Annotated in this window: 107 protein-coding genes, 1 tRNA gene and 1 riboswitch (1 of these 109 only partly in view); of the genes, 59 read left to right on the top strand and 49 right to left on the bottom strand. The window is 33.2% G+C overall.

Annotated features, from left to right (window positions below):
• The first annotated feature begins 3 nt into the window (after positions 1 to 3).
• From AC8GF4_RS17125 to AC8GF4_RS17135, 3 genes are all read left to right on the top strand, one after another.
• A complete protein-coding gene (locus AC8GF4_RS17125) occupies positions 4 to 729 on the top strand; it encodes a polyprenol monophosphomannose synthase (RefSeq protein ID WP_506596432.1) in 726 nt (241 codons plus the stop codon).
• 104 nt (positions 730 to 833) lie between these two features.
• Entirely contained in the window at positions 834 to 2174 is a 1341-nt protein-coding gene (locus AC8GF4_RS17130) for a dihydroorotase (protein ID WP_506596434.1), read from the top strand.
• 10 nt (positions 2175 to 2184) lie between these two features.
• A complete protein-coding gene (locus AC8GF4_RS17135; RefSeq protein ID WP_506596436.1) occupies positions 2185 to 2685 on the top strand; it encodes a DUF4296 domain-containing protein in 501 nt (166 codons plus the stop codon).
• Between the two features lie 6 nt (positions 2686 to 2691).
• Here AC8GF4_RS17135 and AC8GF4_RS17140 read toward each other — a convergent pair whose 3' ends face one another.
• Entirely contained in the window at positions 2692 to 3681 is a 990-nt protein-coding gene (locus tag AC8GF4_RS17140; protein WP_506596438.1) for an NAD-dependent epimerase/dehydratase family protein, read from the bottom strand.
• A 180-nt stretch (positions 3682 to 3861) separates the two neighbouring features.
• On the opposite strand from AC8GF4_RS17140, the gene tyrS reads away from it, so the two are divergent.
• The 3 genes from tyrS (at position 3862) to AC8GF4_RS17155 (ending at position 5763) form a co-directional block, all read left to right on the top strand.
• The gene (tyrS, locus tag AC8GF4_RS17145; RefSeq protein ID WP_506596440.1) at positions 3862 to 5160 is read left to right on the top strand and encodes a tyrosine--tRNA ligase; all 1299 of its coding nucleotides are present in this window, start codon (positions 3862 to 3864) and stop codon (positions 5158 to 5160) included.
• 142 nt (positions 5161 to 5302) lie between these two features.
• Positions 5303 to 5509 carry a RelB antitoxin-like protein gene (locus AC8GF4_RS17150; protein WP_506596442.1) on the top strand — a complete coding sequence of 69 codons (207 nt, stop codon included), beginning with the start codon at positions 5303 to 5305 and terminating at the stop codon, positions 5507 to 5509.
• An 86-nt stretch (positions 5510 to 5595) separates the two neighbouring features.
• Complete coding sequence (locus tag AC8GF4_RS17155; protein ID WP_506596628.1) at positions 5596 to 5763, top strand: type II toxin-antitoxin system RelE family toxin; 168 nt, start codon at positions 5596 to 5598, stop codon at positions 5761 to 5763.
• Here the strand turns inward: AC8GF4_RS17155 and AC8GF4_RS17160 are convergent.
• The 4 genes from AC8GF4_RS17160 to AC8GF4_RS17175 all read right to left on the bottom strand — a co-directional run bounded on the left by AC8GF4_RS17160 (position 5760) and on the right by AC8GF4_RS17175 (position 11768).
• Positions 5760 to 6770: a LuxE/PaaK family acyltransferase gene (locus AC8GF4_RS17160; RefSeq protein ID WP_506596444.1), complete on the bottom strand. Its 1011-nt coding sequence runs from the start codon at positions 6768 to 6770 to the stop codon at positions 5760 to 5762. The genes AC8GF4_RS17155 and AC8GF4_RS17160 overlap by 4 nt on opposite strands.
• A gap of 129 nt (positions 6771 to 6899) precedes the next feature.
• Positions 6900 to 7238 carry a T9SS type A sorting domain-containing protein gene (locus tag AC8GF4_RS17165; RefSeq protein ID WP_506596446.1) on the bottom strand — a complete coding sequence of 113 codons (339 nt, stop codon included), beginning with the start codon at positions 7236 to 7238 and terminating at the stop codon, positions 6900 to 6902.
• Between the two features lie 99 nt (positions 7239 to 7337).
• The gene (locus tag AC8GF4_RS17170; RefSeq protein ID WP_506596448.1) at positions 7338 to 8765 is read right to left on the bottom strand and encodes a beta-helix domain-containing protein; all 1428 of its coding nucleotides are present in this window, start codon (positions 8763 to 8765) and stop codon (positions 7338 to 7340) included.
• Between the two features lie 198 nt (positions 8766 to 8963).
• Positions 8964 to 11768, bottom strand: coding sequence for a TonB-dependent receptor (locus AC8GF4_RS17175; protein WP_506596450.1), 2805 nt, complete (start codon positions 11766 to 11768; stop codon positions 8964 to 8966).
• A gap of 236 nt (positions 11769 to 12004) precedes the next feature.
• Between AC8GF4_RS17175 and AC8GF4_RS17180 the strand changes: the two genes are divergently transcribed.
• The 8 genes from AC8GF4_RS17180 (at position 12005) to phoU (ending at position 20196) form a co-directional block, all read left to right on the top strand.
• Positions 12005 to 12688, top strand: coding sequence for a response regulator transcription factor (locus AC8GF4_RS17180; RefSeq protein ID WP_506596452.1), 684 nt, complete (start codon positions 12005 to 12007; stop codon positions 12686 to 12688).
• A 68-nt stretch (positions 12689 to 12756) separates the two neighbouring features.
• Positions 12757 to 13848: a sensor histidine kinase gene (locus AC8GF4_RS17185; RefSeq protein WP_506596630.1), complete on the top strand. Its 1092-nt coding sequence runs from the start codon at positions 12757 to 12759 to the stop codon at positions 13846 to 13848.
• Between the two features lie 201 nt (positions 13849 to 14049).
• Positions 14050 to 15393 (top strand): putative porin, encoded by a 1344-nt coding sequence (locus AC8GF4_RS17190; protein ID WP_506596453.1) that lies wholly within the window; start codon positions 14050 to 14052, stop codon positions 15391 to 15393.
• 32 nt (positions 15394 to 15425) lie between these two features.
• Complete coding sequence (locus tag AC8GF4_RS17195) at positions 15426 to 16259, top strand: phosphate ABC transporter substrate-binding protein (RefSeq protein WP_506596455.1); 834 nt, start codon at positions 15426 to 15428, stop codon at positions 16257 to 16259.
• Positions 16260 to 16340: 81 nt separating this feature from the next.
• On the top strand, positions 16341 to 17579 hold the full coding sequence (pstC, locus tag AC8GF4_RS17200) for a phosphate ABC transporter permease subunit PstC (protein ID WP_506596457.1): 1239 nt from the start codon (positions 16341 to 16343) through the stop codon (positions 17577 to 17579).
• A gap of 2 nt (positions 17580 to 17581) precedes the next feature.
• Positions 17582 to 18526, top strand: coding sequence for a phosphate ABC transporter permease PstA (gene pstA / locus AC8GF4_RS17205; protein WP_506596459.1), 945 nt, complete (start codon positions 17582 to 17584; stop codon positions 18524 to 18526).
• 49 nt (positions 18527 to 18575) lie between these two features.
• Positions 18576 to 19334 (top strand): phosphate ABC transporter ATP-binding protein PstB, encoded by a 759-nt coding sequence (pstB, locus tag AC8GF4_RS17210; RefSeq protein WP_506596460.1) that lies wholly within the window; start codon positions 18576 to 18578, stop codon positions 19332 to 19334.
• Between the two features lie 181 nt (positions 19335 to 19515).
• Positions 19516 to 20196, top strand: a complete 681-nt coding sequence (gene phoU, locus AC8GF4_RS17215) for a phosphate signaling complex protein PhoU (protein ID WP_506596462.1) — start codon at positions 19516 to 19518, stop codon at positions 20194 to 20196.
• A 366-nt stretch (positions 20197 to 20562) separates the two neighbouring features.
• On the opposite strand, the gene AC8GF4_RS17220 is transcribed toward phoU, so the two are convergent.
• From AC8GF4_RS17220 to AC8GF4_RS17245, 6 genes are all read right to left on the bottom strand, one after another.
• Positions 20563 to 21363 (bottom strand): DUF2490 domain-containing protein, encoded by an 801-nt coding sequence (locus tag AC8GF4_RS17220; RefSeq protein ID WP_506596464.1) that lies wholly within the window; start codon positions 21361 to 21363, stop codon positions 20563 to 20565.
• A gap of 127 nt (positions 21364 to 21490) precedes the next feature.
• The gene (locus AC8GF4_RS17225) at positions 21491 to 22552 is read right to left on the bottom strand and encodes a glycosyltransferase (protein WP_506596465.1); all 1062 of its coding nucleotides are present in this window, start codon (positions 22550 to 22552) and stop codon (positions 21491 to 21493) included.
• A 151-nt stretch (positions 22553 to 22703) separates the two neighbouring features.
• Positions 22704 to 23240: a hypothetical protein gene (locus AC8GF4_RS17230; protein WP_506596466.1), complete on the bottom strand. Its 537-nt coding sequence runs from the start codon at positions 23238 to 23240 to the stop codon at positions 22704 to 22706.
• Between the two features lie 252 nt (positions 23241 to 23492).
• Positions 23493 to 26900: a DUF8818 domain-containing protein gene (locus AC8GF4_RS17235; protein WP_506596468.1), complete on the bottom strand. Its 3408-nt coding sequence runs from the start codon at positions 26898 to 26900 to the stop codon at positions 23493 to 23495.
• Between the two features lie 201 nt (positions 26901 to 27101).
• A complete protein-coding gene (locus AC8GF4_RS17240; protein ID WP_506596469.1) occupies positions 27102 to 28358 on the bottom strand; it encodes an aspartate kinase in 1257 nt (418 codons plus the stop codon).
• 56 nt (positions 28359 to 28414) lie between these two features.
• Positions 28415 to 28897: a GNAT family N-acetyltransferase gene (locus AC8GF4_RS17245; RefSeq protein ID WP_506596471.1), complete on the bottom strand. Its 483-nt coding sequence runs from the start codon at positions 28895 to 28897 to the stop codon at positions 28415 to 28417.
• Between the two features lie 170 nt (positions 28898 to 29067).
• On the opposite strand from AC8GF4_RS17245, the gene fbp reads away from it, so the two are divergent.
• Positions 29068 to 30087 (top strand): class 1 fructose-bisphosphatase, encoded by a 1020-nt coding sequence (gene fbp / locus AC8GF4_RS17250; RefSeq protein ID WP_506596472.1) that lies wholly within the window; start codon positions 29068 to 29070, stop codon positions 30085 to 30087.
• Positions 30088 to 30146: 59 nt separating this feature from the next.
• Here fbp and AC8GF4_RS17255 read toward each other — a convergent pair whose 3' ends face one another.
• Positions 30147 to 30578: a TerB family tellurite resistance protein gene (locus AC8GF4_RS17255; RefSeq protein WP_506596474.1), complete on the bottom strand. Its 432-nt coding sequence runs from the start codon at positions 30576 to 30578 to the stop codon at positions 30147 to 30149.
• Positions 30579 to 30761: 183 nt separating this feature from the next.
• Between AC8GF4_RS17255 and AC8GF4_RS17260 the strand changes: the two genes are divergently transcribed.
• The 3 genes from AC8GF4_RS17260 to AC8GF4_RS17270 all read left to right on the top strand — a co-directional run bounded on the left by AC8GF4_RS17260 (position 30762) and on the right by AC8GF4_RS17270 (position 33662).
• On the top strand, positions 30762 to 31355 hold the full coding sequence (locus AC8GF4_RS17260) for a HupE/UreJ family protein (protein WP_506596476.1): 594 nt from the start codon (positions 30762 to 30764) through the stop codon (positions 31353 to 31355).
• 3 nt (positions 31356 to 31358) lie between these two features.
• On the top strand, positions 31359 to 31793 hold the full coding sequence (locus AC8GF4_RS17265; protein ID WP_506596478.1) for a deoxycytidylate deaminase: 435 nt from the start codon (positions 31359 to 31361) through the stop codon (positions 31791 to 31793).
• Between the two features lie 273 nt (positions 31794 to 32066).
• Positions 32067 to 33662 carry a S41 family peptidase gene (locus AC8GF4_RS17270; protein ID WP_506596479.1) on the top strand — a complete coding sequence of 532 codons (1596 nt, stop codon included), beginning with the start codon at positions 32067 to 32069 and terminating at the stop codon, positions 33660 to 33662.
• A 9-nt stretch (positions 33663 to 33671) separates the two neighbouring features.
• Here AC8GF4_RS17270 and AC8GF4_RS17275 read toward each other — a convergent pair whose 3' ends face one another.
• From AC8GF4_RS17275 to AC8GF4_RS17285, 3 genes are all read right to left on the bottom strand, one after another.
• Positions 33672 to 34280 (bottom strand): FAD-dependent oxidoreductase, encoded by a 609-nt coding sequence (locus tag AC8GF4_RS17275; protein WP_506596480.1) that lies wholly within the window; start codon positions 34278 to 34280, stop codon positions 33672 to 33674.
• 2 nt (positions 34281 to 34282) lie between these two features.
• Positions 34283 to 34486 carry a hypothetical protein gene (locus AC8GF4_RS17280; protein WP_506596482.1) on the bottom strand — a complete coding sequence of 68 codons (204 nt, stop codon included), beginning with the start codon at positions 34484 to 34486 and terminating at the stop codon, positions 34283 to 34285.
• A gap of 85 nt (positions 34487 to 34571) precedes the next feature.
• Entirely contained in the window at positions 34572 to 35147 is a 576-nt protein-coding gene (locus tag AC8GF4_RS17285) for a MarC family protein (RefSeq protein ID WP_506596484.1), read from the bottom strand.
• 217 nt (positions 35148 to 35364) lie between these two features.
• Here AC8GF4_RS17285 and AC8GF4_RS17290 point away from each other — a divergent pair, with 217 nt between their 5' ends.
• The 6 genes from AC8GF4_RS17290 to AC8GF4_RS17315 all read left to right on the top strand — a co-directional run bounded on the left by AC8GF4_RS17290 (position 35365) and on the right by AC8GF4_RS17315 (position 41841).
• Positions 35365 to 36177 carry a hypothetical protein gene (locus AC8GF4_RS17290; RefSeq protein WP_506596486.1) on the top strand — a complete coding sequence of 271 codons (813 nt, stop codon included), beginning with the start codon at positions 35365 to 35367 and terminating at the stop codon, positions 36175 to 36177.
• A 92-nt stretch (positions 36178 to 36269) separates the two neighbouring features.
• Positions 36270 to 36842 carry a DUF3109 family protein gene (locus AC8GF4_RS17295; RefSeq protein ID WP_506596487.1) on the top strand — a complete coding sequence of 191 codons (573 nt, stop codon included), beginning with the start codon at positions 36270 to 36272 and terminating at the stop codon, positions 36840 to 36842.
• A 259-nt stretch (positions 36843 to 37101) separates the two neighbouring features.
• Positions 37102 to 38079: a ribonucleotide-diphosphate reductase subunit beta gene (locus AC8GF4_RS17300; protein WP_506596489.1), complete on the top strand. Its 978-nt coding sequence runs from the start codon at positions 37102 to 37104 to the stop codon at positions 38077 to 38079.
• A gap of 284 nt (positions 38080 to 38363) precedes the next feature.
• Complete coding sequence (locus tag AC8GF4_RS17305; RefSeq protein WP_506596491.1) at positions 38364 to 40745, top strand: ribonucleoside-diphosphate reductase subunit alpha; 2382 nt, start codon at positions 38364 to 38366, stop codon at positions 40743 to 40745.
• Between the two features lie 216 nt (positions 40746 to 40961).
• Complete coding sequence (locus AC8GF4_RS17310) at positions 40962 to 41084, top strand: addiction module protein (RefSeq protein ID WP_506596493.1); 123 nt, start codon at positions 40962 to 40964, stop codon at positions 41082 to 41084.
• 43 nt (positions 41085 to 41127) lie between these two features.
• Complete coding sequence (locus AC8GF4_RS17315; protein WP_506596495.1) at positions 41128 to 41841, top strand: AAA family ATPase; 714 nt, start codon at positions 41128 to 41130, stop codon at positions 41839 to 41841.
• 46 nt (positions 41842 to 41887) lie between these two features.
• Here AC8GF4_RS17315 and metE read toward each other — a convergent pair whose 3' ends face one another.
• On the bottom strand, positions 41888 to 44212 hold the full coding sequence (gene metE / locus AC8GF4_RS17320) for a 5-methyltetrahydropteroyltriglutamate--homocysteine S-methyltransferase (protein WP_506596496.1): 2325 nt from the start codon (positions 44210 to 44212) through the stop codon (positions 41888 to 41890).
• Positions 44213 to 44368: 156 nt separating this feature from the next.
• On the opposite strand from metE, the gene AC8GF4_RS17325 reads away from it, so the two are divergent.
• Both AC8GF4_RS17325 and dgt read left to right on the top strand, forming a co-directional pair.
• On the top strand, positions 44369 to 44830 hold the full coding sequence (locus tag AC8GF4_RS17325) for an Lrp/AsnC family transcriptional regulator (protein WP_506596497.1): 462 nt from the start codon (positions 44369 to 44371) through the stop codon (positions 44828 to 44830).
• 134 nt (positions 44831 to 44964) lie between these two features.
• The gene (dgt, locus tag AC8GF4_RS17330) at positions 44965 to 46308 is read left to right on the top strand and encodes a dGTP triphosphohydrolase (protein ID WP_506596499.1); all 1344 of its coding nucleotides are present in this window, start codon (positions 44965 to 44967) and stop codon (positions 46306 to 46308) included.
• Positions 46309 to 46379: 71 nt separating this feature from the next.
• Here the strand turns inward: dgt and AC8GF4_RS17335 are convergent, their stop codons facing one another.
• Genes AC8GF4_RS17335 through AC8GF4_RS17345 form a run of 3 tightly spaced genes read right to left on the bottom strand, consistent with a single transcriptional unit; the run spans position 46380 to position 50230 of the window.
• Positions 46380 to 47387: a DUF3078 domain-containing protein gene (locus AC8GF4_RS17335; RefSeq protein WP_506596500.1), complete on the bottom strand. Its 1008-nt coding sequence runs from the start codon at positions 47385 to 47387 to the stop codon at positions 46380 to 46382.
• A 39-nt stretch (positions 47388 to 47426) separates the two neighbouring features.
• Entirely contained in the window at positions 47427 to 49211 is a 1785-nt protein-coding gene (locus AC8GF4_RS17340) for a 1-deoxy-D-xylulose-5-phosphate synthase (protein WP_506596502.1), read from the bottom strand.
• A 38-nt stretch (positions 49212 to 49249) separates the two neighbouring features.
• Positions 49250 to 50230 (bottom strand): energy transducer TonB, encoded by a 981-nt coding sequence (locus AC8GF4_RS17345; protein WP_506596503.1) that lies wholly within the window; start codon positions 50228 to 50230, stop codon positions 49250 to 49252.
• Positions 50231 to 50289: 59 nt separating this feature from the next.
• Between AC8GF4_RS17345 and AC8GF4_RS17350 the strand changes: the two genes are divergently transcribed.
• On the top strand, positions 50290 to 50733 hold the full coding sequence (locus AC8GF4_RS17350; protein WP_506596505.1) for a nucleoside deaminase: 444 nt from the start codon (positions 50290 to 50292) through the stop codon (positions 50731 to 50733).
• A gap of 148 nt (positions 50734 to 50881) precedes the next feature.
• Here AC8GF4_RS17350 and AC8GF4_RS17355 read toward each other — a convergent pair whose 3' ends face one another.
• Both AC8GF4_RS17355 and AC8GF4_RS17360 read right to left on the bottom strand, forming a co-directional pair.
• On the bottom strand, positions 50882 to 52426 hold the full coding sequence (locus AC8GF4_RS17355; protein ID WP_506596507.1) for an Rne/Rng family ribonuclease: 1545 nt from the start codon (positions 52424 to 52426) through the stop codon (positions 50882 to 50884).
• A gap of 381 nt (positions 52427 to 52807) precedes the next feature.
• Positions 52808 to 53098 carry an HU family DNA-binding protein gene (locus AC8GF4_RS17360; RefSeq protein WP_016989051.1) on the bottom strand — a complete coding sequence of 97 codons (291 nt, stop codon included), beginning with the start codon at positions 53096 to 53098 and terminating at the stop codon, positions 52808 to 52810.
• Between the two features lie 133 nt (positions 53099 to 53231).
• Here AC8GF4_RS17360 and mutY point away from each other — a divergent pair, with 133 nt between their 5' ends.
• The 5 genes from mutY (at position 53232) to gldD (ending at position 58335) form a co-directional block, all read left to right on the top strand.
• Positions 53232 to 54269 (top strand): A/G-specific adenine glycosylase, encoded by a 1038-nt coding sequence (gene mutY, locus AC8GF4_RS17365; RefSeq protein ID WP_506596510.1) that lies wholly within the window; start codon positions 53232 to 53234, stop codon positions 54267 to 54269.
• A 323-nt stretch (positions 54270 to 54592) separates the two neighbouring features.
• Positions 54593 to 55762 carry a hypothetical protein gene (locus AC8GF4_RS17370; protein ID WP_506596512.1) on the top strand — a complete coding sequence of 390 codons (1170 nt, stop codon included), beginning with the start codon at positions 54593 to 54595 and terminating at the stop codon, positions 55760 to 55762.
• Between the two features lie 242 nt (positions 55763 to 56004).
• The gene (locus AC8GF4_RS17375; RefSeq protein ID WP_506596514.1) at positions 56005 to 56445 is read left to right on the top strand and encodes a single-stranded DNA-binding protein; all 441 of its coding nucleotides are present in this window, start codon (positions 56005 to 56007) and stop codon (positions 56443 to 56445) included.
• Between the two features lie 23 nt (positions 56446 to 56468).
• Positions 56469 to 57764 carry a gliding motility-associated protein GldE gene (locus tag AC8GF4_RS17380; RefSeq protein WP_506596516.1) on the top strand — a complete coding sequence of 432 codons (1296 nt, stop codon included), beginning with the start codon at positions 56469 to 56471 and terminating at the stop codon, positions 57762 to 57764.
• Positions 57765 to 57771: 7 nt separating this feature from the next.
• Positions 57772 to 58335, top strand: coding sequence for a gliding motility lipoprotein GldD (gene gldD / locus AC8GF4_RS17385; protein ID WP_506596518.1), 564 nt, complete (start codon positions 57772 to 57774; stop codon positions 58333 to 58335).
• A gap of 81 nt (positions 58336 to 58416) precedes the next feature.
• On the opposite strand, the gene AC8GF4_RS17390 is transcribed toward gldD, so the two are convergent.
• Complete coding sequence (locus AC8GF4_RS17390) at positions 58417 to 58797, bottom strand: heavy-metal-associated domain-containing protein (RefSeq protein WP_506596520.1); 381 nt, start codon at positions 58795 to 58797, stop codon at positions 58417 to 58419.
• Between the two features lie 107 nt (positions 58798 to 58904).
• Between AC8GF4_RS17390 and AC8GF4_RS17395 the strand changes: the two genes are divergently transcribed.
• On the top strand, positions 58905 to 59768 hold the full coding sequence (locus AC8GF4_RS17395) for a DMT family transporter (RefSeq protein WP_506596522.1): 864 nt from the start codon (positions 58905 to 58907) through the stop codon (positions 59766 to 59768).
• 211 nt (positions 59769 to 59979) lie between these two features.
• On the opposite strand, the gene AC8GF4_RS17400 is transcribed toward AC8GF4_RS17395, so the two are convergent.
• Both AC8GF4_RS17400 and AC8GF4_RS17405 read right to left on the bottom strand, forming a co-directional pair.
• Positions 59980 to 62028, bottom strand: a complete 2049-nt coding sequence (locus tag AC8GF4_RS17400; RefSeq protein WP_506596524.1) for a M16 family metallopeptidase — start codon at positions 62026 to 62028, stop codon at positions 59980 to 59982.
• A gap of 12 nt (positions 62029 to 62040) precedes the next feature.
• Entirely contained in the window at positions 62041 to 63366 is a 1326-nt protein-coding gene (locus tag AC8GF4_RS17405) for a M16 family metallopeptidase (protein ID WP_506596525.1), read from the bottom strand.
• 261 nt (positions 63367 to 63627) lie between these two features.
• On the opposite strand from AC8GF4_RS17405, the gene rplU reads away from it, so the two are divergent.
• Both rplU and rpmA read left to right on the top strand, forming a co-directional pair.
• On the top strand, positions 63628 to 64056 hold the full coding sequence (gene rplU / locus AC8GF4_RS17410; protein WP_506596527.1) for a 50S ribosomal protein L21: 429 nt from the start codon (positions 63628 to 63630) through the stop codon (positions 64054 to 64056).
• Between the two features lie 22 nt (positions 64057 to 64078).
• Positions 64079 to 64339, top strand: a complete 261-nt coding sequence (gene rpmA / locus AC8GF4_RS17415; protein ID WP_073367355.1) for a 50S ribosomal protein L27 — start codon at positions 64079 to 64081, stop codon at positions 64337 to 64339.
• 156 nt (positions 64340 to 64495) lie between these two features.
• Here rpmA and AC8GF4_RS17420 read toward each other — a convergent pair whose 3' ends face one another.
• Both AC8GF4_RS17420 and AC8GF4_RS17425 read right to left on the bottom strand, forming a co-directional pair.
• Positions 64496 to 66772 carry a M1 family metallopeptidase gene (locus AC8GF4_RS17420; RefSeq protein WP_506596529.1) on the bottom strand — a complete coding sequence of 759 codons (2277 nt, stop codon included), beginning with the start codon at positions 66770 to 66772 and terminating at the stop codon, positions 64496 to 64498.
• Positions 66773 to 66831: 59 nt separating this feature from the next.
• Positions 66832 to 67188, bottom strand: coding sequence for a DUF6249 domain-containing protein (locus AC8GF4_RS17425; RefSeq protein WP_506596530.1), 357 nt, complete (start codon positions 67186 to 67188; stop codon positions 66832 to 66834).
• A gap of 145 nt (positions 67189 to 67333) precedes the next feature.
• On the opposite strand from AC8GF4_RS17425, the gene AC8GF4_RS17430 reads away from it, so the two are divergent.
• Both AC8GF4_RS17430 and AC8GF4_RS17435 read left to right on the top strand, forming a co-directional pair.
• Positions 67334 to 67924, top strand: coding sequence for an RNA polymerase sigma factor (locus AC8GF4_RS17430; protein ID WP_506596532.1), 591 nt, complete (start codon positions 67334 to 67336; stop codon positions 67922 to 67924).
• On the top strand, positions 67905 to 68309 hold the full coding sequence (locus AC8GF4_RS17435) for a hypothetical protein (protein WP_506596534.1): 405 nt from the start codon (positions 67905 to 67907) through the stop codon (positions 68307 to 68309). Before AC8GF4_RS17430 ends, AC8GF4_RS17435 begins: the two co-directional genes overlap by 20 nt.
• A gap of 97 nt (positions 68310 to 68406) precedes the next feature.
• On the opposite strand, the gene AC8GF4_RS17440 is transcribed toward AC8GF4_RS17435, so the two are convergent.
• Entirely contained in the window at positions 68407 to 70731 is a 2325-nt protein-coding gene (locus AC8GF4_RS17440) for a patatin-like phospholipase family protein (RefSeq protein ID WP_506596536.1), read from the bottom strand.
• A gap of 874 nt (positions 70732 to 71605) precedes the next feature.
• On the opposite strand from AC8GF4_RS17440, the gene AC8GF4_RS17445 reads away from it, so the two are divergent.
• On the top strand, positions 71606 to 72073 hold the full coding sequence (locus AC8GF4_RS17445; protein ID WP_506596537.1) for a DUF2062 domain-containing protein: 468 nt from the start codon (positions 71606 to 71608) through the stop codon (positions 72071 to 72073).
• 98 nt (positions 72074 to 72171) lie between these two features.
• On the opposite strand, the gene ahcY is transcribed toward AC8GF4_RS17445, so the two are convergent.
• Entirely contained in the window at positions 72172 to 73488 is a 1317-nt protein-coding gene (gene ahcY / locus AC8GF4_RS17450; protein ID WP_506596539.1) for an adenosylhomocysteinase, read from the bottom strand.
• A gap of 251 nt (positions 73489 to 73739) precedes the next feature.
• Here ahcY and AC8GF4_RS17455 point away from each other — a divergent pair, with 251 nt between their 5' ends.
• The 8 genes from AC8GF4_RS17455 to AC8GF4_RS17490 all read left to right on the top strand — a co-directional run bounded on the left by AC8GF4_RS17455 (position 73740) and on the right by AC8GF4_RS17490 (position 81610).
• Positions 73740 to 74393, top strand: a complete 654-nt coding sequence (locus AC8GF4_RS17455; RefSeq protein ID WP_506596541.1) for a 4'-phosphopantetheinyl transferase family protein — start codon at positions 73740 to 73742, stop codon at positions 74391 to 74393.
• Between the two features lie 39 nt (positions 74394 to 74432).
• Positions 74433 to 74627 carry a hypothetical protein gene (locus AC8GF4_RS17460; protein ID WP_506596543.1) on the top strand — a complete coding sequence of 65 codons (195 nt, stop codon included), beginning with the start codon at positions 74433 to 74435 and terminating at the stop codon, positions 74625 to 74627.
• Positions 74624 to 75121 carry a DUF6169 family protein gene (locus AC8GF4_RS17465; protein WP_506596544.1) on the top strand — a complete coding sequence of 166 codons (498 nt, stop codon included), beginning with the start codon at positions 74624 to 74626 and terminating at the stop codon, positions 75119 to 75121. The genes AC8GF4_RS17460 and AC8GF4_RS17465 overlap by 4 nt, the downstream gene beginning before the upstream one ends.
• A gap of 29 nt (positions 75122 to 75150) precedes the next feature.
• Complete coding sequence (locus tag AC8GF4_RS17470) at positions 75151 to 75903, top strand: geranylgeranylglyceryl/heptaprenylglyceryl phosphate synthase (protein ID WP_506596546.1); 753 nt, start codon at positions 75151 to 75153, stop codon at positions 75901 to 75903.
• A gap of 27 nt (positions 75904 to 75930) precedes the next feature.
• On the top strand, positions 75931 to 76563 hold the full coding sequence (pnuC, locus tag AC8GF4_RS17475) for a nicotinamide riboside transporter PnuC (RefSeq protein WP_506596548.1): 633 nt from the start codon (positions 75931 to 75933) through the stop codon (positions 76561 to 76563).
• Complete coding sequence (locus tag AC8GF4_RS17480; protein WP_506596550.1) at positions 76515 to 78641, top strand: DUF4301 family protein; 2127 nt, start codon at positions 76515 to 76517, stop codon at positions 78639 to 78641. The genes pnuC and AC8GF4_RS17480 overlap by 49 nt, the downstream gene beginning before the upstream one ends.
• Before the next feature lies 1 nt (position 78642).
• Positions 78643 to 79044 (top strand): alternative ribosome rescue aminoacyl-tRNA hydrolase ArfB, encoded by a 402-nt coding sequence (gene arfB / locus AC8GF4_RS17485; protein WP_506596552.1) that lies wholly within the window; start codon positions 78643 to 78645, stop codon positions 79042 to 79044.
• A gap of 358 nt (positions 79045 to 79402) precedes the next feature.
• Entirely contained in the window at positions 79403 to 81610 is a 2208-nt protein-coding gene (locus AC8GF4_RS17490; RefSeq protein ID WP_506596554.1) for a TonB-dependent receptor, read from the top strand.
• 234 nt (positions 81611 to 81844) lie between these two features.
• Here AC8GF4_RS17490 and AC8GF4_RS17495 read toward each other — a convergent pair whose 3' ends face one another.
• Entirely contained in the window at positions 81845 to 82261 is a 417-nt protein-coding gene (locus AC8GF4_RS17495) for a Rieske (2Fe-2S) protein (RefSeq protein ID WP_506596556.1), read from the bottom strand.
• A 165-nt stretch (positions 82262 to 82426) separates the two neighbouring features.
• On the opposite strand from AC8GF4_RS17495, the gene greA reads away from it, so the two are divergent.
• From greA to AC8GF4_RS17510, 3 genes are all read left to right on the top strand, one after another.
• Complete coding sequence (gene greA / locus AC8GF4_RS17500; protein ID WP_506596558.1) at positions 82427 to 82903, top strand: transcription elongation factor GreA; 477 nt, start codon at positions 82427 to 82429, stop codon at positions 82901 to 82903.
• 132 nt (positions 82904 to 83035) lie between these two features.
• A complete protein-coding gene (locus tag AC8GF4_RS17505) occupies positions 83036 to 83425 on the top strand; it encodes an HIT family protein (RefSeq protein WP_506596560.1) in 390 nt (129 codons plus the stop codon).
• Between the two features lie 80 nt (positions 83426 to 83505).
• On the top strand, positions 83506 to 84666 hold the full coding sequence (locus tag AC8GF4_RS17510; RefSeq protein ID WP_506596563.1) for a transglutaminase domain-containing protein: 1161 nt from the start codon (positions 83506 to 83508) through the stop codon (positions 84664 to 84666).
• A gap of 7 nt (positions 84667 to 84673) precedes the next feature.
• On the opposite strand, the gene AC8GF4_RS17515 is transcribed toward AC8GF4_RS17510, so the two are convergent.
• Complete coding sequence (locus tag AC8GF4_RS17515; protein ID WP_506596564.1) at positions 84674 to 85819, bottom strand: sensor histidine kinase; 1146 nt, start codon at positions 85817 to 85819, stop codon at positions 84674 to 84676.
• Positions 85820 to 86230: 411 nt separating this feature from the next.
• On the opposite strand from AC8GF4_RS17515, the gene AC8GF4_RS17520 reads away from it, so the two are divergent.
• The 3 genes from AC8GF4_RS17520 to aat all read left to right on the top strand — a co-directional run bounded on the left by AC8GF4_RS17520 (position 86231) and on the right by aat (position 88293).
• A complete protein-coding gene (locus AC8GF4_RS17520; protein ID WP_506596566.1) occupies positions 86231 to 87118 on the top strand; it encodes a flavin reductase family protein in 888 nt (295 codons plus the stop codon).
• Between the two features lie 21 nt (positions 87119 to 87139).
• Entirely contained in the window at positions 87140 to 87514 is a 375-nt protein-coding gene (locus tag AC8GF4_RS17525; RefSeq protein WP_506596568.1) for a DUF3127 domain-containing protein, read from the top strand.
• Between the two features lie 98 nt (positions 87515 to 87612).
• Positions 87613 to 88293 carry a leucyl/phenylalanyl-tRNA--protein transferase gene (gene aat / locus AC8GF4_RS17530; RefSeq protein ID WP_506596569.1) on the top strand — a complete coding sequence of 227 codons (681 nt, stop codon included), beginning with the start codon at positions 87613 to 87615 and terminating at the stop codon, positions 88291 to 88293.
• Between the two features lie 83 nt (positions 88294 to 88376).
• On the opposite strand, the gene AC8GF4_RS17535 is transcribed toward aat, so the two are convergent.
• The 11 genes from AC8GF4_RS17535 to AC8GF4_RS17585 all read right to left on the bottom strand — a co-directional run bounded on the left by AC8GF4_RS17535 (position 88377) and on the right by AC8GF4_RS17585 (position 98426).
• On the bottom strand, positions 88377 to 89087 hold the full coding sequence (locus AC8GF4_RS17535) for a HesA/MoeB/ThiF family protein (RefSeq protein ID WP_506596570.1): 711 nt from the start codon (positions 89085 to 89087) through the stop codon (positions 88377 to 88379).
• A gap of 236 nt (positions 89088 to 89323) precedes the next feature.
• Entirely contained in the window at positions 89324 to 90442 is a 1119-nt protein-coding gene (gene thiH / locus AC8GF4_RS17540; protein ID WP_506596571.1) for a 2-iminoacetate synthase ThiH, read from the bottom strand.
• Positions 90443 to 90562: 120 nt separating this feature from the next.
• Complete coding sequence (locus tag AC8GF4_RS17545; RefSeq protein ID WP_506596573.1) at positions 90563 to 91339, bottom strand: thiazole synthase; 777 nt, start codon at positions 91337 to 91339, stop codon at positions 90563 to 90565.
• A complete protein-coding gene (locus AC8GF4_RS17550; RefSeq protein ID WP_506596575.1) occupies positions 91320 to 91958 on the bottom strand; it encodes a thiamine phosphate synthase in 639 nt (212 codons plus the stop codon). The genes AC8GF4_RS17545 and AC8GF4_RS17550 overlap by 20 nt, the downstream gene beginning before the upstream one ends.
• Positions 91951 to 92733, bottom strand: coding sequence for a hydroxymethylpyrimidine/phosphomethylpyrimidine kinase (locus AC8GF4_RS17555; RefSeq protein ID WP_506596577.1), 783 nt, complete (start codon positions 92731 to 92733; stop codon positions 91951 to 91953). The genes AC8GF4_RS17550 and AC8GF4_RS17555 overlap by 8 nt, the downstream gene beginning before the upstream one ends.
• Positions 92706 to 93305 carry a thiamine phosphate synthase gene (locus AC8GF4_RS17560; RefSeq protein ID WP_506596579.1) on the bottom strand — a complete coding sequence of 200 codons (600 nt, stop codon included), beginning with the start codon at positions 93303 to 93305 and terminating at the stop codon, positions 92706 to 92708. The genes AC8GF4_RS17555 and AC8GF4_RS17560 overlap by 28 nt, the downstream gene beginning before the upstream one ends.
• 130 nt (positions 93306 to 93435) lie before the next feature.
• Positions 93436 to 95259: a phosphomethylpyrimidine synthase ThiC gene (thiC, locus tag AC8GF4_RS17565; RefSeq protein WP_506596581.1), complete on the bottom strand. Its 1824-nt coding sequence runs from the start codon at positions 95257 to 95259 to the stop codon at positions 93436 to 93438.
• A 262-nt stretch (positions 95260 to 95521) separates the two neighbouring features.
• Entirely contained in the window at positions 95522 to 95728 is a 207-nt protein-coding gene (thiS, locus tag AC8GF4_RS17570) for a sulfur carrier protein ThiS (protein ID WP_506596583.1), read from the bottom strand.
• Between the two features lie 65 nt (positions 95729 to 95793).
• Positions 95794 to 95889: riboswitch (TPP riboswitch) on the bottom strand.
• 110 nt (positions 95890 to 95999) lie between these two features.
• Entirely contained in the window at positions 96000 to 96569 is a 570-nt protein-coding gene (locus AC8GF4_RS17575) for a DNA-3-methyladenine glycosylase I (protein WP_506596585.1), read from the bottom strand.
• The gene (locus AC8GF4_RS17580; protein WP_506596587.1) at positions 96566 to 97249 is read right to left on the bottom strand and encodes a hypothetical protein; all 684 of its coding nucleotides are present in this window, start codon (positions 97247 to 97249) and stop codon (positions 96566 to 96568) included. The genes AC8GF4_RS17575 and AC8GF4_RS17580 overlap by 4 nt, the downstream gene beginning before the upstream one ends.
• Positions 97250 to 97367: 118 nt before the next feature.
• Entirely contained in the window at positions 97368 to 98426 is a 1059-nt protein-coding gene (locus tag AC8GF4_RS17585; RefSeq protein WP_506596589.1) for a Ppx/GppA phosphatase family protein, read from the bottom strand.
• Between the two features lie 236 nt (positions 98427 to 98662).
• On the opposite strand from AC8GF4_RS17585, the gene AC8GF4_RS17590 reads away from it, so the two are divergent.
• The gene (locus AC8GF4_RS17590) at positions 98663 to 99901 is read left to right on the top strand and encodes an MFS transporter (protein WP_506596591.1); all 1239 of its coding nucleotides are present in this window, start codon (positions 98663 to 98665) and stop codon (positions 99899 to 99901) included.
• A gap of 526 nt (positions 99902 to 100427) precedes the next feature.
• Here AC8GF4_RS17590 and tsf read toward each other — a convergent pair.
• The 4 genes from tsf to rplM all read right to left on the bottom strand — a co-directional run bounded on the left by tsf (position 100428) and on the right by rplM (position 103337).
• Positions 100428 to 101390 carry a translation elongation factor Ts gene (gene tsf, locus AC8GF4_RS17595; protein ID WP_506596593.1) on the bottom strand — a complete coding sequence of 321 codons (963 nt, stop codon included), beginning with the start codon at positions 101388 to 101390 and terminating at the stop codon, positions 100428 to 100430.
• Positions 101391 to 101527: 137 nt separating this feature from the next.
• Positions 101528 to 102322, bottom strand: coding sequence for a 30S ribosomal protein S2 (rpsB, locus tag AC8GF4_RS17600; RefSeq protein ID WP_506596595.1), 795 nt, complete (start codon positions 102320 to 102322; stop codon positions 101528 to 101530).
• Positions 102323 to 102495: 173 nt separating this feature from the next.
• Positions 102496 to 102882: a 30S ribosomal protein S9 gene (rpsI, locus tag AC8GF4_RS17605; protein WP_506596596.1), complete on the bottom strand. Its 387-nt coding sequence runs from the start codon at positions 102880 to 102882 to the stop codon at positions 102496 to 102498.
• On the bottom strand, positions 102882 to 103337 hold the full coding sequence (rplM, locus tag AC8GF4_RS17610) for a 50S ribosomal protein L13 (RefSeq protein WP_264565636.1): 456 nt from the start codon (positions 103335 to 103337) through the stop codon (positions 102882 to 102884). Before rplM ends, rpsI begins: the two co-directional genes overlap by 1 nt.
• A 350-nt stretch (positions 103338 to 103687) precedes the next feature.
• Between rplM and AC8GF4_RS17615 the strand changes: the two genes are divergently transcribed.
• Complete coding sequence (locus AC8GF4_RS17615) at positions 103688 to 104707, top strand: LacI family DNA-binding transcriptional regulator (RefSeq protein WP_506596599.1); 1020 nt, start codon at positions 103688 to 103690, stop codon at positions 104705 to 104707.
• 73 nt (positions 104708 to 104780) lie between these two features.
• Here AC8GF4_RS17615 and polA read toward each other — a convergent pair whose 3' ends face one another.
• The gene (gene polA, locus AC8GF4_RS17620) at positions 104781 to 107642 is read right to left on the bottom strand and encodes a DNA polymerase I (protein WP_506596601.1); all 2862 of its coding nucleotides are present in this window, start codon (positions 107640 to 107642) and stop codon (positions 104781 to 104783) included.
• A gap of 134 nt (positions 107643 to 107776) precedes the next feature.
• Here polA and AC8GF4_RS17625 point away from each other — a divergent pair, with 134 nt between their 5' ends.
• Entirely contained in the window at positions 107777 to 109012 is a 1236-nt protein-coding gene (locus AC8GF4_RS17625; protein ID WP_506596603.1) for a metallophosphoesterase, read from the top strand.
• Positions 109013 to 109084: 72 nt separating this feature from the next.
• Complete coding sequence (locus tag AC8GF4_RS17630) at positions 109085 to 109381, top strand: thioredoxin family protein (protein WP_506596605.1); 297 nt, start codon at positions 109085 to 109087, stop codon at positions 109379 to 109381.
• A 20-nt stretch (positions 109382 to 109401) separates the two neighbouring features.
• On the opposite strand, the gene AC8GF4_RS17635 is transcribed toward AC8GF4_RS17630, so the two are convergent.
• Both AC8GF4_RS17635 and AC8GF4_RS17640 read right to left on the bottom strand, forming a co-directional pair.
• Positions 109402 to 110052: a polysaccharide deacetylase family protein gene (locus AC8GF4_RS17635; protein WP_506596607.1), complete on the bottom strand. Its 651-nt coding sequence runs from the start codon at positions 110050 to 110052 to the stop codon at positions 109402 to 109404.
• Positions 110053 to 110151: 99 nt separating this feature from the next.
• Positions 110152 to 113427, bottom strand: a complete 3276-nt coding sequence (locus AC8GF4_RS17640) for a glycosyltransferase family 117 protein (RefSeq protein ID WP_506596609.1) — start codon at positions 113425 to 113427, stop codon at positions 110152 to 110154.
• 260 nt (positions 113428 to 113687) lie between these two features.
• Here AC8GF4_RS17640 and AC8GF4_RS17645 point away from each other — a divergent pair.
• Positions 113688 to 113758: transfer RNA gene (locus AC8GF4_RS17645), tRNA-Gln, on the top strand.
• 109 nt (positions 113759 to 113867) lie between these two features.
• Here AC8GF4_RS17645 and AC8GF4_RS17650 read toward each other — a convergent pair.
• Positions 113868 to 114692: a universal stress protein gene (locus AC8GF4_RS17650; protein WP_506596610.1), complete on the bottom strand. Its 825-nt coding sequence runs from the start codon at positions 114690 to 114692 to the stop codon at positions 113868 to 113870.
• 172 nt (positions 114693 to 114864) lie between these two features.
• Here AC8GF4_RS17650 and rimP point away from each other — a divergent pair, with 172 nt between their 5' ends.
• Positions 114865 to 115329: a ribosome assembly cofactor RimP gene (gene rimP, locus AC8GF4_RS17655; protein ID WP_506596612.1), complete on the top strand. Its 465-nt coding sequence runs from the start codon at positions 114865 to 114867 to the stop codon at positions 115327 to 115329.
• 13 nt (positions 115330 to 115342) lie between these two features.
• Position 115343 carries a 1-nt sliver of a transcription termination factor NusA gene (gene nusA / locus AC8GF4_RS17660; protein WP_506596614.1) on the top strand. It continues 1253 nt past the right edge of the window, so only 1 of the gene's 1254 nt is visible here; only part of the start codon is in view: it crosses the right edge, with 1 base visible at position 115343; the stop codon falls past the right edge of the window.

Here is a 115343-nt window from a genome sequence, read left to right on the forward strand (position 1 = left end):
AACATGAACAATAGTATTGTAATAATTCCTACCTATAATGAAATTGAAAACATCGAAAGCATTATTAGAGCCGTACTCTCGCAACATAAGCCTTTTCATGTTTTAATTATAGATGACAATTCTCCTGATCATACTGCAAATAAAGTAGTTATATTGCAAGAAGAATTTGAAGGAAGGTTATTTTTGGAAAAAAGAAAAAAAAAGTCTGGATTGGGTACTGCCTATGTTCATGGTTTTAAATGGGCAATACAGCATAAATATGATTACATTTTTGAAATGGACGCAGATTTTTCGCACAATCCAAATGATTTAGAAAAATTATATGATGCTTGTCATTTTGGCGATGCAGATCTGTCAATAGGCTCCCGCTATGTTACAGGTGTTAATGTTGTCAATTGGCCATTAAGCAGGGTGTTGATGTCATATTTTGCATCTGTTTATGTTCAAATGATTACTGGAATGAAAATTCATGATGCTACAGCAGGGTTTGTTTGTTACAAAAGGAAAGTACTCGAAGAGATCAATTTAGACAAAATTAAGTTTGTTGGTTATGCTTTTCAGATTGAAATGAAATACCGAACTTATTGTAAAAAGTTTGAAATATCCGAAGTTCCTATTATCTTTACTGATAGAACAAGAGGTCAATCCAAAATGAGCAATTCTATTATAGTAGAAGCTGTTTTTGGTGTAATATCATTACGTTTAAAAAAGTTTTTTAACAGTTTGTAAAAGAATAGAATATAAAATTGCGATTAATTGATTTTTTACTTCATAAAAAACAAACTACAAGTTGCGATGATATATGTGACAACTAACAAATAAATTCTACATATATGAATAGATATTTGATAAAGAATGCTAAAATAGTCAATGAAGGAGTTATTTTTGAAGGAGATGTGCTTGTTGAAAATGATCTAATAGTAGAGGTTTCAGAAAGTATTAGTTTGAAATCATCTGATTGTATGATTATTGACGCTGAAGGAAATTATTTACTGCCTGGTGTGATCGATGATCAAGTGCATTTTAGAGAGCCAGGTCTTACACACAAAGGAGATATTGAGTCAGAATCTAAAGCGGCTGTTGCTGGAGGGATTACTTCATTCATCGAGCAACCTAATACGGTTCCTAATGCTGTTACTCAGGAGATTCTTGAAGAAAAATATCAAATAGCTGCACAAAAATCATTTGCCAATTACTCTTTTATGATGGGTGCTACCAATGATAATTTGGAAGAAGTTTTGAAAACAAACCCTAAGAATGTTGCAGGTATTAAAATATTTTTAGGATCCTCCACCGGAAATATGTTAGTTGATAATGAAGCTGTATTAGAAAAGATATTTTCTTGTACTTCAATGTTAATAGCGGTGCATTGTGAAGATGAAACTACGATTAAAAATAATTTAGAAAAATACAAAGAAGAATTTGGGGAAGATATCCCTGTAACAGCACATCATCTTATACGTAGTGAAGAAGCTTGTTATATTTCTTCGTCAAAGGCAGTTGCTTTGGCAAAAAAAACAGGAGCTAGATTGCATGTTTTTCATCTTTCTACAGCAAAAGAAATGGAGTTATTTACCAATAAGATTCCATTAGAAGATAAAAAGATCACAGCCGAAGTTTGTGTGCATCATTTATGGTTTACCAATGATGATTATGCAACTAAAGGGAATTTGATTAAATGGAACCCCTCTGTGAAAACAGCAAAAGATCGAGATGCATTGTGGGAAGCGCTTAATGATGGTCGTATTGATGTAATTGCTACCGATCATGCACCACACACACTCGAGGAGAAAAAACAAAAATATTCTCAAGCACCTTCTGGTGGACCGTTAGTACAGCATGCACTTGTTGCTATGTTTGAAGCACACCATCAAGGTAAGATAACAATTGAGAAGATTGTAGAAAAAATGTGTCATAATCCTGCTAAGCTTTTCAAAATAGAAAAAAGAGGGTTTGTTAAAGAAGGATATTTTGCGGATTTAGTTATTGTTAATGCTGGCTTGCCTTGGAGTGTCAAAAAAGAAAATATTTTGGCAAAATGTGGATGGTCTCCTTTTGAAGGTTTTACGTTTAAGTCTAGAGTTACCCATACTTTTGTAAACGGTAAATTGGTGTATTCTGGATTTAAAGTTAAAGATATTCGTGCTGGTCAAAGAATGTTGTTCAATAGATAGATCCAAATAGATGAAAAAATTAGTTCTTCTGTTTGCAATAGCTGTCTTTTTTTTAAGCTGTAATATGGATTTGGTTAAAAAACCAGACAATCTTATTAATAAAAATAAGATGGGCGATATCTTATATGACATGTCACTTTTGGAAGCTTTAAAGTATCAAAATCCGAATTCCTTATACGAAAACGGAATCAATCCCAAGACGTATGTTTATGAAAAATACAAAATTGATAGCCTTCAGTTTGTCGAAAGCAACGCCTATTACGCGGCTGATTATAGAGAATACAAAAAAATGTTTGATGCATTAAATGATCGATTGAATAAGGAAAAAGCTTCAGTTGATTTAATAATTAAAAAAGAACAAAAAAAAGAAATTGCACTTAAAAAAATAAAAGTTAAAAAAGTACAAGATTCTATAAAAAAGGCCAAAAAAAGTAAAGAGTTGAAAATCAAAAAAGAAAAGGATTCTATTGAAGTAGTCAAAAAGAAAAAAGAGTTAAAAGTCAAAAGATAAAATTAATTACAAATCGTCTATTTCTTTTATGTAAACAAAAACGTCTGTGAATGTAATATTCAAGGCGTTTTTTATTTTTTCATTGGAATATAATGTAGTAGAATACGATGATCTGGCTGTTGCTTTGCTGAGTTTTCTTTTTTGACCCAAGAAATTTGAGATGAACCAGTCTATTTTTGAAAAGGTATTAATCAGAAAAGGAGTTGCGTGATATTGTGGTCTTTTTACTTTTAAAGCATCAGCCATAGAAAAAAGCAAGTCTTTAAAAATGATATTTTGATTTATAATTGTGTAGCGTTCTCCGTATATTGGGCTTTTCATCAATTGATACATTATAGAAGTTATATCTGTAACTGCTACAAAACCAGTTGATCCTTTTGTGTAAAAAGGGAATCCATTTTTTACTTTTGTAAAAAGTTCACCGCTTCCTTGGTTCCAAAAGCCTGGGCCAATTATTACTCCCGGATTTACAATCACCACTTTAAGCCCCTCTTGTTGGCCCCTCCAGATTTCCATTTCGGCACCATGTTTTGAAATAGCATAATCACCATGTGGCTTTTCTGGGTTCCATTCTGTTTCTTCTGTTATAATGGATTCATGTTCTGGTAAGTCGCCAAGAGCAGCTATAGAACTTACATAGCAAAGTTTTTTGATGTTATATTCCAGACAAAAATTAACAATGTTTGCTGTGCCTTCTATATTGGTTTTTCGGATAAGATCTTCGTCTTTCGGGTCAAAGGAGATTATAGCAGCACAATGATATACATAATCTATCCCGTAAAATGCATTTTCTAAAGAGGGTATGTCAAGAATATCCCCTTGAATCCAATGAATGGAATCAAAAAGGGCTTCTTTTTTGTATAATGAAAAAAGTGCTTTCGTTTTGGTTGTATTATTCCAATTTCTAAAAATAGCCCGAACGTTTTCTCCTTTTTCTAATAAGTGAATTAAAAGATGTGCGCCTACTAAACCTGTTCCTCCAGTTACTAATACCATATTTGCAAATATAAGGAAATCAATTTCAATGGCAATTGCTTAACATTAAATTGAAGTTCCCATTGCCATTGTAATTGAATTTTGCCATTGGCATTATGATTGAAATTGCCCTTGCCCTTGAAATTGAAATTGCCATTGCCGTTGAATTTGTTATCTTTGTGAAAATTGATTATTTTATAGATGAAAAATATTATTTCCGAATTGCAATGGCGTGGATTGGTTCACGACATTATGCCAGGAACCGAAGAGCAACTTTTAAAAGAAATGACCGCAACCTATATTGGATTTGACCCTACATCAGATTCACTGCATATTGGTAGTTTGGTGCCGATAATTTTATTGGTTCACCTCAAAAATTTTGGACACAAACCTATTGCTTTGGTAGGTGGTGCAACCGGAATGATTGGAGATCCTTCTGGAAAATCGGATGAAAGAAATCTATTGGATGAAGCTACTTTAAATCATAATGTTGAAGGTATAAAAGGGGTTTTATCTCGTTTTTTAGATTTTAACGATACTGCAGTAAATGCTCCAGTTTTAGTCAATAATTACGATTGGATGAAAGGCTTGTCATTCATCAATTTTGCTCGTGATGTAGGTAAACGCATCACTGTTAATTATATGATGGCCAAGGATTCTGTAAAGAAACGTTTGTCTGGAGAAGGAGAAGGAATGTCGTTTACGGAGTTTACATACCAATTGATACAAGGATACGATTTTTATCATTTGCATAAAGAATACAATTGTTTGTTACAAATGGGAGGTTCTGACCAATGGGGGAATATCACCACTGGAACTGAATTAGTAAGGAGGATGAATGTTGGTGAAGAAGCAAAAGCTTTTGCAATGACCTGTCCATTAATCACCAAAGCAGATGGTTCTAAATTCGGGAAATCCGAAGGTGGAAATGTTTGGTTGACAGCCGATAAAACGTCAGTATATAAATTTTACCAGTTTTGGTTGAATACAACCGATGTCGATGCTGAAAAGTACATTAAAATCTTTACTTTTTTGGATCAAGCAACAATTATTACTTTGATTGAAGAACATAAAGTAGCGCCACATTTAAGAGTTTTACAAAGAAAACTAGCCGAAGAGTTGACTGTTTTTGTGCATTCTGCTGAGGAGCTGGAGAAAGCGATTAAAGCCTCGAATATTCTTTTTGGAAATGCTACTGCCGAAGATTTGAAACAATTGGATGAAACAACTTTTCTAGAAGTTTTTGAAGGTGTTCCACAAGCTGAGGTTTCAAGAAATGATGTTGAAGCAGGATTGGATATTGTTGCTGTTTTGAATGAAAAAACAGGATTTTTTAAATCGAATGGTGAGGCAAGAAGAGCTTTGACCGCCAATTCTATTTCGGTAAATAAAGAAAAAGTGAACGAAACATTTGTGCTTTCTGCAAAAGATTTGATTAACAATCAATTTGTATTGTTGCAAAGCGGTAAGAAAAATTACTTTGTGATTAGAGTTAAATAATTGTATAGAGTGAAATTAATCAAATTTTAAACTCAAAAGAATTAACCTTAATGTCTTAATGGTTTGAAAAAAGGCTAAAATTGAATGGGTTTTTATTGTAGTAACTCAAAAATTTTCTAACTTTACTTAAATAAATAATAGTATGGGAACTCAATTTTTGACAGACGAAAAAGGGAATAAGACTGCCGTTTTGTTGCCTATAAAGAAATACAATAAAATGATTGAGCAATTGGAAGATTTGCATGATATAAAATTGTATGATGAAGCTAAAAGAGATGATGATGGCTCTAGGATTCCTATTGATCAAGCATTTAAAATAATTGAAGAAAAGAGGAAAGCAATAAAATAATGGCTTATAGTATTGAATTTAGAAACAAAGTTTTGAAAACTTTGATAAAGATTAAAGAGCCTTATTATTCTAAAATTAAAAAGTAAATTTATGATTTAGCCCAAAATCCTCGACCCCAAGGATGCAAAAAGCTTAAAGGAAGAAAGGGATACAGAATTCGAGTAGGTGATTATAGAGTAATATATGAAATATTTGACAACATCCTTTTGATAGAAGTTGTTGATTTAGGTCACAGGAAGGGCATTTACGATTAAACCACCATTAAATTACATCCTCGAATATCCGAATTATCAAAACGTCCCAATACTTCGAAAGTGGTATTGGGATATTTTTTGCCCAAATCCTGCGTAGCAATAAACGAACAAGAGTTTATGTTGGCCAAGTCAATGACGTTAATTCCGCCCGTTTTTCCGTCGTTTATATAAGAAAGTGCATCTTCGGTGTCGCGAATGTGGATTTGCATCCAAGAAGGGCATTCAAATACGCCGTTTCCTAGCGAATAAGCTTGAGATAGCAGTTCGGTCATTCCGTATTCAGAATGTATGGCTGTTACTCCAAAACCATTGCATAACTGTTCGTGCAGTTCTTCTCGAATCATTTCTTTGCGCTTTCCTTTCATGCCACCCGTTTCCATAATGATGGTGTGCTGTAGATTGAAAGTTCTTTTTTCAATTAAATCCAATAAAGCATAAGTAACGCCTATCAGAATTACATTTTGTCCCGCTTGGTCTAATTCTATCAGTTTTTGGATCAGTTCTTCATGATTGTTGAGGTAGAAACCACTATCGCTGTTGTTGGTTAATTGTATTAAATCTTCCACCATGTAAATCAAAGAAGAACCTTCTCTTTCTAGATAGGAGGGAAGTAAAGCCAAAACCACATAATCCTCAATGTTACCGTAAAATTGAGAAAATCCTTTGCGATAGCTTTCTTCATAAATGGAAACATCGGTAACCAAATGTTTACTGGTTATAATTTTGTTTGATTCCTCTTTAGGGGCTAGGAGACTTGTTGTTCCGCTACTGGTAAAAGTAGCTTGTATGGATTCAGTATTAGAAACAACATTATGACTTTTAAAAAACTGTATGGGTAAAAATGGAATTTGATGCAGCGATTTAACTTTTTGCGGATTGGTTTTTAGTAAATCGCAAAATTCTTGATAAACAAGATTGTTATCATATTGAAATCGGAATACTTTCAGCGCTATTTTTTCAAATTGCTTCTGATTGGAAATCGTAAATATGTCGTTGGCTGAAATCAAGTTCTTTTTTTTGCAAAGGTATTGTTATTTTTTACCTTTTTTTGTTTTTTGAATTTTTTGATCTTCGAAAGTATGTATAAAAAAAGTCCCAATTAAAATTGGAACTTTTATAAAATTGTTTAAGAAGACCTACCTGACTATTAGTTTTCTGCTGCTAGTTGCATTTTCTTCGGTTATTTTTATAATGTATACACCAGGAGAAAGATTGGAAATATTGAGTTCCTTGGTGTTAATTATGGTCTGTAGTACTTTTTTTCCTAAAACATCAAAAATAAGTATTTCTTTTTCTAAATCATTTTTTGAAGTGATGTAGACTTTACCGTTAGTCACAGGGTTCGGATACAAGTTTAACCCTTCAATCGAAGTGTTTTCTTGTGTCTTTGGCGGTTGTTTGATTTCTTGTGCACTTGCACTTGTTGTAAAGAAAACGACCAGTAATAGAGTAATATAAAAGTAATTTTTTGTCATTGGCTTTGTTAGTTGACAGTAAATATAGTAAAAAAAATGATTCAAAAAAAAATACCTCTCAAAAATTGAGAGGTATTTTAAACTAATTCAATGTTTTAATTATTTTATTAAGCTAACCCCGTCAACAGTAGACCATGCACCAGCAGTCAATGTAGCTCCAGTAGCTGTAGTACTAGTTGACCAGTTTGTTCCAGGAACAAAACTAGCTTCAGTCAATGTGAAAGTATTCACTCCTGCAATAAAAATAATAGGAGAATTAGTAATTTTCACATTGTTTAATTTAATCTTTCCTCCAACAACTTGGGCGTCATAAGTAGCTTTGTCTTGTACTTGAATTACACCACCATTAAATGCAGTAGGAGCAGTTTGACTTGCATAACCGTCAATTACGATGTTGCTGAAATCTCCATTTCCTTGTTTTTTAAATTGAAAAGCATCTAATTGAATTTCACCTTGTGCTTCAGTTGTCGTACCAGCAGCTCTTTTTAGAGTGATGTTTGTAACTTTAGGCCAGAATGCATTATCAACACTTTTAGATTCTACTTCTAGTCCGTAATTTGCAACACCTGTTTGGTAAGCATACCAGTTTGTGTTATCTTGACCTCTCCATCCATCTTGCCAGTCAAATGAGTCATCAGCATTTCCGTAAGAGATTGAGTTTTTTAAACTTGCTGTACCACCGTAAAATTCAAAACCATCATCGTTACCCATATAGGAAACTAAATTTTCTAGTACAGTTCCTGAACCAACAGAATAGAATGAGAACCCATTATGCTCCTTGCTATTAGTTGTGATTACTAATCCAGCATATTCAACTCTTACATATTTCAAAGAACCTCCATTATGTGTTGCATTTGCGCCTCCGTATGATAATGATAAACCATCTTCTGATTTTGCAGTTTGTGGTGCAACAGCAGTTGCTGAATTTACAATTGGAGCATCACCGTACATAATAATACCAGCCCAAGAACCTGCTGTTTTTTGTTTTGCAGTAAAAACGATTGGAGCATCAGCGGTACCATTTGCAATTAATTTTCCTCCAAGTAATACTATAAGACCATTTTCACCAGTAGTTTTATCTGCAGTAATTGTAGACCCAGGTGCAAAAGTAACAGTAACTCCTGTTGGAATTTTAACCATTCCTTTTAAAGTGTAGTTACCATAAGCATATACTTTGTCTGCTGTGAAATCTCCAGTTATTTCTCCTGTTGCAGCTGGAATAGCAGTTACAGTTACCGTTCTTGTTACTGGTCCTGCAGTATTTGCTACTGTATAAGTAATTACAGAAGTTCCAACTGTTACACCTGTTATTACGCCTGTTTTTGCATCAACTGTCGCAACGGCTGGAGTTGCACTTGTAAATGTTCCGCCTGTAGTTGTGCTTGCAAAAGTAGTTGTTGTTCCAACAATAATACTTTCGTTTCCAGTTAATGCTGCAACTGTTGCTGGTGTTGCGTCATCATCATTACTACATGATGCGATTAATAAGCCTAAAGACATTGCTAAAGCTAAAAATTTTGTTTTCATAGTTTGTGTGTTATTTTTCATAATTTGATTTGTCAAAAGTAGTTTGGGAGTTCTGAATAGATGTTACCTAATGATTACAAAAAAGTTACCAAAATCAATATATAATGTAAAGTTAAGGTTATGTGATTATTTTGATTTTTATTCATTAAAAAAGCCCTGTAAATACAGGGCTTTAGATATTGTTAATTAATTGCTCTTTTAGAAAGTATAGGATACGTTCATAGAAAAACCTATGCCTTTTTTATATTCTTTAATTGTTAAATCACTTTCAGTGATCGGGATTCGGCTCTCTTTACCTAATTCTATTTTGTAGCTTGGGTTTAATAAGTTGTCTGCTGAAAATTTAACTTCAAATTTATCTGAAATTTTATTTTGCCAAATAAAATCAAGTTTTCCAAAAGGCATTTCATAATAATTATCCAATCCATTGGTACCCACGGCATAAATTCGTTTACTATAGATATTGTATACCATACTCATTGAACTTTTCCACATTTTGCTAAATTCAGAGTCATATTTAATATCAGCATTTAATATCCAAGGAGATGCTCCTTGTAGTTTTCTTGATGGATTAGCGTCATTTGCAATAGTTTCAGAACTGTTAGCTCCATTTTTAGAAGTTTCAATAGTTACCTTGGTATCCATTAATGATGCGTTGGCACCCAGAGAGAAATTAGATAATGATTCTGAAATTCTTTCCAATTGGAATAAGAATTCAAATTCTGCACCATAAAGTATAGCTTCTTTAGAGTTACCATATGTTATGATTTGCCCACCGCTTCCTGCTGAATTTGTAAATAATCGCTCAATAGGATTTTCTATTACTTTTGTGAAAATTGTAGCGGATATTAACTCTTTATTTGTTGGAAACAATTCGTATTTTAAATCAAAGTTGTAATTGTCACTATTGATTAATAATGGATTACCTTGTTCTATAGTTCCGTCTGGATTTACAAATTCAAGAGGATAAGACTCCATAATTACTGGTCTTGTAATTGTTTTTGAGGCTGCAAATCGTAAGTTTGAATTTTGATTTAAAATGTATCTTGCATTCAAAGAAGGTAAAAAATCGATTTTGTCATCTTTTTGTGTTATAAAAGGATCTGAAAAACTTCCAGATGTTTTATATTTTGTTTCCCTATTAGTCTGTTCTATTCTTGCACCTGCATTTAATTCTAATTTTTCATTAAATTTCAATTCAAGGTCTAAGTAACCAGCGTTAATAAACTCATCTAAAAGTGCTTTGTATGTTGAGTTTGTTCCTTCGTTGTAGGTGAAATTATTGTTTAAAATCTCGGTTTTTAAAAAGTTATCAGGAGTGTTTGTTGGGAAAGTTGCCGTATTTGAGTTTAATCTTTGGGATACTAAAAACCTAAATTCAGACCCCATTTTATTCATATATCCGCTATATCCTGCTGTCAACTTGTTTGATTGGCTTATGTCCTCATTCCCAAATTTCCAACTGTATTCAAGTAAGCCAGAGACATGCTGCTCACCTTTAAAATCAAGATATTGTCTCGTTATGCTATTACCAGAATAAGATATCGAAGTTGTATTGTCATCAATCTTAATACCTTTGAAAGATTTTCTATCAGGAAGTTCGTACTGTGTTGTGGAGTATGAAACTCCCGATTTTATATTGTGTCTGTCATCTTCGGTTATTTTGTAATTACCAAATAATTGTGTGTTTAAAAAAGTTGACTCTTGTAATTGGTTCATTCTAATAAAGCCATTAGTTTGAGTTGAATTTGAATTTGTATAACCCAGCTGATCTTGTATTAAATTTTCATTCGATTTCAAATAGGTGGTATTTGAGGTCAGGGATAGTCTTTTTGTTTTGTAAGTCAAAGCTGCCAATACAGAAGAGTTTGTTATGAATTTGTATTGTGTTGTAACTAAATCATTGTCATAGTTTCCTTGTGCTGTATTGAAAAATCTATCGGCACCATTTCTAAATTGAAATTTATTATCATAGTTAAGCGAAATCAAATATTGAAATATGTTTTGTTTTTCGCCTAAAATGAATTTTTCTGAATGTAGAATTCCAAAACTTGTGTTTAAAGGTGATGTATCACTTTTAACATCAAAACCTGATCCAAATCCGTTTGCTGCTTGGTCTGAAGTTAATGTCTGATTACTTGGAATTTTGGTTAATGCAGATGGCAAATCTCTTTCGTTACCTGAAAATCCAAAAAAATCAGCTGTAGAATTCGCGTCTTTAGAAATTAGGAATTTTTTTAGGTTATTGTTTGTTGTATAACCCGCTCCAAAATTAATTTTAGTCTGACTTTTTCCAGAATTTGCTGTTACTATGTTAAAAGTTGCTCCTGCAAAATCCCCATATAAATTAGTATTGAAAGTTTTGTAGGTTTCTAAAACACTAACGATATCTGTTGGAAAAATATCTAAAGCAATAATTTTTTTAAATGGATTGTTTGAAGGTATTGCCAATCCATTAAGTAGTAAGCTGTTGTAGCGATCTTCTAGGCCTCTTACAAATAAGCCTCGTGATTCTACTTTTGTTATCCCTGTTATTTTTGTCAAGCCTTCCTCAACATCGCTAACACCTTTTCTTGACATTTCTTGTGCACCAATGCTTTGCTTGATTACAGTTGCATTTTTTTGTTCCAATAATAATGCGGTTTCTTTTTCACGACCCCCACTGGATTTAATAACTACGTCTTTCAGTTTGTAACTTCCAGAACCCAATGAGTTATTAAGTGTTACCGTTTCGTTTGCAACCACAGTTACAGGTGCCTCTACGGTTTCATAACCAACAAAGCTAAATTGAACTGTATAATTTCCAGGAGCTATTGTAATTGTATATTTTCCATCTATATCCGTATTGGCTCCAATTTTTGTTCCTTTAATAATGACATTTGCAAAAGGCAAAGATTGATTGTTTGAATCTTTATCTAATAAAGTACCTGCTATTGTTCCTTTGTTTTGAGAGAAACTAATTGTACAAATTAGTAGTGTAAAGAATAGAAATTTTAATTTCATTTTGTGTAGTATTTAATTTTCTGCAAATTAAAGACAGCAATCTAGTCTTAGTGTTAACAATAAGTTATGAATCAATGTTATAATCATTATGAAATTGTTAACATATTAAATTAAAGTTAAGTCCCGCTTTTTTGTATTGTTACTTCTGCTTTATTATTACTTTTACATTGCAACAAAAAGTGATTGTGTCCTATTTATGGGGAATACAATTGAAATACTTAATTTTTGCTACTAATATGAAGAAAAGAAACACAAAAATTCTTCTGGTTGATGATGAGCCAGATATTTTAGAAATTGTTGGTTATAATTTAGTTCAAGAAGGATATCAAATTATTACTGCTGTAAATGGTAAAGAAGCCATTGAAAAAGCAAAAAAAGAATTGCCAGATCTTATCATTATGGATGTAATGATGCCTGAAATGGATGGAATGGAAGCTTGTGAAAATATTAGAAAAATTCCTGAATTACATAATGTTATTATTACTTTTTTGACCGCTAGAAATGAAGATTATTCTCAAATGGCTGGTTTTGACGCTGGTGCAGATGATTATATTACTAAGCCAATTAAACCAAAATTATTGGTTAGTAAAGTGAAAGCATTGTTACGAAGATTAAAAGATAAAGATCAAAGCAGTGAAACACTTAATGTGGGCGGAATTGAAATCAATCGGGAAGAATATAAGATTGTTAAGGATGATCTTGAAATAGCTTTGCCAAGAAAAGAATTCGAATTGTTTTATTTACTGGCTTCAAAACCTGGTAAAGTATTCAAAAGAGAAGAAATTTTAGATAAAGTTTGGGGTAACGATGTTGTTGTTGGAGGCCGTACTATTGATGTGCACATAAGAAAACTTCGTGAAAAAATTGGAGATGATTTTTTTAAAACAATAAAAGGAGTAGGTTATAAGTTTGAAGTTTAAATAATTAGTACTTTTGAGAGCTGTTTAATGTCTCTTAAATGTACAATATATTGAGTGCTATATCACTAATGAAAATCAATTTTAAAAAAAGTTACAAATTTGCTTTAAAATCTTCTTTGTATATAAGTTTGTTTGTATCTGGTTTTTGTATGATTCTATCTGCATTGCTTTTCAAATCAAATTACAGTAGCGTATTGTTATTTGGATTTTTAAGTTTGTTTTTTGTTTATGTGTTTTCTTTTTTTGTGTTGCAATATCGTGTAGAACGTTTTATATACAGAAGAGTAAAAAAAATATATGACGACGTAGCTTTATTAGAATCAAGTACTTTTATCAATAAGCCTATCACTACAGATATGGAAACTTTAACTCGTGAAGTTAAAAAATTTGCTACTGATAAAAAATTAGAAATTGAAATGCTTCAAGTTCGTGAAGAATACCGAAGAGAATTTCTAGGAAACGTTTCTCATGAACTAAAAACTCCATTATTTACAGTACAAGGTTACCTTTCTACTTTAATTGATGGTGCAATGGAAGACAAATCCATTCGAAAAAAATACCTAAAACGTGCCGAAAAAGGAGTAGAACGTTTGATTTATATTGTAGAAGATTTGGATATGATAACCAAATTAGAATCTGGAGATTTGAATCTTGAATTTGTTCAGTTTGATATTGTAAAATTAATTCAAAATGTTTTCGATTTGTTAGAAATGAAAGCCGATAAAAAGAAAATCACACTTGCATTCGAAAATCGTCATATTCAACCCATTTTTGTAAACGGCGATAAAGATAAAATTCAACAAGTAATCGAAAATTTAATAGTTAATTCTATAAAATACGGAAAAGAAGAAGGGTTAACAGAAGTATCTATTGTGAACTTAACCAACAAAAAAGTGTTAATTCGTGTTACAGACAATGGAGAAGGGATAGAGGGTCAAAATGTACCACGTCTTTTTGAACGTTTTTACAGAGTAGACAAAAGTGGTTCTCGAACCGAAGGCGGTTCAGGATTAGGGCTTTCAATTGTAAAGCATATAATAGAAGCCCACAAAGAAAAAATTTACGTAGAAAGTGAATTTGGAATCGGTTCCGAGTTTTCATTTACACTCGAAAAAACATTTATTACCGATCAATACGGGTTAAAGAAAAAATTAAATTAAACATTTGTTAACACATGTAATAATTATTATAAAAAACTGATAACCAAACATATAAATTAAAATACAAGATCAGTAATGATTTAATATTGATTAAGAAAAAACTTATTAACATTAAATTAGCATCTAAATAACGTTGTGTTAACCTTAGCTTAACATTGCAGTATCACCTTTGCGCAAAATTAAAATTTGTTTAAGGTGAATATGAAGTGTATTATAGTTGCAGTAGGAGTATTTTGTTTTGGAATTGCAAATGCACAAGAGGTTGAAAATGATTCTATTAAATCAATTGGTACAATTAGTATTGATTCGTTACAACAAGAAATAAGTTTACATCAATTAAAATTTGATGCATTAAATGAACAATTATCTCCTTTACAAGAGCAAGTAGATAAAATAGCTAAGTTAAAAATATCGGGTTACATTCAGGCACAATATGAGACTTATGATACTTGGAATGCTGGAATTCATGGTTTAAACCCTGTTACAGGCGCAGCTCCATCTACAAATACATTTTCTCTAAGGAGAGCAAGGGTTAAATTTACTTACGAGCCGATAGATGGTGTAAAGTTTGTTTTATGTCCAAATTTTGAAATTGATAGAGTGAGGCTTACGGATGTTTATGTCATGTTTAATGATCGTTGGACAAATACATTCTCATTGTGGGTAGGGCTATTTAATCGTCCTACTTATGAAGTGGAGTTTTCATCTGCATCGAGAGAATTTGCAGAAAGAAGTTTGTTCACCCGTATTTTATATCCACAAGAAAGAGATCAAGGTGCTAAATTAGAAGCCAATTTTATGACAAAATATGAAATTCCATTAAAACTTCAAGTAGCAGTATTGAATGGGAATTTTGGAACAGGAGCCGCTGTGAATCAAGTTAAAGATGTAGATAATAGTAAAGATATAATGGCTAGAGCTGTTTATTCATTAAAATTTCCAAGACAGTCACTAGGGATTGATTTTGGAGGTCTTGGGTATTTTGGTAATAATGAAGTAATTACTCAAACTACTACTCCAGCAATATTTACCGATGAAAATGGAAATAAATTTACTCCAAAAGTAGGAGATAATCTTAAAAAAGAATGGTATGGTGCAGAGATGCAAGTGTATTATGATTTTCTTGGTGGAACTTCATTTAAAACCGAGTATATTAGAGGTACGTTGTCTGGATTCAAAGCTACTGATTTTCCAACACAAGTGAATACATTATTTACTCTTAATAATAAAGTAAGAGATATAGAAGGGTATTATTTTTCATTCATAAAAAACATTGGAATTGACCATATGTTGTCTGTAAGGTATGATGTCTTTGACCCAAACACAAAGAAATCTGGAAATGAAGTATCTACTATAGATGATTTGAAATTCAAGAACTGGACGTTTGCTTATCAGTATTTCTTTGATGAAAATGTAAAAATAATGTTGAGTTATACCATGCCTCTAAATGAAAAAAGCGCAAATCCAGCTATCACTAACCCAGATTTTGCTAATATTGACCATATAGATAATTCTTTAACATTGAGATTTCAAGCAAAATTCTAAAATTTTAAAAAAAAATATTAATTTATATCAAAATGAAAACAACAAAATTAAAAGTAGCATTAATAGTATTAGTAGTAATGGGAATTGGTTTTTCTTTTACCACAATTAACAAAGTGACCGTAAAAGGGTCTGATACCATGGTTATTTTATCTCAAAAATGGGCTGAAGTATATATGAAAAAAAATCCAGGTGCTTCTATTCAAGTTACTGGTGGTGGATCTGGTGTAGGATTGGCAGCTTTGATTAATGGATCTACAGATATTGCCAATTCAAGTCGTCCAATCAAACCTTCTGAAGTAGAGAAACTAAAAGCTAGATACAATTCAATGGGAGTTGAAATTGCTTGTGCCAAAGATGGTTTGTCTGTGTATTTGAATAAAGCAAATGCGGTTTCTACACTTACTATTAAACAAATTGGACAAATCTTTGCTGGAAAAATTACAAACTGGAAAGAAGTTGGTGGTGCAGATGCTTCTATCAAATTATATGGTAGAGAAAGTAGTTCAGGTACTTTTACTTTCTTTAAAGATAATGTGGTAAGAACAGATTTTTCTCCATCTTGTCAAACATTGCCAGGAACTGCGGCTATTGTAAATGCAGTTAAGAAAGATAAATATTCAATTGGATACGGTGGTGCAGCTTACGCAGAAGGTGTAAAAGATTGTGCAGTTAAAAAAGATGACAAAAGTCCTGCAATATTACCAACTGGAACTACTATCAAAAATCATACTTATCCTATTTCAAGATATTTGTATATGTATTTGAAATCAAAACCAACTGGAGAAACTAAGGCATTTATTGATTGGATTCTTAGTCCTGCAGGTCAAGGATTAATTGAAGAAGTAGGTTATTTTCCTCTAAAATAAAAGTATTAAAGAAAGTATCCCTCATTTTTTAAAGTGGGGGATATTTGTGTTTATACAATATCAATTCCTAAATACAAAAGGATGAATTCTCAACTACCGATCAAGCAAACTTTTACCAAAGAAAGTTTAAAAAAACAATTCAGACTTTCTGAATTCCTTGCTGAAAAGATTATTTCTACTATTGCTTTTTTATCAATCGCGATAATTTTTTTGATTTTCATTTTTGTTTTCAAAGAATCATTGCCATTGTTTAGTTTTGGTAATAAAGAAAAAGCAAAAACAGAAATTCAATCTACAACAACAAATAAACCTGAAACCTACGGATCAACTACTGAGGAATTGAAACCAGAAACATACGGTTCTGAATCAGCAGAAGAGTTGAAGCCTGAGACGTATGAAGAACCTACTGAGGAATTAAAGCCTGAGACTTATGGTTCTGAACCTGTTTCTCAGGAAGATTTGAAACCCGAATCCTATGGTGATACTCCTACAGAAGATTTAACTGTTGCTTCAGCTGATGAAGCAATGGATGCTGTTTCTGAAAACAAAGAAGGAGCTGATAAAACATGGAGTACATTTTTTACTACAGAATGGGTTCCTGTTTCTGATAATCCTAGATTTGGATTGTTAGGTTTGTTGATTGGGACCTTGAAAGTAACTATTATTGCAATGCTTATTGCGGGTCCTTTGGCTATTTTTGCCGCTCTGTATACGTCTTGTTTTGCATCAAAAAGAGTAAAAGAAATCATTAAACCAATAATAGAGATGTTGGCTGCTTTTCCTTCTGTAGTAATTGGATTTTTTGCTTTGATGGTTTTGGCTTCCTTTTTTCAAAATGTTTTTGGTTACGATTCAAGATTAAATGCTTTTATAGGTGGAGTTGCAATGGCTTTGGCTGCTATTCCCATTATATACACCATCTCTGAAGATGCTTTGGCTGCGGTTCCAAAAACATATACCGAAGCTAGTTTGGCATTGGGAGCCAGTAAATGGCAAACTGCCTTTTTTGTTATTTTACCAGCTGCTACTCCAGGTATTTTTGCAGCACTTTTATTAGGAGTAGGTAGGGTTTTTGGTGAAACAATGATTGCACTTATGGCAACAGGAAATGCTGCTTTGGTTTCGGCAAACCCTTTTGAAAGTGTGCGAACTTTTGCAGCGACTATTGGTTCAGAAATGTCTGAAACTGTATTTGGCGATACGCATTATAGTGTGTTATTTTTTATAGGATCATTACTTTTTATTTTCTCATTTGCTTTAAATGCAGTAGCTGAGTTTTATGTTAAAGGTAAATTATTAAAAAAATTCCAAGGTAAATAATTATGGAAAAAGTATTAGAAGATTCAGGGGTTCACTTTTTTTCAAGTAAGAAAAGTGCGTCTGATATAAAAGGAAAGGTTTTTGTTGGAGTTACGCAATTGGCGGTTATACTCATTATTGCTATTCTTTTTATTATTTTGGGTATTATTGTTTATGAAGGTAGAACTAAATTCTCTTGGGAATTTATATCTTCTTTCCCTACAAACGGTATGACCGAAGGAGGGATTTTCCCTGCCTTAATAGGTACTTTTATTTTAGTTATTGTAATGTCTATAGCAGCAGTGCCTTTTGGAACAATCACTGCTTTGTACTTGACAGAATATGCCAGTGAAAATTCAAAATTTGCTGCGGCCGTTCGATTTTCAGTTCGTACTTTAGCAGTTGTACCTTCTATAATATTTGGTCTTTTTGGACTTGGATTTTTCATCCAATTTCTGGGAGCGGGTGCTGATACAGCCTTTAATGGGGGACAATTGCGATGGGGTCAACCCAACATTCTTTGGGCAAGTTTAACAATGTCTTTACTAACTTTACCTGTAATAATTGTTTCTGTTGAAGAAGCTTTAAAAACAATACCTCGTGAATTAAGAGAAGCCAGTTTGGCTCTTGGTGCAACAAAATGGCAAACGATTAAAAAAGTTGTTCTTCCTGGATCTGTTTCAGGTATAATGACGGGTACGATTCTGGCTGTAAGTAGAGGAGCAGGTGAAGTTGCCCCCATTTTGTTTACAGGAGCTGCTTATTATTTGGCAACCTTGCCAGGTTCTTTGAGTGATCAGTTTATGAATTTGGGGTATCATATTTACATCATGTCCACTCAATCTTCCGATGTGGAGAAAACAATGCCGATACAATTTGCTACTACCTTGGTATTATTAATTTTGACACTGTCGCTTAATATTGTAGCCGTAATTATTAGATCAAGAATTAGAAGAAAAGCAAAATAATATTCAGTTTAATTATATAATTTATTATTTTAGACTCAACAAATAAAAAATGAAAGACATAAAAATAAAAGTTAATGATTTATCATTATACTACGGCGAAAAACAAGCATTGAATGAAATAACAATGGATATTCCAGCCAATAAAGTGACAGCTTTAATAGGCCCTTCTGGATGTGGAAAATCTACTTTTCTGAGATGTATCAACAGAATGAATGACTTAATTCCAAGTGTTTCAATTACTGGAAAAATGTTGGTTGAAGATGTTGATATCTATGATAAAAATGTTGACGTTGTAAATATTCGCAAAAAAATCGGAATGGTTTTTCAAAAATCAAACCCTTTTCCGAAATCTATTTATGAAAATATTGCATACGGACCACGTATCAACGGAATAAAAGACAAAACACAATTGGATGAGATAGTTGAAACTTCATTACGTAAAGCGGCTATTTGGGACGAACTTAAAGACCGATTGGATGACTCAGCATTGGGGTTGTCTGGTGGACAACAACAACGTTTGTGTATTGGAAGAACTTTGGCGGTAAGCCCAGATATCATTTTGATGGATGAGCCTGCAAGTGCATTGGACCCAATCTCAACTTCAAAAATTGAAGAATTAGTACATGAGTTAAAAGAACAATATACCATTATTATTGTAACTCACAATATGCAACAAGCGGCAAGAACAAGTGATTACACGGCTTTCTTTTATATGGGGAATTTAATAGAAATGGGAAAAACAAATTCTATATTTACAAAACCTGTACAAAAACAAACCGAAGATTATATTACAGGTAGATTTGGATAGTAGTGAAATATGGTTTAGTCTTGTTTAAAATAGTTTAAAACGTTTAATTTTGGGTTGGATTTTTTTGACTCGTTGCTTAATACAATGTTCCTTGGTATTTTCAAACCGTGTGCCATTTTAAACTCTTAAACTTTCAAACCATTTTAAACTCTTAAATTCTTAAACTTTTAAACTAAAAAAAATGGCATCATATTTAGAATTAGAATTGGACAAATTAAAAAGTGTTATTGAAAAAATTGGTCAATTGGCAGAAAGCCAAGTGAGCGAAGCCGTAAAAATACTTTTATTAGAACCAGAAGCTGCTGAAGGGAAAAGCATTAAAAAAACAGAAACCAAAATTGATAAATTAGATATAAAAATTGACGAAATTTGTCAAAGTATTTTTGCTTTGCAACAACCAGTTGCATCAGATTTACGTTTTATTATGTCAGCAATGCAAATCAGTAATGAAATTGAGCGTATTGGAGATTTATCTATTAGTATTGTAAAAAAGTCAAAAAACATTAAGGAGAAACATGACTTAATTGTAAAGTTCAATATTATTGATATAGCAAAACAAGTAGAATTAGTAACTGTTAAAACCAATAACTGTTTTATTACTCGTGATGGAAATACAATTGGTGAAATTTTTGTACTTAATAAAGATATTAGAAACAAATGTGAAGATGCAATTCATGATATAATCAATGAAATGAAAGTGAATTCTAAAGCTGTAGTTTCAGGAACCAATTTGGTAATTGTTTTAAAACATTTGGAACGAATTTCAGAACATTGTACCAATATAGCCGAGTATGTTTATTTTATGGTTAATGCCAAAATTATCAAACACGAAAATTTGGAAGATTTAATGTCTGAATCATAAATTCTACATAAAAAAATATTTTACAGCATAAAGTCGAAACAGTTTTAATTGTTTCGACTTTTTTGATTTAGTTGACTTCTTTTTTGGATTTACCATAAAAGTTTTGCCAAAGACTTTTTTTATGCCATTTAACTTTTGATTTTACTCCGATAAAAATGCTACGTCTCTTCGAGTGATTTAGAATAGTATGTGATAGCTTTACTATTCTAAATTGTATCGAGAAGCATACAAGGTTTGGGTTCTCGATACATTTCGTTAAAAAAAAGCTAACGCATTTTTTAATGAAATACTCGAACAGACTTCGAACTAGATTGTTTTATAAAGCTAAATTTAAAGTTTAAATTGTATTATTTTTTAACGCTAGTTTTAATAGGTCGGTATGTTTCCATTTTTTTTCCTTAAAACAGAAATTAAATCATTAAAGATTAAAGTAGTAGAAATGGTATTGAACATCTTGTCCTTCGTATTTCGGGGAAGATATTCATTTACATAAGTAAGTTCAAATTGAACAGTATCCGAAAATGAATAACCAAGGCCTGCTGTAAGTCTGTTACGGTCAAAAAAGCCTTCTCCTGTTGTAGAACCTTTGGTTTTAAGAATAACTTCTTCGGAAGCAATACTGTATATCGACCCTTTTCCAAATTTAATGATACTGATAGGATACACTAATTTCACCATTTCTCTAAACCTAAATACAATATCTAGGGTGCTATTTTCGTCTCCTAATATTCGATCTTCAATTCGAAATCGATTCGTAAGTACATACTCTTTTTTGATTAAATAATAAATTCCTTGTGCAGAGAATCGAATTTCAGAAGATTTTTTATTGGTTATTTCAGGTACATCTTTATTGTAAATGTAAGCAAGAGATCCAGAAATTTTCCACTTTTTTGAAGCGAAATAATGAATCCAGAGGTGTCCGGATAGTTGTGAGTTTTTGTAAAAGGGATTTGTCTCATTAACGCCACTTGTATAGTCGTGACCTATATTAAGTTCGACTGCCGTTTTTTTACCTATTACCCTGTTGAATTGATACTCATTTGTAAATTGATTTTCATGTTCAATCTGAGCAAAAGATTGAATGCCTAAAAAAAGCATACCTAATTGATAGACGAAATTTCTAAAATTTATTCTAAAAAAAGGAATAACTGTTTTCGGATAAGACATAATGCAATTCTGCTTTGTATAGTAACGATTTTTAAATCAACTCAATAAAAGCATTTTTTTTATTGGGAATTTTGAGTAATGTTATAAAACAAATATACCAATATTTTGTACAATTGAAATCTTTGGTCTAAAATACCTTAAACAACTCTTCCCAATTTACGGTAGTGTCCAATTCTGGCAGTCCTTTGAATATATCTATTTTGGAAAGATCTTCAATCTTAAAGTCTTTTTGAGTTGCGTAAGGGACCAATCCTTCATCTTGTAATTTTTCAGCCAAATAGATTTGTTCGTATTGTCCTGGCGTAGGTATGAAAAAAGCTTTTTTGTTCAATTTAACTAAGTCCATAATCGTAGTATAACCTGAACGGCAAAGTACCTTTTTGCTTTCATTGAAAGTTTGCTCCAATTGGCGGGTTTTCATGAAGTTATAATACGTGACATTCTCAATTTGTTCTTTTACTTGTTCCGATTCTATAATGCCTTTTATAAATACTACCTTCCCTTCAAATCGTTTTAGTTCTTTTGTCAGGTGTACTTCCAACATGCCTCGTTGGGGTTCTGGTCCAGACAATATTATCATTAAGTCATATTGTAAAGGCAAAGCCATTTTGTGCATACGACTCAATGGACCAAGATAACGCACTTTGAGGCAACTGTTTTCTACATGACCTAGTTTTCCTGTCAAATTTAATTGAGAATTGATGTCGGGAACCCAACAAGCATTGTATTTTTTTATAATATGCTGGTGTAATTTACTGGTTATCCATGTGGTGTTTCCAGTCATAACATTCAATTGATGTGTAATAAATACCGAAGGAATTTTTTTGCTGAATACTCCTAATCGGTTGTCGGATATGATTCCGTCTATTTTGTATTTAACGATCCATTTTCTTACTATTCTTTTTTCTTCCTTTATGGCTTCTAGCATTTTTGGCAAGCTTCTAATCAATTTCCATTTGAAATTTTTACCGTTTTTGGCATACTCAATTTGGTAGGAAGGCAATTCAAGTGTTTTTAAATAGGGAAATTCTTTCCGAAGTAACTCCAGAGCATTTCCATCTGATGCAATAATTGGCGTGAAATTGTTTTCTTGTAAGGCTTTGATAATAGGAATACAGCGTGTAGCGTGACCCAATCCCCAATTTAAGGGAGCAATTAAGATGGTTTTATTTTCTGAGTTTAAATTCATGTTAAAGTCTTACATTTTTAGTTGTAAGTCTAAAGATACTTTTTGTGTTGCAGTTTAATGTTTGCACTATATTACCAAAAGATTATTTAATTTATATAAAAAAAGGCCAACCAATTTAGGATAGCCTTTTGAATGTTTTAAAAAATAAAAATTATTGTTTGATGTACGTTTTATTTCCGTTTGAATTGATGTAATATTTTCCTCCTTGAGGTCCAGTGTATACTTTTTTGCCGTTGTATTCGCCAGTAACTTTGTCCGCTGTTTTTAATGCAGATTTTGTGTTATTTGAGGTTTTGGCAACTTCTTTTTTAGTCGTTTTAGTAGTTTTGTCTACTGTTTGTTTGGAATCTTTTGTTATTTTATCAGTAGATTTTTTTGCGTTATTTGTTGTTTTGTCAACAGTTGCTTTTGAATCTTTGATTGTTTTGTCTGTCGATTTTTTTGCTCCTTTTGTTGTTTTATCAGCAGTTGCTTTCGTGTCTTTGATTGCTTTGTCTGTAGTTTTTTTGGTTTCTTTGGTAGCTTTTTCAGTTACTGTTTTTTCTTTTGTTTTTAAAGTTTGAGCATAAAAAGAATTGGATGCAATAAAGAAGCAGCTTAGTAATAGTATTTTTTTACTCAAGCTTTTCAGTTTGTTTTTGTTGCCTGAGCCTAAATGGCTAACAGGAGAAGCAATCTGTGATTTCATAGTTGTTTGGTTTTAAAATTCAAATAAATTTACTAAATTTTTTTATTTATTGTATTTTTTTGTGTTTTAAACTTGTTATCACAAAAAAAGCTGTAAGTTTTGCAGCAATGCGTGAGGGATAGAGCAAGGCGCCAAAGCGCTCGTGATAGCCCGACGCTCTTGAGAAAAGGGGCTATGTAAGCGGTACTCCAGATAAGCCCCTTTTCTCAAGAGGGTCACGCCCAAATAGTTAGTTTAAATATTTGTAATTCCTTAAAAATACGCCCTCAATTCAACACTTCCATTATGTATTGCATCACTGGTTTCGCTTTTTCGACCTTGATATATAAAATTCAAATCCAAAAACTTTGTCAAGTTCATTTGAATAAGTGTTCGCCAAGTTGTGTTTTTTCCTTTTTGTAAACCTTCTAACATTTGATATCCTGCCGAAGAATATTCATTCCCTTCAAAGTTGTTTTCATATAATGAAATTTCACCGTTTGCATTAAATTTTGAACTTCCTATAAAGCTAAAAGAGGAGCCAAATCTATTTTGTTTTAAAAGATCCAGTGTTCCTATTTTGTTTTCTTTGTCAATGTATTCATAAAAAACGTCCAAACTGACATTCTTAGAAAATAAATAACTAATTTTTGGATTCCATAAATACCCTTCAATGGTATAATTTTTTTCGGCAAATGATTTGGATTCAGTTGCGGTTTTTAAAGTTTTTGCCTGTAGATTAAACAACCAGCTTTTTTGAACTAAATGCTCATATTGTAGCTGATGGAAACTATTTTTGTTTTGAATGTTACCGATGGAAAGCAGATTTTGATTTTCGTTTTTTGAATAGATATATGTAATTGAATTGTCTCTTTTTCCTCTATTGTAAGAAAGACTATTTGTAAATGACTTGATTAATCCTAGAATGGCTTCTGAGGAAGAATCAAACGGATTTAGATCTAAATGCTCTCCGTCATTTTTAACTTTCCGTTCTATAATAAAGGATGTTTGCATGTAAAAATGAGAAAACTTTTTCTTGTAAGTACTGTCATTTTGCCATATAATTGGATTAATTGTAAAGGATTGCAAAAACCTGTTGTGGTTGGTTTTTATATAGATTTGATTGGGTAAAAAAATCCGAGTGTATTTTGCTAAATCCGAAAAGGGAGCGATTTCAAATTCTTCTAAATCCTTTATACCATTGCCATTATAATCATTCCAAGTGTATTTTCCTTGTCCTGCTGGGACTTCAACATAAGTGTAATCTTGAAAGGGCATAGTCCCCGAGTTGGTTTGGTAATTTGTGTTGCTTTGAATCAATTTATTAAAGAATTGGTCGTTGTACTCTATTTTCGCATTTAGAGATGGTGTAGTTTTCAAAACGGGATCTGTATAATTTAAAAGCCTGTAATTTGCAAATATGGAAATATCCCGATTTTCTGTTTTGAACAATTTGGATTGAATAGTATAACTGTTTGAAGTATTCACTCTTTGCAATAATCCATTTTGAATACTATCGTTTATTCTTTTTGCATATCCCAATTGTACATATACTTTGGTGCTGTCTCCATGACCTGCATATATTCCGTATTCTGAAAAGCGTTGACTTAACAAAGCGTATTGATGGGTTGTTTTGTTTTTTTCTTGATTGTCTTCCATTCGAAGGGTGCTTCCAATCCAATTATTTTTATAATTATACCTAATATTCGAAAAGCTTCTAAGAAATTTTGTAGCGTTAATTGCGTCATCACTTTTTAAATAACTGCCATCGTTTTTAATGCTCCAGTTTCGAAATTTTAAATTGGCGTTTAAATTGTTTTTTATACCCGAATACGTTTCCGAAAGGGCTAATTTTTCGAAGGCATAAGTAATGTTGGCCCGATCTTTTGAATCTTTAATTGGAATTAAATGAATAGTTAAACCGGTTCCGAGTAAACTTTGATTTCCTGTTATTGTTGAGTTGATGTTCCAATCTCGGTAAAACTCAATGCTATTAATGCGCTCTACAGGTTTGAAATTTCCTTCTACGCCGAGGAAATTTGCAAAAGCATCTACATTCCATTTTTTGGAATACAGCCGTTGTTTGGCACTAATTTGACCAGACAAACCTTGATTGTTGCCGTCGTCTATTGATGAGAATAAATTTTTATCGCTGTTGCTAATGGCCATCTCAAAATCGACAGCTGTTTTCTCCGAAGGATTGTATTTGCCAAAGAAAGTAGCTACTTGTTGTTTTACAGGTGCAATTAATTGAATAATTGGTTCGTAATTTCCTTGTGGAATACCGTTTAATGGCGCTACATATTCAAATATTCGATCAACACTGGTAGGATTGATTAGTTTGTAATTTCCTTTGGCTTGACCGATTAACGAAAATTGAACGTTATAAAGCGCATCTGTAGCGTTTGTCGAATATGCGTAAATAGTAGTCGTTCCGAATACGGTTTGCTTGTATTGTATTTTTTTTTCATCAAAAACGTCTGGAACAGCAGATGGAGCAACCATTAAAATGGGATTGTCTCCAGCTTCTTCCAAAATTTTTGCTTGTTCATTGGAAAGATTCTGCTGTATCGGCTGATTTTTCAAATCACTTTCAGAATAAACGGCTGAGCCGATGGTCCATTTTTTATCAGTAAAACTACCACCGTCATAGGTTATAAATCGAGTGTAGTTATTTTCAGAATATTGGTATTCAACTGCAATTCGCATTTCCGAAGTGATAGGGAATTGAGAGGTAAACACTATTTCCCCCGAATTGTAGTCTATTAAATAGTCTTTGTTTTCTCCTCTTTCCAATAATACACCATTGACATAAACCCGTTCTGAACCAATGATGACCAATACATAGAGTTCTCCATTTTTTCCTATAAGTTTATAAGGGCCTTGATTTCCTTCTTGTCCTTTGAAATTACTGCTGGCATAAGTTCCTGTTACGAGTCCACCCGATGCAAAAACAGTTGTTTTGCTATCCTCATTTCCGAAATTTACTGTAGCAGACAATCCTTGAATTTTTTTATTGAAAGTCAGGAATCGCGTTGTGTTATTGGCGATGAAAACATCTCCAGCCCGAACATTCCAATTGTCGGTAAAGAGTTCCATAAATATATTATCATATTGATTCAATCGCTGTGAATAACTGCCTTCTTGAACAGGAATGTTCGTGTCTTGAATAGAGGCTCGAATACTCACTTTTTCGGATATTTTACCGGTGATTTGAAAATCCAATTTTGAATTGACTACCGCATTTTGATTGTTGCCAATAGTAACACCTCTGGAAAGACTTCCTGTTGCTATAAGACCATCAAATGGAATGTTTTTTGGAGTCGAAACGTTTTCAATTTTGTACAAATTTTGATTCGTAGCATCATTATCCAGAATTTTACTGCTATCGTAAATCGTATATTCTTTGGTTAAGGCTTCTGGAAATTTGAGGTAATAAACCGTTAAAGAATCAGAAGTAATTGGGCTTTGTTTTTGGAATAAAAGATACCCTTTTGGAAAATTGATTTGGTATAAAGTACTGTCAACAACTTGATTTTTGGCATCCAAAATTTTGAAGAAATTGGAGTCGATACTCACCGATTCCAAATGAATAGTATCGGTTGTGAACACTATTTTTTTGGTGCTGTAGCCCGAATTTGTTTCTTGTGCCTGAAGCGCAGAAAAACAAAATAGGACCATCCAAAATAACACCTTTTTTAGCATAAATAGTATAACTCCAAAGTGTCAAAAATAGTGTTTATTATTTTATAATTTGTTAAGTTAGACAATAGTGTAATTTGGTTTGCAAAAAGTGCGATAACACCTAAAAACAGAAAATGGAAACCGAATTAACGATCTCCATTTTTCTTAAGTTAACTAAATTATATTTTAGGAAAAACATTAACTCTCCTTAGTCACAATTTGCATCGTTTCTCTACTCACTTGTTTCAAAAGAACTGTTTTGTTTTCTTCTACGGTTTGTGCGGCATTTTCATTAAAATGTCTAATGGTATATAAAGTCACATTTTCGGTAAAATCTACTTTGAATTTTTTGGAAAGAATCGAATTCAATTCATTGAAATTTCCAAATTTATCTTCTACACAAACAGAGAAACTGATCGCCGAATTCTGAATTAAGTTGACTTTCAATTTGAATTGGTGAAAAAGACCAAAGATTTCACTGATGTTTTCTTCCATTATAAATGAAAAATCTATGGATGACAATGAAATCAACAATTGGTTTCTTTTTACAATAAAACAAGGTAAGTAAGGCTCCAAATCGACTCCTTTGGAAACTGAAGTTCCTTTTAATAATGGATTGATAAACGATTTTACATACAATGGAATTTCCTTTTTCTGTAAAGGCTGTAATGTTTTTGGATGAATAACAGATGCTCCGTAAAATGCTAATTCGATAGCTTCACGATACGAAATTTGATTTAGTAAACTTGCGTTCTCAAAATATCTTGGGTCGGCATTCATGACTCCAGGAACATCTTTCCAGATCGTTACGCTTTCTGCATTCAAGCAATAAGCAAAAATGGCTGCAGTATAATCGGATCCTTCACGACCTAAAGTGGTAGTGAAATTATTTTCATCAGAACCCAAGAAACCTTGAGTGATGTTTAAAATTTTTCTTTTTATATTTTTGGAGATGTTATTTTGAGTCAGTTCCCAATCTACTTCGGCATCTCGGTAAGTGGAGTCCGTTTTAATATAATTTCGAACATCTAGCCATTGTGTTTGAATTCCTTTAAAAGCCATAAAATGACTTAAAATAGTAGTCGAAATCAATTCTCCAAAACTTACGATTTGGTCGTAAACAAAGTTGTAGTTCGGAGATTTGTTGTGATTTAAGAAATATTCTAAATCGGTAAACTGAGTATTAACTGCAGTAAACACATCGTTTTTATCGTCTTCAAACAAATCAATTAAGATTTGATTGTGGTATTTTTTTACTTCTTGAACAGATGAATTTAATTCTGCCGATTTCTCAAAATAATTTTTGATTACTTCTTCTAGCGCATTTGTGGTTTTTCCCATTGCCGAAACAATAACCAATACATCCTCATAACCCACTTGTTGCAATACGTCATAAACGTTTTTAATTCCGGCTGCATCTTTAACGGAAGCACCTCCAAATTTGAATACTCTCATTTTAATTCCGATTTTTGATTTCACTTTCAGATTTTATACCAAAAAGAAATCGTATTTTAATTTTTTAATTTGTTGTCTACAAAATAGTTGATTTCCGCTTCATCCATTTGAACTACTCTCCATTCGTCAAGAACATTTGCCCCTGATTTTTTATAAAATTCAACCGCCCCTGTGTTCCAGTCCAGAACATTCCAATCGATTCTTCTAACGTTATCTTTTTTGGCTTGCTTGATGATTTCAGAGTATAAAGCATAACCCAATCCTGTACCACGCATACTGTCTTTGACTACTAAATCTTCTAAATGAATTGTTTTTCCTTTCCAAGTAGAATAACGGTAATAAAAAAGTGCAATACCTACAATATCTTTGTCAACCTCGGCAACAAAAACTTGAAACAACGGATTTTCGCCAAAACCATCACGAACTAGATCTTCTTCGGTGATTAAAACAGCATCTGGTTCCTTTTCGAATACAGCCAATTCCTGAATTAATGCCAAAACACCCTGCATATCCTCTTTTTTTCCTTTGCGTATATTCATAATTTCGTATTATTATCCTGTAATTCTATTAAAAAATAGCTGATTAGGAACTTGTTTTTGTGATATATGTAGCAAATATACAATTCTGATAAACTATCTTCGTATTATTCTTTTCATTTTCACAAAAAAAACGATATTTGTGACTTGAAACTAACTACAACGATTTCGTAATGGAAGAAAAAAACAAAACACTAGGGGAATTTATTATTGAAAACCAAAAAGCCTTTCAGTATTCATCGGGTGAATTATCTAGAATTATCAACTCAATTCGATTGGCTGCCAAAGTGGTCAATTACAAAGTAAACAAAGCGGGATTAGTCGACATTGTTGGTGCAGCCGGAGAAGTAAACATTCAAGGAGAAGATCAACAAAAATTAGATGTCTATGCCAATGAAATTTTTATTCAAACTTTAATAAATCGTGAAATTGTTTGTGGTATCGCTTCAGAAGAAAATGATGATTTTATTACTGTTGAAGGTATCGACAATAGCCATAATAATAAATATGTAGTTTTGATGGATCCATTAGACGGTTCATCTAATATTGATGTGAATGTTACAGTGGGCACTATTTTTTCGGTTTATAGAAGAATCACGCCAATTGGAACTCCAGTAACTTTAGAAGATTTTCTACAGCCAGGAATCAATCAAGTTGCCGCGGGTTATGTAATATACGGAACCTCGACTATGTTGGTATATACAACGGGACATGGTGTAAACGGGTTTACTTTGAATCCAGCCATTGGAACTTTTTATCTTTCTCATCCGAATATGAAATTTTCTGAAGATGGAAATATATATTCTATAAACGAAGGAAATTACATTCATTTTCCGCAAGGGGTGAAAGACTATATTAAGTACTGTCAACAAGAAGAAGAAGAGCGTCCTTATACCTCTCGTTATATCGGAAGTTTGGTTGCGGATATTCATAGAAACATGATAAAGGGTGGAATATATATTTATCCAACCAGTAAAAAATCGCCAAAAGGGAAATTAAGATTGTTGTACGAATGCAATCCCATGGCTTTTGTTGTGGAGCAGGCTGGAGGAAAAGCCTCAGATGGTTTTGATCGAATTATGGAATTACAACCTACAGAACTTCACGAAAGAGTTTCATTTTTTTGCGGAAGCTTGAATATGGTCGAAAAAGCAGAAGAATTTATGCATAAAGCAAAATTGAGTAAATATTAAACCAAAGAATAAACCAAAAAACTAAACCCAAAAAAACAGCTCCCAATTGGGAGCTGTTACTATTTATTCATATTTTTCATTTCGTACAGAAAGTTGTCAATGTCTACTTTTTTGTCAATTAATATGAGAGCTTTGTTTACTATATAATTTACATTACTTGGCGTGAACCCCAATGCAAGTCCAAATTTTATTAGAAGTTTTTCTTGTTTGTCCCCAAGTTGATGATCGCGGTGTACCATTCTGCCTAAGTCAAATAATCTTTCTAACCTTTCTACGTACAAATAGGGAGGATTGATGTCATATTTAATCGGGTTTTTTAGAATCTCTTTGTATTCTTCTTCTGAAATTTCTAAATTTCTGGCCAATTTATCCAAAAAGGCTTTTTCTTCTGGATTTGATTTTCCGTCAGCAAGTGCAACACGCACAATGGCTGAAAAATGACCTTTGTTTCTTTGTTTGAATTCGCTGTCAAATAATTCTGAGAAAGGCATAATAATTGTGTTTTAGGTTTACATAAAGATAATTAAATTTTTAATCTTTAGGTTGAATTTGCGGATATATTTGTTCGAATGAACTTTATAGATGTCGTTTTATTAGAATCATTATAATCTCATTTTTCGGTTTCAAAATTAATCGTAAGTTTACAATCCCATATCAATTTAATTATTTTATCGATGTCAGAATTTTTGATTTACTTTCAAATTGGATTAAAACACGTATTGGATATACATTCCTACGATCATGTTTTGTTTTTAATTGCTCTATCTGTTCCTTTCTCTTTCAATGATTGGAAAAGAATTTTATTATTGGTTACCGTATTTACTTTAGGACATACAACAGCTTTGTTTCTCTCTGTTTTTGGTATTATCGCTATCAAAGTAAATGTGGTAGAATTGCTGATTCCTATTACAATTTTAATAACAGCTTTCTATAATTTGTTTACAGCAGGTAAAAACAATAAGAACGGAAGTGTCAATTTGATTTTTGTAATTACGCTCTTCTTTGGAATCATACACGGATTGGGATTCTCCAATTATTTTAAAACAATTTTAGGAGGAAGTTCCGTTTCAAAATTATTACCAATGTCCGAATTCGCATTAGGAATAGAAGCTGCTCAAATCGTGGTTGTAATTGTGGTTTTAATACTTTCTTATATAGTGCAAACGGTTTTTCGATTTTCAAAAAGAGATTGGACTTTAGTTATGTCGGCATTCATAATTGGTGTAGTTTTACCTATGATTATAGAAAGTGAAATCTGGAAAAGATAAAAAATGGAAAAGAAGAAATTAAATAAATACGATAAAGCATATCTAAGAATAGCAACAGAATGGGGTTTGTTGTCTTATTGTAAAAGAAAACAAGTTGGAGCCATTATTGTAAGAGACAGAATGATTATTTCGGATGGATACAATGGAACTCCATCAGGTTTTGAAAATTGTTGTGAAGACGAGGATGGTTTAACGCGATGGGATGTTTTGCATGCCGAAGCCAATGCCATATTGAAAGTAGCTCGATCGACACAATCTTGTGAAGGAGCAACTTTGTATATTACATTGTCGCCTTGTAAAGAGTGCAGTAAATTAATTCATCAATCGGGAATTAAAAGAGTCGTCTATCATAATGGATATCGTGATGATTCAGGAATACAGTTTTTGATAAAAGCAGGAATTGAAGTGGAACATATACCCGTTTTGGAAGAAGAGTAATATATGAATTCGGCATTTAAAAACATTTTGTTGCAAACAAATGCAAACGAAAGAATGCGAAAGCTTTTTGACCTTTGACTAATATATTTTAGCTGTATGAAATCGCATTGACAGAAGCTGTCGCAAACGCCAATAAAGATCTGGCGATACCATATTCCTAAAAAAAAAGCAAATATTATCTACATATGAAATCGCTATGATGGTAGCTGTTGCAAACACCAATGAAGATCTGGCGACACTATATTCCTAAAAAAAAACAAATATTATCTGCATATGAAATTTGACAACAAATATTTACCCATACTTGTCGGAGGCATTTTTGCCCTTGGAATCCTTATTGGTAGTTTGTCTGGTACGCCATCTTCTAAATCTTTTATAGCCAAAAATAATACCAAGGAAAAACTCAATAAGTTAATTGATTTTATAGACAACGAATACGTAGATGATGTTAATACCGATTCGATTGTAAGTCTTACAGTTGATAATATTTTGTCCAAATTGGATCCGCATTCTGTATACATACCACCTAGTGAACAAGCTGAAATTGCAGAGAATATGAAAGGTGATTTTGTGGGTATTGGAATTAATTTTTATATGTTTAAGGATTCGGTTGCGGTCATTAATCCTGTAAAAAATGGTCCTTCTGCAAAAGCAGGTGTAAAAGCGGGTGATCGTATTTTGTTTGTTGATAATACCAAATTGTATGGTAGAAAATTACCAAATGATAGTTTGTATGCTAATTTAAAAGGAGAAAAAGGTTCGAAAATTGTATTAACTGTTTTTAGAAAATCAGAAAACAAAAAAATTAAAATTACCATTAATAGGGATGTCATCCCTTTAAAAAGCGTCGATGTAGCTTTGCTTTTGGATAGATTTATAGGTTATATTAAGATCAATCGTTTTGCAGAAACTACTTTTGATGAGTTTAAAGTAGCTTTGGCCTCTTTGAAAAAGCAAGGCATTAAAACATTAGTTATAGACGTTCGTGATAATGGAGGAGGTTATATGGAAGAAGCAATTGCTATTGCCGATGAGTTTTTAAAAGACAAAGATTTGATTGTTTTTACCAAAAGCAAAAAAGGAACTTCTGAAAAAACATTTGCTACCGAAGAAGGAAGTTTTGAAACAGGAAACGTATATGTTTTAATTAATGAAAATAGTGCTTCTGCAAGTGAAATCCTTGCTGGAGCTATTCAAGATAATGATCGCGGAACTATTGTAGGACGACGCTCTTTCGGCAAAGGATTAGTGCAACGTGAAATGGATTTCAACGATGGTTCTGCTGTTAGATTGACCATTGCTAGATATTATACTCCGACTGGAAGGTCCATCCAAAAGCCTTATTCAAAAGGCAATGAAGAATATTTTAAAGAATCGGATTCTCGATTTTTACACGGCGAGTTGTATCAAAAAGACAGTATCAAAGTGGTTGATTCTTTAAAGTTTAAAACCAAAAAGGGCAAAATTGTTTATGGTGGAGGAGGAATTGTGCCAGACGTTTTTGTGCCTTTGGAAGCAGAACATGGCGCTGAAAACGTATCATATTTATTGCAATCAGGTATCGTTGGACATTTTGTTTTTGAAGAATTAGATAAAAATAGAGCTGTTTTTGAAAAACTGACCTTTGAGCAATTTAGAGATAAAATGAATACTAATGAATTGTTTGTTAATGCATTTCAGAAATATCTTTTACAAAACGGTTTGGATGTTAATCTTAGTAAACACAAAAAATTGGTCAATCGATACGTAAATGCCGAGTTTGCTAGACAATTGTTTGGTGATAAATACTATTATGAAATGATGTTGAAAGAAGATACAATTATAAAGGCAGTTTTGAAGGAAAATTCTAAAGTTCTAAAGGCAAAGTGAAGTGGTAAGCTATTTTCTAATGCTATCGTGCGAATGTGTCTGAATACCGTCGTTCCATAAAGTAAGTAAATCGGTTGCTACTGAGGCACCACTTCCTGCAGCAATTGACAGTTGACTTCTCCACCCCGCGAGAGTTCCAATCACATAAATGCCATCAGCTACTTTATGATCTGTATTTTTAAGTTGTATCCTTTGTTTTTCTGGAAGCGCTTTTTGGTGAGGTTCTACATACTGTAATAGACCTTCAATAGCAAATGTATTGGCAGAACCAATGCCAATAACAACAGAACGAGTTTGATATGAGTTTTTGTTAGTGACAACTGTAAAATCAGGGTAAGCCCCCTCGATTTTTAACACTTTTTCTTCAGGAATTAGAATAATATGGGGGTAGGTATTGGATAAATGATCAATACTTTTAATCAATAAATCAGACCCTAAAGTACCTGGATCAATTCCATAGGCATTATTAAAAATGGCTTCTTGAAGTGAAGAGTTTTTCTGATGGGTAAAAATTCCAATCTTTTTGTTGATAGCAAATGTTTTTTTTGAGGCAGAACCAAGTACCTGAGCACAAGACATACCCGATACGCCACCTCCTAGAATTAAAACGTCAAACATAATTATATGTTGTCGTTCATTTTTTCAACTATTTTTTTAGACATTCTAAAAATAAGAAGTATTAATACAGCACAAAATGACGCAGCGATTCCAACAAATGCAATTATACTGTCTCCTGCAAATGGGCTTTTAAAATCGATTAGTGTAATGTTAAAAATAAGTAATGCAACTGCCAAAAGCACTAAAATGTTAGTAAAAATTTTCATAGGATTCATGTTTTTATATTGTCTAAATGTAATTGGTCTTTTTCAATACCAAAAAATTTAGAGGGTAAAATTATAATTTTTTTTTCTAGACAAACAAATCTTTAACATTAGCAGCGAATAATTTAACAGCAATTGCTAAAAGGACTACGCCAAAAGTCTTTCGGATTACTCCAAGTCCGTTTTTTCCTAGCATTCTTTCAATTTTACCAGATGATTTTAAAACTACATAAACCAAAATAATATTCAGTACAATTGCAATTACAATGTTTACGGTATGAAATTGGGAACGCAAAGATAATAGCGTTGTCATTGTTCCAGCACCAGCAATTAATGGAAAAGCTAAAGGGACAATTGATGCAGAACTGGCTTCTTCGTCTCTGTATATTCGAATGCCTAATATCATTTCCAAGGCCAAAAAGAATAAAACGAAAGATCCAGCTACTGCAAATGAGTGCACATCAATGCCTATTAAACTTAAAAATTCTTCTCCTATAAATAAAAATAGAATCATAATTAATCCTGCAACCAACGAAGCTTTTTCTGATTCTATATGGCCGTGTTTGGCTCTTAATCCTACTATTATTGGTATCGACCCAACGATATCAATTACTGCAAAAAGCACCATTCCAACGGTTATAATTTCTCTGAAGTTTAAATCCATATTGTTTTATTTCTATCAATGAAGAGCTAAAATACAATTATCATTTTCAAAAATACATTTATTTTTTACATTTTGATTATTCTTTAAACAAATCATTGGTTGTTGATTTTTTTTAATATTTATTTTTAATTTATTTTCTATTAAAATCAAAAGTTAAAACAACTAACTATCTGAAAACCAATTATTAAATTTGATTGTAATTTTAAAAGTTAGTCAAATGAAAAAGATGTGGATTATTTTAGGATTCTGGGTACTACTTTTTTCATCTTATGGTACACAAGCTCAAATTTGGAATAAAATAAAAAATGCTACCGAAAAGCATGCTTTGAACAAAGCTTCCAACAAAGTCAACCAACAAAAGGACCAAGCTGTAAAAGTAAATGTCAATTCAGAAGATATAATGGGGGGTTATGTCCAAAACAAAGCAGATGTTTCCAAAGTTCCCAATTCGTATGTTTTTAGTTGGAAGTATGTAATGGAAATCAAAACAGATGAAGGGAAAGCAATGAATGCAGCGTATTTTTTGGAACCAAATGCCGGTTATTTTGGATTTAATATTGGTCAAAAAAAAGAAGAAAGTACGTTTATGATTATGGATGCTCATAATAGAATAATGGTAACTTGTTTTGGTAATGCAAAAGAGAAGATGGCTTCTGCATCCAAAATGCCTGATTATTCGGAAATGGAAAATATAGAAAGTGAGAAATCTAAATTCATCTATAAAGCCATGCCTAATAAGACTATTTTAGGATACAATTGCAAAGGGATTCAGGCGATAAATGACGAATATGATATTATTTTTTATTACACCAATGATGCCAAAGTGAGTTTTGGAGATTTGTTCAAAAACCAGAAAAATAAAAAAATACCTGATGCTTTTTCGAATTATTTTAAGCCAGGAGAAAAACCATTAATGATGGATATGACTATTAAAGATATGATGAATAAAGGAAAAGTGTCTACTATGCGATGCATTAGTTTGGATAAAAGTGTTTTTGTATTTAATAAAGCAGATTATCATTTTATGTAAGTAAAATAGTTGCAATGTGTTAATTAGTCTTGTTTCAGGACATATGTTCAATAGTGCTTTTTATTTCTTGAATCTTTGGTTACCTTTGCAAAATGTTTCAACTAGGAAAAACCATCGTCTCGGAGGATATACTCGAAAAAGAATTTGTTTGTAATTTGTCTGCCTGCAAAGGGGCTTGTTGCGTCGATGGAGATGCAGGAGCTCCGTTGAGTTTGGCGGAAACAAAAATATTAGAAGAAATATACCCAAAAGTAAAGCCATTTTTAAGAAAGCAAGGCATTGAAGCTATTGAAGCGCAAGGAACTTGGGTAAATGGAACTGATGGAGATTTGGAAACACCACTCATAGACAACAAAGATTGCGCCTATGTGATTTTTGATGGAAAAACCGCTCTTTGCGGTATTGAGCAAGCCTACAATCAAGGAATTATCGATTGGAAAAAACCTGTTTCCTGTCATTTGTATCCAATACGCGTTAAAGATTTCACGGAGTTTGCCGCGGTCAATTATGACAAATGGGATATTTGTGATGCAGCTTGTTCATTAGGACAAGAACTAGAAGTTCCTGTATACAAATTTGTCAAAGAAGCCCTCATTCGTCGCTTTGGTGAAAACTGGTATATAGAACTTGAAAAAGTGGCCGACGACCTTAAAAAAGGATTGTAAAATCTAACAGTCTTTTAAGTATTTATTTTTTGAAATTCCTATATTTTACTGGTGTTTATGTCTTTTTAATGGGCTTATATCATTGATTATCAAATAAATAAATATTGTATGAAAAATATTCCCATTTTAATATATTGTTAAAAACTAGAGTCGATTGTGAATAAGTTTGGCTTTTAATAACCGCAATATTTCACAATCTTTGTAATTCGCTTTTCGCACCCATTTTCAATAAAATTTCAAAAAAAACAACTACAATCCAATGTCGCAAATTGAACCAATTTTACAAGAAAACAAGAATCGTTTCGTGATTTTTCCTATCAAACATCATGATATATGGGAATGGTATAAAATGATGGAAGCTAGTTTTTGGACCGCAGAAGAAATTGATTTATCTCAAGATTTGAATGATTGGAACAATAAATTGAATGATGATGAGCGTTACTTTATAAAACACATTCTTGCCTTTTTTGCAGCTTCAGATGGAATTGTAAATGAAAATTTAGCCGAGAATTTTGTGAATGAAGTGCAATATGCCGAAGCAAAATTTTTCTACGGTTTTCAAATCATGATGGAAAACATTCACAGCGAAACGTATTCCCTTTTGATTGATACATATGTAAAAGATGAGTCCGAAAAGTCGGATTTGTTTAATGCATTGGATGTTTTTCCAGCTATTAAAAAGAAAGCAGATTGGGCATTGAAATGGATTGAATCCGATTCTTTTGCAGAACGTTTGATTGCTTTTGCAGCAGTAGAAGGGATCTTCTTTTCAGGAGCATTTTGTTCTATTTATTGGTTGAAAAAAAGAGGCTTAATGCCAGGTTTAACATTTTCAAACGAGTTAATTTCTCGTGATGAAGGTGTTCACTGTGATTTTGCTGTGCATTTACACAATCATCATTTGATTAATAAAGTGCCAAAAGATAGAATCAGAAGCATAATTGTAGATGCTTTAAATATTGAAAGAGAATTTATAACTGAATCATTACCAGTAAGTTTGATTGGTATGAATGCAGTATTAATGACACAATACCTAGAGTTTGTTGCCGATAGATTATTGGTAGAATTGGGTTGTGATAGAGAATACAACGTTACCAATCCATTCGATTTTATGGATATGATTTCACTTCAAGGTAAAACTAATTTCTTCGAGAAAAAAGTGGCCGAATATCAAAAATCAGGAGTTAAAGTTACCGAGGGTGATTCTCAAAAAATTAGTTTCGACGCTGATTTTTAATATTCTGTTTTCCGTTTTAATGTTTTTATAACATTCAAAACAAAAATTTAAATAAATAATAAATACAATTAAGTTGTTTTCATAAGATTCCCCAAATCTGAAAACTAAGTTAATTCAAATCTGGATTTGTTTCAGGTTAAATGACGGCGTTTTGTTTCATTTCATTATATGCGATGAAACAAAATATCGAAATGGTTTATGGATTGACAAGGAGTAAAAAATGAATTATGAATTCCTACTATTCGTAAATCGCAATTCATTAATTAAAAAAAATTCGTAAAAGTATGTATGTAGTAAAAAGAGACGGCCACAAAGAACCTGTAATGTTTGACAAAATTACAGATAGAATAAAAAAATTATGTTACGGCTTGAACGAATTGGTTGATCCTGTAAAAGTGGCGATGCGTGTTATTGAAGGATTGTACGATGGCGTGTCTACATCAGAATTGGACAATCTTGCTGCCGAAACTGCAGCTTCAATGACGATTGCTCATCCCGATTATGCGCAATTGGCTGCGCGTATTGCAATATCAAATTTACATTCAAATACCAAGAAATCATTCTCGGAAACGATGAATGAAATGTTTCATTATATCAACCCAAGAACCAATCAGGAATCACCATTATTGGCAGAAGAGGTTCATAAAGTGATAATGGAAAACGCAGAATTCTTGGATTCACACATTATATACAATAGAGATTTCAATTACGATTATTTTGGTTTTAAAACCCTAGAACGTTCCTACTTGTTGAAAATAAACGGAAAAATCGTAGAGCGTCCGCAACACATGTTGATGCGTGTTTCTGTTGGTATACATTTAGACGATTTAAAATCGGTGATGGAGACTTATGACTTAATGTCTAAAAAGTTCTTTACGCATGCTACACCAACATTGTTCAATGCAGGTACTCCAAAACCACAAATGTCATCTTGTTTCCTTTTGGCCATGCAGGATGATAGTATTGATGGAATTTATGATACGTTGAAACAAACCGCGAAAATCTCTCAATCAGCTGGTGGAGTTGGGCTTTCTATACATAACGTTCGTGCTACAGGTTCTTACATTCGAGGTACAAACGGTACTTCAAACGGAATTGTTCCGATGTTGAGAGTGTTTAATGACACGGCTCGTTATGTAGATCAAGGTGGTGGAAAACGCAAAGGAAGTTTTGCTATTTATATTGAAACTTGGCATGCCGATATCTTTGATTTCTTGGATCTAAAAAAGAATACTGGAAAAGAAGAAATGCGTGCTAGAGATTTATTCTTTGCGATGTGGACTTCCGATTTGTTCATGAAACGCGTTCAAGAAGATACTACTTGGACTTTGATGTGTCCTAACGAATGTCCAGGTTTGTATGATGTATATGGCGATGAATTTGAAGCAATGTACATTGATTATGAAACTAGAGGAAAAGGTCGAAAAACCATCAAAGCACGTGAATTGTGGGAGAAAATCTTAGAATCTCAAATTGAGACTGGAACTCCTTATATGTTGTACAAAGATGCAGCGAACAGAAAATCAAATCAAAAAAATCTTGGTACGATTCGTTCTTCGAATTTGTGTACAGAGATTATGGAATACACTTCTGCAGATGAGGTGGCGGTTTGTAATTTGGCTTCTATTTCGTTGCCAATGTTCGTTGAAAACGGAAAATTCAATCACCAATTGCTTTTTGATGTAACCAAACGCGTTACTCGTAACCTGAATAAAGTAATCGACAGAAACTACTATCCTGTAAAAGAAGCCGAAAACTCCAACATGCGTCACAGACCAATTGGACTTGGAGTACAAGGACTAGCAGATGCATTCATTATGTTGCGTTTGCCTTTTACATGTGATGAAGCCAAAACATTAAACCAAGAAATATTCGAAACCCTTTACTTTGCTGCCTGTACCGCTTCGATGGAAATGGCAATTGAAGAAGGACCTTATTCTACTTTCAAAGGTTCTCCAATGTCAAACGGAGAATTCCAACACAATTTGTGGGGAATGAAAGACGAAGAATTATCAGGAAGATGGGACTGGGCCTCACTTAGAAAAGAAGTGGTGAAAAATGGAGTGCGTAACTCATTATTGGTTGCTCCAATGCCAACGGCTTCGACTTCTCAAATTTTGGGTAACAACGAAGCATTCGAACCGTATACTTCTAATATTTATACAAGACGTGTGTTGTCTGGTGAATTTATCGTGGTAAACAAACATTTATTGCACGATTTAGTGAGACTAGGGTTGTGGAATGACAACTTGAAACAAGAAATCATGCGCCACAATGGATCGGTTCAAAATATCGATGTGATTCCGCAAGACTTAAAAGAATTGTACAAAACTGTTTGGGAAATGTCCATGAAAGACATCATCGACATGTCCCGTCAAAGAGGGTATTTTGTAGATCAATCACAGTCATTGAACTTGTTTATGCAAGATGCCAATTATTCAAAACTGACTTCAATGCACTTCTACGCATGGCAATCTGGTTTGAAAACTGGAATGTATTACTTGAGAACCAAAGCAGCTGTTGATGCAATCAAGTTTACCTTAAACAACGACAAAAAGCAAGAAGAACTTCCGGTAACAGAAGCTATAGATGTTGAGGATTTCAAGGCGATGTTGCTAAAAGCACAAGCTGCAGGTCCAGAAGATTGTGAAATGTGTGGGTCTTAGTTAGAAAATAGAATATAGAGAAAAGAATAAAGATAAGCAGCTGTCGTAATGATGGCTGTTTTTTTTTAGGAGCTAATCCCGCTTTCCGTTGCAATCTTTTTATCTCGTCCCAAAAGACGAGATAAAAAGGATTTCCACTTCAATCGGGGCTAGGTATTGACGTTTTCATGAGTAAATATGTTTAAATTTGTGGTATTCAATTCTAATATAACGACTATGAAGATTCCTAAAGATGTAAAGAAAGAATTAGATATTAGAATAAAAAATTTAGAAGATGGAAAAACCAAGTTGTACACTTGGGAAGAGGTGAAAAGTCATTTAAAGTCTATTCAGAAGTAAAAAACCATTTTCTAAAAGAATCATTATTTAAAATCCAATCCCCTTGAGTTTATTATATTTTACAAACCGAAGTATTGTTCATCTTGAAGATGTGGTGTTCAACGAAGCTGTTTCCGCGCAAATCAATCAGTTTTTGAAGGAATACCAATTCAAAGAAGTTTTGGAGCAATACGAGCTCCCTGTAATTAATAAAATACTGTTGCACGGTAAAACTGGCTGTGGCAAAACTATGACCGCCAAAGCAATTGCCCGTAAACTCGACAAAAAACTTATCATTGTCAATCTCTCTAGAATTGTTTCTTCCAAATTGGGTGAAACTTCCAAGAATATTGAAGGATTGTTTAAAGAAGTGCAATACGAAAGTTCGGTTTTATTCTTCGATGAATTTGATTCCTTAGGCCAGATTCGGGATTACGACAACAAAGACAGTACTGAGATGAAACGGGTTGTCAACTCGATTATTCAATTGATAGATAATTTCCCCAATCGATCGGTATTAATCGCTGCCACCAATCAAATACAAATGATAGACGAAGCCTTAGTGCGCCGTTTTGAAATGCAATTGGAATTTACAGCTCCTTCCAACGAAGTTTTGGATAGCTATTATTCTAAGTTGCTCGCAAAATATCCTGTAGAATTTCAGAAATTGACTCGTATTTATGCTATTACTTTTGCGGAAGCGAAAAATCATTTAATCAAAGAAGTGAAAAATAATATCATTCAAGCAGAAATTGATAAGCAAAGAGAAAAACCCTAGTAAATTATTGAATCTACTAGGGTTTTTTAGTTTTGAACTATCAGTATTAAATGGAAGTTATATTCTCAACAGCAACCCGCATTTCTTTTGCGGCAGCAACCATTTCTATTAAAGCTTTTTTGGTTTCCTCCCAATGCCTTGTTTTTAAACCGCAATCAGGATTAACCCAAAGTTGATCAACAGGAATAACTGCCGAAGCTTTTTCTAATAATTTCAACATTTCGGTGCGGGAAGGTACGCGTGGCGAGTGAATGTCATAAACTCCGGGTCCAATCTCGTTTGGGTATTTAAAATCAGCAAAAACATCCAATAATTCCATTTGTGAACGCGAACATTCTATCGTGATTACATCGGCATCCATATCGGCAATATTTTGAATAATATCGTTGAACTCGCTGTAGCACATGTGCGTGTGAATTTGAGTATCGTCTTTTACACCACTGGCCGAAATTCGAAACGCTTTTATCGCCCAATCAAGGTAGCTTGCCCATTCTTCTTTGCGCAACGGCAATCCTTCACGAATGGCAGGTTCGTCAATTTGGATGATTTTGATTCCTGCTTTTTCCAAGTCGATTACTTCGTCACGAATCGCTAATGCAATCTGGGTACAGGTTTCAGAACGTGGTTGGTCGTTACGCACAAAGGACCATTGCAAGATAGTTACAGGGCCTGTTAACATTCCTTTTACCCATTTTGGGGTAAGCGATTGCGCAAATTTGGCCCATTTTACCGTCATTGGATTTGGGCGAGAAACATCACCATAAATCACAGGAGGTTTCACGCAACGGCTACCATAACTTTGAACCCAGCCGTTTTTGGTGAACGTAAATCCGTCCAATTGTTCGCCGAAATATTCCACCATATCGTTGCGTTCAAATTCTCCGTGAACCAAAACGTCGATTCCCGATTCTTCTTGAAAACGAATCGTTTCTTCGGTTTCTTTTTGAAGTAAATCATTGTATTGTTCTTGACTCAATTCCCCTTTTTTGAATTTGGCTCTCCAACTTCTTACTTCGGTGGTTTGTGGAAACGATCCAATGGTTGTCGTTGGAAACAAAGGAAGATTCAACACATCTATTTGCTTTTTTCTTCTTACGGCAAACGTATTCTGTCTTTTAGAATCATTTGCAGTGATGGAGGAGACACGGGTTTTTACAGCAGGATTGTGTATAAGTTTGGATGTTTTACGGTTTTCATTGGCAACCGTATTTTCAATGAAGCGTAAAGAAGTTTCAGCTTCTGTTTCGTTCAAAGCAAAAGATTTTAAAAGTGTTACCTCTTCAATTTTTTGTTTTGCAAAAGCCAACCATTGCTTGATCTCGGGAGTCAAAGTATTGTCATTGGTTTCTAAATCCAAATCGCATGGACTGTGAATAAGCGAACAAGACGGAGCAATCATAATTCTGTCTTTGCCCAGAGCAGCAGTTGCTTTTTTGATAAGGTCTAATGATTTTTTGAAGTCATTTTTCCAAATATTCCTTCCGTCAACAACCCCAAGCGAAAGCGACGTGTCTTTGGATAAAAGTTTAGACTCTAAAATATCATCCAATTGTGAGGAACAACGTACCAAATCAAGATGTAAAGTGTGTACGGGCAAAGCCAAAATAGTATCTAGATTTTCTCCAAAACAGTCAAAATAATTGGCTAAAATTATTTTTAAAGAAGGGAATTTTTTGTTGATTTCATTGTAAACGTGGGTAATGGCTTTCTGTTCTCTGTCTGTCAAGTTCAACGCCAAGAAAGGTTCGTCAAGCTGAATCCATTCCGCACCTTCTTTTTCTAAAGCAGTAAGAATGTCAAAATAAACAGGTAATAATTTATCGATAAGGTCAATTCTATGAAAACCTTCTTCTTTTTCTTTTCCGAGTAATAAATAAGAAACTGGTCCAATAAGTACTGGTTTTGTAATGATTCCTAGTTTTTTGGCTTCAATAAATTCAGCGACTATTTTGGTCGAAAACAATTCGAATTTTTGATTTTTTGTAAATTCGGGTACAATATAATGGTAGTTGGTGTCAAACCATTTGGTCATTTCCATGGCTACAACATCTTGCCCTTCTTTTTGTGCTCCTCTTGCCATAGCAAAATACAAATCCAGTGAATTGTTTGTCCGAGCAAATTCTTGATAACGCTCTGGAACGGCACCAAATGTTAGAGTCAAATCCAATACTTGGTCGTATAGTGAAAAGTCATTAGACGGAATTAAATCAATGCCTTTGTCGGCTTGCAATTGCCAATTTTGTTTTCTAATGGTAGAAGCTACGGCTAATAAATCTTCAGCCGTTATTTTGTTTGCCCAGTATAATTCGTTGGCTTTTTTTAATTCTCTGTTGCTACCAATTCGTGGGTAACCTAAATTGTTTGATTTCATTTTGTTTCAGTATTTATTACTGCACAAAGTTATTGTATTGGTGAATTAAACTTAGATTAGTGATTTAATTAAGTGAAATGATGTGTATTGTTTTATTTTTTCAGTAATTTGTTCTGAATATAATTTTATAATTGAATTCTAACAGTAAAAAAAACTATGGAAAATATTGATACTATTGATTTGCAAATCTTGAAACACCTGCAGGAGAACTCCAATATCAACACAAAAGAGCTGGCCAGTAAATTATTCCTTACGGTGACTCCCGTTTATGAGCGTATCAAACGATTGGAACGCGATGGTTACATAATGAAATATGTAGCTTTATTGGACAAGAAAAAATTGAATCTGGGGATGACGGTTTTTTGTAATGTACGTCTCAAAGAACACGCCAAAAATGTGGGAAGCAATTTTGTGAAAGACATTGTTGCACTTCCGGAAATCATTGAATGCTACAACATTGCAGGAGATTATGATTTTATGTTGAAAATCTTAGTCGAAGACATGCCGAGTTATCAGGATTTTGTGATGAACAAACTTTCTACAATTGAGAATATCGGTAATACCCAAAGTGTTTTTGTTATGGGTGAAATCAAGCATAGTACTGCATTGGCTATTTGATGAATCAAAATTATTTTATAAAATAATGAATTTACGAGATATTTATTAACTGAGGGTAATCATAAAAATAAAATGTATTTTTGGTTCTTTTAAATCTAAAATCATAATTCGTTAATCTACAATCAGGAACTACAATGAACTGGGAACAATTACTATCATTAAAACGACAAGGAGATACAGGCAAAAGATTACGAATCGAGCAAGACGAAACCCGTTTGGGCTTTGAAGTCGATTATGACCGAATTATATTCTCCTCCGCTTTTAGAAGTTTGCAGGACAAAACACAAGTGATTCCGCTTTCCAAAACCGATTTTGTGCACACTCGTTTGACACACAGTTTGGAAGTTTCGGTTGTTGGTCGTTCTTTGGGAAGATTGGTTGGAAAAAAAATATTGGAGAAATATCCTTATTTGAAGGAAGTTCACGGTTATCAAATGAATGATTTTGGAGCGATTGTAGCCGCCGCATCTTTGGCACACGATATTGGGAATCCTCCTTTTGGGCACTCTGGTGAAAAAGCTATTGGGGAATATTTCTCAATAGGAGAAGGGTTGAAATACAAAGAGCAATTGGTTGCAAAAGAATGGCAAGATTTAGTTGATTTTGAAGGAAATGCAAATGGATTTTCTGTTTTAAACAGTTCAAGGCCAGGTGTCGAAGGCGGTATCAGACTTTCCTATGCCACTTTGGGTGCTTTTATGAAATACCCTAAAGAGAGTTTACCCAAAAAGCCAACACTAAATATAGCCGACAAGAAATATGGTTTTTTTCAAACTGATAAAACTTTCTTTCAGGAAGTAGCTTCAGATATGGGAATGATTGCCAATAAAACTGGAAGCGATATTGGATATGAAAGACATCCGTTGGCTTATTTAGTAGAAGCTGCCGATGACATTTGTTACACCATAATTGATTTTGAAGATGGAATCAATTTAGGTTTAGTATCCGAAGATTTTGCTTTAGAATATTTAATCAAATTGGTGAAAGATAGCATTGATACTTCAAAATACAAAACTTTAGAAACCAAAGAAGATAGAATTAGTTATTTACGCGCACTGGCTATCGGTAGTTTAATCAATGATGCTGTTAAAGTTTTTGTCGAAAACGAAGAGGTAATTTTGAAAGGAAAATTTCCTTTTGCCTTAACGGATAAAAGTAAGTACAAAGCCCAAATGGACGATATTATAAAAATTAGTGTTAAAAATATTTATCAAAGCCGCGAAGTGGTAGAAAAGGAAATTGTAGGTTATCAAATTATACAAACGTTATTGGATAAATTCATCACTGCTTTTAATAATAAATTTGAGGGAAAAATGTCAAATTATGACAGTCTTATTCTGAAAATGTTGCCTGAGAAGCATCATTTAGAAAAAGAAAACCTTTACGAAAGACTGCTTCATATTTGTCATTTTGTTTCTATGCTTACAGATGGGAATGCTTTATTGTTTTATAAGACAATAACAGCTGTAAAAAGTTAAATAAATAAGAAAAGCAAATGCCCCTAAAAGTAGAAACTTTTTAGGGGTGTTTTTTAGGCTCTTTTTTTTGCTTAAAAAGTATATTCAAGTCCAATTCCCAACACTTGTTTTAATTGTACTTTGGCACCTTCATTGGTTTTAACACCATTTACTTCTTTAAAGACATCTATATCTTCATCATAAATTAAATTTAAACCAACATTCGCTTTTACATATTGATTGACTTTTAAATCGGCCAAAAATGACCAATCAACATCAATGTTGCCAAAATTATGAACATAATCTGTAAATAAAATGAGCCGATTTTTAAGTGTAATGTTGGTGAAAATTTCTCGTTCGATATAAGAATTGACAAGAATACCCAGTTCTGTTTTCGATCGTTTTCCTTTAGTAATCAAATTTCCGAGTGTATCATATTCTGCTTTCCTCACACCATAAGCACCTGTGTTGGCTAGATTTTGATCCAGAACCAAAGTGCTTTTCAAAGTTAATGGAGACAAATACAAATTGAATTTTTCAGGTTTATAAATGTACTCTGAACCAATACCTAAAAAGGTATAAGCAGGTGCAAAAGGTTTTGATATTGGATTTTCGGTATTTGGATAATTATATCCATTTGAAAATTGGGTGTTGAAGTTAAATTTTGCCGAATGGTACCAATTTGACAAAGTGTCTTTTCGGTATCCATAAGTTGAATTGATTCTTAAAACATCATCAGTTTTTCTGAGTTCTACTCCTTGTTGTTTGTTTAGCCCATACCTAAAGATAAGTTCATTCGACCAAACTTGATTCTCGTCTTTGAAATCTCTTTTTAATTGCCCGTGAATTAAGCCCGTTATAGCGCTAGTTCCCCCGGCACTCCAGTTGACAAAAGCAATCTCAGAAATGTCTATTCCTAAAATATTTTTGTTTGTCCAATTTGAAATGGTATCTGGCTTAGTGGTTATTATAGTAGTGATGAGTTGGTCGTTCTTTTTTATAGAAGTTGTGTCTGTTAAGCTTGTAATTATTTTTACTTGAGCGAAACTACTAACTGAAAATAATATTAAAAAAAGAAAAGTTTTGGTTAAAAAAGGCATAGTAGGTTGTGGTATTTTTAGGATGCAAAATAATTAATTTCAATAACTTGAGAAAATTATTTCTAAACAATCAACGGAAATTTTGCAATATTGTTGTAATTCATAAACAGAACCCTGCTCAATAAACTCATCTGGAATTCCTAAAGTTTTTATTTTAGTGTTATTATAATGCTGAGTCGATGCAAATTCAAGTATGGCGCTTCCAAAACCTCCTTTGACAGCTCCATCTTCTATTGTTATTATATTTTCGAATCTAGTAAAAATAGTGTGTAATTCGTTTTCATCCAATGGTTTGATGAAAGCAAAGTCATAATGGGCTATATGTTCTGGATTTTGAATTCTTGCAATTGCCATAGCGACATTATTTCCAATTGTACCTGCAGACAGTACAGCTACTTTTGTGCCGGTTTTAAGTTGTTTTGCTTTGCCAATCTCAATTTTAGTATAGGTTCCAAAATATGATTTTGCCCAATCTTTAATTTCTGCTCTTCCACGAGGGTATCTAATGGCAATTGGATGATCAAGGCCCAATTGGGCAGTATATAAAATGTTTTGCAATTCAATTTCATTCAATGGTGCGTAAACAATCATATTCGGAATGCAACGCAAATACGCCAAATCAAAAACTCCATGATGAGTAGCTCCATCTTCACCAACCAATCCGGCTCGATCCAAACAAAAAACCACGGGCAAATTTTGCAAAGCTACATCATGTATCACTTGGTCATAAGCACGTTGCAAAAAAGTAGAATAAATATTGCAATACACAACCATTCCTTGTGTCGCCATTCCAGCGGCCAAGGTTACGGCATGCTGCTCTGCAATACCAACGTCAAAAGCACGTTTAGGAAAAGCATCCATCATAAATTTCAACGAACTTCCTGAGGGCATTGCCGGAGTGATTCCAACTATCTTTTCGTTTTTTTTGGCCAAATCCAAAAGGGTTAAACCAAAAACATCTTGGTATTTTGGCGGTAAATTTTCTTCAAACTTTGGCGTGATTTCACCAGTAATGGCGTCAAATTTTCCTGGGGCATGATATTTTACCTGATCTTCTTCTGCTTGTAGCAATCCTTTACCTTTGGTTGTAATTAGGTGGAGAAACTTAGGGCCTTTTATTTTATGCAAACGCTTTAATTCTTTTACAACTGCAAAAATATCATTGCCATCAATTGGTCCCGAATAATCGAAATTCAGTGACCGAATCATATTGTTCTGTCTCGGGTTTTTTCCTTCTTTTACGGAAGTAAGATATTTTTTGAGCGCGCCTACACTCGGATCAATTCCGATGGCATTATCGTTGAGAATCACCAACAAATTAGCATCCGTTACTCCAGCGTGATTCAAACCTTCAAATGCCATTCCTGAAGCAATTGATGCATCGCCAATTACGGCAATGTGCTGTTTTTCGAAATCGCCTTTTAAATTGGACGCAATTGCCATTCCAAGCGCAGCCGAAATAGAAGTAGAGGAGTGTCCTACACCAAAAGTATCATAAATGCTTTCGCTTCTTTTTGGAAAACCAGAAATACCTCCCAATTGTCGATTGGTATGAAAAACAGTTCTCCTTTCGGTCAAAATTTTATGTCCGTAGGCTTGATGTCCCACATCCCAAACCAATAAATCATCTGGTGTATTGAAGACATAATGCAAAGCAATCGTAAGATCCACTACTCCAAGACTGGCGCCAAGATGCCCTTCTTTGGTGGCAACAATATTGATGATAAAATCACGTAATTCTTGTGCCAATTGCGGAAGTTGCGCTTCGTCAAGCTGGCGTAAATCAATCGGGGAATAAATGTGTTCGAGTAAGTTGCTTTTCATTATCGTTTAAAAAGCGAATTTACGGTTTTATGTTTAAATTAATCATTTTCGTATTTGGTAATTCGTTTAATCTCTAAAGTGTCAATTTTAGGAATAATTTTGGTTCTAAAGAACGATTTTTTTGTAGTATCTGATTTGATTGTAATGGATATTTCAAATTTACAATTTCTTCTTTTTCCATTTTCTTCACCAGGAAACCATTTTTTAGTATTGCTTAATACTCTAATAAGTTCTTCTTTTGTGTCAAATCCTAGGTCTTTTGTAACGCTTATGGAATCTAATACGCCATCTTTTTCTATTAAAAAAGAAGCTGTTAGAATGCCTTTTGTGTTTTTTGATTTTTCTGAAAATCGGTAATTTTCTTTGATGTACTTTTTAAAAGAAGCTATTCCTCCAATGTATTCTGGATATCCACTAATTCCACGGAAATGACAAATTATTGTACCGTCTTCATCATTATTATTACTTGCAGTTTCATTAATGATTATGTCTTTGTTTTGAGGCGTTTTTTTAAAAGAATTTTTTTTTGTTTGTGGTTGAGGTTTGACAAATTTTACTTGGTCGATTTTTGTTGGAGGAGGAGGTGGAATATTTAAAGTATCATATGCATCGTATTTGGCTTCTCCAATCATAATTCTATGAGTTTCCAGCTTAGGTTTGTTTACTATTTCAATTTTATCAATCTTTTGTTTGCTTCCGTTTTTATCGGCACAACTAAATAAAGTAGTTCCCATTGCTATAAACAAAGCCAATAAAAATATTTTGTGATAGTTTGTTTGTGAATATAAAACTCGATTAGGAATTTGAATAGTCAATGAATCCAATTGGTAATTTTTAAATCGTCCGCAAATGTTGCTATGCTGTTGAAAATAGTATTGAATATCAACAGGAAGCGTATTAGTAAAATCAACTACGTTTTTGGTACAGCTTTCGCAAAAACGACCATTGTCATTGGGAGTCATTTTATTCCAATCTTCTTGACAAGGTTCGGGAATCGTGATTTTATATTTTCTTTCCATATAATGCATTTCTGAGTATAAAACTAACGAAAATTACTTCAAAATCGTACTTTTGTTATATGGAAAACATTTTCACAGACGAGTATTTTATGAAAAAAGCTTTGCAGGAAGCTGAAATGGCTTTTGATAAAGGCGAAATACCTGTAGGAGCCGTTATAGTGGTTAATGACACCGTCATTGCCCGATCCCATAATTTGACTGAGTTGCTTAATGATGTTACCGCCCACGCCGAAATGCAAGCTATTACCGCGGCTGCCAATTTTCTTGGTGGGAAATATTTAATAGGTTGCACGCTTTACGTTACGCTGGAGCCTTGTCAGATGTGTGCGGGCGCTTTGTATTGGAGCCAGATTACTAAAGTTGTGTACGGCGCTAGTGATGATCATCGTGGCTTTGTAAAAATGGGAACCCAATTGCATCCCAAAACTGTTGTCGTTCGTGGTGTTATGGCCAATGAAGCTTCGGAATTGATGAAACGGTTTTTTGCTGAGAGAAGGAAATAGTCTTGAAAACGTAAACCCCTAGCCCAGATTGTAGTGAAAATCCTTATGTGCCGGTGTTCGGCATATAAGATTGCAACGAATAGCTGGATTAGCTCCTAAAATAAAAGTCACAAAAAAACCGCCAATCTCACGAAAGGCGGTTTCTAATTTATTCTTTAATAACATTACCTTTTTTGTCAAAGAAATGATATTCCAAATACGTGTAAGCGTCACGTGGTATGATTTTAACCCATTTTTTGTGCTCAAAAAACCATTTTGATCGCAATGATGGAAACCCTTTACTGAGGTAAGCAGCCACAAACGGGTGTACATTAAGTACTACTTTGTTGTGGGTTTTTAAAACTCTTTCTAGATCGGAAGCTATTCTATCAATGATTAAAATTGGCGCTTCAATTTCGCCATTTTCATTGTTTGGATCTTCTTCTCTTGTTTTTATATTCACTTCTGGTCTTACGCGTTGTCTGGTAATTTGGACTAGCCCAAATTTACTCGGTGGTAAGATCTTGTGTTTTGCTTTATCGTCGCTCATTTCTTCTCTTAAGAAGTCGAACAAAACTTTACGATTTTCGGGATTAGACATGTCGATAAAATCTACGACTATGATTCCGCCCATATCGCGAAGACGCAATTGTCTTGCTATTTCGGCAGCTGCAATCATATTGACTTCCATGGCTGTATCCTCTTGGTTGGTAGCTTTGTTAGAACGGTTTCCGCTGTTCACGTCAATTACGTGTAGAGCTTCTGTGTGTTCTATTATAAGATAAGCCCCTTTACTCATGGAAACTGTTTTTCCAAATGAAGTTTTGATTTGTCTCTCTATATTGTATTTCTCAAAAATAGGTGTATCGTTTGATTGATAAAACTTTACAATTGATTGTTTGGATGGTGCAATTTCTTGCAGGTAATCCTTTGTTTGGTTGTACAACTCTTCATCATCAATCTGAATACCGCTGAAGGTATCATTAAATACATCTCTTAATATTGAAGAAGCTCTATTAAGCTCTCCTAATACCTTGGACGGATGATGAGCAGTTGGTAATTTTTTACACATTGCATTCCATCTGCTTAGCAGGTTCTGCAAATCTTTTTCTAATTCTACTGTACTTTTGCCTTCGGCTACTGTGCGAACAATAACACCGAATCCTTTTGGTTTAACTGATTGTACAAGACGTTTCAAGCGTTCCTTTTCTTTTTTGTCTTCTATTTTTTGTGAAATAGAAACGCGGTCAGAAAACGGAACCAAAACAATAAATCTTCCGGCTAGAGAAAGCTCAGCGCTTATTCTTGGTCCTTTGGTAGATATTGGTTCTTTGACAACTTGTACCAAAACAGATTGATTGGCACTTATTACATCTGTAATAGTACCATCTTTATCTATTTCTTTTTCAAACTGAAAGGTTTTAAGGGAGAAATCTTTTATTTTACCTGCGCTTACAAGTTTTATGAATTTCAATTGAGAAGCTAAGTTAGGACCTAAATCGTGATAATGTAAAAAGGCATCTTTTTCGTAGCCAACATTTACAAAAGCAGCATTAAGTCCAGCAACAGGTTTTCTTATTTTGGCAATAAATATATCACCAACTTGAAAGTTGCTTTTCTCTTCTTCTTTGTGTAATTCAATTAGTTTTCCATCTTTTAATAAGGCAAAATCTACGAAATCAGAACTAGATCGAATGATTAATTCTTTATTCATTTGTAAATTTTTATCCGCATTTTAAGTTAAGGGTTAAGTGTTAAATGTTAAACGTTCTAGAACATTTAACTTCTAACGTCTAACTCATAACCTGCAACACAGATGGATTAAACAATAATTTAACAGGTATTGTACCCGGGGAAAAGAAGATTGATAGAGAAAAGAGAATAGACTTTCTGCGTCTATGTTCTATTTTCTTTTCTCTAACATCTTTTTTCGATTTCAATGAACTTAAAAAAGAAAAAAGTAGTTTAAAACTACTTTTTCTTTTTGTGACGGTTAGCTCTCGCTCTTTTTTTACGTTTGTGCGTCGCTACCTTATGTCTCTTTCTTTTTTTACCACTTGGCATATCTTATAGATTTTATGATTAATTAATAGTGTTATTTTGCTTCGTTGTTAATCTTTACTCCTTCTACAAATACTTTCGCTGGTTTAAAAGCTGGTATGTTGTGAGCAGGAATTTTAATTGTGGTATTTTTCGAGATATTTCTTCCTGTTTTCTCAGCTCTTGTTTTAACGATAAAACTTCCAAAACCTCTTAAATAAACGTTGTCACCAGTTTCAAGTGAATTTTTCACTTCGTTCATAAAAGTTTCTACGGTTGCTTGCACATCCCCTTTTTCAAGACCTAATTTTTCTGAAATTTTTGCTACGATATCTGCTTTCGTCATTTTCTTTCCTTTTTATTATGTTGTAATAATTTTTTTGAGTTTGCAAATATATGAATTTAAAAAACAATAAATCAACCTAATTCGTTAAATTTTAATTACATAAACAATTACTTTTGTTTTCAAATATTTAACAATGAAATTTTCTAACACACTAGTTAAGTGGTACTTACAAAAAAAACGCGATTTACCTTGGCGAAAAACAACTGATCCTTACCCAATTTGGCTCTCCGAAATTATGTTGCAACAAACAAGAGTTGCTCAAGGAACCCCTTATTTTTTGTCTTTTATGACCGCCTTTCCGACCGTTTTTGATTTAGCAAACGCCAATGAAGAAAAAGTCTTAAAACTATGGCAAGGACTAGGATATTATTCCCGTGCCAGAAATTTGCACAAAACAGCTCAAACTGTTGCTTACGAAATGGGAGGGGTTTTTCCTAACAATTACAACGAATTGCTCAAATTGAAAGGAATTGGAGAATACACCGCCGCCGCAATTGCTTCTTTCTCGTATAATGAATGCGTTCCTGTGGTTGATGGTAATGTGTTCCGAGTACTTTCGCGCTATTTTGATGTAGAAACCGATATTGCGCAAGCTTCAGCCAAAAAAGAATACGCTGCCTTAGCTTTTGAGCTGATGCCTAAAGACAACCCTGCCCAGTTCAATCAAGCCATAATGGAGTTTGGCGCGTTGCAATGTGTTCCCAAAAATCCCAATTGTTCTGTTTGTGTTTTTAACAACAGTTGTGCTGCGCTACAAAAAAAGAAAGTCGACCAATTGCCTGTAAAATCCAAGAAAACCAAAGTCCGAAACCGTTACTTTAATTATATTGTAGCCGAAGACAATTTAGGTTACACCATCGTACAGAAACGAACCGCAAAAGGAATCTGGCATAATCTATATGAATTCCCATTAATAGAAACTGAAAAAGTCGAAGATTTTGACATAGTAGCACAACAAATTCAGCAACACTTTTTTCAGGATAATGAAATTTTGAGTTTGTTGGAATATAATGTAGAAAGTATCATTCATAAACTTTCGCATCAGCACTTGCATATAAAGTTTTGGAAAGTGAGGCTAAAGGAAACAATCGAAAATGGAATTGACCTTGAAACCGCCAAAACATTTCCGTTTCCAATCGTAATTCATAATTTTATGGAAAAGGAATTGTAAAATGAGTTGGGGGTGACCCTATAAAACAGTGGGGCCAATTTGTAGAACTGCTCATTCGGCCCCATTGTTTTACAGCGTCGGGCTATTGCTGTTACTTCGGTAACTTAGCGCTATCCCTCACCCAAAATCAGAAAACGAGAGATTTTGTGTTTGTAACGCGCTTTATTTTCAAATCGCTTTATACTTATATGAACTTAATTTTCTTATAAGTTTCAAATTCTATTTTTGGTTGTTTCAGTGCAGTTCAGCAATGTTAAAAATAAACTAAACTCTTTTGATTCCTAAGTAGGATATTTCTATCTTTCGAACCTAAAAAATTCGCTTTGAAAAAACTCGTCCTTCTATTAAGCCTGAATCTTGGTTTGCTATCTTTTGCGCAAACCAATTCATTTATTATACCAACAAATGTAGTTTTGCCAAAAGACTCTTTGGTTGCCAAACAATTGGTGAAATCTTTAAATGGTTTTTTGAGCCAAAAAGAAAACTCCAACAAAGAAAATACTTTTGTTTTAAGAGAAGATCTATTGGAAACTTCAATTCTTTTGGACGAAATGAAAGGAATCGAAAAAAGCGGGAAATTCAAAGACAATAATTTTTACAAAGGCTATTTGACCAATGTGGTTCAAATTGACTTAAGCAATTTTATAATTCAGTTTTCTTACATAGGAGTAAGTGAAAATACCCCGATTTTGACCGCTAGCTTTGAAATTCTTGCCAAATACAAGGATGATAAGTTTTATTTTTTGTCTCCATTGCAACGCAACACCCTTTCTTGGCAAACCAAAAAAATAGGAAATACCACTTTTCATTATAAAAAAGAATTGAATACTAAAGTTGCTTCAGACTATGTAAAAGACATCGCTTTTTTTGATAAAAAACTAGACGCGCCTCAGGGTAATATTGTTTGGTATGGTTGTAATGATATGCCAGAAGTCATGCAAAATATTGGCGTTCTGTACAAATTAGAATATAATGGAAGGTCTGTTGGTACAATTAATGCCAATGAAAACAATACTGCTTTATTGGTCAATGGAACATACAATACCAATTTCAATGGTTTTGACCCGCACGATTTATGGCACGAAAGAGCAAGAAATGCCATTGCGCCAAATAGCATAAACAAGCCAGTTGACGAAGGCTGTGCTTACCTTTACGGAGGAAGTTGGGGAATAAGTTGGTCGCAAATCTTGAAAACCTTCAAAGACAAAGTAGCTTCCAATCCCAAATCTGATTGGTTGAGTCTGTATGATGGGTTTTATAATTTTGGCGAAAGCAAAGAAAAACATTTAATTGTGAGTTATTTAATCAATGCATTAATCGTTGAAAAAATCGAAAAAGAAAAAGGTTTTTCCGCGGTAAAAGAATTGCTAAGTTGTGGCAAATATGAGAAAGGAAATGAGAATTATTTCAAAGTATTAGAAAAATTAACGGGAATCAACAAATCCAATTTTAATGAAAACGTTTGGAATTTGATTAAAAAGAGTGGTAAATAAATAGAGTACTAGGGACACGCATGAATTTTTCACCGCAGATTCGCAAATTTCAAAATAAAACATGGCTTTTAGTAGAATTAGCGCAAATTAGTTCATATAAATTGTGCTATTTGGCTTTTCTAAAAATAAATCAGCGAATCTGCGGTTATTTTTAAATAGATGCGTTTGCATAGAAAAGAGTATTTTAGACTGAAATCAGTTTTCAAAAAATAATGTACCTTTGGTAGAAATACCACCAAATTATGAATGGAACATTAAATAAAGTGATGCTAATAGGTTATCTGGGCGATGATGTCAAAATGCATTATTTTGATGGAGGAAACTGCATCGGGAGATTTCAATTGGCTACTAATGAGGTTTATGTTAATAAAACGACCAACGAAAAAATTACTTCTACCGAGTGGCACAATTTGGTTGTACGCAACAAAGCTGCCGAAATTTGCGAAAAATACCTCTCGAAAGGTGATAAGATTTATGTAGAAGGGCGTATCAAATCCAGACAATGGCAAGCCGAAGATGGTTCTACCAAGCATACAATGGAAATTCAAGTTACAGAGTTTACTTTTTTGACCACCAAAAAAGAAACAGAAAGCAATAAAACTGCAAATAGTGTTGAATCCACAAAAAACACTAACTTTGACCCTCAAAATAAAGACTTGCCAATCAATGATTTGCCGTTTTAATTGTCTAACTAATTTATTATAATTTGGACCCAGAGCCCAGTTTACAGATTACCTACCTTATAGACACTGATTTAGTCTTTGGTTTTGTTGGAATAGTCATATTACTTTTTTGTTCGGCAATAGTGTCAGGTGCCGAAGTAGCACTTTTTTCATTATCTCAAAAAGAAATTGATGAAACCATACAAGACAATGTTTCAAAAGGGACAATCATTTCTCAGCTTATTAAAAAACCCAAAAAACTTCTAGGCACTTTACTAGTTGCTAATAATTTCATTAATATTGGTGTTGTAATTTTGTTTTCATTTGTTGGAAATGATTTATTTTCTGCCATAACGACTCCTGTATTAAAATTTAGTCTTGAAGTTATTTTGGTTACTTTTTTGTTATTGCTTTTTGGAGAAGTTTTGCCAAAAGTGTACGCCAGTAGAAACAATGTGAAGTTTGCCAAATTGATAGCCTATCCTATTTCAGGATTAGACAAAATATTGTCTCCGGTAAGCTTGCCTATGAGGGCTGCAACTTTGTTTTTGCAAAATAAATTAGGCAAGCAAAAAACAAATTTCTCCGTAGACCAATTATCACAAGCTCTTGGACTGACAGATACAGACGAAACTTCGACCGAAGAACAAAAAATATTAGAGGGAATTGTATCGTTTGGAAATACCGATACCAGACAGGTGATGAGTCCTAGAATTGATGTGTTTGCTTTGGAAATCACAGAAACATTTGAAGAGATTTACCCCAAAATAATTGAAAAAGGATTTTCTCGAATACCTGTATATCGGGACAATATAGACCAAATAGAAGGTGTTTTGTTTGTAAAAGATTTATTGCCCTTTATCAATGACATAGCTTTTGACTGGAAGACTTTGATTCGCGTTCCGTTTTTTGTACCAGAAAATAAGAAACTTGACAACCTTCTCAAAGACTTTCAAAATATGAAAAGTCATTTGGCTATTGTTGTAGATGAATATGGAGGAACATCAGGATTGGTATCTTTAGAAGATGTAATCGAAGAAATCGTTGGAGATATTAGTGATGAATTTGATGATGAGCCTTTAAATTATTCAAAAATTGACGATAAAAATTATATTTTTGAAGGCAAAATAAATCTCAAAGATTTCTACAGAATCATTGATGTTGATGAAGATTTATTTGAATATCAAAAAGGGGAAGCTGAAACTTTGGCTGGATTTATTCTTGAAATTTTGGGTGATTTTCCCAAAAAAGGGCACAAAATAGTTTTTGAAAACTGTACGTTTATCATCGAATCTGTAGACCAGAAAAGGATTAAACAAATTAAATTAACGATTGAATAATTACAAGATGCTTAAAAAAACATTATTTATATTTATATTTTTCACCTTCTTATTTCTAGTTTTTGGATGTAAGAATGATGTATTGCCTAAACCTGCAAGTTATTTGCGCTTGGATTACCCAGAGGCAGAATATGTTGGGTATAAAAGTAAATGTCCTTTTGATTTCGAAATGAATTCAAAAGCAATTATCAAGGAAGATAAAGATTGCGGATTTTCGATTACGTATCCCAAAATGAAAGCGACTATCTACCTTACTTATAAACCAGTAAATAATAATATCAACAAATTACTCAAAGACGCTCAAAAATTGACTTATGAGCACGTTATCAAAGCGGATGATATATTGGAACAGCCTTTTTTAAACCCTGATAAAAAAGTATATGGTATGTTTTATCAAGTAGATGGAAATGCGGCTACCAATTCCCAATTTTATGCCACAGATAGTGTTAAGCATTTTGTAACAGGTTCGGTTTATTTTTATGCAAAACCAAATTTTGATTCCATTATGCCAGCAGCAAGTTATATCAAAAATGATATGCAACGGTTAATGGAAACCTTGAAGTGGAAGTAAAATTTAGTTCCATTTTTCTGTTTGAAATAAAAAAAGCATTCGCCATCGACGAATGCTTTTTTTTATAGAAAATTAGTCGGTTTACGACTTCATATCTGAAACCTTGTATGTTTTTCCGTCTCCAGTAGCTTGAACAACTTTGCTTAAGCTTTCTGGATTTTGAATGGTTTTGTCAAAAGTTACAGTGGCTAGTTTATTGTCAAAATCTACTTTGGCAGTTTGCACTCCGTCTAGTGCAGTTAATTCTTCTTGAATAGTTTTGGCACATCCAATGGCGCATGTCATTCCTTCTATTTTGAAACTTGCTGTTTGCAAATTAGCTGCGGCAATCTCTTTTTTAACTTTTGGAGCAGCAGTTTCTGATGATGCAGTTTTGCTGCTTTCTTCAGCTTTATTGTCTTTACAACTTGTAAAAAGTAAAACAGAAAGCGCAATAATTGCTATTGATTTTGTGAATTTCATTATGGTGCGATTATAAATATTATTTTTTTAATAGAATGCAAAATTAATAAAAAAACAATCTGTAATTCCTAAAATTATTACATTTTTGCACTAAAATACAGTATGCGATGATAAAGCAATTGAAGTGGGTTTATTTGTTGGTTCTTTCTTTAATTTGGGGAAGTTCATTTATATTAATCAAAAAAGGATTAGTGGGATTAACTGCTTTTCAGTTGGGTTCTTTACGCATTATTTTTGCAGCCCTTTTTTTGCTTCTTATCGGATTTAAGAGTTTGCTTAAAATTCCAAGACATCAATGGAAATACATTGCTTTAACTTCGATATTTGGGACATTTGTTCCTGCTTATTTGTTTGCCATTGCCGAAACGCAAATTGATAGTTCAATTACGGCAATTCTTAATTCATTGACACCATTGAGTACTTTGATATTGGGGGCTGTTTTTTTTGGAATCACTTTTAGAAGAAGTCAGATTTGGGGTGTTTTTATTGGGCTTTTGGGTAGTTTGCTTTTGGTTTTTAATGGGGCGGTTCATCATCCGGAACAAAATTATTATTACTCCATTTTGGTGATTGTTGCGTCTTTGTGTTATGCTCTAAATGTCAATTTGCTTAAAAAATATCTGTCGGATTTGACACCTTTGAGTATCACAACAGGAAATTTTTTGATATTGCTTTTTCCAGCTTTGGGAATTTTGTTTTTCACTGATTTTTTTAATGTAGTTCAGGTTGAAAAAGTACAACATTCTTTATTGTTTATTCTTGTACTTGGTGTGGTTGGAACCGGTATTGCCAATATTATTTTCTTTAAGCTGATTCAAATTTCATCACCTGTTTTTGCAACATCGGTAACGTATTTAATTCCAGTAGTTGCTTTCTTTTGGGGGATGTTGGATCATGAAATGTTAACTCCTGTTCAGGGTATCGGTGCTTTTGTGATTTTAATTGGCGTTTATTTGTCTGCTAAGAAATAGTTTAAAAATTGGTCTTGAATACCGTAAAGCCGTGTGAGGGATAGCGCCAAGTTACCGAAGTAACGGCAATAGCCCGACAGCATTAAGCAAAGAGGGCGAATAAGCGGTATAATAAGTTGCCCCCTTTGCTTAATGGTGGCACACCCCAATTATTTCACAAAAAAAAGACTGCCGATTAAGACAGTCTTTAGTAATTAAAACGTGATTTCGATTATTGAAAATCGGTATCGTTTACTCCTTCATTGATAGTGATTTCGGATATTTTTATATCCAATTCTATACCTACATTTTGAATAATATTAAATGGTACTTTTACAGTTTTTACTTCTTTGTAATCTCCAAAATTGGTAGTTACTGTCATGGTTTGACCACCTTGTTCTACGGTTTTGGACTCTGCTAATTTTAAACCTGTTTTGGTGTCGTAGAAATAAGTGCTTTTCCCGTTTTTGATAGCAAAAGCGTCGTTTCCATTGATGGTTTCGATTCTATCTATGGTCAATGATGGGTTTTTGATTAAAATAACCTCTTCAAAGGGAGTTGCAGATGCTTTTAATTCGGCCAATTCGGCTCCTTCAAAATCTTTGCGTTGCCCTTGTTGCATTGCATATGCTCCTTTTTGGTTGGTAACTTGTTTCATCATGCTCATTGGTCCCATAGCGATTTCGACTAATGAATTTCCTTTGGAATCCATTTTTGAAGTATAGGTTAAAGGTGCTGGTGCTTGCGGAATAGTTGTCGATCCAACCATAGCAATCGATTTTACGGATGCAACTGCTATTTCGCCTCCAATGGCTTTGATATAATTTTCAAAAACTGTTTTGGCTGTAACTCCAACAGGAATCTCTTTTTTCAAAACTGGTTTTTCAAGAGGCGTTCCGTATTTATCAAAATAGAACATTGGAATTTTTAGTTTTTCCAGTCCTGCTGCAATCTCAGATCCTTTTCCAGCAATTACAATTCGAATGTTGTCAATAAGGAAATATTTGTTGGCCACACGCAATACATCGTCAGCTGTTACTGCATTAATGGTTTGAATGTATTTTTCGTAAAAATCTGCTGGAAGCCCTTCGGTTTCTATGTTTAATGCATATCTAGCTACGGTTTGTGGCTTTTCTACTTGCATAACAAAACGTCCAATATAACCTGCTTTTACGGTTGCTAAAACTTCGTCTGTTACTTTTTCGGTACGAATTCTTTTGATTTCTTTTACAAATTCTACAACAGCGCTATCGGTAACAGCATTTCTAACGGCAGATTTGGCATAGAATTTTGAAGTGTATTTTCCTGCTCCTACATTGGATCTTGCGCCATACGTCCAAGCGTGTTTTTCGCGTAGATTCATATTCAAATAGCTGTTGAAATCGCCTCCAAGAATTTGATTGGCAATTACAGCTGGAAAGAAATCAGGATCGCCCATTTTTAAATTTACCGTATTTATTAAAGTGATTTCAGACTGAACCGCATTGGGCACATCAACTAAATTGATTTGTAGATTTGGTACATTTGAAGGTGTCTCGTAAGCTGTTTTTGGTGTGCTTTTTTTCTCCCAAGCACCAAACAGTTTTTCTACAGCTACTTTTACATTATTGTATTTTACGTCTCCTATAATGATTAAATAAGCATTTTCTGGAACGAAGTATGATTTGTAGTTGGCTTCAACATCTGTAAGGGTTACATTGTTTAAGGTTGCTTCGGTCATAAATTCACCTGAAGGATGGTTTTTTCCATAAGCTAAAGCATCAACCACACGATTGGCAATTGCGGGAACACTTTTCTCTTCCGATTTCATTCCTTCGATTAATTTGGCTTTTTCTTTGTCAAATTCTTCTTGGGTAAATTTTGGATTCAATGCGCCTTCTGCCATTAGTTCCATAACTCTTCCGCTGTATTTGGAAAGCGAATTGGCAGTTGCTCCATGTGAACTGAAGCTGATGTCGGCTCCTAGAAAGTCAATCTCTTCATTGAAAGCAGCTTTGGCTGTTTTTTTGCTGCCGTTACCAATTAAACTGCTTGTTAATTCATCTACTCCTTTTTTGTTTCCTTCAGCAAATGGGGCATTGTCTAAAGTAAGGTTAAAAGATGCCCTTGGAAGTTTATGGTTTTCGACAACCAACACTTTCATACCGTTGGCCAAAACAAAGGTTTGTGGTTTTTTTATATTTATGGTTGGCGATTTTCCGGGTTTGGGTTGCGTGCGATCTTGTGCTTGCATAATTCCTGTTATGAATAAAAGGATGAATAGTATATTTGTTTTTTTCATGATATCAGTTTCTTAATTAACAGGTTTAGCTTTGGCTGGTATATAATCTAAAAGTAAACGTTGGTTTGGGTTTAGATATTTTTTGGCTACTTCTCTTATTTCTTCACGAGTAATAGAATGATACAGTTCGATTTCGGTATTGATTAAATTTACATCTTTATATAGTAAATAGTAAGTTGCTAAATTGTTTGCAATACCTTCTATTCCTGCATTACTGTTAACAAAATTGTTGTCAAACTTGTTTTGTAGTTTTTGATAGTCGTTTTCAGAAATCAAATCGGTTTGGATTTTTACAATCTCTTCGTCAATTTCTTTTAGAATATCTGTCGTTGTAAAAGTGCCCATTGGTAAACCATACAATATATACATACCATAATCTTCTTGACTAAAACCTACTGCGCCAATTTGCAATGCCATCTTTTTTTCGTCTACTACTTTTTTGTATAATTTAGAGCTTTTTCCGTCGCTTAGGTAGGAAGAAATTAAATCTAATACTCGAGCATCTCTGCTTTTCATAGAAGGAGTTCTGTAACTGGCCACCAACATTGGAATTTGAATGTTTGGATCTTCAAAAGTTGCTTTGATAGTTTGGGTGATAGGTTCTTCCAAGAACGTTTTCTTGGCAACCACTTCGCCTTTTGCAATTGGACCAAAATATTTTTGAACCCATTCTTTGGCTTGTTTTTTTTCAAAATCACCTGCAACTACCAAAACTGCATTGTTTGGCAAGTAGAATTTTTTGTTGAAAGCTTGAAATTCTTCTAGCGTTGCAGCGTCCAAATCTTTCATAGAACCAATGGTTGTCCAACGATACGGATGGTTTTTGAACATATTTTCTTTTACAGCCGAAAGTATGTTTCCGTATGGACGGTTATCATAACTCGTTCTTTTTTCTTCTTTTACTACTTCGTTTTGAGTGTCCACTCCAATTTTATTAATAATTGGGTGCATTAATCTTTCGGATTCCATCCAAAGTCCTAATTCTAAATTGTTGGAAGGGAAAATTTCGTAATAATAAGTTCTATCGTCTGTGGTGTTGGCATTGTTGGTTCCTCCATTCGAAGTTACAATTTTAAACCATTCACCTCTTTTGATATTTTGAGTTCCTTCGAACAGTAAGTGCTCAAAAAAGTGAGCAAAACCAGTTCGATTTGGATTTTCGTCTTTTGCACCTACATGGTACATAACTGAGGTAATCACAACAGGTGCAGAAGCATCGTGGTGTAAAATAACGTGTAATCCGTTATCTAAATCGTATTCTTCGAAAGCCACTTTTTGAGCTGAAGCAACTCCACCTAGCATTAATGCAGCACTTAACATCATTATTGATTTTTTCATAAAGATTAATAATTTTATTTACTATTAGTAGTTATTAATAGGTTTTAGTTACGCCAAAAATACTTTTTTTATATGTTAAAAGTAGGTGTTTTCTACTTTTTCACATCATTATCGATAACTTGCTGATAGGTAAATGGTTTGTGTCTTAATAAGCTCTGATAATTCGCTTAAAAACACCTAAAATATTTTTTCACTAAAGGATTGCAGGGTAAATATTTAATTGTATATTTGCAACCTTAAAAATTATTAAAACAATTCAGTATGTATGCAATCGTAGAGATAGCAGGGCAACAGTTTAAAGTTAGCAAAGACCTAAAGGTTTACGTTCACCGTTTAACAAATGAAGAAGGTTCAAAAGTTTCTTTTGACAAAGTTTATTTAGTTGACGATAACGGTTCAATCACAATAGGCGCCCCAGCTATAGAAGGTGCTTCAGTAGAAGCTAAAGTGTTACAACACTTAAAAGGAGATAAAGTAATCATTTTCAAAAAGAAAAGAAGAAAAGGTTACAAAAAGAGAAACGGTCACAGACAATATCTTACTCAAATTGTAATTGAAGGTATTACTACAGGTGGATCAGCTAAAAAAGCAGCTCCAAAAAAAGCAGCTGTTGAAGCAACTACAGAAGAAGCAGTAGCTCCTAAAGTAAAAAAAGCTCCAAAAGCTAAAAAAGAAGATACACAAGAATAATAACAAAATAAACTAATACGTCATGGCTCACAAGAAAGGTGTCGGTAGTTCGAAGAATGGTAGAGAATCAGAATCAAAACGTTTAGGCGTTAAGATATTTGGTGGTCAAGCTGCTATTGCTGGTAACATCATCGTAAGACAAAGAGGTTCAAAACATAATCCAGGTGAAAACGTTTACATAAGTAAAGATCATACTTTACATGCAAGAGTTGATGGTGTTGTTTTCTTCCAAAAGAAAAGAGATAATAAATCTTATGTTTCTATACTTCCATTCGAAGCATAATCATAAAGATTGTTTATTATTACAAAACCCGTTTCGAGAGAAGCGGGTTTTTTGTTTCTAATTGTTATTGTATTAGAATGTTTTCTAAAAAAAAAATAACCCTCACATCAGTAAGGGTTTATTTGTTTTACTATAAAATTAAAAGACGCTTTAAATCTATAAATCTCTTGTGAACAAAAATTTATTTCCACCCATTAGAATTGTAAATTCATTTTTGCTATCATTAAATTGCAATTCTACCCCAGCTTGCTCTGACTTGAATTTGTCTTTTCCTGCCGATTCAAAGGAAAGTGGCGGTCCTTGTCCTTCTTCAGGAGTTCCTAGAAGTGATCCGTTTTCTTCAGAAAACGAAAGCTTAACTGGGATTTGTTTGCTTGAAAATTTTCCGAGATAGGCCGTTAAATTCTCTTCTTTCTCTAATACACTTTGTCCCGCTGTCCAAACATTATTAGATGGATTTATATCTGGAAAAGCACGATCAGGGTCAATTGTTATAGTTTCGATTTCTTCGGTTGAATCATGTTTGAATTTCCAATCCGAATTCCGTTGCCAGATTTCAACCGGAAGTTTAATTCTTGAGACAGTTCCGCTTTTTGTTTTAATTTCTAAAACTACGGGCATCGCCATTTTTTCTAAATTTTCGATAGAAATGATAACGCCCATTTTTGGATCATTTTTTATATACTTGATTTTAGTAATTCCTTGATCCAGTTTCCAATTGTTCACAAACCAAGCTCTCCAAAACCAATTCAAATCTTCGCCTGATACATTTTCTATTGTTCTAAAAAAATCATCTGGAGTCGGATGTTTGAAGGCCCAACGTTCAGTATAAATCCTGAAAGCTTTGTCAAATCTCTCTTTCCCTAAGACTTGTTCTCTTAGCATAACCAATCCAGCTGATGGCTTTTCATATGCTAACAAACCTAAATTTGACTCTTTCATTCCGTCAGGAGCGGTCATGATGGACTCTAATTCTGGATTTGTCAAAACAGTTGCGCCACGATGCATGTTTCGAACTCTGGATTTGTATTCGCCATTGTTAAATTCATTCGAACTTATAGTATTGATGAAAGTATTAAAGCCTTCGTCCATCCAAGCAAATAAACGCTCATTAGAACCTACAATCATAGGAAACCAAGTATGACCAAATTCGTGATCAGTTACATTCCAAAGATCCTGTCCTGTGGATTTCCAATCGCAAAATACAATTGCAGGATACTCAATTCCGCCTTCATTTCCAGCCACATTTATTGCTGTAGGATAAGGATATTCAAACCATCGTTTGGAATAATTTTCTACTGCTGCTTTGGTGTATTCTGTTGCGCGACTCCAAGCTTCCTGTCCCGAACTTTCTATAGGATATGCAGCAATTGCTAACGATTTTTTACCGCTGGGTAAATTAATTCTGGCAGCGTCTACAATAAATGCGGCAGAAGAAGCCCAAGAAACATCTCTCGCATTTTGAATTTTAAAATGCCAGTTTAATGTTGATTTATTGTTTGGCCTTGAATTAGGATTTGTTACTTCTTCGGCAGATCGAATTTGTATTGTTTTGTTGCTGTTAGAAGCTGCCTCCCATCGTTTTTGCTGTTCTTTGGTATATACTTCGTTTGAGTTTATTAATTCCCCAGAACAAACTACAATATGGTTTGAAGGCGCAGTTATAGAAACATCAAAATCTCCATATTCTAAATAAAATTCTCCTGCTCCCAAATACGGAAGAGTGTTCCAACCTTTTATATCGTCATAGACACACATTCTAGGAAACCATTGTCCCATGGTGAAGATTTTTCCGTTTTTAGTTTTCAGAACACCCATTCTATCTGAGCCATGATCAGGTGAGATGAAGGAGAATTCAATTTTCAATTTTATAATACCTCCATTTGAATTTAGTTCTTGAGGTAAATCTATTTGCATTCTAGTGTCGATGATTTCAAAAGGCACCTCTTTTTCTAAGATTTTGCCATTATTAATGGAAATAATTTTTACCGATTTTATTTTATGGCCTCCATCAAAAACTTGGCCCTTGTCACCATTTCTGCTTCCTGTTATTGGGATTACAGCTTTTCCGCGAGAACCCTTCTGAAATGAGTTTTGATCGATGTTTAACCACAAAAAGGAAATTTTGTCGGGGCTATTGTTGGTATAGGTGAGTATTTCTGAACCAATTATTTCATTGGTATTTTCGTTTAAGTTGGCAGTTAATTGATAATCTGCTCTGTTTTGCCAATATTTTGTCCCAGGTTGTCCACTTGTTGATCGTGTTTCGGATCCGTCCTTGGTATAAAAATTGGTAGCGAAGGCAGCTTGGTAGTTGTAATTTGATATTGGTTTTTCAGTTGGAAGATTTGCTTCCTTAGCATTTTGTGCCCTTGAAGAAATTCCCCAAAAGAATGCACATAACGATGCCGTTACAATAAATTGTTTATTCATGATTTGATTGATTTTGATTGATGATTTTGAAACTTTAATTGATTATATTAAAGTTGATTTTACTGTTCTGATTCCTTATCCAGTTTTTTTGTCATATTAAACCCAACGAATAAGGCGGCTCCTGCCATTGTAAAAATAGATGCTGGATACAAAGCCCCATCTTCTAAAGCTGTGTAAGTAGTTAAGATTAATGCGATAAAAACCCCCGCTCCTATTCCCATTAGTAACAGTGAAAGATTTAAAAGTATTATTTTCGAAAAAGAAGTGTTGCTTTTAGACTTTCCCATAAAAATGCTTGCATCAGCCCCCTTTTCGATTAAAGCCAAGCGTTCTCTGTTTCTGGTTGATAAAAAAAGGTATACAATACCGAAAATTGCTAAAAATAAGCTCATAGGAATTAAAATGTCTCCGTTCATGATTTTTTGTTTTAAAAATTGATGATTAGTTAATGTGTTCAAAAGCTATGACGACACTGTTTCTAGTTTGGTTACACATTTATAAAAAAAAAATATATTTTCTTTTTGTTGTAACCAAATCAACCTTCACATCGTCCTACCCTATATGGCAATTATAAACGATCAACATTATATCAATTTAATAATCGAAGGCGATTCGAATGCATTCGCTGTTTTGGTTGATCGGTATAAGAATATGGTTTTTTCTTTAGCTCTAAAAATGGTAAAGAATAGGGAAGAAGCAGAAGAAGTCGCTCAGGATACTTTTATAAAAGTTTTTAAATCAATTGCTAAGTTCAAAGGGGATTCAAAATTTTCAACTTGGGTTTACAAAGTAACGTATAATACGTGTTTGGACCGAATTAAGAAATACAATAGAGAACAAAATACTGTTCCAATAGATGATTTTTCTGAAAGTCAAATTAAAACAATGGAAACAGTTTTGGATGCTATTGATGAAAGAGAACGAAATAAAATGATTCAAGAATGTATTCAATTATTGCCAAATGAAGATGGATTTTTGCTAACTTTATATTATTTTGAAGAACAATCTATTGAAGAGATTTCGAAAGTAATGGATTGTAATACCAATAATGTTAAAGTCAAACTTTTTAGAAGCCGAAAAAAATTAGCTTCAATTTTAGAAAGACATTTAGAACCCGAAATACTGGATTATTATGCAAGTGAACGAAAATAAAGAACTAGAAAAATTAGCAGACAAAATGATGAGAGAAACTGCTCTGGATTCGCCATCTTTTGATTTTACTTCAAAAGTAATGTCGCAAGTTTTGGCAACAAAATCGAGTAGAGTAACTACATACAAGCCTTTGATTTCAACAACCACTTTTGTAACACTATTTGGATTGATTTTTGTTTTTTGCGCCTATCTTTTTATGTATGGAGAAGGACAAAACGAAAGTTTGTTCACTACAATTCAGTATAGAAACTTATTCAATAATAGGTTGTTATCCGGATTTTCAATTTCAAGAATTACCGTTTACGCCGTAGTGGTTTCAATAGTAATGTTTTATATTCAAATCCCTTTTTTGAAGAATCATTTTGAAAAGCGATTTGAAGTGTAATATTTAAATTTTAAAAAAAAACAAAACCTTTATCAATGTTAATTGTTATCGGTTTTTTTAACGTAAATATTTACAGTAATTATTTCAATAAATGATCTTAATTTGATGGATTAAATGAAAAACCAACGCTAAAAAACAATCGAACTTTGTCGATATTATTAATCCAGGAAGTGTCAAAATGAATAGGGCCTAAAATCGATTGATACGAAATTGCCGCTCCTCCTGACATTAGAAAACTGGTTTCATTGTTTAAATCCCAATTTCCTTTTGGATAGAAAGCGTCGCCAATATAGTTGTTGAAATTGGCAAAGCCAACTGAGGCAATATTAAAATGAGGTGTCAAGTATATTTTTCCCATTGGATTAATTTGTGCTCCAAGCCGAACTCCCATAAATTGTGTTGCATTGAGTTCGTCTTCATTTAACCCTGGAAAAGTAAAGCGATTACTTCCAGAGCTTGGTATGATGCCGCCTAGAAAATATTTTGCTGCATAACCGTAATCCGAAAATGAGATTTGATTGGTTTTGAGTTTGTCTTCAAATATAAATTTAGCATCAAATCCTATTATGTAGGTGATTTTCTTTTTAAGTTGAAATCTTTTTTCGAATGTAAAACCTAATTTGGTGTAGCCATTTGTAGGCCCAGAATAATCTGTTGCATTCACATCCGTAAAATTAACATTCACATCGCTTAGGATCGAACGGTTGAGGTTTGCTTTTATTATCGTTCCATTTGTAGCAAAAAAAACCTTGTTCATATCATTATATGAATAATGTGTGCTCACTTCCGCATTTTCAAAATTATAATTATTGAGAGAAAGTACATTAGGGTTTAAATTGGGATCGTTTTTGGGTTTTAATTCCGTATAGCTATAGTTTAGACCAAATCCAGTATAGCTTTTAAGAGAGTTTAAATTTCGATTTGCCTCATTGTTGAATTCGAAAGTATTGTATAACATATTGTCTGCAGATTTACCATTAATGAAAATTTCCTGTTTCAAGAATGCTCCATAGAGTTCAGATCCCCACCACCAATCTTTATTTTTCCCAAAATTTTTCTGAAAATCTATTCGGGCTTTTGGCTGTTCTGCAATATCTGCCGTAAGGATAAGTCGGGAAGATTGGGCAAGAACGTTTCTGGCTGTGTAGTTAAGGATTAAGCCTACACCTCTATAGGTGTCATAATGAAGAGAAGTATTGACTTGGTTTTTTTCATATTCAAAACCGTTTAAAATGAGTCCTAGTTTGTCTCCGTCTTTTAAAAAATAGCTGTAGGTGATTTGGGTAAAAAGATTCGTTCCCATGGCTCTATTAATACCTTCTATTAAATCTCTTGTGGTGCATTTTGTATGTGTTTTGATATTTGTTCTGGCAATAACAAGAGGGATGTTTTCAATACTGATATTTTTATAGACAATAGTGTCGATGATAATTTCGTTGGAGACTTTGGGCAGTTCATGTGTTCGTTGTTTGTAACCTTTTAATTTTTCAGACAATGCTGCTAATACATTTAAATTAAGATTGGTAGCAATTTTACCGTCCTTGTAAATTTCGTTGCTTTTTGCAAAATCAGCTGTAGAAAATCGTAAGTTTGGCATGTGATCAACCAAGATGTTACATAGTTTTCGGTTCTCAGGATCTTTGATGTTACTTGGAAACATGCTGGTTTGTAACAAAACGGTTATGAAGCTATTGAGTTTGTCTTTAGGCTCCATTCCTCCGCCAACATCGCTACCGATTATAATATCAGCTCCCATTTGTTTGGCAATATCTGTTGGAAAATTATTCATAACACCTCCATCTACCAAGATTGTTTCATCATAAGGCATGGGTTTAAAAACCGCAGGTAAAGACATACTCGCTCTCATTGCGTAAGATAGGCTACCTTTGCTTAAAACAATTTCTTTACCATAAACCAAATCTGTTGCCATTGCTCTAAAAGGGATTGATAGGTTGTCAAAATCTTTAACATTGTATACCGGAAAAGTCAATTCTGAAAAATATTCTCTTAAATTTTGATCGTTTAATATGGAGCTTACACTATTTGGTTTTCCGTCTTTAATTCCTATTCCAACCAAATATCTTTGGAATTCACTTTTTTCTTCAACGCTTACGTTTTTCAATGAAAGTCCACCTCCAAGTAGTTTGTCCCAATCAATACTTTTGGTTATTTTTTCGATACTGTCTCCAGAATATCCCATGGCATAAAAACCTCCAATTACGCTTCCCATACTGTTCCCAATAATGAGATCTGGAACAATATGCAAAGAATCCAGTGCTTGTAAAAGTGGAATATGCGCAACTCCTTTGGCGCCACCACCACTTAACACCAGAACAACTTTCGGTTTTTTTTCTTGAGCAAAAATAAACTTAGGGACTGATAAAAATAAAATAATCAGAAATAGGTAGAGGTTGTTTTTCAATGTATTAAAGCTTTAAGTTTGGACTAAAGTTTTTTGAATAGTGTAAAATAATTGCAATTTACTGATTTTGAGTAATTTTTCCTTGTTATTGAAAAGTTTTTATAATAGGTTAGCAAGAAAGATTCAAAAATTAAAATTACATTTTTTTAGTTAATAATAACTTTGGTTTTGAGTTTCTTGAAGAAATGTTATGGTTAAAACATAATCATTGACCATTAAAACTTTTATTTTTGTACATATAAGACAAAAGAAGAGGAATATGAGAGCATATAAGTTTTTCTTTTTGGATCTTAAAAAATATTCCTAATTTCCAAAGAGGATAATGAAAATTGCTATAGTATCTAATTATTTTAATATTAATTCTATTTTTTGCTTTCAAAAACATATTGCAAATCTAAAGGTAAAGAATTTTTAATTTCTCTTTTTTCAAAATATAACGCTCGCAAAGGCATTAAAAATAGACTCTAAACTTTTCAACTTTTCGTTTCGGTGTTACAAAATAAAGCTTAACCTTAATAACATAGGACATGAGTTCTTGCTTTTATTGAATAGTATCATCTAAGTTCAGATTTTACTGCAAAAAAAAACATTTTTTTTCTAAATTTATTATAAAAAAAACCGTAGCCCAGCTATGCTTAATTTTACTTTTTCTAATAATGAAAAAAATCTCTGTTTTACAGTAAATTTAAAACTTAAATGGTATAAATCAGTTTTGCAACTAACTCTAATGTGGAATTTGGGTTTAACTATCTTTTGTTTTTGATTTTATAATTTAATGCTTTTTTGCATTAGACTTGTTAACAGTTTAAATAGGTATTGTGAATATTAAATCAATACTTTTGTTATTTAAAAAACTGTAAAGAGCGAGTGATTAATGAAAAAAAGAATAAAAAAATTAGAACTTAAAATAATTAGTCTTTTTAGTCAAGGCTTGTCTTCCAAGAAAATAGCCCAAAGCATTATTTTTTCTGGATTATTCACTGTAATACCAATTCTTGGTATAAGTACTTTTTTTATAACATTTATATCCATCAAAAAAAAATTGAATTTACCTATAATGATTGCATTTAGTTATGTAATTTGGCCTGTTCAGATTTTTTTAATCATACCTTTTATTCGATTGGGAGAAATTATATTTTCAATTCCTCCAACACATCATTCAATTGAAGAAATTATTGAAATGTCACAAAATGGCTTTTTCAAAATGGTGACTAAACTGTCTTTAGAATTATTGTATGCCCTTGGTGCTTGGTTTTTGGTAGCAGTTCCTGTTGCTTTAGGGATTTATGGAGTTACAATGATTATTTTAAAAATAGTTTCTAAAAAAGAAAGTATTTTGTAGTTTTTGATAAAAAATATTTTGAAAACAAAAAACCCTCACATTTCTGTAAGGGTTTAAATCTAAAAATCATAAATCGCTAATAAGCAATCTAAAATCTTCTAGTATCTGTAGTATTCTGGTTTAAAAGGGCCTTCAACTTCAACGCCAATGTAAGCTGCTTGATCGTCACGTAAAGTTTCCAATTCAACACCTAATTTTGCAAGGTGCAAGAAAGCTACTTTTTCATCCAAGTGTTTTGGTAACATGTACACGTCATTGTTGTATGCCGCGCTGTTTTTCCACAATTCGATTTGAGCTAGAGTTTGGTTTGTAAAGGAGTTACTCATTACAAAACTTGGGTGACCTGTAGCGCAACCTAAGTTTACCAAACGACCTTCAGCCAAGATAAGAATGTCTTTTCCAGCGATAGTATATTTATCAACTTGTGGTTTGATTTCGATTTTTGATGCACCGTGGTTAGAGTTTAACCAAGCCATATCAATTTCGTTGTCAAAGTGTCCGATGTTACAAACAATAGTTTTATCTTTCATTTGTTCAAAGTGGCTTCCAAGAACGATATCTTTATTTCCAGTAGTTGTAATGATGATATCAGCATTGGCAACAACTGTGTTTAATTTTTTAACTTCAAAACCGTCCATTGCAGCTTGTAAAGCACAAATTGGGTCGATCTCAGTAACGGTTACAATAGATCCAGCACCTCTAAAAGAAGCAGCAGTTCCTTTTCCAACGTCACCATATCCACAAACGATTACTCTTTTTCCAGCCAACATAATATCAGTAGCACGACGAACCGCATCAACTGCCGATTCTTTACAACCGTATTTGTTGTCAAATTTCGATTTAGTAACCGAGTCATTTACATTGATAGCAGGCATTGGTAATGTTCCCGCTTTTACTCTTTCGTACAATCTGTGAACTCCAGTTGTAGTTTCTTCAGACAATCCTTTGATACCAGCAACCAATTCCGGGTAACGGTCAATAACCATATTTGTTAAATCTCCACCGTCATCAAGAATCATATTCAATGGTTTTCTGTCTTCACCAAAGAATAATGTTTGCTCAATACACCAGTCAAAATCTACTTCGTTCAACCCTTTCCAAGCATAAACCTGAATTCCAGCAGCGGCAATTGCAGCAGCAGCTTGATCTTGAGTTGAAAAAATGTTACAAGAACTCCAAGTCACTTCCGCACCAAGAGCAATTAATGTTTCAATCAAAACAGCAGTTTGAATCGTCATGTGCAAACATCCTGCAATACGAGCACCAGCAAGAGGTTGTTCGTCTTTGTATTCTGCACGAAGTGCCATTAAACCTGGCATTTCAGCTTCAGCTAGTTCAATTTCTTTTCTTCCCCAGGCAGCTAGAGAAATGTCTTTTACTTTGAAAGCCACAAAAGGCATAGTCGTTGTACTCATTTATAGTATATTTGTAAATGTAAATTTTTTGCAAATTTAGGCAATAAGTTTAGAAATAAACTAATTTATACGAGATTTATGAATTGTTTAATGTCTTAATCTTTTGAACATTAGATAAATAATTTAAATAGCATCCTCAGCATAGTCGAAGGGAGGAGCTAATCCCGCTATCTGCTATATCTTTTTCCGTGCAAAAAAGCACAAAAAAAGGATGCCGCTACTATCGGGGCTAAAATTACAACCACCACATCATGCCGTTATACAAAGCAATAACACTAAATCCATCAACTCAAATTCTAGTTTGGGAAATTACCGAATCATTTCAGGAGCTTTCTTCAGAAGTAGTTCTTAACGAAAGTAATACTGTCCGATTAAATGGAATGAAATCTGAAATGCACCAACGCGCTTTTTTAAGTGTTCGTAAATTGTTTCAAGAAGCGGGTTACACTGATTTTGATTTGTTTTATGACAAATTTGGAAAACCGCATTTGTACGATGGAAAACACATTTCGATTACACATTCGCATCAATTTTCGGCCCTAATTTTAAGTGATGAAGTGGTTGGAATTGATATCGAATTGCAACGAGAAAAAATCATTCGCATTGCCGATAAATTTGTAAGCGAAAAAGAATTAAGTCATTTGCAAAAATTGGATAATCAAGATTACATAAAAAAACTAACTGTAATTTGGGGCGTCAAAGAAGCTATCTTTAAAATTCGAAACGAAAAAGGAATCAGTTTCAAAGATCATATTTTTGAAAGCGAATTTAATTTGATTGACCAAAAAACCAAGGCGCAGTTACGATTCGAAAATCAAATCGAAACTTTTGATATTCATTTTGAAGAAATTGAATTACAGGATAGTCAACAAAGTTATGTTTTGGTTTATGCATTAAACGGGTAGTTGTTCTGTCTTTTAAGGAATAGATTCCGTTTTTAAAAAATGATTATATTTGTAAAAACAATTGTTATGGAAGCTTTAGACAAAAAACCAGTTTTTAAATCTGCCGACGAAATAATTCGCTTAATGTTGGAAAGTAAAAAACAATCGAAAATTGAAACTCAGGAACGCTATAATACACCTGAATTTCAAGAGATTTTACGAAAATTGCGTGAGATGAAAAAAGTGAAAAAATGAGTTATCCTTTTTTCTTTGATGGTGGAGCGAATAATATTTATGCATTCGAAACTGATTTAGGAATTTCTTACGAAGTAAAATTTCGTCCAACCAATTATTTATTGGGTGACGAAACGACTCCTTTTGCAGATTTTATTTTTGAATTTATAATAGAAGTTGCTTATAATCCGTTGGGCAATAATCCACCATTGGACAAATTGGTTTCTGGCACCATTGCAGATATTATCAAAGATTTTTATTTCAAAAAAGACCAATCCATTTGTATTTACATCTGCGACTCATCAGATGGGAAACAAGAATTAAGAAGACGAAAATTTGACGATTGGTTTTACGCGCACGATCAGTATGGTCTTATTAAAATGGATGAACATATTAGAGATTCGAAAGGAAATTCATATCCAATTTCCTTAATTATTCAAAGAGATAATCCTTATTTCATTGAGATTATTGATGGTTTTAGAAAAATCGCAATGCATTATAATACTGATAAATAATGTCATTAATAAAGTTCTTATAAATACTAATGACAAACATATACAACAACATTCTACAAGCAAAAGTCGAAAACCGAAAATTACTAGCCATTCTCCTCGATCCCGATAAAATCGATTTGAATAACATCGAAATTTTATTCGACAAAATTAATCAATCACCAGCAACCCATATTTTCATTGGCGGAAGTCATGTACAAAATAATATTCTGGATGAATTAATTATTAGATTAAAACAACACCCGCTTTTAGGGGGGCAGGAGGGCTTACCAATTGTTCTTTTTCCTGGAAATCCATCTCAAATTTCAGCTAAAGCCGATGCGATTTTGTTTCTATCTTTACTATCAGGCCGAAATCCAGATTATTTGATAGAACATCAAGTAGTTGCAGCTCCGATTTTAAAGAAAACCCAACTCGAAATTATTTCGACAGCTTATATATTAATTGAAAGTGGCAATGAAACTGCGGTCGCTAGAGTGAGTAATACCAAACCATTAGATAGAAACAATAGTGATTATGTGATACATACGGCACAAGCAGGAGAAATGCTGGGACATAAACTTATTTATCTAGAAGCTGGAAGCGGAGCCAAACTAGCTATACCTTTAGATCTGATAAAAAAAGTATCAGATAATATCGAAATTCCACTAATTGTTGGTGGCGGTATTATAGATTTGCAAGGTATTAAAAATGCCTACGAAGCTGGTGCAGATCTTGTTGTCATAGGAACCGCTTTTGAAAATGATCACAATTTTTTTGAACATCGAGCGCAATCTAAATTCTAAAATCGTTAATCAACAACCTAAAATCAAATGTTCGACTATTTTTTTGCACAATATAAAGGATATCCAATTCATGAAGTTTACTTGGAACTTATAGCCGTTTTTTTTGGGCTATGGAGTGTTTGGTGTGCCAAAAAAGATAATATTTGGGTTTTTCCAACAGGATTAATAAGTACTTCAATATATGCTTATTTGCTCTGGAAATGGAGTTTATTGGGAGATTCGATGATAAATGTATATTATTTCATCATGAGTATTTACGGATGGTACCATTGGACACGTAAAAAAGAAGGTGTAGATGAATTTCCAATTTCAGTCATGACAAATAAAGAAAAAGTTACGACTTTAGTTATTTTTATATTAACCATCATTTTTGTAATTTTAGTGTATCTTTATTTTAATAAATTTACAAACTGGTATTCGTATTTGGATACCTTTTTGACTGCTGTCTTTTTTGTTGGAATGTGGTTAATGGCCAAAAGAAAAATTGAAAATTGGATTTTCTGGATAATAGGAGATTTACTTTCAATACCGCTTTATTTTGCAAAAGGATATACCTTTACGAGTTTTCAATATATAATATTTACAATTATTGCCGTTTATGGCTATTTAGAATGGAAGAAAACCTTGAGCAGCTCACTAAAACTGGAGCAACACCAATAATAAAAATCGCCATTTTTGGACCAGAATCTACTGGTAAAACTACTTTGGCTACACAACTCGCCGATTATTTCAAAACGGTATGGGTTCCCGAATTCGCACGTGATTATTTGCAAGAAAAATTAGATAGTGGTCGCGGTATTTGTGATATCGATGATATGATGCCTATTGCTTATGGTCAAACAAAATTAGAAAACGATAGCTCATTAATAGCCAATAAATATCTTTTTTGCGATACCAATCTGTTGGTTACAAAGGTGTTTTCTGTGTTGTATTATGATTTTTGTGATTCATTATTAGACAAAGCGGCTCGTGCGCATCAATACGATTTGTTTTTCCTGACAGATATTGATGTTCCTTGGGAAGATGATGGTTTGCGTGACAGCCCAGAAGGGAGAGAGTCTGTTTTTGAGATTTTTAAACAATCGTTGGTAGAAAATAAAAAGCCTTTTATAACAATATCTGGAGATAAAGAAACACGCCTTAATAAAGCAATTGCAATTGTTGAAGATTTAACAATGGCCTTGCAAATGGGGTTTTCTTCTACAGATTTTTTGCAAATTTATGAGCATGATATTCCATTAAAAAAATTAAAAGAACAACTTAGAATTTATGAAGAGGGTGTCCCGAAAAGTATTTTGGTCAATGCAGCAATTTTGAATCATGGAATACTACAGCTGTCTAAAGTAGATTTAGAACAAAAAGTATCTTATTTTGATGCGAATAAATCAAAATTTAAATTAGAAAAATTTGTTCCAGCATCCGGAGCAGCTTCTAGAATGTTTAAATTTTTGAGCTCCTTTTTGAATGATTTTGATTTCGAAAATGAAAGCATTAATGCTTATATTAATAGAAAAAAAGATACTGAATTATCTCTTTTTATTATTGGGTTGGATAGATTTCCTTTTTTTGAAGCAGTATCTTCAAAGTTGAAAGAAGTATATCCAGATTTTGATACTTTAGACAGAAATCTTAAAAATTATTATTTTATAAAGTTATTATTGTCGCCCGATTATTTTGATTTTACCAATAAACCAAAAGCAGTAATTCCATTTCATAAATACCCAGCCAATATAGTAACTCCTATTGAAGAACATTTACATGAATGTGCTTTTTATGCGGCCTCAAATAATAAATCGAATCTACACTTTACTGTTACTGAAAACCATCAAGCGCAATTTGAAAATATCGTTTTAACAGAAAAAAGTAAGATTGAGGAAAAATCAAATTCGATTATTGCCATAAGTTATTCGTATCAAAATAAACAGACAGATACTATTGCAGTAGATTTAGAAAATAAGCCATTTAGAAATGAAAATGGGCATTTGGTTTTTAGACCTGGAGGACATGGCGCTTTAATAGAAAATCTAAATAATCTGGATTCAGATATTGTTTTTATTAAAAATATAGATAATGTAATTCAAAATAAAATTAAGCGAAACTCTTTTTATAAAAAAGCTTTAGGAGGTATTTTAATTGAGATTCAGCAACAACTTTTCGAGTATTTAGCAGCATTGGATAATCCGGACTTTGATTCAAAAAAGATGGATGAGATTTTGGTTTTTCTTAAAGTGAAATTAAATATAGAAATGACAGCGGATTTTAACAAATTCAAATTTGAAAACCAAGTGATCAAACTAAAAGAAACTATGAACAAACCGTTAAGAGTTTGTGGAATGGTTAAAAATGAAGGTGAGCCAGGTGGTGGGCCATTTTGGGTAAAAGATAGTAATGGAAATGTTACGCTGCAAATTGTTGAAACGTCTCAAGTTGATTTAACAAACAAAAAACAGTTGAAAATTTTAGGTAGTTCGACTCATTTTAATCCTGTAGATTTGGTGTGTGGAATTAAAAACTATAAAAATGATAAATTTGATTTGAAACAGTTTGTTGACCCCAATAGCGGTTTTATCGTTCATAAAAATCACACAGGAATTGATTTAAAAGGATATGAATTACCCGGTTTATGGAATGGGGCTATGGCCAATTGGTTAACTGTTTTCGTTGAGGTGCCGTTGTTTACTTTCAATCCCGTAAAAACGGTAAATGATTTGTTAAAACAAGCGCATCAACCTCTATAAAATGGATATTCATACAATTCTTTCAGAGGTAAAATACAAAGCGGTAAGAAGTAGTGGTGCTGGCGGGCAAAACGTGAATAAGGTTTCGTCTAAGGTAGTACTGGCTTTTGATTTGTCTAATTCTCAGGGTTTTTCCGATGAAGAAAAACAGTTGTTAAAAACCAATTTACAAAACAGATTAACCACAGATTTAGTCTTAATCTTGAATTGCGATGAAGATAGAAGCCAGCTTAAAAACAAAGAAATTGTCACCAAACGGTTTTTGGATATACTAAAAAAAGGATTGTTCGTTCCTAAGGAACGTAAGCCAACAAAAATTCCAAAATCGGTGATTCGAAAAAGAATAAAGGATAAAAAAAATATTTCGGAGGTGAAACGTAATCGAAGAAAACCAGATTTTTAGAATTAAGATGTAAGTATTAAGACGGGAGTAATAAGTATTAAGTCGTGAGCTTAAAATGGTAAGAATCAACTGTTTTTTAATTTTGCTAAATAAGCTACACAATACGCATTATTAGTCTTAAAAAAATCTTAATACTTAATACTCCCATCTTAATACTTTTTAGCTACCTTTGCCCCGTCTCAAAGGGGTGCTCCAAATAACGAGCTGAGATCATACCCAAAGAACCTGGGCGGGTAATGCTGCCAAGGGAAAAAACGACAAAAAAATAGCGTGCACACTATCTATTGTCGTAGAACAATCATTTATTAATTTAAAACAAAAAGAATAATTCCCCCTTTTATTCGTAATCTTTTTACGGATGAAAAATTTATTTTGCCTTAAGGCTGCCTATGTGAAAACGATTCAATTCTCCAATCGTTTTCTTTTCTCTATTTTCTTTTCTCTATTTTCTTTTTTGTCTTTCTCACAAGTAAAAGATACTACAAAAGTCAATCAACTGGATGAAGTATTGGTTTCGGCCATACGTGTCACTACAAAAACACCTGTAACGTTCAGTAATTTGAACAAAAAAGACATTAAAACACGAAATCTAGGTCAGGATATTCCAATTTTGATGAATTATTTGCCTTCTGTGGTAACAACTTCTGATGCTGGAAACGGTCTAGGGTATACAGGTATTCGGGTACGTGGAAGCGATGCTACTCGTGTAAACGTAACTATAAACGGAATTCCGTATAATGATTCCGAAAGCCAAGGGACGTATTGGGTAAATATGCCCGATTTCGCTTCGTCTGTAGAAAGTTTGCAATTACAGCGCGGTGTGGGAACATCAACCAATGGCGCTGCGGCTTTTGGTGCGAGTTTGAATATGTTAACCGATTCGTATTCAGACAAAGCTTCGGGTGAAATTTCCAGTTCTGCTGGAAGTTTTAATACATTAAAAAATACTGTAAAATTCAGCACAGGATTGATGAATGATCATTTTGAAATTGCAGGCCGTTTGTCTGCATTACAATCGGATGGATATGTAGATCGTGCGAGTTCTGATTTGAAATCGTATTTTCTGCAAGGGACTTATGTGGGGAAAACAACCTTAATCAAAGCACTGACTTTTGGCGGAACCGAAAAAACATATCAATCCTGGTTTGGTGTCGATGCAAAAACATTAGAAGAGGATAGAACGTACAATATAGCTGGTAAATTTACGGATGAGTTTGGAAATACTCGTTATTATGACAATCAAACCGATAATTACCAACAGGATCATTACCAATTGCATTGGAATGAAAGAATTTCCGAAAATTGGAGTACAAACCTTGCTTTTCATTATACCAAAGGAAAAGGATATTATGAAGAATATAAAGAGGATCAAGATTTTACTGATTATGGTTTAGCGCCTATTGTTGCTGCGCCAAGTGTAAATACTACAGATTTAATACGTCAAAAATGGTTGGATAATGATTTTTACGGAACTACTTTCTCTGCTAATTATAAAGAAGACAAGTGGGATATTATTTTAGGTGGTGGTTGGAACAAATATGAAGGCGACCATTTTGGGAAAGTGATTTGGTCAAGATTTGCTTCGCAAACGGAGTTAGGAGATCATTATTATGATGATTTTGCAACCAAAACAGATGGAAATGTTTTTGCAAAAGCCAATTATCAGGTTACCGAGAAATGGAGTTTGTTTGGGGATTTGCAATTACGAAACGTTAACTATAAAGCCAATTCTTCTGAAACTGGTTTAATAAATGACAACTTTAACTTTTTTAATCCAAAAGCGGGTGTAACGTTTACGGTTGATGAAATCAACAGTTTGTACTTTTCTTATGCAAGAGCCAATAGAGAACCCAACAGAACCGATTACGAAAATGGAAGTCCAAAACCCGAAAAACTAAATGATTTTGAATTGGGATGGCGTTATCTTTCGGATAAAATTAAGTTGAATGCCAATGCATATTATATGAAATACCAAGACCAATTGATTTTGACAGGAGAGCTGAATGATGTGGGTGCGCCAATACGTTCCAATAGCGGAGATAGTTATAGAGTCGGAGTGGAGCTGGATGCTACTTTCCAGCTTTCGGAAAAATGGGTTTTGCAACCTAATGTAACGTTGAGTCAGAATAAGAACAAAGATTTCTATTTTAAAAGAGATGGAGTTTTGCAAAATTTAGGAGATACGAATATTGCGTATTCACCAGACGTAGTTGCCGGAAATCGATTGGGATTTACACCTGTTAAAGAATTTCAAATAGCATTGTATTCTAAATTTGTTGGCCAACAATATATGGCCAATATTGATTCAGATGGATCAAAATTAGAAAGTTATTTTGTGAATGATTTGAATATCTCGTATGAGTTCAAACCAAAAACTATTTTCAAATCAATTTTGGTTTCGGCTTTGGTGAATAATATTTTTAATTTAAAGTATGAAAGTAATGGCTATTTTTATACGTATGATGATGACTACAGCAATCCACCAGCGGTAACAACAATTGAAGGGGCGGGCTATTACCCCCAAGCTGGAATTAATTTCTTGGTAGGATTGAGTTTGAAGTTTTAGGTTATTTTGATTCATTTTATAAAAAAAAATCCTGAGAGTTTTATGAACTTTCAGGATTTTCTAGTTTATGTTGATGTTGTAGGTCAAGCGTGAAGGATAGGAATTAGCTACCGAAGTAGCATGGATAGCCTGACAGCATAAAGTGAAGTGGCCGAATAAGCGGTGTCTGGATTGGGCCAATTTACTTTTTGGTGGCACGCCCTAATCAACTTAATTCAACTGAATAGGAAACTTTTAATTGTAAATTCGAATAACGTCTCCTCTTACTTCCACTCGATATTGTTTCAAAGGGTAAGGCATCCCGCCTTGACCAGTAAATAAGTTGTATTCTTTTTTGTCGCATGCGCAAAGGGCATTGACTCCTTTGATAGTCATTGTAGAACAATCGTTTAGGTCTTGATTGGGACATGCGGCATCAAAAGCATTATAACTATTTCCATTTGTGTTGAAAATTATTAAACCTCTTACTCCTGCATTAGGATAATAGACAGAATTGCTTACGTATTTTAAAGTAGAATAAGTAGGTAGGTTTAAGTTGATGTCAACAGAAAAACTGTAGTTGGGCAAGTAAGGGTTTTTGTTTGAGTTTTCGCTATTGCTACATCCCAAGAAAAATAGGGCAGCAATAGCTAAAAATAGGTATTTTTTCATGGCTAAAAATTAAGTCTATTCTATTAGTGAAACAAATTTAAATTATTTAACTTTGAAATTGTTATGATTAACATATAATTGTAGACTAAAACAAAAATATACTATCTTTGTGGAAAGAAATCCCGTCCTGATGGGATTTTTTCTATTTATATAAATGATGAAATTATGAGCGCAATATCTTATTACACAGCGGAAGGATTAAAAAAGTTAAGAGACGAATTGGATTATTTAAAAAGCGTGATGCGCCCAAAGGCATCTGCAGATATAGCTGAGGCAAGAGATAAAGGAGATTTGTCTGAAAATGCAGAATATGATGCGGCCAAAGAAGCACAAGGAATGTTGGAGATGCGAATTGCCAAGTTGGAAGAAGTACACTCAAACGCAAGATTAATTGACGAAACACATTTGGATCTTTCAAAAGTGTTGGTGCTATCAATTGTAAAAATCAAAAACCAATCAAACGGTATGGAGATGAAATATACTCTTGTTGCCGAAAGTGAAGCCGATTTGAAAACGGGTAAAATATCAGTTACATCACCAATTGGAAAAGGATTATTGGGTAAAAAAGTAGGCGAAGTTGCCGAAATCACAGTGCCTAACGGTATCTTGAAGTTTGAGATTTTGGAGATTTCAAGAGAATAATATTTAGTGTTCAGTGTTCAGTTTTTAGTGATTAGAGGAAAGCTTTTAAGTTCTAAATTTTAATTTTTTTGTCTTTAATCTTTTTTCTATACTCTATTTTCTTTTTTCTAACCTCTAATCTCTAACTTTAAAATGGGTTCTATTTTTAAAAAAATAATTGACGGAGAAATTCCTTGTTACAAAGTAGCAGAGGATGACAATTTTTTGGCTTTTTTAGATGTAAATCCAAATGCAAAAGGGCATACGCTTTGTATTCCGAAGCAAGAAATTGACAAAATTTTTGATATCGAAGATGATTTGTATCTAGGTTTGATGGCTTTCTCCAAGAGAGTGGCTATTGCTCTGGAAAAAACCGTTCCCTGCAAAAGAATCGGAATGGCAGTGATAGGTCTTGAAGTACCTCACGCACACGTTCACCTGATTCCTTTGAATGAAATGGGAGAAATGACATTCAAACACAAAGTAAGTATGTCAAAAGAAGAATTTGAAATTTTGGCCAAAAGTATACAAAGTAATTTGTAGAAATATAAAATAATGAACACGGATTTTTTAAAGATTAATTTAAAAGGTTCGTGTTTTTTTATGTCTTTAAATTAATTGTTATGAAGTTGTTTTTTCTATTGTTTTCAGTCTTAAGTTTTGGTCAAACTAAAGAAATTTATTCTTTGGTAGATACTAAAATGGATAAAATTCCAAACGATTTAAGTAGCTCGACTTCTGGAATTGCCGAATACATCAAATCCAATTTTAAATCAGAAAATGATAAAGTAAGAGCGTCTTTTTATTGGACGGCATCAAACATAAGATACGATATTGAAAATCTGGAGTCAATTGATTTTAATGAAATCGCTCAAGACAAAATTAAAAACACAGTACTTAGTAAAAAAGGAGTTTGTATTCATTATGCCGAAGTGTTTAACGATATTGTAAAAAAATCGGGCTTGAAATCTTATATTATCGTAGGATATACCAAGCAATTTGGCAAAGTAAACGTTCTTTCGCATGCCTGGTGCGCTGTTGAAATTGACAAAACCTGGTGGCTTTTTGATCCTACTTGGGGCTCTGGTTATGTTGATAAAAAGAAATTTGTCAAAAAAATGAATAATGTTCATTATAAAGTAGCTCCAAGTCAATTTATAGCAACACATATGCCATTTGATTATTTATGGCAGTTTTTGAATTACCCAGTAACCAATCAAGAGTTTGTTGAAGGTAAAGCTCAACTTGCAAAAACAAAAACCAAATTTGATTATGCGATACATATTGAAGAATACAATCGCTTGTCTGATTTGGACAAAGCAAAAACATCTTTAGATAGAATCAATAAAAATGGAGTCATTAACCAATTGATTCAGGAAATGTCAATCTTAAAGAAAAACGAAGTAGAATCCCTTCAGAACAATGAAGCGATGGATAGATATCAAGCAATTTCGGATGATTATAATCAAGCCATATCTCTTTATAATGATTTTATTTATTATCGTAATAATAAGTTCAAGCCAACATTAACAGACGATACTATTAAGTCTATGATAGAAACACCCAAACAAAAAATTATAGATTGCCAAAATAGAATTTATACAATTGGAAAGTATAATGACAATAATAGGGCAAGTGTGAAATCTTTAAAAAACTCAATTATAGATATTCTGAAACAAATTGAAATACACGAAAAATTTGTAAATGACTATATAAGTAAAAGTAAATCGGGCAGAAAAGCAATGTTCTCTACTGTTACTTTTTTTGGAGTTCCTATCAGATAAAAGTTTTTTATGATTTCTTAAAAGATAACTGCATCGTAGTTCCTTTGCCAATTTCAGAATGCAGTACTTTGATGCTTCCTTTATGGTATTCTTCTACAATTCGTTTGGTTAAGGAAAGTCCCAGACCCCAGCCTCTTTTTTTAGTAGTGTATCCTGTTTCAAAAATGCGATGAAAATCTTTTTTAGGAATACCACTTCCAGAATCGGTTACGTTAATTTTTATAAAATTACCTTCCTCTTCTATTTTTAGATCTAATTTTCCACGTCCTTTCATTGCATCAATAGCATTTTTCATTAAGTTTTCGATACTCCAACTATGCAATGATGGATTAAGTGACACATTTAGTGTTTTTTGAGGTGCTTTAAAAGTAAATTCTATTTGGTTTGAAAAACGAGAAATCAAATAATCATAGGACAGTTTGGTTTCTTCAATAATATCGCGATTTTCTAATTTTGGTTCTGATCCAATTTTTGAAAACCGATCGGTAATAGTTTGCAAACGTTCAATGTCTTTCTCGATTTCTATTGTTGTGGATTCATCAACGTTGTCTAGTTTCAATATTTCTAACCAACCAATCAAGGAAGAAAGCGGAGTGCCAATTTGGTGTGCTGTTTCTTTCGCCATTCCAGCCCAAAGTTTGTTTTGGGTCGCCATTTTGTTACTCCGGTAAAAATTATAAATTAATATGGCAAAAAGTACAATAATCAATGATAAAGCAATCGGATAATATTTGAGTTTGTCAATTAATGACGAATCACCATAATATAATTCTTGAAATTTACCAGGGGCGTAAATTATTTTTATAGGTTTATTTTCGCTCTTTAATTCAATTAAATATTCGGTAGTTGCTTTTTTGTTTTTTATGATGTTCTCGTCAATATTTACGGTACTTATGATGCTGTCATTTTCAATTAAAACAACAGGAATAGTAGTGTTGTTGTTGAAAATTTGAAGTGGCAAGTCGACTTCAGTATTTTCGCCAGCATTGATTAGCGTTTTTTCTGCAGTTGCCCAAAGCTCCATTTTCAATCGTTCTTCGTTTTTGAATATTTGAAAAAAAGTATAAGTATTCCAAAGAATAATGGAGATAATTAAAAAGGAAATAAATATAATTATCCAACGAATAGGATTACTGCTTTGAGAAAAATTCATAAAATCGGATTAGAGCTATAAATATAACGAAATATTGGAAGTTTGATTGTGTTGAGCCAATTTTCGTTTTTTTTTGTAAAGTACTTTTGTTGTAGTTGGAATCTTTTTTGCAAGTTCTGAAACAAATGTTCTCCTAATTTAATTTTGTATTAAATGATTAACTTAACCCGTTGGGTGAAATTCAAATAAAATAAAAATTTAACCACATAGAATCATAGATTAATGCTAAATAGGCAAAAGAATAAATAGAAATAGTACTATTTCACACATAGAATAGCTATGTGAATAGTAAAACGTCTATTTTTTTCTTTTAAAAACTATAAATTCTATGTTTCTATGTGGTGAAAAATAATTTCACCCAACGGGTTAACTTACTCCTATTTTACTATTTTTGTCCAAATAAAAAACAATATGATTACTATTGATCCAAAAAGTATAGATACTGTAAAACTTCAAGGGTATTTGCAAAGTTCTGTTGGTCCTAGACCGATAGCTTTTGCTAGTACTGTGGATGAAAAAGGAAGGCCAAATCTGTCTCCTTTTAGTTTTTTTAATGTGTTTAGCGCCAATCCACCTGTGCTTATTTTTTCGCCAGCTAGGCGGGTTCGGGACAATACAATTAAACATACTTTGATCAATGCCGAAGCTACTGGTGAAGTAGTGATAAATGTTGTAAACTTCGACATGGTTCAACAGACTTCCTTGGCAAGCACAGAATATGCCGAAGGAGTTGATGAGTTTTTGAAATCGGGATTTACAGCAATACCTTCCGAAGTCGTAAGACCTTTTAGAGTTAAGGAATCTCCTGTTCAATTTGAGTGCAAAGTGACTCAAATAATTCCCTTGGGAACAGAGGGTGGGGCAGGTAATTTAATCCTTTGCGAAGTGCTGCGTATTCATATAAGCGAAACAGTTTTGGATGAAAATGGAGCTATAGACCAACACAAAATTGATTTAATTTCAAGATTGGGATCAAATTGGTATTCAAGATCAAATCAAGGTTTGTTTGAAGTTCCAAAACCTCTCACGACTCTTGGAATTGGAGTAGATGCTATACCAGATTTTGTTAAAAATAGTCCTGTTTTTGATGGAAATGATTTAGGGCTACTAGGTAATATTGAAGCCTTGCCTACTAAAGAAGAAGTTAGTATATTTGTAGACCAAAATTTTGCTGTAAAGGCGGTTTTGAGCTCAGATGATCAAGAAAAACAGCACTTGGAGGCCAAAAGATACCTTTTAAATAATGATGTACTTTCGTCTTGGAAAGTGCTTTTAGCAAAAAAAATAAGTTCAAAATAACAATTATAAATAATAACGAAGATGGAAGTTACAGGAAAAATTAAAGTGATTAGTGCAGAACAACAAATTAGCGCTTCATTCAAAAAGAGAGAATTAGTTGTTACTACAGATGAACAATATCCTCAGTCTATAATGATTGAATTTACTCAAGACAAAAGTGATTTATTGAATAATTATAATGTTGGTGAAAACGTAAAAGTATCTATCAATTTAGGAGGAAGAGAATGGGTTAACCCACAAGGTGAAACTAAATATTTTAATAGTATTAAAGGGTGGAGAATTGAAAGAGTAGCTTCAGATGCACCTACTCAACAAGCACCTCCAATGCCTGCAGCTGCTGCTTTTGCACCAGCCACTAATTTAAATGAAGAAGAAGCAGACGATTTGCCATTCTAAGAATAAAGAAATCAGAAGTTAGAAGTCAGAAGTTTGAGTTTACTTGAATTTCTGACTTTTTTTATTTTTGAAATTGTCATTGATTTTTGAATTTGAAAATGTATTACTTAACCAAAGACTTATTTTTTCCTCCAGTCTCTCACGCCAATGGCGATGGGATTCTTGCTATTGGAGGTGATTTGTCTCCCGAGCGTTTACAACTCGCTTACAAAAGCGGAATTTTCCCTTGGTTTAATGAAGGAGAACCCATTATTTGGTGGTCACCTAATCCAAGAATGGTATTGTGCCTAGATGAATTGATTGTTTCCAAAAGTATGCGAAACATTCTGAACAGAAATATTTTCACAGTTACTTTCAATCAAAATTTTAGAGATGTAATATCCAATTGCCAGAAAGTAAAACGAGAGGATCAAACAGGAACTTGGATTACCAATGAAATGATTAATGCCTATTGCAAACTTCATGAACTTGGAATAGTAAAATCGGTTGAGGTTTGGCAAAACGATGAATTAGTTGGCGGATTGTATGGCATTGATTTGATACATGTTTTCTGTGGAGAAAGTATGTTTTCCTTGGTTTCCAATGCTTCCAAAGTGGCGTTTATCGCTTTGGCAAACCAACTCAAAAACGACAATTATCGTTTGTTGGATTGTCAAGTTTATAATGAACATCTCGAAAGTTTAGGCTGTAGGGAAATTGAAAGAGAGGATTTTATGGCGATTTTAAAAAAAAATATAGTTGTGAAAAGGTCTGCCTTGAAAAATAGAAGAACATATTAGTTATTGTTTTTGCATCCTGGCTTAAATGGAATTATATTCCTTATATGGTTAAAATTTAATGCGATTTATTTTAGAACATAGCCTTAAAATGTCAACTTCGTAAAACTCCAACTCAAAGTAGAAAACAATACCAATTCATTTTCTAGTGTTGGTAAATTCATTATTAATTTCAAGGTCTCATGTGCCATCATAGTGCCGATGATTCCTGGTAATGTTCCCAAGACGCCATTCAAATTACAATTGGGTACATCTTTCGAATCTGGTGGTTCTGGAAATAAATCCCGAAGGTTTTTGCTTCCATTACGATTGAAAATAGCCAGTTGTCCCTCAAATTTTAAAATGCTTCCATAAACTAATGTTTTTCCTAACGCAACACAAGTGTCATTGACCAAATAACGAGTTTCAAAATTATCTGATCCATCGACAATAAAATCAAAATCATGCATAATTTGAATAGCATTTTCAGAGGTTAATTTTTCTTCGAATGCGACAACAGTATTCAAAGGATTCAAAGCTTCCAAAGTTGTTTTTGCAGAAGCTGCTTTACTTTTGCCTACTTGGTTCTCAGTATATAAAATTTGACGGTGTAAGTTGTGAATTTCAATTTTATCAAAATCGACTATGCCTATGGTCCCTACTCCTGCTGTAGCAATATACTGTAATATTGGACAGCCAAGACCACCAGCTCCAATGACTAATACTTTGGCTTTTTTCAATTTTTCTTGCCCTTCATCGCCTATTTCAGGCAGCATCGTTTGGCGGTTGTATCTTAAGTATTCTTGAATTACACTCATAGGTTTTTAGATTGTTGATTTTAGGTTTTAGGTTCCTCTCTTTTACCTTTCCGGTTCACTGCTACAAGAACGAAGAGAGAGGACTGGACAACGTCATTAAGGTTAAGCTTTCTTTTCTCGCAAAGGCGCTAAGTCGCAAAGTATGGAGCCGTTTTCTTTGCGACTTAGCGCCTTTGCGAGAGATAAATTTGATAAAATCCTTGCGAGAAAACATTAGCTAAATGACACTGATGTGGTTAGGATGTAGTAACTAGATATGGATTGTCTTTCCAAACAGCTTCGTATCCTTTATCGCTAATTATTTTGGCAATTTCTTTAGCAGAACGCTCGTCACTAATCTCAAATTGTTCTAGTGATTGTGGATCGACAACGTAACCACCTGGATTGGTTTTGGAGCCCGCACTCATACTGGTAACTCCAATGGGAATGATGTTGTTTCTAAATTTTTCATTTTCTCTAGTTGATATTGAAATCTCCAAATCTTCATTCCACAATCGATACGCACAAATTAATTGCGTTAAATCTTTGTCATCCATAATAAAGTTGGGTTCAATAATTCCTTCTGCAGGGCGTAATCTTGGGAATGAAACCGAATATTTGGTCTGCCAATATGTTTTTTGTAAATAGTCCAAATGTAAGGCATTAAAAAAACTATCCGTTCGCCAATCTTCCAAACCTAATAATACACCCAGTCCAATCTTGTGAATTCCAGCTTTCCCAATTCTGTCGGGTGTTTCCAACCGAAAATCAAAATTGGATTTTTTACCTTTGGTATGATACTTTTTATATACTTCCTGATGGTAGGTTTCTTGATACACCAATACCGAATATACTCCTGCCTCATGTAACTTTTCATACTCATCAATTGAAAGGGGTTGTACTTCAACAGAAATTGTAGAAAAGTCTTTTTTTATTTGTTCGATTGCATTTAGAAAATAATTAATGTTTACAGTATAATTGGCTTCTCCCGTAACCAATAAAACATGGTCAAAACCCGATTTTTTCAAGGCTTCAACTTCTAGTTTTATTTCAGCATCCGATAAAGTTTTGCGTTTGATTTTGTTGTCCAGACTAAATCCGCAATACGTACAAATGTTTTGGCACTCATTACTCAAATACAACGGAGCGTACATTTGGATGGTTTTTCCAAAACGTTTTTTGGTCAACTCATGGCATTCTTGTGCCATTTGCTCCAAATAAGTTGTTGCTGCGGGTGAAATCAAAGCGATAAAATCATCAAGATTTCTTTTGTTTTTTGCTAATGTCTGCTCTACTTGCTTGGCGGTTGTTTGGTAAATTTTGGTTTGAATGGTATCCCAATCATAACTTTTAAAAATCGATTTGAATGTTCTCATAATGTTTGTTTTTTACCGCAAGGAGCGCAAAGTTTTATATTTTGAATCTTAAGTTAAGTCCGTAAAGCTTTGTGGACTTCGCGTAAATCTTTACGTTCCTTGCGGTTAATTTTTTGACAATTATACATTTAAAAAAGCAGTCAAAGGACTCGAAGTCACTGCGTGCTTGTATTGTTGTCCCAGTTTTGCTTCAAAAGCTTTTCGTCCTGCGATTACAGCTTCCCTAAAAGCTTCTGCCATTAGTTTTGGATTTCCGGCTATTGCAATTGCTGTGTTTACCAGAATGGCATCGGCACCCATTTCCATAGCTTTGGCAGCATCAGATGGTGCTCCAATTCCTGCATCAATAATAACCGGAACCAAACTTTGTTCGATAATTATTTCCAAAAAATCAATTGTTTTTAATCCTTTGTTACTTCCAATTGGGGAGCCTAATGGCATTACAGCAGCTGTTCCCGCATTTTCCAAATGTTTGCACAAAACAGGATCAGCATGAATGTAGGGCAATACAATAAATCCCAGTTTAGCCAATTCTTCTGTAGCTTTTAGGGTTTCTATCGGATCAGGCATTAAGTATTTTGGGTCTGGATGGATTTCGAGTTTTAACCAATTGGTTTCTAATGCTTCTCTGGCCAGTTGTGCCGCAAAAATGGCTTCTTTGGCATTTCGTGCTCCCGAAGTATTGGGAAGTAAATTGATTCTTGGATGTTTTAAGTGATTTAAAATTACGTCAGTATTAGTTTCGAGATCTATTCTTTTGAGGGCTACCGTTACCAGTTCGCTTTCGGAGGCTAGTATCGCTTCTTCCATTTCTACATTCGAACCAAATTTTCCAGTTCCTAAAAAAAGTCTGGATTCTAGCGTTTTGTCTCCTATTTTAAACAATGACATTGCCATATAATTTTTCGTTAAGTTGTGTGATGAGTATATTTTTATGCTCGCTTTGGGTGATGATTCCCGAAACTGCAATACCATGAATACCAGTTTGAATGAGCGTATCTACATTTTCCAATGTAATTCCTCCAATGGCATAAATGGGTATTTCAATTTTGGATTGTTCCATTTTTTTTATAATAAATTTAAATCCTTCTATTCCCAGTATAGGGCTTAGTTTTTTTTTGGTTTTTGTGAATTGAAAAGGCCCTAATCCAATATAATCACAGCCATTATTCACTTGGCGAACAATATCCTCAAAAGTGTTGGCAGTTGCTCCGATAATTTTGGTTTTACCTAATATAGATCTAGCTTCAGAAACTCCCATATCCGAAAGTCCAAGATGAACACCGTCTGCATTGAATTGATTTGCTAAATGAACGTCGTCGTTGATGATGAAATTAGCTAAGTATTCTTCGCATAAAAATTTTACGGCTTCTGCCAAAGCAAATATTTTTTTTGGTTTTTGGTTTTTGAATCGCATTTGTATCCAATCGCAACCATTGTCTAAGGCTTGATGAATGTTGAACAATTGCTCTTCGACGCTTTCTCCTTGGGAGATGTATTGTAGTTTATTATACATGATGGAATCCTAGTTTAGTTGGATTAGATTGCAAATAGTTTTCAGTATATGTTTTTGCCTGTTCACAAGCTATTATTAGGTTTTGTCCCAAAGCAAGATTGGATGTAATTGCTGCGGATAACACACAGCCGGAACCATGCTTTTCATAACATTCTCCTGTTTTTGGCAAAAGCTGATGCACTTCATTTTCGGTATAGAGATAATCAACTCCCATTTCATTAGGGTTATGTCCTCCTTTTAGTAAAACTGAACATTTTATTTCTTCGTGTAATTCTCCCCGCAGAAATGACAATAAATTAATGAAGCATGAGAGTGGAGTAAAGTCTGGAAAGAGGATTTTAATTTCGTTAAAATTTGGAGTAATTAAATCAATTCTATTCAGAATTTCTATCAGGTCTTTATGACTCTTAATGGCTAAAAAATTGAATTCTGTAGTGGATTTTAAAATGGTATCCCATACTATTTTTGTTTTGGGCGAAAGTCTTTTTATAGTTAAAACAATTTGTTTCAAATATTCTAAAGAAGGTACAATTCCTATTTTAATTACTTTGATAGTGTAATTATCGAATAGTTTTTCCAATGATTTCAATACAAAATTTAAATCTGTCCAATGTATGTTAGTAAACTCGTTTTCGGTTTGAATGGTATTGGCAGTATTTATAGCAAAACCATACACCCGATGCTGTTCGAATGTTTTTACATCTGCCAAAATTCCCGCACCTGCAGAAGGATCAAAGCCTGCAATTGTTAATACGAAAGGACGATTTTCTGACATAGTTTAAAGTTTTCAATTGGATTATTGTTGTTCCAGATATTGCCTAATAGAGCCACATCATCAAAGCCATATTCCAATGCGGTTTTGATATTGTCGGGAGTAATTCCTCCGAGCGCTACTAATGAAGTTTTGTTGTTCTTTCTTTGTTGTAATTCTTTTTTAAAGTCAAGATTCGAAAAGTAATTTTGCTTTGATATGCTTTCAAATACAGGCCCGAAAAAAGCGTAATCAAAAACATTTGGTAATTTTTCAAAATCCATAATTTGATGAATGGAGGTAGAGAGTTTGAATTCTTTAACTTTCCAGTCTTTTAAATTTTCTTCGGATGTTTCAGCTCTTGTTTTTTCTGTAAAATGAATGCGATTAATTCCAAATTCTAAAGCCATTTGATGATGACTATGCAAAACCAATCGTTGCCTGTAATTTAATTTTATTTTGGATAGAAAAAATTTTATTTCTGCTTCAGAAAAATCGGGTTTACGAATATGAAGCAACTCTAATCCATTCTCAAAAAGAGAATGAATTGTGCTAATTTCATTATTTATAGGAATTGGACTTGTGATTACTATCATTTAAAAAGTATTAAGATGGAAGTATTAGGTATTAAGACAGAAGTATTAAGTATTAAGATGGAAAGTCTCTGGTCTTTCTGTGCTGTTTTTATCCGCCACTCTAAAAATCTTAATACTCATGTTTTAATTCTTATACATATATCTCTTTTCCTTGCTCAATAAACTCCTCTGATTTTGCTGCCATCCCTTTTTCTGCTTCGGCTACATCTCGGATTTCTTGTGATATTTTCATCGAACAGAATTTAGGTCCGCACATCGAACAAAAATGTGCCACTTTTGCGCCGTCTGCTGGTAAGGTTTCATCATGGAATTCTCTAGCAGTGTCAGGATCTAATGATAAATTGAATTGGTCTTCCCAACGAAATTCAAAACGGGCTTTGCTCAGGGCATTATCACGATATTGTGAACCAGGATGACCTTTTGCTAAATCAGCAGCATGTGCAGCTATTTTATAAGTTATAACGCCATCTTTTACATCTTTTTTGTTCGGTAAACCAAGGTGTTCTTTTGGCGTTACATAACACAACATCGCGCATCCGTACCAGCCAATCATTGCAGCTCCAATGGCAGAAGTGATATGGTCGTAACCTGGGGCAATATCAGTTGTTAGTGGTCCTAAAGTATAAAAAGGAGCTTCGTCACAATGTTCCAATTGTTTTTCCATATTTTCTTTAATCATGTGCATTGGTACATGGCCTGGGCCTTCGATGAATACTTGTACGTCGTGTTTCCAAGCTACTTTTGTAAGTTCACCAAGTGTTTCCAATTCTGCAAATTGTGCGGCATCATTAGCATCTGCAATTGACCCAGGACGTAAACCATCTCCCAAAGAGAAAGCAACATCGTATTGTTTCATAATTTCACAAATGTCTTCGAAATGTGTATATAAGAAGTTTTCTTTATGATGAAACAAGCACCATTTTGCCATAATTGAGCCACCACGAGAAACAATGCCTGTTACTCGTTCGGCGGTTAAGTGAATGTAACGCAACAAAACTCCTGCATGAATAGTAAAATAAGAAACACCTTGTTCTGCTTGTTCGATTAAGGTGTCACGAAAGATTTCCCAAGTTAAATTTTCGGCAATCCCGTTTACTTTTTCTAAGGCTTGATAAATAGGAACTGTTCCAATTGGAACAGGAGAATTACGGATAATCCATTCTCTGGTTTCGTGAATGTTTTTTCCGGTAGACAAATCCATAATGGTATCTGCTCCCCAACGGCAAGCCCAAACTGCTTTTTCTACTTCTTCTTCAATACTTGAAGTTACAGCACTATTCCCAATATTAGCATTTATTTTCACCAAGAAATTACGGCCTACAATCATCGGTTCACTTTCGGGATGGTTGATGTTATTCGGTATAATAGCCCGACCTCTCGCTACTTCGCTACGGACAAATTCAGGAGTTATTTTAGATTTTGGTGTATTAGCTCCAAAACTATTTCCCTTATGTTGGCATTGCATCGTTTTGGATTGCTCGTTCAATTGTTCGATACGTTGGTTTTCACGAATGGCAATGTATTCCATTTCGGGAGTGATAATACCTTGTTTGGCGTAGTACAATTGAGATACATTAGCGCCATTTTTTGCACGCATGGGTTTGTGTAGATATTCAAAACGCAAATGATCTAGTTTTTCATTGTTCAAACGCTCTTTGCCATAATCTGATGTTACTTCGGTTAATTCTTCTACGTCATTGCGGTCTAGTATCCATTGTTCGCGTATGCGGGGCAATCCTTTTCGAATTTCGATTTCGATGTTGGGATCGGTAAAAGGACCTGATGTATCGTAAACAGTTACGGATGGATTTTTTTCGATTCTTCCGTTTGACATTTTTGTGTCGGCCAAGGAGATTTCTCTCATGGCTACTTTTATCGGATGGATTTCTCCGTCGATATATACTTTTTTTGAATTAGGAAACGGGGTTCTTGAAATTTTTTCTTCGTTTGTCATTTTTTTTTTCTTAAGATTTTTTCGAATGATTTTGTTTGTAGTTAATTGGATATGGATGGAGCAAATTTTTTGTTGAAATTGCTATTGCCATTGCCATTGAAATTGTTTCTTTTCTGCTAGGGATAGAAATGAAAAGCCCGTAAAGACGAAACCGTTAAGAAATAAGGAATAGAAAAGCGACCAAAGGAAGCTCTTTCTATGACTTTGTTTTTTTAGGTTTTGACTGCGGACTTGAAATGGATAGCCCGCTCGAGCAGTATAATTAACCTCCTTGAGTTGCTGAAATGATTAAAATATCGTCGGTTTCTTTGATAGGATGGGAGTTCCAATTGAATTTTGGAATTACCGTATTGTTGATGGCGATGGCAATTCCGTTTTGTTTTTCGGGAATTTCCAAGTCAAGAAGTGCTTGTACAGTCAGGCTGTCAAGTGGAAATTGTTTGGTTTGATTGTTGATTTTTAGTTCCATTCCTTTTAGAATTTAGTATAAGTTATACTTTAGGAATGGCTACAGAGGTACACGCAATGGTACATTGAAGTCATCTTACTTTTCCCTACGCTAGTATGAACTAGATCAGGTTCAGAGGGTAAAATCTCAGCCTACGATTGCAGACACCCCTAAAGTTGAAACAAATGTAAGTAAAATAATTCAATGTATTAAAAGTTTACTGTTTAAACTTTTTGAATAAGGAATGTTTTTGTGATATTTTTTAAGAAAGAAAACGGAGATTGATTGCTGATTACAAATTGTTTTTTTTCCAGCAATCAGTTACGTGGTCGTCGACCATTCCAGTAGCTTGCATGTGTGCGTAAACTACAGTTGATCCTACAAATTTAAATCCACGTTTTTTTAAATCCTTACTTATAGCATCGGAAAGGGGAGTTGTAGCTTGAACTTCGCTAAGGGATTTTCTATTGTTTACAATGGGTTTACCACCAACAAAATCCCAAATGTATTTTGAGAAAGTGCCAAATTCATCTTGAACTTTCATAAAGGCTTGTGCATTTGAAACAGCCGAACGGACTTTTAATTGATTGCGTATAATGCCTGAATCTTGCAATAAATCTTGAATTTTATCCTCTGAATAAAGGGCTATTTTGGTGTAGTCAAATGTGTCAAAAGCTGCTCTAAAGTTTTCTCTTTTGTTGAGTATCGTTATCCAACTTAAGCCTGCTTGAAAAGTTTCCAAAATTAGAAACTCAAAAAGGATTTCGTCATCATAAACAGGCACACCCCATTCTTCATCGTGGTATTTTTGATACAATTCGCTCGAATTGCACCAACCGCATCTTTTTATTTCTTTTTTCATTTTTTGCCAATTTCCCAATGATACCCTTTTACTGTTGGTATGTAGGCGGTTCCATTGTTAAGAATTAAATCGGTGTAAAGTTTCCTATTATATTTTATACCTATTGCGCCGCCAGATACGTATGTTTTATTTTCTTTGAATTCAAAAGTCATCGTTCCATTTTGGAATTTTGCATCAGATATTTTTTCTACAAACCAAGTGGATCCCCATTTGAAGTACAATTGATTTTTGCCAACATACGTAACTTGTTTAATGAGATCAACTGCTTCTTTCGGAAATTTATAGTCTTTTATTAGTTCATTTTTTGTGTAAGATTTTCCAATTTGTCCAGTATTTAATAAGTTGTGTAATGGTGAATTAATGATTTTTTCAACCGAATTCGTTGTAGTTACTTCTTTTATTATTGTTGTTTCGGTAGTAATTTCTGTTGCTAATTCATCATACTTTTTACCATTGTTTACTCGAATTTTAGATGGATTAACTTTATTTTCACCTGTTGCTATTGTTGCTTTTGTATTTAAATCAATTTCAGGGTTTATAGTAACTGTTTTCTCTTTGACTTCCTTTGAAGTCTCAGAAGCTTTGATTTCTTCATCTGCTTTTTCAACTTGTTCGTTCTTTCCACAACTGAAAACTGTAGTAATAAGTAGGTAAGTTAATATTATTTTATATCTAGTCATAATTAGAATATAATAGAGTTTGGAGTTGTTTTTTTTTTTTCGAAAAAATATAATATTTTAATATAAAAAAATCCCAAACTGTATAGAATGGGATTTAAAGATATGAAACCTATTGGTATTAAAATATTTGTTTTACTCCTTTTGCATTGTCAAATACATAACTTACTAACCAAGCAATTTGCCCTTGTTTTGCAAAGAATATTTTTTTGTTTTGAATGTTTGGCACAGCTTCTAAAGAAGTTTCCAAAAGATTAAAAGCCGCAATTAAGTATTTTCGTTGGTACGTATTTAATACTTTTTTCATTTCAGGATTGTTTTGTGCAAGCGATTCAAATTTTTGAAAATTGTTTTCAGCAATTGTTCTGATAGATATTATATCGTCATACTTTACTTGCGTGAAATTTTCTTCCGCTTTTAATCCTGTAGAGAGTGTGTAAAAAGCCCATGAAGCACCTCCAGAGATATAAACATTGTTTTTGTCTTGAGACTCCGGTCTACTGGTATACATGTTTTTGTATATTTCTCTCATTGTAGGCAAATAATTAAACAATACTTCGTTGAACTCAAAGATTGTTTTTTGTTTGCATTTTTTATTAATAAGTTCAGTTAATGTAACTGTTCCTAGATCACAAGAAATCGGAAAAAATACGGATGAGCCATTAATTTCTTTTGCATATCCTCCTTTTGTGTTTCCACCTCCAATGTCGATAATTACAGAATTCAAATAGTTTTTTGGCGGTATACAGCCTCTTAAAAGTAATTTTGCTTCCAATGAAGAAGATATGATTTCTATTTTTTTATTAGTTAGTTCTTTTATTTTCGATACTAAGTCAGCTGTATTTGTTGCCAAACCAACTCCTGAGGAACCAACTATGAATATATTTTTGTCTTCTATTTTAAATTCTCCAAGCATTTTTTTGTAGTTGTTGTAAACTACAGTTCCTGCCCTGTCAATATCTTCTTTAAATAATGTCCCGTCTTGTGCGATACCTGCAGCAATTGCAACATTTTCTGTCCAAAACTCTTTAACATCATAAGTATTTCTTTTAATGCTTTCGACTTCTAGAACTGTCATTTTTATACCTTTACTTCCAATTTCTATTCCGCCATATAGTTGAGCCTGTATCGAATAGGAAAGGATTAGGCAGATTATCGATAAGTAGATTTTTTCTTTCATATTTTTAGTCTTTGGGGTTATTCACTATTGCAAATCTATATTAAAAATATATATATTCCTTTTTTTTGTGGTTTTTTTTGAATAAGTTTTTTTGCTGATCAAAACTTCTTTAGTAAAGTTATTAAATTGTTTCTAAATTGTTTGCTTTTTTAACTATTTGATTGTTGGTTGATTGAAAAATTATTCTATTTTTGCCAATATAGAAAAAAAATTTTTTGCCCCAAAAAAATTGAATTATGATAAAAAAATACCTAAACAATTTTAAAGGTTTTTCTAAAGAAATTTGGATATTAACCTTAATTACTTTTATAAATAGAGCAGGGACCATGGTAATCCCTTTTCTTTCAAAATACATGAAAGAAAATTTAGAATTTACTTACAGTCAAATTGGTTGGGTAATGGTTTTCTTTGGTGTTGGTTCCATAATCGGTACATGGCTAAGCGGTAAATTATCTGATAAAATTGGATTCTATAAGGTGATGGTATTTAGTTTATTTAGCAGTGGTGTCGTATTTATATTTCTTCAATATGCTTCAACTTTCCAGGAATTATGTATTGGAATACTAATATTAACTAGTGTTGCAGATATGTTTCGACCTGCTATGCTTGTTTGTCTTAAAACATTTACTAAAAAAGAAAATAGAGCTCGTGCTTTTGCTTTAACTCGTGCAGCTGTGAATTTAGGATTCCTTTTTGGTCCAGTCTTGGGAGGGTTGATTATTATGCAATTGGGTTATAGTTATATCTTTTACGTAGATGGTGCTACTTGTATTTTGGCTATAATAGTTTTTGTTGTTTTTGTAAAAGAAAGGAAAATAACTTTCAAATTGAAAAAACACGATATGGATTTTAAAAAGATTTCAATTAGAAAGGATCATCCATTTATGCTTCATTTGCTAATTTGTATGATAACTGGAGTATTATTTTTCCAAATATTCACTACGCTTCCATTATATCATAAGGAGCAATTTAATATGTCTGAATTTGATAGCGGCTTGCTTTTAAGTCTTAATGGTTTGCTTATTTTGCTATTTGAACTTCCTATTGTAAACTATGTAATAAAAAATAACATTGACAATCATAAAGTAATATCTATAGGATTGTTGCTTATGTCAACAAGTTTCTTGCTATTATTGTTTCCTTGGCAAGAAATGTTGATTCCTATGATGATTTTAATGACTTTTGGTGTCATGTTAACTTTTCCTTTTGCCAATTCTTTTGCAATGAACAGGTCTTATGAGTATCAAGAAGGGAAGTATATGGCTGCTTTTACTATGAGTTATAGTTTGGCACATATCTTAGGTGCAAAAAGCGGAATGGAGATCATTCAAAATGAAGGGTACAAATGCAATTGGATGTTTATGGCTGCATTAGGTTTAATTGGTTCTTTACTTGTTTTTAAGCTATTTAAAATGGTTGAAAAAGAAGATCTAAATAACGATAGAAAAATTGATGCTATATTTTTGGATGATTAATTTTATTTAGTTTCAATGTATAAAAAAGAGGATTTTCTATTGACAATCCTCTTTTTTATTTTATTGTTTTTTCATTCCTTGTATTCAAGTTTTAACCTAATTTAGTGTGTGTTTTTGTTTTGTAAAACATTTCAAATGCGTTTTTTAAGGTAATCCTATTGCTAAGTATTTTAAGTTTAATGGGTTCTATTTTTGATTTTTAACCCAAATTCTGCATTAGACTTGTCATGAAATTGAGTTACTCAATAAAAGCAAGAGTATATCGGCTATTATTGAATATGTAATGCTTTTGTATTTAGAATTTAAAAATAGAGTTCGTTTTTGGTTTTGAAGAAGAATTCAAATGCAGTAGATTTCTAATGTGGAATCTGGTATTAAATAGTGTTGGAAATATTTCTTGTATTGTAATGATTAATTAGGGAAGTTTATTGTAATAAAAATCCCATCAAGTTTTTACAACAAGATGGGATTTTATATATTGACAAATTTAATATTTTATCTCGATAGTATCGGGATGAAATTTAGATTATCCTAAAGTAACTCTTTTGAAATCTGTGATTTCAACGTTGAATCCTTTTACATAATCGCTAACTTTTTTACTGTCATCTTTGATGAAGTTTTGATCTAATAAAGCTTTTTCTTGATCTAAAGTAGTATTGTCAGAAATAAAACGCTGTACTTTTCCTGGAACAATTTTATCCCAAATTTGTTCTGGTTTGCCTTCAGCTTTTAATTCAGCTTTAGCATCTTCTTCAGCTTGTTTTAAAACTTCTTCAGTTAATTGTGAGAAAGAAATGTATTTAGGAACATTTTTTAAAGTTTTCCCTAAACGTTTTGCTTCTTCATTTTCTTTTTCGATTATAGCAATACGAGCATCAAGTTCAGAAGCAACGAAAGCTGGATCAAAATCTTTGTAAGATAATGTGTCAGCTCCCATAGAAGCAACTTGCATTGAAATGTCTTTAGTTAACACGTCAGCGTTAGGAACTGCAGCAGAAATTGCTGTTAATGCGGCAATTTTGTTAACATGTACGTAAGATCCAACGAAAGCACCTTCTACGATTTCAAAACCACCGATTTCGATTTTTTCACCAATAACACCAGTTTGCTCGATTAGTTTTTCAGCAACAGTAATTCCATTGAAATCTGAAGCTAAAAATTCTTCTTTAGAAGCGAAGTTGATCGCTTTTTCAACTAATTCTTTAGCCAAAGTTACGAAAGAATCATTTTTACCTACGAAATCTGTTTCACAGTTTAAAGTAATAATAGCTCCTTTAGTTTTGTCTGCATTGATAAAAGAAACAGCAGCTCCTTCGCTAGACTCACGGTCAGAACGGTTGTCAGCAACTTTTTGCCCTTTTTCTCTAAGGTTTTGTATAGCTTTATCGAAATCTCCTTCAGCTTCAACTAAAGCTTTTTTACAGTCCATCATTCCGGCACCTGTAGTTTGTCTTAATTTATTTACGTCTGCAGCAGTAATTGTTGCCATAATATATTTGTTTAATGTTATAAAAGTAAAAAATCCCAAGCTCTAAATCCTAATTCCAATTTTAATAAATTATCAACTTTTGGTATCTAATTTTTTATGGAATTTGGAATTTAAAATTTGGAATTTTAAAAGTTGATTTATTCTTCAGTTGCAGGAGCTTCTGCTTCAACAGCAGGAGTTGCTTCTACAGTAGGAGCAGCTTCAACAGCAGGAGCTTCTGGTGTGTCAGATTCTTTATCTGATGTTCTGTTTGCAAGACCATCGATAATTGCAGCTGTAACTAAAGATAAAATTTTATCAATTGATTTAGAAGCATCATCATTTGCAGGAATTACATATTCTACTTCACGAGGATCAGAATTTGTATCAACCATTGCAAAAACTGGAATGTTTAATTTTTGAGCTTCTTTTATTGCGATGTGTTCAGCTTTGATATCTACTACGAACAATGCAGCAGGTAGTCTAGACATATCTGCGATTGAACCTAAGTTTTTCTCAAGTTTAGCACGAAGACGATCAACTTGTAAACGCTCTTTTTTAGAAAGGGTCATGAATGTACCGTCTTTCTTCATTTTATCAATAGTAGACATTTTTTTAACTGCCTTTCTAATTGTAACGAAGTTAGTTAGCATTCCACCAGGCCATCTTTCAGTGATGTAAGGCATGTTTGCAGCTTTTGCTTTATCAGCAACGATGTCTTTTGCTTGTTTTTTGGTAGCAACAAATAATATTTTTCTACCTGATGCAGCGATTTTTTTCAAAGCTTCATTAGCTTCTTCAATTTTTGCTGCAGTTTTATATAGATTGATAATGTGTATACCATTACGCTCCATATAAATGTAAGGAGCCATATTTGGATCCCATTTTCTAGTCATGTGTCCAAAATGAACACCTGCTTCTAGTAATTCTTTTACTTCTACTTTGTTTGACATTTTTTGTACTAGTTTACGTTCTGTTGATTAGCAATGTAGGAATGGCGATTACTCGGCTACTTACATTTAGATGCTAAACTAATTTCAAGCCTCGGCTTGACAACAACAACATTGTTTTAAATTTTTTAATACATTCTAGGATGTCTTGTTCAATTTGAACAAGACAGGCAATATTAACGTTTAGAGAATTGGAATCTCTTACGAGCTTTCTTCTGACCGAATTTTTTACGTTCAACCATTCTAGGGTCTCTAGTTAATAAACCTTCTGGTTTCAAGATAGCTCTGTTTCCTTCGCCAACTTCACACATTACTCTAGCCAAAGCCATTCTTACAGCTTCTGCTTGACCTGTTGAACCTCCTCCATAAACATTTACTTTTACATCAAAGTTGTTTACGTTTTCTGTCATAGACATTGGTTGTAAAACTTTGTACTGTAAAGTAGCTGTTGGGAAGTAAGTTGCAAATGGTTTTTTGTTAACAGTAATAGTCCCTGTTCCTTCAGAAACATAAACACGTGCTACTGCACATTTTCTTCTACCGATTTTGTGAATTACTCCCATTACTTAAGATCGTTTAGGTTAACAGTTCTAGGTTTTTGAGCGCCTTGTTTGTGCTCAGATCCTACAACTACATTTAAATTTCTAAAAAGTTCAGCACCAATTTTGTTTTTTGGTAACATTCCTTTTACGGCTTTCTCTACTAGTAATGCAGGGTTTTTTGATTGCAATACTTTAGCAGTTAAAGTTCTTTGTCCTCCAGGGTAACCAGTGTGACGGATGTATGTTTTCTCATCCATTTTGTTACCTGTAAGGTTGATTTTCTCTGAGTTGATAACAATTACGTTATCTCCACAGTCCACGTGTGGTGTATAACTTGGCTTGTACTTACCTCTCAAAATCATAGCGACTTTTGAAGCAAGACGACCTAAGTTATGACCGTCAGCATCTACAACGATCCATTCTTTTGTAGAATTGGCTTTTGTTGCTGAAATTGTCTTGTAGCTTAATGCGTTCACAATAATATATTTTAATTAAACATTCCATCCCCAATAAAGGGGTTGCAAAAGTACAATTAATTATTTTAATTACAAATACCTTATTTGATTATTTTTTTTCTTGATTTAGGCTGATTATCAAATGTATATTTATAAGTTTGAATTTTTCAAGTGCTTTGGTATTCATTCTGTTATGATATTTTACAAAAAAAACCTTTTCATTATTCAATTTTTTTCGTACTTTTCGCTTTTATCTGAAGAAAAGAATACCTTTTACTGCGTATTTTTTTAAAACTAGAACTTTTATTGATAAATTCTAATTTATTTACACATTATATACTATCAATTTAGTATAATTTAACTCCCTCTAAATGAAAGCAAAAGCAACATTAAAACAAATTGCAAAAGAACTTAATGTTTCTGTGTCTACTGTTTCTAAAGCTCTTAATGATAGCCCAGAAATAAGTGAACAAACAAAAATTAGAATAAAAGAATATGCTAAATTAAAAAATTACAAACCAAATGTCATAGGTTTGAATTTGAAAAATCGTAAAACAAAAACGATTGGGGTTATTATACCCAATATTTTAAACGCTTTTTTCGCTAAAGTATTTAGTGGTATTGAAAAAGTAGCTGACGAAAAAGGGTATAATGTTATAATGTGTATTTCTAATGAATCTTTAGAGAAAGAAGCACATACACTTGAGATGTTGAGTAATGGGACAATTGACGGGTTTGTATTGTCAATATCTGAAGAAGCTCAGAAACTTCATGAATACAACCATTTTAAAGACATTATTAATGATGGCACTCCTATAGTTATGTTCGATAGAACTTCTGATGAAGTAGAATGCGATAAAGTTATTGTAGATGATTTTGATTCTGGATTAAATGCTACTCAACATTTAATTGATTTAGGATGTAAAAACATAGCTTTAATTTCATCCGTTGACAATTTAAGTGTTGGGAAACTAAGAGCTGATGGATATTTGAAAGCTTTGAAAATTAATAATATCGAAGTAAATGAAAATATAATTATAAGAACAGATACAGAAATTGACCTTATTGATAAAATTAATGATTTGTATTCCAATAATCTTGTAGATGGTGTTTTTGCATTAGATGAAAATGATTCGGTTGCCGCTTTGAGAATTGGTGCTAAGATGGGGTATAAAATACCAAAAGACCTTAAAATTATAGGCTTTGCCGATGGTATTCTTGCCTCTAGGCGTTTGTCTCCAAGTTTAACAACTGTTAGCCAACATGGTATTGAAATTGGGGAAGTAGCTGTGAAATTGCTAATAGATAGACTAGAATCCAAAGAAGAGCATAAGCCATACGAAACCCTAGTTATAAAGACGAAATTAAAAGAAAGAGAGTCTACTAAATAAAATAAAAAAACCATTCAATTACAGAATGGTTTTTTTTATGCGAATACTTAAAAGTAAAAACGGAATACTTTTCTTAATGTGCTTCAAGCCAATTTTTACCCAAGCCAATTTCTACATCTAATGGAACGTCCATAATAAAAGCGTTTTCCATCTCATATTTAATCATAGGCTGAATTTTTTCGAGTTCTGAATTGTGTACATCAAACACAAGTTCATCATGTACTTGCAATAACATTTTTGACTTCCAGTTTTCGGAAATTAGTTTTTTATGGATGTTAATCATAGCAATTTTGATAATATCGGCTGCTGAACCTTGAATTGGTGCATTTACAGCATTTCGTTCGGCGCCACTTTTGACCATCATGTTGGCCGAATTGATATCTTTCAAATAACGTCTTCTTCCCAAGACCGTTTGTACATACCCGTTTTCTCTGGCAAAATCAACTTGGTTGGACATGTATGATTTAAGTTTTGGATAGGTTGCATAATACGCATCAATTAACTCGGCACTTTCTTTTCGCGAAAGAGAGGTTTGATTGCTCAATCCAAAAGCAGAAACCCCATAAATAATTCCAAAATTCACCGTTTTGGCATTGCTACGTTGCTCTTTTGTCACTTCTTCTAGTGGTACATTGAAAACTTTTGCAGCGGTACTTTTGTGAATGTCTTCATTATTTTGAAAAGCTTTAATCATGTTTTCTTCTCCAGACAATGCGGCGATAATTCGTAATTCTATTTGCGAATAATCCGCAGAAACTAAAGTGTAGTTTTCATCACGAGGAATAAAAGCTTTTCGAATCAATCGACCTCTTTCGGTTCGGACAGGAATGTTTTGTAAGTTTGGATTATTCGAACTTAAACGTCCTGTTGCAGCAACCGTTTGCATATAATCGGTATGTACGCGGCCTGTTTTTGCATCAACCTGGTTGGGCAAAGCATCTATGTAAGTACTTTGCAATTTTACCATTTGTCGCCATTCTAGGATATCACGAACAATTTCGTTGTCATTGGCCAAATAACTTAGGATTTCTTCTCCAGTAGCATATTGACCTGTTTTGGTTTTCTTTTGTTTAGGGCCGCCTATTTTTAATTTGTCAAATAAAATGTCACCAAGCTGTTTTGGGGAAGCCAAATTGAATTTTTCTCCCGCGGTTTCATAGATTTTTTGTTCCAATGCATTACTTTCAACAGCCATTTCAACCGACATCGATTTTAAAAATGGAACGTCAAGGTTGATTCCTTCTAATTCCATAGCTGCCAAAACGGGTATTAACGGAATTTCGATTTCATCAAATAGTTTTTTGGTTTCTGCTTTGTCTAGAATCGGACTGAAATTTTGTTTCAATTGAAAAGTAACATCAGCATCTTCGGCAGCGTATTCTTTGATTTCTTCCAATGCCACGTCACGCATTGATTTTTGGTTCTTCCCTTTTTTGCCAATTAAATCTTCTATCGATTTTGGCGAATATTTTAAATACGTCTCTGATAAAACATCCATATTGTGACGCATATCGGGATTGATTAAATAATGCGCAATCATGGTGTCAAATAATTTTCCTTTTATTTGAACACCATAATGAGAAAGAATTTTTAAATCGTATTTGATGTTTTGGCCAATTTTCTCGATGCTTTCACTTTCGAAAAAAGGTTTGAATTTGTCCGCCAAAACTTGTGCTTCTTCTTGATTTTCCGGAAACGGAACATAAAAGGCTTTTCCTTTCGCCGCGGCGAATGACATTCCAACCAATTCTGCATTCAAAGCGTCGATTCCAGTAGTTTCGGTATCAAAACAAACAGAGGTTTGATTCATTAAGTTTTGCAAAAGTAATTTTACTGCAAAATCTCCTTGAATACTTTGGTAAAAATGCTCTGTATTTTCTAATGTTGCATATTGCGAATGTGATTGTACTTCGTCACTTTCTTCATCCGTAAATCCGAATAAGTCAAATTGATCTTCGTTTGATTTTTTTGTTGGAGCTTTTTTAATTATTTTTTCACCCTCAACAGTATTGCCATTACCATTGGTGTCAATTTCGTCGTATTCTTTTCCTGTTCCAAAATATTTGTCAAACTGCGCTTTCATCTGACGAAATTCTAACTCTTGAAACAATGCGTCCGTTTTTTCAACATCGGGTTTTGATAATTCGTAGTCAGCCTCATTAAATGTCACAGGGCAATCGAGTAGGATAGTGGCCAATTTTTTAGACAAAATACCCAATTCAGCATTGGCTTCGATTTTGTCTTTTATGGCTCCTTTTAATTGGTGTGTATTGGCCAAAAGATTTTCCATAGAACCATATTCTGCCAAGAATTTTTTTGCTGTTTTTTCGCCAACGCCAGGTAAACCTGGAATGTTATCGGCTGCATCGCCCATCATTCCCAGATAATCGATCACTTGCTCAGGACGTTCGATTTCAAATCGTGCCAGAACTTCTGGAATTCCCCAAATTTCGATTCCATTGCCCATTCTAGCGGGTTTGTACATAAAAATATTTTCGGAAACCAATTGCGCAAAATCCTTGTCTGGCGTTACCATAAAGACTTGAAAATTTTCTTTTTCGGCTTGTTTTGCAAGTGTTCCAATTAAGTCATCAGCTTCAAAACCGGGAACCTCAATAATAGGGATGTGCATGGCCTTCAATAATTCTTGAATATAAGGGACGGCAATTTTTATTGCTTCGGGGGTTTCGTCACGATGTGCTTTGTATTCTTTATACATTTCGTATCGGTAAGTGCTTCCGCCTTTGTCAAAAGCCACTGCCAAATGATCGGGCTTGTCTCGTTTTATGACATCCATCAAGGCATTCATAAATCCCATAATTGCCGAAGTATCCATTCCTTTGGAATTGATTCTTGGGTTTTTTATAAAGGCAAAATAACCACGAAATATTAATGCATAAGCATCAAGAAGGTAAAGGCGTTTTTGAGCAGACATAATGAATTTTTGTAAATTTTAAAGTGGTAAAAATAATCAAACATAATGAAAGTGAACTGTAAGCGTTAAATTTTAATTAATTAAAATGGGGATCCTTTTTTTAATTTGTTAATTTGTTCAAAAATTTTTTTAAAATGATATTACGGTTGTTCTTATTTGCATTGGTGCTTTTTCTTATAGAGATATATGCTTATCAAGCAATTAAAACTTTATTGAAAGTAAAATGGATACTTGTAACTTATTCAGTTGTTAGTGTCTTTTTGTTGCTTTTTATTCTTTATTCTTTTACACAATATGATCGATCTGTTGGGCAAACTAAGCAAACTATGTTTACAATGGGGTTGTTGCTTTTGGTGTATGTCCCTAAAATTATTGTGTTTATAGTGCTTTTGGGCGAAGACGTGTTTCGAATAGTAGCAGGATCATTAAATTATTTTAATGATTATAGTAATAATTCAGAGTTTTTACCCTCAAGAAGAAAATTCGTCAGTCAAGTGGGTTTAGGACTTGCTGCAATTCCTTTTTTATCTTTGATTTACGGAATATTCGAAGGGAAATACAATTATAAAGTCATTAAACAAGCCATATATTTTCCAGATTTACCAGATGCTTTTGATGGATTTACGATCACTCAGATTTCTGATGTGCACAGTGGTAGTTTTGACAATCCTGAAAAAATAAGCTATGCTATTGATTTAGTAAATGAACAAAATTCGGATTTGATATTGTTTACTGGTGATATAGTCAATACTCATGCTAAGGAAATGCATCCTTGGATTGAGACTTTTAATAGAATTAAGAAACCTAAATATGGTAAATATTCTGTATTAGGTAATCACGACTATGGAGAATATATTGCTTGGCCTACACAAATAGATAAAGAGGAAAATTTCGATGCTATTAAAAATTTATATGGTCAAATTGGTTTTACATTATTGTTGAATGAACATACTTTTATTGAAAAAGGAAATGATAAAATCGCTTTAGTTGGTGTTGAAAATTGGGGAAAAAATTTCAAGCAAGCTGGTGATTTAAAGAAGGCAGCGCAACATTTGTCTAAAGATGATTTCAAGATTTTAATGAGTCACGATCCGAGTCATTGGGATGAAGTGATTCAACATGACGAAAATCATTTTCATTTAACTTTGTCAGGACATACACATGGTATGCAATTTGGGATTGAGATACCAGGCTATTTTAAATGGAGTTTGGCGCAATATGTATACAAACAATGGGCTGGTCTTTATGAAAATTTAGGCAGATATGTTTATGTAAATAGAGGTTTTGGCTTTCATGCTTATCCAGGGAGGGTCGGTATAATGCCTGAGATTACAGTAATTCAACTAATAAAGGGTAAAAAATTAGCATAGTTAGTTTAAAATGTTAAATTTGCAAGATAATATCTCTTTTCGAAAGTAATAGAAATTAAACATTTTGGTTTTATGTCAAAATTTGGAGAACTTATAAATACACAAGTTCCTGTGTTAATAGATTTTTACACAGAGTGGAACGAATCTTCGGTATCAATGCATCCAGTTATAAAAGATGTAGCAGCGGCACTCGGTGACAAAGTTAAAGTCATCAAGATTGATGTGGACAAAAATCAAGAACTTGCTGATGCTTTACGTATAAAAGGCTTGCCCACTTTAATGATTTATAAAGAGGGATTGATGATTTGGAGACAATCAGGAGAATTGGATGCCAATACTTTAATCGGAATAGTTCAAGATCAAATGTAAATTTGATATTCTTTGTTGTGCTAATGAATAGTTTCAAATTTAAATCCTCTTTCTTTTAAAATCTGTAAAGCTCTTGGAAGTGTATACTCAAGGTTTTTGTATGCTTTTATACTGTCGTGAAAAACTATTATACTTCCCGATTTTACATTTTGTATGACATTACCTAAACATTTTTCGGGTGTAATATCAAGATCAAAATCCGCACTCAAAACATCCCACATGATTATTTTATAGCCTAATTGTCGTAATTTTTCGGATTGCGACTTATTTATTTTCCCATACGGAGGCCTGAATAGCATAGATTTATGACTTAAGATATCGGATTTAAGATTTTTGATTTCCGAATGGCATAATTCAATATTACTTAAGTATTCTTCGTTAGGTATTTTCCACCCATTTAAATGATTGTAAGTATGATTTCCAATGGAGTGACCTTCGCTTATAATTCTAAAAAAAACATCTTTGTGATTGCTTATGTTTTTTCCAATACAAAAAAAAGTAGCTTTTGCTTGGTACGTTTTTAATTGATTCAATACCCATTCGGTTATTTCCGGAGTTGGACCATCGTCAAAGGTGAGGAAGATTTTGTTTTCCGTGTTTGGAATGTCCCAAATATAATTGAAAAATATTTTTTTTATGATACTTTTCGTCTTTATCCAATAGAATTTCATGGTTCTGTATTGTAATTAAATTGAATTTAATTATAAACAAAAAATGCAGTGCCTTATTAATGGTACTACATTTTTTGTATTGATATTTAATTCTTAAAGCTATTCTTTTTTGCGACCAAAACGAGCGAATATTTCAATATAAGTGTTAAATGTTTTTTTGCTTTTATTATAAAATTCAGTATCGCTACTTTCTTTCATTACAGTCAATAAACTTCTGTAACGTTCCAGATCAGTTATGATTTCAATACTTACGCCAGATTGTTCAGATGGAGTCAATTTGGCATAATAATTAAGATTGTCCTTGTATTTGGTCATTAGTTTTTCCAGTAAATCATGTGCTTTTGCTTTTTCGCCAACATCATAATATCCTTTCGCAAATGGTTCTACCAAAGAATAGTAGCCAAATTTGTCCAGAGGCATTTTTGTCATTGCCAATTCGATGATGTTTTTTGCCTTATCTATTTTTCCTTCAGCAATCAATTGATTCATTAATCGCGAAAGATTCATTCTGTAGGTTAGACTTTCTCTTCTGGTTTCTGGATCATGATATATTTTGTCACTTTCGCTATTTCCCCAGTCCCATTTCATTACTTTGGCATACATATTTTCACTATCAATTCGTCCCATATCCATTTGTCCACCATCTTTAGAGAAAGTTGTTTTTAATGGAACTAATTTATATACCATTCCTTCCAGTTGAAGATAATCTTTCATCCATAAATAATCTTCTGGATCAAAAGCTCCACCACTAAAATAGATAGGTCTTTTCCAATTGTTATTGGCAACGATATCCAACATCATTAATCTGTTTTTGTAGATAGCGCTTCCTTTTATATCTATGTCAATATAAGGGACAATTGAATCGCTGAGTTTTTGGTCTACTACTTTGTTTTTAAGTATTGTTGCTTTGTCAACAGGAATTCTAATTTTACTTGTAGGAAAAAAATGAATGGTTTGTCCATTTTGCATTTCTACAGTTGATTTTGGGTTTTTAATGAATTTAATAATAGCTTTTATATCCCAGCGGCTTTCTGTTTTTGGGATATGTGCTACATAATCCAATTTGTCACCAACATATTCATCATGTGTGAAGGAAATTGGCAATCCTTCTGATTGATAGGCTTTTCTTTTCATTTGGTCAATGTACCAGTCTGTCATAAATAAACTGGTGTTGACGATTTTGATATCAGTACGAATGCCTTCTATTTCTTGTGCGTACCAAAGAGGGAAAGTATCATTGTCTCCAATAGTGAATAAGATGGCATTAGGATCACAGGATTCCAAATAGGCTTTTGCCATTGCCGTTGCTGTATATTTTCCAGAACGATCATGATCGTCCCAGTTTTGATAGGCCATTAGAATTGGAGCTGCCAATAATGATCCAGCTATAAGTAGAGGTCCAGCAATTTTGGGTGCAAGATAGTTTCGTGCACTTTCGTATAATGCATATACTCCAAAACCAATCCAAATTGCGAAAACATAAAAAGAACCAACTAAGGCGTAGTCTCTTTCCCGTGGCTCAAAAGGTCTTTCGTTTAGGTATATTTTCAATGCAATTCCAAGGAAAAGGAATAGTGCAAATAAAACATAAAAACTTTTGCGATCTTTTGATGCGTGGTACATGATTCCTATTAGTCCAAGTAAAAATGGTAAAAAGAAATATGCATTTCGTCCTTTGTTATTCAATACATCAGCCGGTAAATTGTCTTGTGAACCTAGATGTAAACTGTCGATAAAAGAAATTCCGCTTATCCAGTTTCCATCTAGATAATCATATCTTCCTTGTTCATCATTTTGTCTTCCAACAAAATTCCACATTAAATACCTCCAATACATATATCCAAATTGATATTCGAACATAAAACTGAAATTGTCTGCAGTAGTTGGTTTTTCTATAATTAAATAGTCTCCATAATGTTTTAAAAACGAAACATAACCTTCATTGTCAATTTGTTTTTGTGCATAGGCTTGCCTAAATTCTGCAATAGTTTTTTCAGTTTCATTTTTTAACTGAGCTATAGCTTTATTATAATCTTCCTCACTTAATTGACTTGGATCCAACCCGTATTTTGCTAAATCGTCTTCATATGGATAATCTGGGTTCATTCGGAATGCTGGAGGATTTGTAAAATTCATGTAATTTTCTACATGTTCTGTACTCCACATTCTAGGTAAAATTGTTTTTTGATTGTCGTCACTATTTTGCTCCGCTTTTATATAATTATTTACAATTACATATTTACCAGTTTTATAATCTCTTTCATAATTGGGCGCTTTGTCCAAATAAGGATTGTTGGCGTCCAATCCTGCAAATGTTTCAGTATATTGAGGTCCGTAAAATAATGGATTTACTCCGTATTGTTCTCTATTGTAATAAGCAAGTACTTCGGCTGCATCTGATGGTCTGTTTTCGTTTATAACAGTGTCAGAATTAGCACGAATTGGTAGCATTAACCAAGTAGAAAAGCCAATTAGGATGAATAGAACGCATAAAATTATTGTATTGTACTGTACATATCCTTTGCTGTGCGTGTATTTTAATCCAAAATAAAAGAATGCTATAAAAAGCAAGGCTACAAAAATGGTTCCTGAGTTGAAAGGCAAACCCATTGAATTCACCATAAACACTTCTGTTTTTCCGAAGAAAGCCATTGTAAGTGGTAGTAATAGTTTAAATATAAAAAGTAAAACAGAAACAACTACAACATTTGCAATTAAAAAGTTTTTGACTGTAACAACCTTGTAATTTTTAAAGAAATATAAAAATCCTATAGCAGGAATTGTTAGCAAAGCCATGAAGTGCACTCCAAAAGATAGTCCAACTACCAAAGATATTAGGAGTAACCATTTGTCTCCTCTAGCAGTATTCATTTCTTGTTCCCAGCGTAAGCCAAGCCATAAAAGTAATGAAATTAATAAAGTGGCCATGGCGTATACTTCGGCTTCTACTGCATTAAACCAGAAACTGTCTGAAAAAGTATAAGCTAATGCTCCAACAAATGAGCTTCCAAGAATAACGATTGAATTGTCTTGGTTAATCTCAGAGTATTGAGATATTAATTTTTTTAAGATCATCGACGATGACCAAAACATAAAGAGAATTGTGAATGCACTTGAAAATACAGAAGTCATATTTACCATCAACGCAATGTGTTCTTTGTCTATAGCAAACATTGCGAAAAATGCTCCAATCATTTGGAATAAAGGAGCTCCAGGAGGATGTCCTACTTCAAGTTTGGCAGCTGTGGCGATATACTCACCACAATCCCAAAAACTCATTGTGGGTTCAACTGTAAGTGTATAAGTTATTAAAGCGATTGAAAATGCAAGCCAACCTGTAATCGTATTCCATTTGTTAAAATTGAATGATGTCATATAGCAGTATACTGTTTTTTGTGTTTAATTTTTGTGATACAAAGAAAATGTTTTTTTTTTTAATGTTGAGTTGCATTATTGTAATTTTATACAAAATAATCATTTTTCTGAAACCTTTGTAAGTCAAATGTTTAATGCTGATATTTTTTTGAATTCATTTTTTTTTCGTTTTTTTTTAAATAAAAACTCAAAAAAAGTTTGCACAGCTTGGAATTTGTTTTAAATTTGCACTCGCTTAGCAGAAATGTTAGCAAGTTTGCTGGTCTATGGTGTAATGGTAACACAACTGTTTTTGGTGCAGTCTTTCAAGGTTCGAGTCCTTGTAGACCAACAGAAAACCTCTTCAAATGAAGAGGTTTTTTTATGGGCTATAGTTAAATATGGTTTAAATAAACAAAGCCTTTCAATTTTCTTGAAAGGCTTTGTTTGTGTTTGAATATTTAAATTCTAAAAGTCAATACCGGTTTCTTAGCGTGGTTTACTAAATCTTCAGAGATGCTTCCGGTGAAGAAATGGTTTAGTGCTGTTCTTCCATGTGTGCAAAATGCAATTAAGTCGGCATTTTTGTCGTTGGAGTAATTAATTATTCCTTTTTCTATGTTGCTTTCGTTGTAGATTTCAAAAGTGTACTCTGGCATATCAAAATCAGCAAGAAACTCAGTTATTGCATTTTGAGCAGCAGATGTGCTTTTGAAGCTATTTGGTGTGCAAATAAGTACCAAGCTTAGTTTTGATTCAAATAATTTTGTAAATTCAAGTACTTTGGCAAAAGGTTTTTTAATTTCTTTTGAAAAGTCAGAAGCAAAAACTATGTTTTTAATATTGAAATTTTCATTTTTACTTTTAATAACTAAAACAGGTATTTCAGACAATCGAACTACTTTTTCTGTATTGGAACCAATAAAAATTTCGTCAATTCCCGAAGCACCGTGTGAACCCATAACAATTAAATCAATACTGTTTTGTTTGATGTAATTGTTTATGCCATTGTAAGCGCCGTCAAGACGAACTACCTCTGTAATATTTATTTCTGTTAAATAAGGGCGATTTTTTATGCTTTTTAGTTTTTCTTCTGCTTTACGTTTAAATAGCATTACTTCAGGGATGCTGGTTTCGCCTTTTATGGCGTCATTCATTTGTCCTGGTAATTCGAGCATGTGGATTAGTACAATCTCATAACCGTGTTTTTTTGCAATTTGAGCACCAACTTCAATTGCTTCGTCTGCATATTTTGTAAAATCAGTTGGGATTAAGATTCTTTTCATGATAGATTGGGTTTAATTTGTCAGATAAACTGGATTTATATTATACTTTAAAGATATAAATTTTTTTAATAGTAATCAATTTTTTTGATTTATAAAAAAACACTATATTTGCACCGTTATTTATTAAAACTTAAATAATGAGGGGACTAATGTCCCCTCTTTTTATAAAGATATGACATTCAAAGAAAAAGTAATTACAGTATTAGAAGAAGCTCTTCTAGAAAAGCCATCGGTTTTTTTAATAGACCTTACCATAACGGATGCTTTTAAAGTTATTGTCGGTATTGATGGTGATAATGGAGTGGTTCTGCAAGATTGCATAGATATTAGTCGAGCAATTGAAAATAACTTGGATAGAGAAGAACAGGATTTTTCTTTGGAAGTTGCTTCAGTAGGAGTAGGGTCCCCATTGAAATTAGTTAGGCAATACAAGAAAAACATCGGTAGGACGTTAATTGTTAAGACAATCACTGAAAAAATTGAAGCTGAATTAGTTGAAGCTAATGAACTTTTTATAATTTTGTCTTGGCAAGCAAGAGAACCCAAAAAAATAGGTAAAGGAAAAGAAACTGTTCAAAAAGAACTTAAAATTCCTTACTCAGATATTAAAGAAGCAATTGTTACAGTAACATTTTAATTAAAGAATTCGCA

Origin of the sequence: Flavobacterium rarum (SeqCode) (assembly GCF_965234445.1) — a bacterium.
GTDB classification, from domain to species: Bacteria; Bacteroidota; Bacteroidia; order Flavobacteriales; family Flavobacteriaceae; genus Flavobacterium; species Flavobacterium rarum.

Coding starts and splice junctions, on each gene's coding strand:
- AC8GF4_RS17125 (WP_506596432.1), top strand. CDS start 4: ATGAACAATAGTATTGTAATAATTCCTACCTATAATGAAATTGAAAAC.
- AC8GF4_RS17130 (WP_506596434.1), top strand. CDS start 834: ATGAATAGATATTTGATAAAGAATGCTAAAATAGTCAATGAAGGAGTT.
- AC8GF4_RS17135 (WP_506596436.1), top strand. CDS start 2,185: ATGAAAAAATTAGTTCTTCTGTTTGCAATAGCTGTCTTTTTTTTAAGC.
- AC8GF4_RS17140 (WP_506596438.1), bottom strand. CDS start 3,681: ATGGTATTAGTAACTGGAGGAACAGGTTTAGTAGGCGCACATCTTTTA.
- tyrS (WP_506596440.1), top strand. CDS start 3,862: ATGAAAAATATTATTTCCGAATTGCAATGGCGTGGATTGGTTCACGAC.
- AC8GF4_RS17150 (WP_506596442.1), top strand. CDS start 5,303: ATGGGAACTCAATTTTTGACAGACGAAAAAGGGAATAAGACTGCCGTT.
- AC8GF4_RS17165 (WP_506596446.1), bottom strand. CDS start 7,238: ATGACAAAAAATTACTTTTATATTACTCTATTACTGGTCGTTTTCTTT.
- AC8GF4_RS17170 (WP_506596448.1), bottom strand. CDS start 8,765: ATGAAAACAAAATTTTTAGCTTTAGCAATGTCTTTAGGCTTATTAATC.
- AC8GF4_RS17175 (WP_506596450.1), bottom strand. CDS start 11,768: ATGAAATTAAAATTTCTATTCTTTACACTACTAATTTGTACAATTAGT.
- AC8GF4_RS17180 (WP_506596452.1), top strand. CDS start 12,005: ATGAAGAAAAGAAACACAAAAATTCTTCTGGTTGATGATGAGCCAGAT.
- AC8GF4_RS17185 (WP_506596630.1), top strand. CDS start 12,757: ATGAAAATCAATTTTAAAAAAAGTTACAAATTTGCTTTAAAATCTTCT.
- AC8GF4_RS17190 (WP_506596453.1), top strand. CDS start 14,050: ATGAAGTGTATTATAGTTGCAGTAGGAGTATTTTGTTTTGGAATTGCA.
- AC8GF4_RS17195 (WP_506596455.1), top strand. CDS start 15,426: ATGAAAACAACAAAATTAAAAGTAGCATTAATAGTATTAGTAGTAATG.
- pstC (WP_506596457.1), top strand. CDS start 16,341: ATGAATTCTCAACTACCGATCAAGCAAACTTTTACCAAAGAAAGTTTA.
- pstA (WP_506596459.1), top strand. CDS start 17,582: ATGGAAAAAGTATTAGAAGATTCAGGGGTTCACTTTTTTTCAAGTAAG.
- pstB (WP_506596460.1), top strand. CDS start 18,576: ATGAAAGACATAAAAATAAAAGTTAATGATTTATCATTATACTACGGC.
- phoU (WP_506596462.1), top strand. CDS start 19,516: ATGGCATCATATTTAGAATTAGAATTGGACAAATTAAAAAGTGTTATT.
- AC8GF4_RS17220 (WP_506596464.1), bottom strand. CDS start 21,363: ATGTCTTATCCGAAAACAGTTATTCCTTTTTTTAGAATAAATTTTAGA.
- AC8GF4_RS17225 (WP_506596465.1), bottom strand. CDS start 22,552: ATGAATTTAAACTCAGAAAATAAAACCATCTTAATTGCTCCCTTAAAT.
- AC8GF4_RS17230 (WP_506596466.1), bottom strand. CDS start 23,240: ATGAAATCACAGATTGCTTCTCCTGTTAGCCATTTAGGCTCAGGCAAC.
- AC8GF4_RS17235 (WP_506596468.1), bottom strand. CDS start 26,900: ATGGTCCTATTTTGTTTTTCTGCGCTTCAGGCACAAGAAACAAATTCG.
- AC8GF4_RS17240 (WP_506596469.1), bottom strand. CDS start 28,358: ATGAGAGTATTCAAATTTGGAGGTGCTTCCGTTAAAGATGCAGCCGGA.
- AC8GF4_RS17245 (WP_506596471.1), bottom strand. CDS start 28,897: ATGAATATACGCAAAGGAAAAAAAGAGGATATGCAGGGTGTTTTGGCA.
- fbp (WP_506596472.1), top strand. CDS start 29,068: ATGGAAGAAAAAAACAAAACACTAGGGGAATTTATTATTGAAAACCAA.
- AC8GF4_RS17255 (WP_506596474.1), bottom strand. CDS start 30,578: ATGCCTTTCTCAGAATTATTTGACAGCGAATTCAAACAAAGAAACAAA.
- AC8GF4_RS17260 (WP_506596476.1), top strand. CDS start 30,762: ATGTCAGAATTTTTGATTTACTTTCAAATTGGATTAAAACACGTATTG.
- AC8GF4_RS17265 (WP_506596478.1), top strand. CDS start 31,359: ATGGAAAAGAAGAAATTAAATAAATACGATAAAGCATATCTAAGAATA.
- AC8GF4_RS17270 (WP_506596479.1), top strand. CDS start 32,067: ATGAAATTTGACAACAAATATTTACCCATACTTGTCGGAGGCATTTTT.
- AC8GF4_RS17275 (WP_506596480.1), bottom strand. CDS start 34,280: ATGTTTGACGTTTTAATTCTAGGAGGTGGCGTATCGGGTATGTCTTGT.
- AC8GF4_RS17280 (WP_506596482.1), bottom strand. CDS start 34,486: ATGAAAATTTTTACTAACATTTTAGTGCTTTTGGCAGTTGCATTACTT.
- AC8GF4_RS17285 (WP_506596484.1), bottom strand. CDS start 35,147: ATGGATTTAAACTTCAGAGAAATTATAACCGTTGGAATGGTGCTTTTT.
- AC8GF4_RS17290 (WP_506596486.1), top strand. CDS start 35,365: ATGAAAAAGATGTGGATTATTTTAGGATTCTGGGTACTACTTTTTTCA.
- AC8GF4_RS17295 (WP_506596487.1), top strand. CDS start 36,270: ATGTTTCAACTAGGAAAAACCATCGTCTCGGAGGATATACTCGAAAAA.
- AC8GF4_RS17300 (WP_506596489.1), top strand. CDS start 37,102: ATGTCGCAAATTGAACCAATTTTACAAGAAAACAAGAATCGTTTCGTG.
- AC8GF4_RS17305 (WP_506596491.1), top strand. CDS start 38,364: ATGTATGTAGTAAAAAGAGACGGCCACAAAGAACCTGTAATGTTTGAC.
- AC8GF4_RS17310 (WP_506596493.1), top strand. CDS start 40,962: ATGAAGATTCCTAAAGATGTAAAGAAAGAATTAGATATTAGAATAAAA.
- metE (WP_506596496.1), bottom strand. CDS start 44,212: ATGAAATCAAACAATTTAGGTTACCCACGAATTGGTAGCAACAGAGAA.
- AC8GF4_RS17325 (WP_506596497.1), top strand. CDS start 44,369: ATGGAAAATATTGATACTATTGATTTGCAAATCTTGAAACACCTGCAG.
- dgt (WP_506596499.1), top strand. CDS start 44,965: ATGAACTGGGAACAATTACTATCATTAAAACGACAAGGAGATACAGGC.
- AC8GF4_RS17335 (WP_506596500.1), bottom strand. CDS start 47,387: ATGCCTTTTTTAACCAAAACTTTTCTTTTTTTAATATTATTTTCAGTT.
- AC8GF4_RS17340 (WP_506596502.1), bottom strand. CDS start 49,211: ATGAAAAGCAACTTACTCGAACACATTTATTCCCCGATTGATTTACGC.
- AC8GF4_RS17345 (WP_506596503.1), bottom strand. CDS start 50,230: ATGGAAAGAAAATATAAAATCACGATTCCCGAACCTTGTCAAGAAGAT.
- AC8GF4_RS17350 (WP_506596505.1), top strand. CDS start 50,290: ATGGAAAACATTTTCACAGACGAGTATTTTATGAAAAAAGCTTTGCAG.
- AC8GF4_RS17355 (WP_506596507.1), bottom strand. CDS start 52,426: ATGAATAAAGAATTAATCATTCGATCTAGTTCTGATTTCGTAGATTTT.
- AC8GF4_RS17360 (WP_016989051.1), bottom strand. CDS start 53,098: ATGACGAAAGCAGATATCGTAGCAAAAATTTCAGAAAAATTAGGTCTT.
- mutY (WP_506596510.1), top strand. CDS start 53,232: ATGAAATTTTCTAACACACTAGTTAAGTGGTACTTACAAAAAAAACGC.
- AC8GF4_RS17375 (WP_506596514.1), top strand. CDS start 56,005: ATGAATGGAACATTAAATAAAGTGATGCTAATAGGTTATCTGGGCGAT.
- gldD (WP_506596518.1), top strand. CDS start 57,772: ATGCTTAAAAAAACATTATTTATATTTATATTTTTCACCTTCTTATTT.
- AC8GF4_RS17390 (WP_506596520.1), bottom strand. CDS start 58,797: ATGAAATTCACAAAATCAATAGCAATTATTGCGCTTTCTGTTTTACTT.
- AC8GF4_RS17395 (WP_506596522.1), top strand. CDS start 58,905: ATGATAAAGCAATTGAAGTGGGTTTATTTGTTGGTTCTTTCTTTAATT.
- AC8GF4_RS17400 (WP_506596524.1), bottom strand. CDS start 62,028: ATGAAAAAAACAAATATACTATTCATCCTTTTATTCATAACAGGAATT.
- AC8GF4_RS17405 (WP_506596525.1), bottom strand. CDS start 63,366: ATGAAAAAATCAATAATGATGTTAAGTGCTGCATTAATGCTAGGTGGA.
- rplU (WP_506596527.1), top strand. CDS start 63,628: ATGTATGCAATCGTAGAGATAGCAGGGCAACAGTTTAAAGTTAGCAAA.
- rpmA (WP_073367355.1), top strand. CDS start 64,079: ATGGCTCACAAGAAAGGTGTCGGTAGTTCGAAGAATGGTAGAGAATCA.
- AC8GF4_RS17420 (WP_506596529.1), bottom strand. CDS start 66,772: ATGAATAAACAATTTATTGTAACGGCATCGTTATGTGCATTCTTTTGG.
- AC8GF4_RS17425 (WP_506596530.1), bottom strand. CDS start 67,188: ATGAACGGAGACATTTTAATTCCTATGAGCTTATTTTTAGCAATTTTC.
- AC8GF4_RS17430 (WP_506596532.1), top strand. CDS start 67,334: ATGGCAATTATAAACGATCAACATTATATCAATTTAATAATCGAAGGC.
- AC8GF4_RS17435 (WP_506596534.1), top strand. CDS start 67,905: ATGCAAGTGAACGAAAATAAAGAACTAGAAAAATTAGCAGACAAAATG.
- AC8GF4_RS17445 (WP_506596537.1), top strand. CDS start 71,606: ATGAAAAAAAGAATAAAAAAATTAGAACTTAAAATAATTAGTCTTTTT.
- ahcY (WP_506596539.1), bottom strand. CDS start 73,488: ATGAGTACAACGACTATGCCTTTTGTGGCTTTCAAAGTAAAAGACATT.
- AC8GF4_RS17455 (WP_506596541.1), top strand. CDS start 73,740: ATGCCGTTATACAAAGCAATAACACTAAATCCATCAACTCAAATTCTA.
- AC8GF4_RS17460 (WP_506596543.1), top strand. CDS start 74,433: ATGATTATATTTGTAAAAACAATTGTTATGGAAGCTTTAGACAAAAAA.
- AC8GF4_RS17465 (WP_506596544.1), top strand. CDS start 74,624: ATGAGTTATCCTTTTTTCTTTGATGGTGGAGCGAATAATATTTATGCA.
- AC8GF4_RS17470 (WP_506596546.1), top strand. CDS start 75,151: ATGACAAACATATACAACAACATTCTACAAGCAAAAGTCGAAAACCGA.
- pnuC (WP_506596548.1), top strand. CDS start 75,931: ATGTTCGACTATTTTTTTGCACAATATAAAGGATATCCAATTCATGAA.
- AC8GF4_RS17480 (WP_506596550.1), top strand. CDS start 76,515: ATGGAAGAAAACCTTGAGCAGCTCACTAAAACTGGAGCAACACCAATA.
- arfB (WP_506596552.1), top strand. CDS start 78,643: ATGGATATTCATACAATTCTTTCAGAGGTAAAATACAAAGCGGTAAGA.
- AC8GF4_RS17490 (WP_506596554.1), top strand. CDS start 79,403: ATGAAAAATTTATTTTGCCTTAAGGCTGCCTATGTGAAAACGATTCAA.
- AC8GF4_RS17495 (WP_506596556.1), bottom strand. CDS start 82,261: ATGAAAAAATACCTATTTTTAGCTATTGCTGCCCTATTTTTCTTGGGA.
- greA (WP_506596558.1), top strand. CDS start 82,427: ATGAGCGCAATATCTTATTACACAGCGGAAGGATTAAAAAAGTTAAGA.
- AC8GF4_RS17505 (WP_506596560.1), top strand. CDS start 83,036: ATGGGTTCTATTTTTAAAAAAATAATTGACGGAGAAATTCCTTGTTAC.
- AC8GF4_RS17510 (WP_506596563.1), top strand. CDS start 83,506: ATGAAGTTGTTTTTTCTATTGTTTTCAGTCTTAAGTTTTGGTCAAACT.
- AC8GF4_RS17515 (WP_506596564.1), bottom strand. CDS start 85,819: ATGAATTTTTCTCAAAGCAGTAATCCTATTCGTTGGATAATTATATTT.
- AC8GF4_RS17520 (WP_506596566.1), top strand. CDS start 86,231: ATGATTACTATTGATCCAAAAAGTATAGATACTGTAAAACTTCAAGGG.
- AC8GF4_RS17525 (WP_506596568.1), top strand. CDS start 87,140: ATGGAAGTTACAGGAAAAATTAAAGTGATTAGTGCAGAACAACAAATT.
- aat (WP_506596569.1), top strand. CDS start 87,613: ATGTATTACTTAACCAAAGACTTATTTTTTCCTCCAGTCTCTCACGCC.
- AC8GF4_RS17535 (WP_506596570.1), bottom strand. CDS start 89,087: ATGAGTGTAATTCAAGAATACTTAAGATACAACCGCCAAACGATGCTG.
- thiH (WP_506596571.1), bottom strand. CDS start 90,442: ATGAGAACATTCAAATCGATTTTTAAAAGTTATGATTGGGATACCATT.
- AC8GF4_RS17545 (WP_506596573.1), bottom strand. CDS start 91,339: ATGGCAATGTCATTGTTTAAAATAGGAGACAAAACGCTAGAATCCAGA.
- AC8GF4_RS17550 (WP_506596575.1), bottom strand. CDS start 91,958: ATGTATAATAAACTACAATACATCTCCCAAGGAGAAAGCGTCGAAGAG.
- AC8GF4_RS17555 (WP_506596577.1), bottom strand. CDS start 92,733: ATGTCAGAAAATCGTCCTTTCGTATTAACAATTGCAGGCTTTGATCCT.
- AC8GF4_RS17560 (WP_506596579.1), bottom strand. CDS start 93,305: ATGATAGTAATCACAAGTCCAATTCCTATAAATAATGAAATTAGCACA.
- thiC (WP_506596581.1), bottom strand. CDS start 95,259: ATGACAAACGAAGAAAAAATTTCAAGAACCCCGTTTCCTAATTCAAAA.
- thiS (WP_506596583.1), bottom strand. CDS start 95,728: ATGGAACTAAAAATCAACAATCAAACCAAACAATTTCCACTTGACAGC.
- AC8GF4_RS17575 (WP_506596585.1), bottom strand. CDS start 96,569: ATGAAAAAAGAAATAAAAAGATGCGGTTGGTGCAATTCGAGCGAATTG.
- AC8GF4_RS17580 (WP_506596587.1), bottom strand. CDS start 97,249: ATGACTAGATATAAAATAATATTAACTTACCTACTTATTACTACAGTT.
- AC8GF4_RS17585 (WP_506596589.1), bottom strand. CDS start 98,426: ATGAAAGAAAAAATCTACTTATCGATAATCTGCCTAATCCTTTCCTAT.
- AC8GF4_RS17590 (WP_506596591.1), top strand. CDS start 98,663: ATGATAAAAAAATACCTAAACAATTTTAAAGGTTTTTCTAAAGAAATT.
- tsf (WP_506596593.1), bottom strand. CDS start 101,390: ATGGCAACAATTACTGCTGCAGACGTAAATAAATTAAGACAAACTACA.
- rpsB (WP_506596595.1), bottom strand. CDS start 102,322: ATGTCAAACAAAGTAGAAGTAAAAGAATTACTAGAAGCAGGTGTTCAT.
- rpsI (WP_506596596.1), bottom strand. CDS start 102,882: ATGGGAGTAATTCACAAAATCGGTAGAAGAAAATGTGCAGTAGCACGT.
- AC8GF4_RS17615 (WP_506596599.1), top strand. CDS start 103,688: ATGAAAGCAAAAGCAACATTAAAACAAATTGCAAAAGAACTTAATGTT.
- polA (WP_506596601.1), bottom strand. CDS start 107,642: ATGTCTGCTCAAAAACGCCTTTACCTTCTTGATGCTTATGCATTAATA.
- AC8GF4_RS17625 (WP_506596603.1), top strand. CDS start 107,777: ATGATATTACGGTTGTTCTTATTTGCATTGGTGCTTTTTCTTATAGAG.
- AC8GF4_RS17630 (WP_506596605.1), top strand. CDS start 109,085: ATGTCAAAATTTGGAGAACTTATAAATACACAAGTTCCTGTGTTAATA.
- AC8GF4_RS17635 (WP_506596607.1), bottom strand. CDS start 110,052: ATGAAATTCTATTGGATAAAGACGAAAAGTATCATAAAAAAAATATTT.
- AC8GF4_RS17640 (WP_506596609.1), bottom strand. CDS start 113,427: ATGACATCATTCAATTTTAACAAATGGAATACGATTACAGGTTGGCTT.
- AC8GF4_RS17650 (WP_506596610.1), bottom strand. CDS start 114,692: ATGAAAAGAATCTTAATCCCAACTGATTTTACAAAATATGCAGACGAA.
- rimP (WP_506596612.1), top strand. CDS start 114,865: ATGACATTCAAAGAAAAAGTAATTACAGTATTAGAAGAAGCTCTTCTA.